General features: G+C 61.4%; 105 protein-coding genes, 3 tRNA genes and 1 pseudogene. 73 read left to right on the forward strand and 36 right to left on the reverse strand.

Going from position 1 to position 102,717, the window contains the following annotated elements; all coding sequences use genetic code 11:
* The 11 genes from PRZ01_RS16305 to ltrA form a co-directional block, all read left to right on the forward strand.
* The coding region (locus PRZ01_RS16305) for an EF-Tu C-terminal domain-related protein (protein ID WP_458296228.1) at nucleotides 1-121 on the forward strand (121 nt) is incomplete at its 5' end.
* Nucleotides 122-134: 13 nt separating this feature from the next.
* A tRNA-Trp gene (locus tag PRZ01_RS16310) sits at nucleotides 135-210 on the forward strand.
* Nucleotides 211-360: 150 nt separating this feature from the next.
* On the forward strand, nucleotides 361-744 hold the full coding sequence (secE, locus tag PRZ01_RS16315) for a preprotein translocase subunit SecE (protein ID WP_273597870.1): 384 nt from the start codon (nucleotides 361-363) through the stop codon (nucleotides 742-744).
* A 37-nt stretch (nucleotides 745-781) separates the two neighbouring features.
* Nucleotides 782-1,375, forward strand: coding sequence for a transcription termination/antitermination protein NusG (nusG, locus tag PRZ01_RS16320; RefSeq protein WP_273597871.1), 594 nt, complete (start codon nucleotides 782-784; stop codon nucleotides 1,373-1,375).
* A gap of 203 nt (nucleotides 1,376-1,578) precedes the next feature.
* Nucleotides 1,579-2,010: a 50S ribosomal protein L11 gene (gene rplK / locus PRZ01_RS16325; protein ID WP_058721891.1), complete on the forward strand. Its 432-nt coding sequence runs from the start codon at nucleotides 1,579-1,581 to the stop codon at nucleotides 2,008-2,010.
* A 1-nt stretch (nucleotide 2,011) separates the two neighbouring features.
* The gene (rplA, locus tag PRZ01_RS16330) at nucleotides 2,012-2,719 is read left to right on the forward strand and encodes a 50S ribosomal protein L1 (protein WP_273597872.1); all 708 of its coding nucleotides are present in this window, start codon (nucleotides 2,012-2,014) and stop codon (nucleotides 2,717-2,719) included.
* A 320-nt stretch (nucleotides 2,720-3,039) separates the two neighbouring features.
* Nucleotides 3,040-3,570 (forward strand): 50S ribosomal protein L10, encoded by a 531-nt coding sequence (gene rplJ / locus PRZ01_RS16335; RefSeq protein WP_273597873.1) that lies wholly within the window; start codon nucleotides 3,040-3,042, stop codon nucleotides 3,568-3,570.
* A gap of 38 nt (nucleotides 3,571-3,608) precedes the next feature.
* On the forward strand, nucleotides 3,609-3,989 hold the full coding sequence (gene rplL, locus PRZ01_RS16340) for a 50S ribosomal protein L7/L12 (RefSeq protein ID WP_273597874.1): 381 nt from the start codon (nucleotides 3,609-3,611) through the stop codon (nucleotides 3,987-3,989).
* Nucleotides 3,990-4,418: 429 nt separating this feature from the next.
* Complete coding sequence (gene rpoB, locus PRZ01_RS16345; protein ID WP_273597875.1) at nucleotides 4,419-8,540, forward strand: DNA-directed RNA polymerase subunit beta; 4,122 nt, start codon at nucleotides 4,419-4,421, stop codon at nucleotides 8,538-8,540.
* Nucleotides 8,541-8,638: 98 nt separating this feature from the next.
* Nucleotides 8,639-12,865 carry a DNA-directed RNA polymerase subunit beta' gene (gene rpoC, locus PRZ01_RS16350; RefSeq protein WP_273597876.1) on the forward strand — a complete coding sequence of 1,409 codons (4,227 nt, stop codon included), beginning with the start codon at nucleotides 8,639-8,641 and terminating at the stop codon, nucleotides 12,863-12,865.
* A gap of 660 nt (nucleotides 12,866-13,525) precedes the next feature.
* Nucleotides 13,526-14,779: a group II intron reverse transcriptase/maturase gene (ltrA, locus tag PRZ01_RS16355; RefSeq protein WP_273597877.1), complete on the forward strand. Its 1,254-nt coding sequence runs from the start codon at nucleotides 13,526-13,528 to the stop codon at nucleotides 14,777-14,779.
* Nucleotides 14,780-14,836: 57 nt separating this feature from the next.
* On the opposite strand, the gene PRZ01_RS16360 is transcribed toward ltrA, so the two are convergent.
* Nucleotides 14,837-15,352, reverse strand: a complete 516-nt coding sequence (locus PRZ01_RS16360) for a putative toxin-antitoxin system toxin component, PIN family (protein WP_273597878.1) — start codon at nucleotides 15,350-15,352, stop codon at nucleotides 14,837-14,839.
* A 404-nt stretch (nucleotides 15,353-15,756) separates the two neighbouring features.
* Between PRZ01_RS16360 and rpsL the strand changes: the two genes are divergently transcribed.
* The 38 genes from rpsL (at nucleotide 15,757) to PRZ01_RS16550 (ending at nucleotide 39,533) form a co-directional block, all read left to right on the forward strand.
* Nucleotides 15,757-16,134, forward strand: a complete 378-nt coding sequence (rpsL, locus tag PRZ01_RS16365; protein WP_058721899.1) for a 30S ribosomal protein S12 — start codon at nucleotides 15,757-15,759, stop codon at nucleotides 16,132-16,134.
* A 176-nt stretch (nucleotides 16,135-16,310) separates the two neighbouring features.
* Nucleotides 16,311-16,781, forward strand: a complete 471-nt coding sequence (gene rpsG / locus PRZ01_RS16370; protein WP_273597879.1) for a 30S ribosomal protein S7 — start codon at nucleotides 16,311-16,313, stop codon at nucleotides 16,779-16,781.
* Nucleotides 16,782-16,851: 70 nt separating this feature from the next.
* Nucleotides 16,852-18,957, forward strand: coding sequence for an elongation factor G (gene fusA / locus PRZ01_RS16375; protein ID WP_273597880.1), 2,106 nt, complete (start codon nucleotides 16,852-16,854; stop codon nucleotides 18,955-18,957).
* Nucleotides 18,958-19,130: 173 nt separating this feature from the next.
* On the forward strand, nucleotides 19,131-20,321 hold the full coding sequence (gene tuf / locus PRZ01_RS16380; protein ID WP_273597881.1) for an elongation factor Tu: 1,191 nt from the start codon (nucleotides 19,131-19,133) through the stop codon (nucleotides 20,319-20,321).
* A gap of 106 nt (nucleotides 20,322-20,427) precedes the next feature.
* Nucleotides 20,428-20,739: a 30S ribosomal protein S10 gene (rpsJ, locus tag PRZ01_RS16385; RefSeq protein ID WP_273597882.1), complete on the forward strand. Its 312-nt coding sequence runs from the start codon at nucleotides 20,428-20,430 to the stop codon at nucleotides 20,737-20,739.
* Nucleotides 20,740-21,076: 337 nt separating this feature from the next.
* On the forward strand, nucleotides 21,077-21,748 hold the full coding sequence (gene rplC / locus PRZ01_RS16390) for a 50S ribosomal protein L3 (RefSeq protein WP_058721903.1): 672 nt from the start codon (nucleotides 21,077-21,079) through the stop codon (nucleotides 21,746-21,748).
* Nucleotides 21,748-22,368 (forward strand): 50S ribosomal protein L4, encoded by a 621-nt coding sequence (gene rplD / locus PRZ01_RS16395; protein WP_273597883.1) that lies wholly within the window; start codon nucleotides 21,748-21,750, stop codon nucleotides 22,366-22,368. Before rplC ends, rplD begins: the two co-directional genes overlap by 1 nt.
* Complete coding sequence (gene rplW, locus PRZ01_RS16400; protein ID WP_273597884.1) at nucleotides 22,365-22,679, forward strand: 50S ribosomal protein L23; 315 nt, start codon at nucleotides 22,365-22,367, stop codon at nucleotides 22,677-22,679. The genes rplD and rplW overlap by 4 nt, the downstream gene beginning before the upstream one ends.
* Nucleotides 22,679-23,503 carry a 50S ribosomal protein L2 gene (gene rplB, locus PRZ01_RS16405; protein WP_273597885.1) on the forward strand — a complete coding sequence of 275 codons (825 nt, stop codon included), beginning with the start codon at nucleotides 22,679-22,681 and terminating at the stop codon, nucleotides 23,501-23,503. Before rplW ends, rplB begins: the two co-directional genes overlap by 1 nt.
* Before the next feature lie 10 nt (nucleotides 23,504-23,513).
* Entirely contained in the window at nucleotides 23,514-23,792 is a 279-nt protein-coding gene (gene rpsS / locus PRZ01_RS16410) for a 30S ribosomal protein S19 (RefSeq protein ID WP_058721907.1), read from the forward strand.
* Nucleotides 23,793-23,803: 11 nt separating this feature from the next.
* Nucleotides 23,804-24,133, forward strand: a complete 330-nt coding sequence (gene rplV / locus PRZ01_RS16415; protein ID WP_058721908.1) for a 50S ribosomal protein L22 — start codon at nucleotides 23,804-23,806, stop codon at nucleotides 24,131-24,133.
* 16 nt (nucleotides 24,134-24,149) lie between these two features.
* Nucleotides 24,150-25,001, forward strand: coding sequence for a 30S ribosomal protein S3 (gene rpsC, locus PRZ01_RS16420; protein ID WP_273597886.1), 852 nt, complete (start codon nucleotides 24,150-24,152; stop codon nucleotides 24,999-25,001).
* 2 nt (nucleotides 25,002-25,003) lie between these two features.
* Nucleotides 25,004-25,420 (forward strand): 50S ribosomal protein L16, encoded by a 417-nt coding sequence (gene rplP, locus PRZ01_RS16425; protein ID WP_058721910.1) that lies wholly within the window; start codon nucleotides 25,004-25,006, stop codon nucleotides 25,418-25,420.
* Between the two features lie 13 nt (nucleotides 25,421-25,433).
* On the forward strand, nucleotides 25,434-25,634 hold the full coding sequence (gene rpmC, locus PRZ01_RS16430) for a 50S ribosomal protein L29 (protein WP_058721911.1): 201 nt from the start codon (nucleotides 25,434-25,436) through the stop codon (nucleotides 25,632-25,634).
* Nucleotides 25,631-25,900 (forward strand): 30S ribosomal protein S17, encoded by a 270-nt coding sequence (rpsQ, locus tag PRZ01_RS16435; protein WP_273597887.1) that lies wholly within the window; start codon nucleotides 25,631-25,633, stop codon nucleotides 25,898-25,900. Before rpmC ends, rpsQ begins: the two co-directional genes overlap by 4 nt.
* Nucleotides 25,901-26,069: 169 nt before the next feature.
* Nucleotides 26,070-26,579: a peroxiredoxin gene (locus PRZ01_RS16440; protein ID WP_273597888.1), complete on the forward strand. Its 510-nt coding sequence runs from the start codon at nucleotides 26,070-26,072 to the stop codon at nucleotides 26,577-26,579.
* A gap of 314 nt (nucleotides 26,580-26,893) precedes the next feature.
* Nucleotides 26,894-27,262 carry a 50S ribosomal protein L14 gene (gene rplN / locus PRZ01_RS16445; protein ID WP_058721914.1) on the forward strand — a complete coding sequence of 123 codons (369 nt, stop codon included), beginning with the start codon at nucleotides 26,894-26,896 and terminating at the stop codon, nucleotides 27,260-27,262.
* 25 nt (nucleotides 27,263-27,287) lie between these two features.
* Entirely contained in the window at nucleotides 27,288-27,605 is a 318-nt protein-coding gene (rplX, locus tag PRZ01_RS16450; RefSeq protein WP_124448796.1) for a 50S ribosomal protein L24, read from the forward strand.
* A 10-nt stretch (nucleotides 27,606-27,615) separates the two neighbouring features.
* The gene (rplE, locus tag PRZ01_RS16455; protein WP_273597889.1) at nucleotides 27,616-28,155 is read left to right on the forward strand and encodes a 50S ribosomal protein L5; all 540 of its coding nucleotides are present in this window, start codon (nucleotides 27,616-27,618) and stop codon (nucleotides 28,153-28,155) included.
* A gap of 8 nt (nucleotides 28,156-28,163) precedes the next feature.
* On the forward strand, nucleotides 28,164-28,469 hold the full coding sequence (gene rpsN, locus PRZ01_RS16460) for a 30S ribosomal protein S14 (RefSeq protein ID WP_273597890.1): 306 nt from the start codon (nucleotides 28,164-28,166) through the stop codon (nucleotides 28,467-28,469).
* A 25-nt stretch (nucleotides 28,470-28,494) separates the two neighbouring features.
* The gene (gene rpsH, locus PRZ01_RS16465) at nucleotides 28,495-28,890 is read left to right on the forward strand and encodes a 30S ribosomal protein S8 (RefSeq protein WP_058721918.1); all 396 of its coding nucleotides are present in this window, start codon (nucleotides 28,495-28,497) and stop codon (nucleotides 28,888-28,890) included.
* Nucleotides 28,891-28,908: 18 nt separating this feature from the next.
* Complete coding sequence (gene rplF, locus PRZ01_RS16470; RefSeq protein WP_273597891.1) at nucleotides 28,909-29,442, forward strand: 50S ribosomal protein L6; 534 nt, start codon at nucleotides 28,909-28,911, stop codon at nucleotides 29,440-29,442.
* A gap of 11 nt (nucleotides 29,443-29,453) precedes the next feature.
* Nucleotides 29,454-29,819, forward strand: a complete 366-nt coding sequence (rplR, locus tag PRZ01_RS16475; protein ID WP_273597892.1) for a 50S ribosomal protein L18 — start codon at nucleotides 29,454-29,456, stop codon at nucleotides 29,817-29,819.
* A gap of 18 nt (nucleotides 29,820-29,837) precedes the next feature.
* The gene (gene rpsE, locus PRZ01_RS16480; RefSeq protein WP_273597893.1) at nucleotides 29,838-30,356 is read left to right on the forward strand and encodes a 30S ribosomal protein S5; all 519 of its coding nucleotides are present in this window, start codon (nucleotides 29,838-29,840) and stop codon (nucleotides 30,354-30,356) included.
* 22 nt (nucleotides 30,357-30,378) lie between these two features.
* Nucleotides 30,379-30,561, forward strand: coding sequence for a 50S ribosomal protein L30 (gene rpmD, locus PRZ01_RS16485; protein WP_102766033.1), 183 nt, complete (start codon nucleotides 30,379-30,381; stop codon nucleotides 30,559-30,561).
* Nucleotides 30,562-30,588: 27 nt separating this feature from the next.
* Nucleotides 30,589-31,020, forward strand: coding sequence for a 50S ribosomal protein L15 (gene rplO, locus PRZ01_RS16490; protein WP_273597894.1), 432 nt, complete (start codon nucleotides 30,589-30,591; stop codon nucleotides 31,018-31,020).
* Nucleotides 31,021-31,039: 19 nt separating this feature from the next.
* Nucleotides 31,040-32,350, forward strand: coding sequence for a preprotein translocase subunit SecY (gene secY / locus PRZ01_RS16495; RefSeq protein WP_273597895.1), 1,311 nt, complete (start codon nucleotides 31,040-31,042; stop codon nucleotides 32,348-32,350).
* A gap of 49 nt (nucleotides 32,351-32,399) precedes the next feature.
* Nucleotides 32,400-32,618 carry a translation initiation factor IF-1 gene (gene infA, locus PRZ01_RS16500; RefSeq protein WP_009855680.1) on the forward strand — a complete coding sequence of 73 codons (219 nt, stop codon included), beginning with the start codon at nucleotides 32,400-32,402 and terminating at the stop codon, nucleotides 32,616-32,618.
* 60 nt (nucleotides 32,619-32,678) lie between these two features.
* On the forward strand, nucleotides 32,679-32,792 hold the full coding sequence (gene rpmJ, locus PRZ01_RS16505; RefSeq protein ID WP_082680256.1) for a 50S ribosomal protein L36: 114 nt from the start codon (nucleotides 32,679-32,681) through the stop codon (nucleotides 32,790-32,792).
* A gap of 33 nt (nucleotides 32,793-32,825) precedes the next feature.
* On the forward strand, nucleotides 32,826-33,191 hold the full coding sequence (gene rpsM, locus PRZ01_RS16510; RefSeq protein ID WP_124448784.1) for a 30S ribosomal protein S13: 366 nt from the start codon (nucleotides 32,826-32,828) through the stop codon (nucleotides 33,189-33,191).
* A 29-nt stretch (nucleotides 33,192-33,220) separates the two neighbouring features.
* On the forward strand, nucleotides 33,221-33,625 hold the full coding sequence (gene rpsK, locus PRZ01_RS16515; RefSeq protein ID WP_058721926.1) for a 30S ribosomal protein S11: 405 nt from the start codon (nucleotides 33,221-33,223) through the stop codon (nucleotides 33,623-33,625).
* 273 nt (nucleotides 33,626-33,898) lie between these two features.
* Complete coding sequence (gene rpsD / locus PRZ01_RS16520; protein WP_273597896.1) at nucleotides 33,899-34,522, forward strand: 30S ribosomal protein S4; 624 nt, start codon at nucleotides 33,899-33,901, stop codon at nucleotides 34,520-34,522.
* A gap of 138 nt (nucleotides 34,523-34,660) precedes the next feature.
* Entirely contained in the window at nucleotides 34,661-35,650 is a 990-nt protein-coding gene (locus PRZ01_RS16525) for a DNA-directed RNA polymerase subunit alpha (RefSeq protein WP_058721928.1), read from the forward strand.
* A 188-nt stretch (nucleotides 35,651-35,838) separates the two neighbouring features.
* Nucleotides 35,839-36,228, forward strand: a complete 390-nt coding sequence (rplQ, locus tag PRZ01_RS16530; protein WP_273597897.1) for a 50S ribosomal protein L17 — start codon at nucleotides 35,839-35,841, stop codon at nucleotides 36,226-36,228.
* A gap of 272 nt (nucleotides 36,229-36,500) precedes the next feature.
* Nucleotides 36,501-38,384, forward strand: coding sequence for a protein-disulfide reductase DsbD (dsbD, locus tag PRZ01_RS16535; protein WP_273597898.1), 1,884 nt, complete (start codon nucleotides 36,501-36,503; stop codon nucleotides 38,382-38,384).
* 38 nt (nucleotides 38,385-38,422) lie between these two features.
* A tRNA-Met gene (locus tag PRZ01_RS16540) sits at nucleotides 38,423-38,499 on the forward strand.
* An 85-nt stretch (nucleotides 38,500-38,584) separates the two neighbouring features.
* Nucleotides 38,585-38,661, forward strand: a tRNA-Met gene (locus PRZ01_RS16545).
* A 494-nt stretch (nucleotides 38,662-39,155) separates the two neighbouring features.
* A complete protein-coding gene (locus tag PRZ01_RS16550) occupies nucleotides 39,156-39,533 on the forward strand; it encodes an RNA polymerase sigma factor (RefSeq protein ID WP_273597899.1) in 378 nt (125 codons plus the stop codon).
* 111 nt (nucleotides 39,534-39,644) lie between these two features.
* On the opposite strand, the gene PRZ01_RS16555 is transcribed toward PRZ01_RS16550, so the two are convergent.
* From PRZ01_RS16555 to torT, 4 genes are all read right to left on the reverse strand, one after another.
* Nucleotides 39,645-40,061 (reverse strand): SRPBCC domain-containing protein, encoded by a 417-nt coding sequence (locus PRZ01_RS16555; protein WP_273597900.1) that lies wholly within the window; start codon nucleotides 40,059-40,061, stop codon nucleotides 39,645-39,647.
* A gap of 181 nt (nucleotides 40,062-40,242) precedes the next feature.
* Nucleotides 40,243-40,650 carry an SRPBCC family protein gene (locus PRZ01_RS16560; RefSeq protein ID WP_273597901.1) on the reverse strand — a complete coding sequence of 136 codons (408 nt, stop codon included), beginning with the start codon at nucleotides 40,648-40,650 and terminating at the stop codon, nucleotides 40,243-40,245.
* 121 nt (nucleotides 40,651-40,771) lie between these two features.
* The gene (locus PRZ01_RS16565) at nucleotides 40,772-41,125 is read right to left on the reverse strand and encodes a cupin domain-containing protein (RefSeq protein WP_273597902.1); all 354 of its coding nucleotides are present in this window, start codon (nucleotides 41,123-41,125) and stop codon (nucleotides 40,772-40,774) included.
* 182 nt (nucleotides 41,126-41,307) lie between these two features.
* Nucleotides 41,308-42,444: a TMAO reductase system periplasmic protein TorT gene (gene torT / locus PRZ01_RS16570; RefSeq protein WP_273597903.1), complete on the reverse strand. Its 1,137-nt coding sequence runs from the start codon at nucleotides 42,442-42,444 to the stop codon at nucleotides 41,308-41,310.
* A gap of 304 nt (nucleotides 42,445-42,748) precedes the next feature.
* Between torT and PRZ01_RS16575 the strand changes: the two genes are divergently transcribed.
* Genes PRZ01_RS16575 through PRZ01_RS16585 form a run of 3 tightly spaced genes read left to right on the forward strand, consistent with a single transcriptional unit; the run spans nucleotide 42,749 to nucleotide 44,333 of the window.
* A complete protein-coding gene (locus PRZ01_RS16575) occupies nucleotides 42,749-43,081 on the forward strand; it encodes an ArsR/SmtB family transcription factor (RefSeq protein ID WP_273597904.1) in 333 nt (110 codons plus the stop codon).
* A gap of 60 nt (nucleotides 43,082-43,141) precedes the next feature.
* The gene (locus PRZ01_RS16580; protein ID WP_273597905.1) at nucleotides 43,142-43,654 is read left to right on the forward strand and encodes an arsenate reductase ArsC; all 513 of its coding nucleotides are present in this window, start codon (nucleotides 43,142-43,144) and stop codon (nucleotides 43,652-43,654) included.
* Nucleotides 43,655-43,670: 16 nt separating this feature from the next.
* Nucleotides 43,671-44,333: an aquaporin gene (locus PRZ01_RS16585; protein ID WP_273597906.1), complete on the forward strand. Its 663-nt coding sequence runs from the start codon at nucleotides 43,671-43,673 to the stop codon at nucleotides 44,331-44,333.
* A 106-nt stretch (nucleotides 44,334-44,439) separates the two neighbouring features.
* Here PRZ01_RS16585 and PRZ01_RS16590 read toward each other — a convergent pair whose 3' ends face one another.
* Nucleotides 44,440-45,456 carry a sulfate ABC transporter substrate-binding protein gene (locus PRZ01_RS16590; RefSeq protein ID WP_273597964.1) on the reverse strand — a complete coding sequence of 339 codons (1,017 nt, stop codon included), beginning with the start codon at nucleotides 45,454-45,456 and terminating at the stop codon, nucleotides 44,440-44,442.
* Nucleotides 45,457-45,737: 281 nt separating this feature from the next.
* On the opposite strand from PRZ01_RS16590, the gene nikR reads away from it, so the two are divergent.
* Both nikR and PRZ01_RS16600 read left to right on the forward strand, forming a co-directional pair.
* Nucleotides 45,738-46,229 (forward strand): nickel-responsive transcriptional regulator NikR, encoded by a 492-nt coding sequence (gene nikR, locus PRZ01_RS16595; protein WP_273597907.1) that lies wholly within the window; start codon nucleotides 45,738-45,740, stop codon nucleotides 46,227-46,229.
* A gap of 211 nt (nucleotides 46,230-46,440) precedes the next feature.
* The gene (locus tag PRZ01_RS16600; protein ID WP_273597908.1) at nucleotides 46,441-48,594 is read left to right on the forward strand and encodes a TonB-dependent receptor; all 2,154 of its coding nucleotides are present in this window, start codon (nucleotides 46,441-46,443) and stop codon (nucleotides 48,592-48,594) included.
* Between the two features lie 86 nt (nucleotides 48,595-48,680).
* Here PRZ01_RS16600 and PRZ01_RS16605 read toward each other — a convergent pair whose 3' ends face one another.
* The 6 genes from PRZ01_RS16605 to icmF all read right to left on the reverse strand — a co-directional run bounded on the left by PRZ01_RS16605 (nucleotide 48,681) and on the right by icmF (nucleotide 58,487).
* Complete coding sequence (locus tag PRZ01_RS16605) at nucleotides 48,681-50,666, reverse strand: MacB family efflux pump subunit (RefSeq protein WP_273597909.1); 1,986 nt, start codon at nucleotides 50,664-50,666, stop codon at nucleotides 48,681-48,683.
* 5 nt (nucleotides 50,667-50,671) lie between these two features.
* Nucleotides 50,672-51,829 (reverse strand): efflux RND transporter periplasmic adaptor subunit, encoded by a 1,158-nt coding sequence (locus tag PRZ01_RS16610; RefSeq protein ID WP_458296229.1) that lies wholly within the window; start codon nucleotides 51,827-51,829, stop codon nucleotides 50,672-50,674.
* Nucleotides 51,830-51,906: 77 nt separating this feature from the next.
* A complete protein-coding gene (locus PRZ01_RS16615; RefSeq protein WP_273597911.1) occupies nucleotides 51,907-53,307 on the reverse strand; it encodes an efflux transporter outer membrane subunit in 1,401 nt (466 codons plus the stop codon).
* 233 nt (nucleotides 53,308-53,540) lie between these two features.
* Nucleotides 53,541-54,506 carry a TonB-dependent receptor gene (locus PRZ01_RS16620; RefSeq protein WP_273597912.1) on the reverse strand — a complete coding sequence of 322 codons (966 nt, stop codon included), beginning with the start codon at nucleotides 54,504-54,506 and terminating at the stop codon, nucleotides 53,541-53,543.
* 219 nt (nucleotides 54,507-54,725) lie between these two features.
* The gene (locus tag PRZ01_RS16625) at nucleotides 54,726-55,136 is read right to left on the reverse strand and encodes a DUF2946 family protein (protein ID WP_273597913.1); all 411 of its coding nucleotides are present in this window, start codon (nucleotides 55,134-55,136) and stop codon (nucleotides 54,726-54,728) included.
* 39 nt (nucleotides 55,137-55,175) lie between these two features.
* Entirely contained in the window at nucleotides 55,176-58,487 is a 3,312-nt protein-coding gene (gene icmF, locus PRZ01_RS16630) for a fused isobutyryl-CoA mutase/GTPase IcmF (RefSeq protein WP_273597914.1), read from the reverse strand.
* 140 nt (nucleotides 58,488-58,627) lie between these two features.
* Here icmF and PRZ01_RS16635 point away from each other — a divergent pair, with 140 nt between their 5' ends.
* Nucleotides 58,628-59,710, forward strand: coding sequence for an AraC family transcriptional regulator (locus PRZ01_RS16635; RefSeq protein WP_273597915.1), 1,083 nt, complete (start codon nucleotides 58,628-58,630; stop codon nucleotides 59,708-59,710).
* A 75-nt stretch (nucleotides 59,711-59,785) separates the two neighbouring features.
* On the opposite strand, the gene PRZ01_RS16640 is transcribed toward PRZ01_RS16635, so the two are convergent.
* Nucleotides 59,786-62,422: a TonB-dependent receptor gene (locus PRZ01_RS16640; RefSeq protein ID WP_273597916.1), complete on the reverse strand. Its 2,637-nt coding sequence runs from the start codon at nucleotides 62,420-62,422 to the stop codon at nucleotides 59,786-59,788.
* Between the two features lie 665 nt (nucleotides 62,423-63,087).
* Here PRZ01_RS16640 and PRZ01_RS19325 point away from each other — a divergent pair.
* Both PRZ01_RS19325 and PRZ01_RS16645 read left to right on the forward strand, forming a co-directional pair.
* Nucleotides 63,088-63,180: pseudogene (locus PRZ01_RS19325) on the forward strand (PEP-CTERM sorting domain-containing protein); the annotation flags it as partial.
* On the forward strand, nucleotides 63,146-63,478 hold the full coding sequence (locus PRZ01_RS16645; protein WP_273597966.1) for a hypothetical protein: 333 nt from the start codon (nucleotides 63,146-63,148) through the stop codon (nucleotides 63,476-63,478). The pseudogene PRZ01_RS19325 and the gene PRZ01_RS16645, both read left to right, overlap by 35 nt.
* Here PRZ01_RS16645 and PRZ01_RS16650 read toward each other — a convergent pair.
* The 13 genes from PRZ01_RS16650 to yghU form a co-directional block, all read right to left on the reverse strand.
* A complete protein-coding gene (locus PRZ01_RS16650; RefSeq protein ID WP_273597917.1) occupies nucleotides 63,468-64,421 on the reverse strand; it encodes a LysR substrate-binding domain-containing protein in 954 nt (317 codons plus the stop codon). The two genes, PRZ01_RS16645 and PRZ01_RS16650, sit on opposite strands and share 11 nt — an antisense overlap.
* A 94-nt stretch (nucleotides 64,422-64,515) precedes the next feature.
* Complete coding sequence (locus PRZ01_RS16655; RefSeq protein ID WP_273597918.1) at nucleotides 64,516-65,289, reverse strand: SDR family oxidoreductase; 774 nt, start codon at nucleotides 65,287-65,289, stop codon at nucleotides 64,516-64,518.
* Between the two features lie 39 nt (nucleotides 65,290-65,328).
* Nucleotides 65,329-66,927 carry a glycoside hydrolase family 53 protein gene (locus PRZ01_RS16660; protein ID WP_273597919.1) on the reverse strand — a complete coding sequence of 533 codons (1,599 nt, stop codon included), beginning with the start codon at nucleotides 66,925-66,927 and terminating at the stop codon, nucleotides 65,329-65,331.
* Nucleotides 66,928-67,060: 133 nt separating this feature from the next.
* Complete coding sequence (gene araH, locus PRZ01_RS16665; RefSeq protein WP_273597920.1) at nucleotides 67,061-68,080, reverse strand: L-arabinose ABC transporter permease AraH; 1,020 nt, start codon at nucleotides 68,078-68,080, stop codon at nucleotides 67,061-67,063.
* A complete protein-coding gene (araG, locus tag PRZ01_RS16670) occupies nucleotides 68,077-69,606 on the reverse strand; it encodes an L-arabinose ABC transporter ATP-binding protein AraG (protein ID WP_273597921.1) in 1,530 nt (509 codons plus the stop codon). The genes araH and araG overlap by 4 nt, the downstream gene beginning before the upstream one ends.
* A 165-nt stretch (nucleotides 69,607-69,771) precedes the next feature.
* Nucleotides 69,772-70,767 carry an arabinose ABC transporter substrate-binding protein gene (locus tag PRZ01_RS16675; RefSeq protein ID WP_273597922.1) on the reverse strand — a complete coding sequence of 332 codons (996 nt, stop codon included), beginning with the start codon at nucleotides 70,765-70,767 and terminating at the stop codon, nucleotides 69,772-69,774.
* 36 nt (nucleotides 70,768-70,803) lie between these two features.
* On the reverse strand, nucleotides 70,804-71,778 hold the full coding sequence (locus PRZ01_RS16680) for an SMP-30/gluconolactonase/LRE family protein (RefSeq protein ID WP_273597923.1): 975 nt from the start codon (nucleotides 71,776-71,778) through the stop codon (nucleotides 70,804-70,806).
* A 206-nt stretch (nucleotides 71,779-71,984) separates the two neighbouring features.
* The gene (locus tag PRZ01_RS16685) at nucleotides 71,985-74,531 is read right to left on the reverse strand and encodes a beta-galactosidase (RefSeq protein WP_273597924.1); all 2,547 of its coding nucleotides are present in this window, start codon (nucleotides 74,529-74,531) and stop codon (nucleotides 71,985-71,987) included.
* A gap of 48 nt (nucleotides 74,532-74,579) precedes the next feature.
* Nucleotides 74,580-75,209, reverse strand: coding sequence for a 2-dehydro-3-deoxy-6-phosphogalactonate aldolase (locus PRZ01_RS16690; protein ID WP_273597925.1), 630 nt, complete (start codon nucleotides 75,207-75,209; stop codon nucleotides 74,580-74,582).
* Nucleotides 75,210-75,286: 77 nt separating this feature from the next.
* Nucleotides 75,287-76,291 carry a 2-dehydro-3-deoxygalactonokinase gene (locus tag PRZ01_RS16695; protein WP_273597926.1) on the reverse strand — a complete coding sequence of 335 codons (1,005 nt, stop codon included), beginning with the start codon at nucleotides 76,289-76,291 and terminating at the stop codon, nucleotides 75,287-75,289.
* The gene (gene dgoD, locus PRZ01_RS16700; protein WP_273597927.1) at nucleotides 76,285-77,433 is read right to left on the reverse strand and encodes a galactonate dehydratase; all 1,149 of its coding nucleotides are present in this window, start codon (nucleotides 77,431-77,433) and stop codon (nucleotides 76,285-76,287) included. Before dgoD ends, PRZ01_RS16695 begins: the two co-directional genes overlap by 7 nt.
* A 110-nt stretch (nucleotides 77,434-77,543) precedes the next feature.
* Nucleotides 77,544-78,179: a glutathione S-transferase family protein gene (locus PRZ01_RS16705; protein WP_273597928.1), complete on the reverse strand. Its 636-nt coding sequence runs from the start codon at nucleotides 78,177-78,179 to the stop codon at nucleotides 77,544-77,546.
* Between the two features lie 65 nt (nucleotides 78,180-78,244).
* Nucleotides 78,245-79,168 carry a glutathione-dependent disulfide-bond oxidoreductase gene (gene yghU / locus PRZ01_RS16710; RefSeq protein WP_273597929.1) on the reverse strand — a complete coding sequence of 308 codons (924 nt, stop codon included), beginning with the start codon at nucleotides 79,166-79,168 and terminating at the stop codon, nucleotides 78,245-78,247.
* 351 nt (nucleotides 79,169-79,519) lie between these two features.
* On the opposite strand from yghU, the gene PRZ01_RS16715 reads away from it, so the two are divergent.
* Entirely contained in the window at nucleotides 79,520-79,813 is a 294-nt protein-coding gene (locus PRZ01_RS16715; protein ID WP_273597930.1) for a GYD domain-containing protein, read from the forward strand.
* Between the two features lie 46 nt (nucleotides 79,814-79,859).
* Here PRZ01_RS16715 and ruvB read toward each other — a convergent pair whose 3' ends face one another.
* The 4 genes from ruvB to PRZ01_RS16735 all read right to left on the reverse strand — a co-directional run bounded on the left by ruvB (nucleotide 79,860) and on the right by PRZ01_RS16735 (nucleotide 83,861).
* Nucleotides 79,860-80,927 carry a Holliday junction branch migration DNA helicase RuvB gene (gene ruvB, locus PRZ01_RS16720; RefSeq protein ID WP_273597931.1) on the reverse strand — a complete coding sequence of 356 codons (1,068 nt, stop codon included), beginning with the start codon at nucleotides 80,925-80,927 and terminating at the stop codon, nucleotides 79,860-79,862.
* A 40-nt stretch (nucleotides 80,928-80,967) separates the two neighbouring features.
* Nucleotides 80,968-81,540: a Holliday junction branch migration protein RuvA gene (gene ruvA, locus PRZ01_RS16725; RefSeq protein WP_273597932.1), complete on the reverse strand. Its 573-nt coding sequence runs from the start codon at nucleotides 81,538-81,540 to the stop codon at nucleotides 80,968-80,970.
* Nucleotides 81,541-81,592: 52 nt separating this feature from the next.
* Nucleotides 81,593-82,246, reverse strand: a complete 654-nt coding sequence (locus PRZ01_RS16730; RefSeq protein ID WP_273597933.1) for a response regulator — start codon at nucleotides 82,244-82,246, stop codon at nucleotides 81,593-81,595.
* 124 nt (nucleotides 82,247-82,370) lie between these two features.
* Complete coding sequence (locus PRZ01_RS16735) at nucleotides 82,371-83,861, reverse strand: sensor histidine kinase (protein ID WP_273597934.1); 1,491 nt, start codon at nucleotides 83,859-83,861, stop codon at nucleotides 82,371-82,373.
* Nucleotides 83,862-84,097: 236 nt separating this feature from the next.
* Here PRZ01_RS16735 and PRZ01_RS16740 point away from each other — a divergent pair, with 236 nt between their 5' ends.
* Together PRZ01_RS16740 and ybeY are read left to right on the forward strand one after the other, a co-directional pair.
* Nucleotides 84,098-85,126: a PhoH family protein gene (locus PRZ01_RS16740; protein ID WP_273597935.1), complete on the forward strand. Its 1,029-nt coding sequence runs from the start codon at nucleotides 84,098-84,100 to the stop codon at nucleotides 85,124-85,126.
* A complete protein-coding gene (gene ybeY, locus PRZ01_RS16745; RefSeq protein WP_273597936.1) occupies nucleotides 85,123-85,569 on the forward strand; it encodes an rRNA maturation RNase YbeY in 447 nt (148 codons plus the stop codon). Before PRZ01_RS16740 ends, ybeY begins: the two co-directional genes overlap by 4 nt.
* A gap of 30 nt (nucleotides 85,570-85,599) precedes the next feature.
* Here the strand turns inward: ybeY and PRZ01_RS16750 are convergent, their stop codons facing one another.
* Together PRZ01_RS16750 and hemB are read right to left on the reverse strand one after the other, a co-directional pair.
* Nucleotides 85,600-86,697 (reverse strand): CorA family divalent cation transporter, encoded by a 1,098-nt coding sequence (locus PRZ01_RS16750; RefSeq protein ID WP_273597937.1) that lies wholly within the window; start codon nucleotides 86,695-86,697, stop codon nucleotides 85,600-85,602.
* Nucleotides 86,698-86,725: 28 nt separating this feature from the next.
* Nucleotides 86,726-87,739 (reverse strand): porphobilinogen synthase, encoded by a 1,014-nt coding sequence (gene hemB / locus PRZ01_RS16755; protein WP_273597938.1) that lies wholly within the window; start codon nucleotides 87,737-87,739, stop codon nucleotides 86,726-86,728.
* A 318-nt stretch (nucleotides 87,740-88,057) separates the two neighbouring features.
* Here hemB and PRZ01_RS16760 point away from each other — a divergent pair, with 318 nt between their 5' ends.
* The 9 genes from PRZ01_RS16760 to lipA all read left to right on the forward strand — a co-directional run bounded on the left by PRZ01_RS16760 (nucleotide 88,058) and on the right by lipA (nucleotide 94,828).
* Nucleotides 88,058-88,486, forward strand: coding sequence for a CopD family protein (locus PRZ01_RS16760; protein ID WP_273597939.1), 429 nt, complete (start codon nucleotides 88,058-88,060; stop codon nucleotides 88,484-88,486).
* A gap of 11 nt (nucleotides 88,487-88,497) precedes the next feature.
* Nucleotides 88,498-89,616: a VanZ family protein gene (locus PRZ01_RS16765; protein ID WP_273597940.1), complete on the forward strand. Its 1,119-nt coding sequence runs from the start codon at nucleotides 88,498-88,500 to the stop codon at nucleotides 89,614-89,616.
* Nucleotides 89,617-89,656: 40 nt separating this feature from the next.
* Nucleotides 89,657-89,983, forward strand: a complete 327-nt coding sequence (locus PRZ01_RS16770; RefSeq protein WP_273597941.1) for a (2Fe-2S) ferredoxin domain-containing protein — start codon at nucleotides 89,657-89,659, stop codon at nucleotides 89,981-89,983.
* Between the two features lie 14 nt (nucleotides 89,984-89,997).
* On the forward strand, nucleotides 89,998-90,618 hold the full coding sequence (locus PRZ01_RS16775) for an alpha/beta hydrolase (RefSeq protein WP_273597942.1): 621 nt from the start codon (nucleotides 89,998-90,000) through the stop codon (nucleotides 90,616-90,618).
* Between the two features lie 69 nt (nucleotides 90,619-90,687).
* Nucleotides 90,688-91,845, forward strand: a complete 1,158-nt coding sequence (locus tag PRZ01_RS16780; RefSeq protein ID WP_273597943.1) for a D-alanyl-D-alanine carboxypeptidase family protein — start codon at nucleotides 90,688-90,690, stop codon at nucleotides 91,843-91,845.
* Between the two features lie 46 nt (nucleotides 91,846-91,891).
* Entirely contained in the window at nucleotides 91,892-92,773 is an 882-nt protein-coding gene (locus PRZ01_RS16785) for a D-amino acid aminotransferase (protein WP_273597944.1), read from the forward strand.
* Between the two features lie 18 nt (nucleotides 92,774-92,791).
* Entirely contained in the window at nucleotides 92,792-93,067 is a 276-nt protein-coding gene (locus PRZ01_RS16790) for a DUF493 family protein (RefSeq protein ID WP_273597945.1), read from the forward strand.
* Between the two features lie 24 nt (nucleotides 93,068-93,091).
* Nucleotides 93,092-93,763, forward strand: coding sequence for a lipoyl(octanoyl) transferase LipB (gene lipB, locus PRZ01_RS16795; protein WP_273597946.1), 672 nt, complete (start codon nucleotides 93,092-93,094; stop codon nucleotides 93,761-93,763).
* A 51-nt stretch (nucleotides 93,764-93,814) separates the two neighbouring features.
* Nucleotides 93,815-94,828, forward strand: a complete 1,014-nt coding sequence (gene lipA / locus PRZ01_RS16800) for a lipoyl synthase (protein ID WP_273597947.1) — start codon at nucleotides 93,815-93,817, stop codon at nucleotides 94,826-94,828.
* A 119-nt stretch (nucleotides 94,829-94,947) separates the two neighbouring features.
* On the opposite strand, the gene PRZ01_RS16805 is transcribed toward lipA, so the two are convergent.
* The 3 genes from PRZ01_RS16805 to PRZ01_RS16815 form a co-directional block, all read right to left on the reverse strand.
* Complete coding sequence (locus PRZ01_RS16805) at nucleotides 94,948-95,457, reverse strand: TlpA disulfide reductase family protein (RefSeq protein ID WP_273597950.1); 510 nt, start codon at nucleotides 95,455-95,457, stop codon at nucleotides 94,948-94,950.
* A gap of 44 nt (nucleotides 95,458-95,501) precedes the next feature.
* Complete coding sequence (locus PRZ01_RS16810; protein ID WP_273597951.1) at nucleotides 95,502-96,704, reverse strand: sensor histidine kinase family protein; 1,203 nt, start codon at nucleotides 96,702-96,704, stop codon at nucleotides 95,502-95,504.
* A 170-nt stretch (nucleotides 96,705-96,874) separates the two neighbouring features.
* Nucleotides 96,875-98,140 (reverse strand): CaiB/BaiF CoA transferase family protein, encoded by a 1,266-nt coding sequence (locus tag PRZ01_RS16815; RefSeq protein ID WP_273597952.1) that lies wholly within the window; start codon nucleotides 98,138-98,140, stop codon nucleotides 96,875-96,877.
* 50 nt (nucleotides 98,141-98,190) lie between these two features.
* Here PRZ01_RS16815 and PRZ01_RS16820 point away from each other — a divergent pair, with 50 nt between their 5' ends.
* The 3 genes from PRZ01_RS16820 to PRZ01_RS16830 all read left to right on the forward strand — a co-directional run bounded on the left by PRZ01_RS16820 (nucleotide 98,191) and on the right by PRZ01_RS16830 (nucleotide 99,491).
* Nucleotides 98,191-98,745 (forward strand): hypothetical protein, encoded by a 555-nt coding sequence (locus tag PRZ01_RS16820; protein ID WP_273597954.1) that lies wholly within the window; start codon nucleotides 98,191-98,193, stop codon nucleotides 98,743-98,745.
* Nucleotides 98,746-98,808: 63 nt separating this feature from the next.
* Nucleotides 98,809-99,216, forward strand: a complete 408-nt coding sequence (locus PRZ01_RS16825) for a PTS sugar transporter subunit IIA (protein WP_273597956.1) — start codon at nucleotides 98,809-98,811, stop codon at nucleotides 99,214-99,216.
* Nucleotides 99,217-99,221: 5 nt separating this feature from the next.
* Complete coding sequence (locus PRZ01_RS16830) at nucleotides 99,222-99,491, forward strand: HPr family phosphocarrier protein (RefSeq protein WP_058721956.1); 270 nt, start codon at nucleotides 99,222-99,224, stop codon at nucleotides 99,489-99,491.
* 50 nt (nucleotides 99,492-99,541) lie between these two features.
* Here PRZ01_RS16830 and PRZ01_RS16835 read toward each other — a convergent pair whose 3' ends face one another.
* Complete coding sequence (locus PRZ01_RS16835) at nucleotides 99,542-100,390, reverse strand: GNAT family N-acetyltransferase (RefSeq protein ID WP_273597958.1); 849 nt, start codon at nucleotides 100,388-100,390, stop codon at nucleotides 99,542-99,544.
* A gap of 126 nt (nucleotides 100,391-100,516) precedes the next feature.
* On the opposite strand from PRZ01_RS16835, the gene ptsP reads away from it, so the two are divergent.
* Nucleotides 100,517-102,292 carry a phosphoenolpyruvate--protein phosphotransferase gene (ptsP, locus tag PRZ01_RS16840; protein WP_273597960.1) on the forward strand — a complete coding sequence of 592 codons (1,776 nt, stop codon included), beginning with the start codon at nucleotides 100,517-100,519 and terminating at the stop codon, nucleotides 102,290-102,292.
* Nucleotides 102,293-102,717 lie beyond the last annotated feature (425 nt).

Below are 102,717 nucleotides of genomic sequence, written 5' to 3' on the forward strand. Positions count from 1 at the left end.
CAACGTCGGCATCACCGTGAAGCTGATCGCTCCGATCGCTATGGAAACCGGTCTGCGCTTCGCTATCCGCGAAGGTGGCCGTACCGTGGGTTCGGGTGTGGTTGCCACCATCCTGGCCTAATATTTAACGCCACAGGGGCGTAGCTCAATTGGCAGAGCGTCGGTCTCCAAAACCGAAGGTCGGGGGTTCGAGACCCTCCGCCCCTGCCAGCCGCCGCTGATCACGGTAGTTGGTTTGTTGGTGAAAGCATCGGCCCGCGGGAGTTAATCCCGGCGGGCTTTGCTGCTGATGGGTCTTCCCCGAATTCGAAGTTTTCTGTGAATGCTGCGGCTCTGTCGCGCATGGAAATGAATCAATCAATGTCGAATCCTCATGTCGAAACAGTAACGACCAGCGCCGACAAGGCCAAGCTGGGTGGTGCTGTGCTGTTGTTGGTCGGCGCACTGGTGGCGTTTTATGCGCTGGCAGCACAGGGTCCTGTGGCTCAGTGGGCTGCTTTGCTGGTGTTGCTGGCGGGCGCTGTGGCTGCATTCTTTACGTCCGAGTCGGGCAAGTCTTTGATCGCCTACGGCCGCGATTCCTTGCGAGAAGTGCGCAAGGTGGTCTGGCCTACGCCTAAAGAAGCTCGGCAGATGACGGGTTATGTTTTTGCCTTTGTTGTTGTGATGGCGCTGTTTCTGTGGCTGACTGACAAGACGCTGGAATGGGTGCTGTACGACCTGATCCTGGGCTGGAAGCGCTGAGGCCCGCAAGGGGCTTGTTTCGCATTGAAGGATTGCAATGACTGAAGAGCAAATTGGCGTGACTGCTGCACTCGATACCCCCGCTGCGCCCGTGGGGCTGCCCAAGCGTTGGTATGTGGTGCATGCCTATTCGGGCATGGAGAAGGCTGTTGAACGCAATCTGCGCGAGCGGATCGATCGCGCCGAGATGCAGGAAAAGTTTGGCCGCATTTTGGTGCCGACTGAAGAAGTGGTTGAACTGAAGAACGGCAAGAAGGCCGTGACCGAGCGCCGCTTCTTCCCTGGCTATGTGCTGGTTGAGATGGTCATGGATGACGACACCTGGCACTTGGTGAAGCACACCTCTAAGGTGACGGGTTTCGTCGGCGGCGCCAAGAACCGCCCGGCTCCTATCTCTGAAGCTGAAGTGATGAAAATCGTCAGCCAGATGCAAGAGGGTGTCGAGAAGCCCCGGCCCAAGGTCGAGTGGATGGTGGGCGAAATCGTTCGCGTCAAGGAAGGCCCGTTCACGGACTTCAATGGCGCCATCGAAGACGTCAACTACGACAAGTCAAAGGTTCGCGTGTCGGTCACCATTTTCGGCCGTGCCACGCCGGTTGAGCTGGACTTTTCGCAGGTCGAGAAGGTTTGATGCGCTAGGCGCTTCAAACTTTTTGCATGAAATAAGAGTCTGACAGGGCTCGCCCGTGTCGCAAGATGCGGGTCTCCTGTCCGTAGTCAGTTCACGACGAGACGTGAACAAGAGGAGCAAGGGTACGCGGCGCAAGCTGCCAGCCCCTTGCGCTAGCACTCAGGGGTTGTGGCGGGGCCGCCGCGACTCTGCAAGGAGAAAATATGGCCAAGAAAATTGTCGGCTTTATCAAGCTGCAAGTTGCGGCAGGCAAGGCTAACCCCTCGCCGCCAGTCGGTCCGGCGCTGGGTCAGCGCGGTCTGAACATCATGGAATTCTGCAAGGCGTTCAACGCTCAGACCCAAGGCCATGAGCCGGGTATGAAGTTGCCGGTGGTCATCACCGCCTACGCAGACAAGAGCTTCACCTTCGTCATCAAGTCGGCTCCGGCCACGGCTTTGATCAAGAAGCTGGCCAAGATCGACAAGGGTTCGCCACGCGCCCATCTGGACAAGGTCGGCAAGCTGACCCGTGCCCAGTTGGAAGAAATCGCCAAGATCAAGGTCAAGGATTTGACCGCTGCTGATCTGGACGCTGCTGTTCGTACGATTGCTGGTTCCGCTCGCTCGATGGGCGTGCTGGTGGAGGGTGTCTGAAATGGCAAAGCTGACTAAACGCCAAAAGGCCCTGCAAGGCAAGGTCGAAACCACCAAGCTGTACTCGCTGACTGAAGCGCTGGAACTGGTCAAGAGCCTGGCAACTGCCAAGTTCGACGAGTCCATCGACGTCGCCGTGCAACTGGGCGTGGATGCCAAGAAGTCTGACCAAGTCGTTCGCGGCGCGGTCGTGATGCCCAACGGCATTGGCAAGAACAAGCGCGTCGCTGTGTTCGCACAAGGCGCCAAGGCTGAAGAAGCCAAGGCTGCCGGCGCTGACGTGGTGGGCATGGAAGACCTGGCAGAGCGCATCAAGGCTGGCGACATGCCTTTCGATGTGGTCATCGCCTCGCCTGACACGATGCGTATCGTCGGTACCCTGGGTCAAGTGCTGGGTCCCCGCGGCCTGATGCCTAACCCCAAGGTCGGCACCGTGACGCCTGACGTCGCAACCGCTGTCAAAAACGCCAAGGCTGGTCAAGTCCAGTTCCGCGTTGACAAGGGCGGCATCATTCACGGCACCCTCGGCCGTCGCTCGTTCGACACCGACAAGCTGGAAGGCAACCTGCGCGCGCTGATCGAAGCGCTGAACAAGTCCAAGCCGGCAACGAGCAAGGGCGTGTACCTGCGCAAGGTGGCTATCTCCTCCACCATGGGCGTCGGCGCCCGTGTGGAAGTGGCCAGCATCAACGCTCAAGCTTCGGCCTGAGTTTGAAAACGAGGCGTGACGCTGGTCTGGCGTCACGCTGTTGAATTGGTGGGGCGGGCAAGATTTCGGTCTTGTTCGCGTCATCCAAGACCGTTGGTGTGGGGTCTCTTTTCAGGGGCTTCGCTTAATCGAAGAGTCGGCGCAAGTTGATTTGGAAACCAACGCAGATGGCGGTCCCGCTGTAAAGGTTTGATTTGTTCCCGGCTTTGCGAAAGGCTGGGAATGGTTTTCCTGGACAGAAGGTCGCTGAACCCGGGTGTGTTTGGAGCCTGAAGCAAAAATGCACAGGGCAAAGAACACGTTTTTGTGAGGAGTAGACCTTGAGTCTCAATCGCAACGAGAAAGCAGCCGTCGTTACGGATGTGGCAGCCCAAGCGGCGAAGTCGCAGACCCTGGCGTTGGCCGAATACCGTGGCCTCACTGTGGAAGCCTTGAACAAGCTGCGCGTCGACGCACGTTCCAAGGGTGTTTATCTTCACGTGCTGAAGAACACCCTGGCACGTCGCGCCGTTGCTGGCACGCCGTTCGAGGTCGCCGCAGAGAGCATGGTCGGCCCGCTGATCTATGGCTTTTCTGAAGACGCTGTTGCCGCGGCCAAAGTCATTGCTGACTTTGCCAAAGGTAACGACAAACTGATCATCAAGGGCGGCGCCTATGGCGGCAAGGCCCTGGACGCTAACGGCATCAAGGCCTTGGCATCTGTGCCCAGCAAGGAAGTTCTGCTGGCTCAGTTGTTGGGTCTCATGCAGTCGCCGGTCTCGCGCTTCGCGCGTGTCCTGGCCGCTGTCGCCGAGCAGCGTGGCACCCCGGCTGAGGCCGTGGTTGCCGAAGAAGCTGCTCCTGCAGCTTGATCGATCAGTAACAAACCAATCTATCTAGGAGCCTCAAAATGGCATTCGATAAAGACGCATTCATCACCGCTCTGGACGCTATGTCCGTGCTCGAACTCAACGACCTGGTCAAGGCCATCGAAGAGAAGTTTGGCGTGTCCGCCGCTGCTATGGCTGCTCCCGCAGCTGGTGGCGCTGCTGGCGGCGGCGCTGCCGCAGCTGAAGAGCAAACCGAGTTCAACGTGATCTTGACTGACTGCGGCGCACAAAAAGTGTCCGTCATCAAGGCCGTGCGCGAAATCACCGGCCTGGGCTTGAAAGAAGCCAAGGATCTGGTTGACGGCGCTCCCAAGGCTGTCAAGGAAGGCGTGTCCAAGGCTGATGCCGAAGCCGCCAAGAAGAAGCTGGAAGAAGCCGGCGCCAAGGTCGACGTCAAGTAATGACGTTGCCACGTGCGGGCTTGCTTCGGCGGTCTGCACGGGCAGACGGAGTCACACGAACGGTCGATTCTTTCTGTGCCACATGCCTGACGAGGCGGTGGCAGAGAAGTTCAGAATCACACCGCTTGTGAATGACTTGAAAGGGGTGGTCTTTTGGACCTCCCCTTTTAGCGTTTTAAGGTCAAATTGTTCTGAGGATAGTTGAAAGCCTCGCGCGGTGTATCATGCGCGGTTCTTTCAAGTGTTCTCTGATCCGACTGCAGAGAGCCGGTTTGGTCGGACCCAGGTGCAATGCCAGGGTTGTCCGCCAGCGATTGGTAGTGGCCAATCACCAAGCGTCGAACCCTCCGTCCTGGAGTGTGTTCGAGAAGCCAGTCGCCGACGAAGCCCGTCCCACGGCCAGGGGTGGGCTCTCGACACGGAGTGTTTATGGCGCAAACAACCCCCTATAGCTATACCGAGCGCAAGCGAATTCGCAAGAGCTTCGGCAAGCGCGAGAGCGTTCTCAACGTTCCCTATTTGCTGACCATGCAGAAGGAGGCTTATGTCGCCTTCCTGCAAAAGGATGTCCCCCCTGCCAAACGCAAGGCCGAAGGCCTGCAGGCGGCATTCCTGTCCGCGTTCCCGATCGTTTCGCACAACGGGTTCGTGGAAATGAAATTCCTCGAATACAACATCGCCAAGCCCCCGTTTGACACTCGCGAGTGCCAGCAACGGGGCTTGACCTATGCAGCCGCCGTGCGCGCGCGCCTGCAGATGATCATCTATGACCGTGAATCGCCGCAGGCGAAGACCGTCAAGGAGATCAAGGAGCAGGAGGTCTACATGGGCGAAGTGCCCTTGATGACCGACTACGGCTCCTTCATCGTCAATGGCACCGAGCGTGTCATCGTCTCCCAGTTGCACCGCTCGCCTGGCGTGTTCTTTGAACACGACAAGGGCAAGACCCACTCGTCGGGCAAGCTGCTGTTCTCGGCCCGCATCATTCCTTACCGCGGTTCGTGGTTGGACTTCGAGTTTGACGCGAAAGACATCTTGTTCTTCCGCGTGGACCGCCGCCGCAAGATGCCGGTCACGATCTTGCTCAAGGCCATCGGCCTGAACCCCGAGCAGATCCTGGCGCACTTCTTCGTCTTCGACAACTTCCGTCTGATGGACGCAGGTGCGCAGATGGAGTTTGTGGCCGACCGCCTGAAGGGTGAAGTTGCTCGCTTTGACCTGACCGACAAGAGCGGCACCGTCATCGTCGAGAAAGACAAGCGCATCACGGCCCGCCATGTGCGCCAGATGGAGCAGTCCGGCACCCAGCACGTCACCGTGCCCGAAGACTTCTTGCTGGGCCGTGTCCTGGCCAAGAATATGGTGGACGGCGACACCGGCGAGATCATCGCCAAGGCCAATGAAGAGCTGACCGACGCACTGCTGAAAAAGCTGCGCCAGGCCGGCATCAAAGACATCCAGTGCTTGTTCACCAACGAGCTGGATGAAGGCGCTTACATCAGCCAGACCCTGGGCGCCGACGAAACGGCCGACCAGCTGGCTGCGCGTGTGGCCATCTACCGCATGATGCGCCCCGGCGAGCCGCCGACGGAAGATGCCGTCGAGGCCTTGTTCAACCGCCTGTTCTACAGCGCCGACACCTACGATCTGTCGCGCGTGGGCCGCATGAAGTTCAACGCCCGTGCGGGCCGCGACACGCCCGAAGGCGCCATGACCTTGTCGAACGAGGACATCCTCGACGTCGTCAAGATCCTGGTCGAGTTGCGCAATGGCCGTGGCGAAGTCGATGACATCGACCACTTGGGCAATCGCCGCGTGCGCTGCGTGGGCGAGCTGGCCGAGAACCAGTACCGCTCGGGTCTGGCGCGTATCGAGAAGGCCGTCAAGGAACGTCTGGGCCAGGCCGAGACCGAAGCCCTGATGCCGCATGACCTGATCAACTCCAAGCCCATCTCTGCGGCTTTGAAGGAGTTCTTCGGCGCCTCGCAGCTGTCGCAGTTCATGGACCAGACCAACCCCCTGTCGGAAATCACGCACAAGCGTCGTGTTTCCGCCCTGGGCCCGGGTGGTTTGACGCGTGAGCGCGCAGGCTTTGAAGTCCGCGACGTGCACCCGACTCACTACGGTCGTGTCTGCCCTATCGAAACGCCTGAAGGCCCGAACATCGGCCTGATCAACTCCTTGGCTTTGTACGCACAGCTGAACGAGTACGGCTTCCTGGAAACGCCTTACCGTCGCGTCGTCGATGGCAAGGTGACGAGCCAGATCGACTATCTGTCGGCCATCGAAGAAGGCAAGTACGTCATCGCCCAGGCGAATGCCACGCTGAGCAAAGACGGCGCGCTGATCGACGAGTTGGTGTCGGCCCGTGAAAACGGTGAGTCGGTGCTGACCTCGCCCGAGCGCATCCAGTACATGGACGTGGCGCCGACGCAGATCGTGTCGGTTGCGGCCTCGCTCGTGCCCTTCCTGGAGCACGACGACGCGAACCGCGCGTTGATGGGCGCCAACATGCAGCGTCAGGCTGTGCCTATCCTGCGTCCTGAAAAGGCCATGGTCGGTACTGGCGTGGAGCGCGTGGCGGCCAAGGACTCGGGCACGGTCGTGGCGGCTCGTCGCGGCGGTATCGTCGACTACGTGGACACGAATCGCATCGTGATTCGCGTCAACGACGAAGAAACCGTGGCTGGCGAAGTCGGTGTCGACATCTACAACCTGATCAAGTATCAGCGTAGCAACCAGAACACCAACATCCATCAGCGCCCCATCGTGCGCCGTGGCGACAAGGTGGCTTCTGAGGACATCATTGCTGACGGTGCATCGACGGACATCGGCGAACTGGCCCTGGGCCAGAACATGCTGGTCGCCTTCATGCCCTGGAACGGCTACAACTTCGAGGACTCGATCCTGATCTCGGAGCGTGTGATCGCCGACGACCGCTACACCTCGATCCACATCGAGGAGTTGGTGGTCAATGCGCGTGACACCAAGCTGGGCAGCGAAGAAATCACCCGCGACATCCCCAACCTGTCCGAGCAGCAACTGGGCCGCCTGGACGAGTCTGGCATTGTCTATGTCGGCGCTGAAGTCAACCCCGGCGACGTGCTGGTCGGCAAGGTTACGCCCAAGGGCGAGACCACGCTGACGCCTGAAGAGAAGCTGCTGCGCGCCATCTTCGGCGAGAAGGCTTCTGACGTGAAGGACACGTCCCTGCGTGTCGACCAAGGCACCTCGGGCACCGTCATTGACGTGCAGGTCTTCACCCGTGAAGGCATCCAGCGTGACAAGCGCGCTCAGCAGATCATTGACGATGAGCTGAAGCGCTTCCGCCTGGACCTGAACGACCAGCTGCGTATTGTTGAGGCTGACGCCTTCGACCGTATCGAAAAGCTGCTGAATGGCCGCGTGGCCAACGGCGGCCCGCAGAAGATTGCCAAGGGCACGGTCATCGACAAGGCCTATCTGGCTGGCGTCGAGAAGTTCCATTGGTTCGACATCCGTCCCGCTGAAGACGAAGTCGCCAACCAGCTGGAATCGATCAAGAACTCGCTGGAGCAAACCCGCCACAGCTTCGACCTGGCTTTTGAAGAAAAGCGCAAGAAGCTGACGCAAGGCGACGAGCTGCCTGCAGGTGTGCTGAAGATGGTCAAGGTCTACCTGGCTGTCAAGCGTCGCTTGCAGCCTGGCGACAAGATGGCCGGCCGTCACGGTAACAAGGGTGTGGTGTCCAAGATCGCTCCGATCGAAGACATGCCTTACATGGCTGATGGCACCCCTGCTGACATCGTGCTGAACCCGCTGGGCGTGCCTTCGCGGATGAACGTGGGTCAGGTGCTGGAAGTTCACCTGGGCTGGGCCGGCAAGGGCATTGGCCAGCGCATCGGCGACATGCTGCAGGAACAGGCCCGCGTGGCCGAACTGCGCAAGTTCTTCGACGAGCTGTACAACCAGTCCGGCGGCAAGACCGAGCATCTGGAAGACCTGACCGACGACGAAATCGTCGAGATGGCGCACAACCTGCGCAACGGCGTGCCTTTCGCGACCCCGGTGTTCGATGGTGCCAAGGAAGAAGAAATCCGCGCCATGCTGAAGCTGGCTTACCCGGACGACATCGCCGCCAAGAAGGGCCTGACCGCCACGCGCACCCAGGCTTATCTGTCGGATGGCCGTACCGGCGAGCGCTTTGAGCGCCCGACCACGATCGGCTACATGCACGTGCTGAAGTTGCACCACTTGGTGGACGACAAGATGCACGCCCGCTCGACCGGCCCGTACAGCTTGGTCACCCAGCAGCCGCTGGGTGGTAAGGCCCAGTTCGGTGGCCAGCGTTTCGGTGAGATGGAAGTGTGGGCGCTGGAAGCTTATGGCGCCTCCTACATCCTGCAGGAAATGCTGACTGTCAAGTCCGACGACGTGAATGGCCGTACCAAGGTGTATGAGTCCATCGTCAAGGGCGAGCACACGATCGAAGCCGGCATGCCGGAATCGTTCAACGTGTTGGTCAAGGAAATCCGGTCGCTGGGTATTGATATCGAGTTGGAGAGGAACTAATGGCTTTGCGGGACAGACCGCCCTCGCGTACCCGCGAGTAGCTCTGTCCCCAACTGACTAGACGTTCTTCGCACCCAACCACCAAATTAGGAGAAGCCATGAAAGGCTTACTGGACCTGTTCAAGCAGTTCACCCCGGATGAACACTTCGACGCGATCAAGATCGGGCTGGCCTCGCCCGAGAAGATTCGCTCGTGGTCTTTCGGTGAGGTGAAGAAGCCTGAAACCATCAACTACCGCACCTTCAAGCCCGAGCGTGACGGCCTGTTCTGCGCCAAGATCTTTGGCCCCATCAAGGACTATGAGTGCTTGTGCGGCAAGTACAAGCGCCTGAAGCATCGCGGCGTGATCTGCGAGAAGTGCGGCGTTGAAGTCACCCAGACCAAGGTTCGCCGTGACCGCATGGGTCACATCGATCTGGCTGCACCGTGCGCCCACATCTGGTTCCTGAAGTCCCTGCCTTCGCGCTTGGGCCTGGTGCTGGACATGACGCTGCGTGATATCGAGCGCGTGCTGTACTTTGAAGCGTATGTGATCGTTGATCCGGGCATGACCCCGCTGAAGAAATTCGGCATCATGACCGAGGACGACTACGACGCCAAGCGCCTGGAATTCGGTGACGAATTCATCGCGCTGATGGGCGCCGAGGGCATCAAGAAGTTGCTGGAAGAGATGGATCTCGACGTCGAGATCGATCGCCTGCGCAACGACATGACCGGCTCCGAGTTGAAGGTCAAGAAGAATTCCAAGCGCCTCAAGGTGATGGAGGCCTTCAAGCGTTCGGGCATCAAGCCGAACTGGATGGTGCTGGAAGTGCTGCCCGTGTTGCCGCCGGACCTGCGTCCGCTGGTGCCGTTGGACGGTGGCCGCTTCGCCACCTCCGACCTGAACGATCTGTATCGTCGCGTCATCAACCGCAACAACCGCCTGGCTCGTCTGCTGGAGTTGAAGGCCCCTGAAATCATCGTGCGCAACGAAAAGCGCATGTTGCAGGAAGCCGTCGATTCGCTGCTGGACAACGGCCGCCGTGGCAAGGCCATGACGGGTGCCAACAAGCGCGCCCTCAAGTCCCTGGCCGACATGATCAAGGGCAAGAGCGGTCGTTTCCGTCAGAACTTGCTGGGTAAGCGCGTCGACTATTCCGGCCGTTCCGTGATTACCGTGGGCCCGACGCTCAAGCTGCACCAGTGCGGTTTGCCCAAGCTGATGGCGCTGGAGTTGTTCAAGCCTTTCATCTTCTCGCGCCTCGAAGCCATGGGCATCGCGACGACGATCAAGGCCGCCAAGAAGGAAGTCGAATCCGGCACCCCCGTGGTCTGGGACATTCTGGAAGAGGTCATCAAGGAGCACCCGGTTCTCTTGAACCGTGCGCCTACGCTGCACCGTCTGGGCATCCAGGCTTTCGAGCCCGTGCTGATTGAAGGCAAGGCCATCCAACTGCACCCGCTCGTTTGCTCGGCGTTCAACGCCGACTTCGACGGTGACCAGATGGCCGTCCACATCCCGCTGTCGATCGAAGCGCAGATGGAAGCCCGCACGCTGATGCTGGCCTCCAACAATGTGCTGTTCCCGGCCTCCGGCGAACCCTCGATCGTGCCCTCGCAAGACGTGGTGCTGGGCCTGTACTACGCCACCCGCGAGCGCATCAACGGCAAGGGCGAGGGCATGGTGTTCTCGGACATTCCCGAGTTGATCCGTGCGCTGGAAAACGGCGTGGTGGAAATTACCGCCCGCGTCAACGTCCGCATGGTGCATTACACCAAGGGTGCCGAAGCCGGCGAATGGATCCCTGAGCTCAAGCTGACCAGCACGACCGTCGGTCGCGCCCTGCTGAGCGAAATCCTGCCCAAGGGCCTGCCCTTCGCGAACATTGACAAGGCGTTGAAGAAGAAAGAAATCTCGCGCCTGATCAATACCTCCTTCCGCAAGTGCGGTCTGAAGGAAACCGTGGTGCTGGCCGACAAGCTGCTGCAAAGCGGTTTCCGTCTGGCGACCCGCGCCGGTATCTCGATCGCCATCGACGACATGTTGGTGCCGCCCGAGAAGCCCGTGCTGATCGCTCGTGCCGAGCAAGAAGTCAAGGAAATCGAGCAGCAGTACATCTCCGGTCTGGTGACCGCTGGCGAGCGCTACAACAAGGTGGTGGACATCTGGGGCAAGACCGGCGACGAAGTCGGCAAGGTCATGATGACCCAGCTGTCCAAGCAAAAGACCACCGACCGTCACGGCAAGGAAGTGGATCAGGAGTCCTTCAACTCCATCTACATGATGGCCGACTCCGGCGCCCGCGGCTCCGCGGCCCAGATTCGTCAGCTGTCCGGTATGCGGGGTTTGATGGCCAAGCCTGACGGCTCCATCATCGAGACGCCTATTACGGCGAACTTCCGCGAAGGTCTGAACGTTCTGCAGTACTTCATTTCCACCCACGGTGCTCGTAAGGGCCTGGCGGATACGGCTTTGAAGACGGCGAACTCGGGTTACCTGACACGCCGTCTGGTCGACGTGACGCAAGACTTGGTGGTGATCGAGGACGATTGCGGCACCGACAACGGCCTGGCCATGCGTGCCCTGGTTGAAGGCGGTGAAGTGATCGAATCCCTGCGCGACCGCGTGCTGGGCCGTGTCACTGCCATCGAGGTGCTGCACCCCGAGACGCAGGCCATTCTGTTGCCGCCCAAGACCATGCTGGACGAAGACGTCCTGGACATGCTGGAAGCTGCTGGCGTGGACGAGGTCAAGGTCCGTACCCCGCTGACTTGCGCCACACGCTTCGGCCTGTGCGCCCATTGCTATGGTCGCGATCTGGGTCGTGGTGGCTTGGTCAACGCAGGTGAAGCGGTCGGCGTGATTGCCGCTCAGTCCATCGGTGAGCCGGGTACCCAGTTGACCATGCGTACGTTCCACATCGGTGGTGCGGCTTCGCGTGCGGCTGTCGCTTCGAGCGTCGATGCCAAGTCGGAAGGCTTGATCGGCTTCAACGCCACCATGCGTTATGTGACGAATGGCAAGGGCGAGTTGGTGGTGATCAGCCGTTCGGGCGAAATCATCATTGCTGACCAGCACGGCCGTGAGCGCGAGCGCCATAAGGTGCCTTACGGCGCCATCCTGAGCATCAAGCCGGACCAGGCCATCAAGGCTGGCACGATCTTGGCCAATTGGGATCCGCTGACTCGCCCCATCATTACTGAATTTGCGGGTACCGCGAAGTTCGAGAATGTGGAAGAGGGCGTGACCGTGGCCAAGCAGGTGGACGAAGTCACCGGCTTGTCGACCCTGGTTGTGATCGACCCCAAGCGCCGCGGTGCTGCCAAGGTCATCCGTCCGCAGGTCAAGCTGCTGGATGCCAATGGCAATGAGGTCAAGATCCCCGGTACCGACCACTCGGTGACGATCGGCTTCCAGGTCGGCGCACTGATCCAGGTGCGTGACGGTCAAGAACTGGCTCCGGGCGAAGTGCTGGCACGTATCCCGATGGAAGGTCAGAAGACCCGAGACATTACCGGCGGTCTGCCGCGTGTGGCCGAGTTGTTCGAAGCCCGTTCACCCAAGGATGTGGGCGTGCTGGCCGAGCAAACCGGTACGGTGTCGTTCGGCAAGGAGACCAAGGGCAAGATTCGCCTGGAAATCACCGATCCCGATGGCAAGAAGCACGAAGAGCTAGTGCCCAAGGAAAAGAACATCCTGGTGCACGAAGGCCAAGTGGTCAACCGCGGCGAATTGATTGTGGACGGTGCTGCCGACCCGCAAGACATCCTGCGTCTGCTGGGTATCGAAGAGCTGGCCCGCTACATCGTGGACGAAGTGCAAGACGTGTATCGCTTGCAAGGTGTGAAGATCAACGACAAGCACATCGAGGTGATCGTTCGCCAGATGCTGCGTCGCGTGCAGATCACCAACCCGGGCGACTCGAGCTACATCATCAACGAGCAGGTCGAGCGCTCGGAGTTGTTGGACACCAACGACCGTCTGCGCAAGGAAGGCAAGCTGATTGCCACCCACTCGGACGTGCTGATGGGTATTACCAAGGCTTCGCTGTCGACCGACTCCTTCATTTCAGCGGCTTCCTTCCAGGAAACCACCCGCGTGCTGACCGAGGCTGCCATCATGGGCAAGCGCGACGAGCTCCGCGGCTTGAAGGAAAACGTCATCGTGGGTCGCTTGATCCCCGCCGGTACTGGCATGGCCTTCCACCGTGCCCGCTATGCCAAGGAGAAGATGGACGATGCCGAGCGCCGCGCCATTGCTCAGCAAGAGGCCGAGGAATTGGCTTCTGCACAGATGGCCAGCGTGGACGCTTCGGCGCACCCAGAAGACGCGGCCGAATAATCCGCAATTCACTTCAGTCCGCCCCGATCCGTCGGGGCGCTCAAAAGGGCCACCTTCGGGGGGCCCTTTTTTATGGTGCGCCCGGCAGGGCGCACCCACTCGGAGGTGAAAGTCCTCTACTCGCCCGGCAAGGGGAAGAGTTAGCCAAAGGCAAGGGTTTCGCGGGTGACTGCGAGTCTGAAGGAAGCCGGAGGGCAAAGCGCTGGCCTGACGAACAGGAAGCGGATACGAGGCGTCGTGCTGGGGTGAGAAGGCCGTAATCTTCAAAGCCCAAAACTTGCACGGAACGGCATGGCGTAGATCCGACAGGCATAAGCGTGAAGGTGGGTGTGTCATACCCGGGGAGATCTGGCTGTGGTGCCCGAGAGGGCTACCGGCACCAAGAGGTGGCGGGATGCCTGGCCAGAAGTCAGCAGAGGGCGTAGTAGGTGCAGGTCAAGGCGCTGAGCCACGAAGAACCGGCACCCAAGGCCCGAACGAGAGGAAACGAGAGTAGGAACGAAGTTCTCGATGTCTATCGATGAAGCAGAAGCCCTCGCAGGAGGGGCCAGCGGCGAGAGAACCGGACGGAATCCGGGGATGGCGCACGCGGGAGCTGAGGCGGACACGGCGGACAGCGCACAACCGAAATCGGAGAGAGACGGGCCCAGAACCCCAGTGATGGCCCAAGTGGTATCGCGTGCAAACATGCAGCTGGCCTTCAGCCGAGTGATGCGTAATCGCGGAGCTCCCGGCGTTGACGGGATGCGCTGCGAAGACCTCAAAGCCTGGTTGCTGGTGAATTGGGCGCACACGAAGAAGGCGCTGCTGGAGGGCCGGTACCGGCCTCAGGCGGTACGCAGGGTGGACATACCCAAGCCGCAAGGCGGGGTGCGCACACTGGGCGTGCCGACGGTGGTGGATCGGCTGATCCAGCAAGCCTTGCACCAGGCACTGCAACCGATCTTTGAGCCAACGTTCTCGGACGGCAGCTACGGCTTCCGTCCGGGGCGCAGCGCTCAGCAAGCGGTAGAGAAGGCGGCAGAATTCATCCGGGCCGGCAAACACTGGGTGGTGGACATGGATCTGGAGAAATTCTTTGATCGGGTCAACCATGACGTGTTGATGGCCAGGGTCGCCAGACAGGTCAGCGACACGCAAGTGCTGCGCCTGATCAGGCGCTACCTTCAGGCGGGAATGATGGTCGATGGGGTGGAGACAGCCAGGCAGGAGGGGACGCCACAAGGCGGCCCCCTCTCGCCTTTGCTGTCCAACATCCTGCTGACCGATCTGGACCGGCATCTGGAGAAACGAAACCTGTCGTTTTGCCGGTATGCGGACGACTGCAACATCTATGTGGGCAGTCAACGGGCGGGCCAGCGCATCATGGACAGCGTGACGACGTTCCTTGCAGAGCGTTTGAAGCTGACAGTGAACGCAGCCAAAAGCGCGGTGGCCAGGCCCTGGGAGCGCAAGTTCCTGGGGTACAGCACCACACTGCGCGACAAGAAGATCCGCATCGCCAAACCCAGCATTGAACGCCTGCGGCTCACCGTCAGGCGGACATGCGCACAAGGCCGGGGTCGGGCACTGTCCGACACCATCGAAAGGCTCAACCCGATATTGCGCGGCTGGATGAACTACTTCAGCCTCACGCAGAGTCGAAAGCCGATTGAAGAGCTGGATGCGTGGGTGAGGCGGCGCTTGCGGTGCATGGTGTGGCGGCAGTGGAAGACACCAAAGACGCGGGAAAGCAAAATGCGCAGCTGCGGGCTCGATGCCCAGCGTGCATGGCGCTCCAGTGTCAATGGGTACGGCCCCTGGTGGAATGCCGGGGCCAAGCACATGGTGGCTGCGTTGCCGCCCAAATACTTCACAAGGCTGGGGCTTGTCTCGCTGGTGGCTACCCACCAGCATCTCCAGCGTTCCGCTTGAACCGCCGTATGCGGAACCGCACGTACGGTGGTGTGAGAGGGCTGAGGGAGCAATCCCTCACCCTACTCGATCGCATGTTGCGGGCGCGATCAATGTGGTCCCAAACTCTGCTGTCCATCGCTCGGGGGTGAGGATGTCAACGCCAAATGCACGCGCCCGTTTGGCCAATGCCAGTACTGCACGGTCCCGTGAGACCAGCCAACGTGCGCGGACAGCGACGGCCAGGTCAATGAACATTTGATCGTCGCGATCACGGCAGATCAAGCGTTCGGCGCGCGGGGGGGCGACGGTGGTCATTTCGCAATATTGAGCAAATCCCTGCGTGACAAGAAGGGGGTCGGGCCCATAGCTGGCGGCTACGCCGCGTCCCAGCACGTGCAAAATTTCATCCAACATGGCCGCTTGCCCCAGCCAGCGGACCTTTTTTTCAGTGAGCGCCTGCACCAGCGTCTGCACCCGGGCGTCGTTGAAGACCAGCCAATCCATGACGACCTGGGTGTCGATCACGAGGGTGGGAATGTCTGCGGTTGTAGCGGCAGGCGCTGTCGCGCGAGCTGGGAGAGAGTCACACATGGATTTGCCGGTCAAAAGCTGGGGTCTGGTAAGGGCGCATTGAGCACCGCAAAACAGCCGCCGTTGGAAAAAAGCGCGGGCTGTGTGCCAAGAATACCCCCATTGACCCCGCCGCCAAGAAGTGGGCTTGTATGTGGCGGGCAATCTGATCTACAATCGCAGGCTCTTCGGCGGACCTTGGCTGCGCGGTATTTGCGCGGCTGTAGTTTTCTATGGGGTTTCCTTGCGGGATTCCATGGGGCTCCACGATTCGGGTTCATGCCTGAGTGGGTTCAGCTGCCGCAGCGCCAAAGGCGCACCGACACAGGTTGTCGGGCTCATTTGTGTTGCGGTGAAATTTCAAGGTCAGCTCATCCTGAGTCTCGCCGCCGAAGCGTGTGACTTCAAACGGGAACAAGTTACTTATGCCAACCATCAATCAGCTCGTGCGCCACGGTCGTGAGACCGAGGTCACGAAATCCAAATCGCCAGCGATGCAGGGTTGCCCCCAGCGTCGTGGCGTGTGCACCCGCGTGTACACCACCACTCCTAAGAAGCCTAACTCGGCGCTCCGTAAGGTTGCCAAGGTTCGTCTGACGAACGGTTTCGAGGTCATTTCCTACATCGGCGGCGAAGGCCACAATCTGCAGGAACACAGCGTTGTGCTGGTTCGCGGCGGCCGGGTGAAGGACTTGCCAGGTGTGCGTTACCACATCGTTCGTGGCTCGCTGGACTTGCAAGGCGTGAAAGACCGCAAGCAGTCGCGTTCCAAGTACGGTGCGAAGCGCCCGAAGAACAAGTAAGAGTTGTCACGGTTCAGCGTTACGCTGTGCCCGATATTTTGCGGTTTGTGCCGACCCGAGGGTCAGGCAGCAGCCGAGTAAGTGGATGGCCCCATACAAAGCAAAGCGCTTTCGGTGGTTGTCCAGCGGTAAAGGGTGTTGAGCCCCGCACCAACTGAAGCAGAAGGAAGAATCCCATGCCACGTCGTCGCGAAGTACCCAAGCGCGAGATCCTGCCCGATCCTAAATTCGGCAACGTCGATCTGTCCAAGTTCATGAACGTCATCATGGAGTCGGGCAAGAAGGCGGTTGCAGAGCGCATCATTTATGGCGCCCTGGAACAAGTCGAGAAGAAGGCCGGCAAGGACCCCCTGGAAGTGTTCTTGGTTGCCTTGAACAACGTCAAGCCAATGGTCGAAGTGAAGTCACGCCGCGTTGGCGGTGCGAACTACCAAGTTCCCGTGGAAGTTCGCCCTGTCCGCCGTATGGCTTTGGCCATGCGTTGGTTGAAAGAATCGGCCCGCAAGCGTGGTGAAAAATCCATGTCTCAGCGTCTGGCCAATGAGTTGCTCGAGGCTGCTGAAGGCCGCGGCGGCGCCATGAAGAAGCGTGACGAAGTTCACCGCATGGCAGAAGCCAACAAGGCGTTCTCGCACTTCCGCTTCTAAACTAGTTCGATTCAGCCGCCTCGGGTTACTACTGACCCGTTGGCGGCTCCTGCCTTTTTGGAGTGACATCATGGCACGCAAGACCCCCATCGAGCGCTACCGCAATATCGGTATCTCGGCGCACATCGACGCTGGCAAGACCACGACGACCGAGCGGATCCTCTTCTACACCGGTGTGAACCACAAGATCGGTGAAGTGCATGATGGCGCTGCCACCATGGACTGGATGGAGCAGGAGCAAGAGCGCGGCATCACCATCACTTCCGCAGCAACGACTTGCTTCTGGAAGGGCATGGACGCGAGCCGCCCCGAGCACCGCATCAACATCATCGACACCCCCGGACACGTGGACTTCACCATTGAGGTGGAGCGTTCCATGCGCGTTCTGGACGGCGCTTGCATGGTTTACTGTGCTGTGGGTGGCGTGCAGCCGCAGTCGGAAACCGTCTGGCGTCAAGCCAACAAGTACAAAGTGCCGCGTCTGGCCTTTGTCAACAAGATGGACCGCACTGGCGCTAACTTCTACAAGGTCGTGGACCAGATGAAGGCTCGCCTGAAGGCGAACCCGGTTCCGGTCGTGCTGCCGATCGGCGCCGAAGAAAACTTCAAGGGCGTGATCGACCTGATCGTCATGAAGGCCATCTACTGGGATGAAGCTTCCCAGGGTATGAAGTTCGACTACCGCGAGATCCCGGCTGAACTGCAGGCCGACGCTCAAAAGTGGCGTGACAACTTGGTTGAGGCTGCCGCCGAAGCCAACGAAGACATGATGAACAAGTACCTGGAAACCGGTGAGCTCAGCGAAGCTGAAATCATGCAGGGCATCCGCACGCGTACTTTGGCTGCCGAAATTCAGCCGATGTTCTGCGGTACCGCGTTCAAGAACAAGGGCGTGCAGCGCATGCTGGATGGCGTGTTGGATTTCATGCCTTCGCCGATCGACGTTCCTCCCGTGCCTGGCACCGACGAAGATGACCAGCCGACGACGCGTGACGCTTCTGACGCGGCCAAGTTCTCGGCCCTGGCTTTCAAGCTGATGACCGATCCCTACGTTGGCCAGCTGACTTTCGTGCGCGTTTATTCCGGCGTGCTGAAGTCGGGCGACTCGGTGTTCAACCCGATTCGTGGCAAGAAAGAGCGTATCGGCCGTATCTTGCAGATGCACGCCAACCAGCGCGAAGAAATCTCGGAAATTCTGGCTGGCGACATCGCCGCCTGCGTGGGCTTGAAGGACGTGACGACCGGCGAAACGCTGTGCGATCCCGATTCCATCATCACGCTGGAAAAGATGGTCTTCCCTGAGCCTGTGATCTCGCAAGCTGTGGAACCCAAGACCAAGGCTGACCAGGAAAAGATGGGTATCGCCCTGGGCCGTCTGGCCAAGGAAGATCCTTCTTTCCGCCTGCGTACCGACGAAGAATCGGGCCAGACCATCATTTCCGGCATGGGCGAGTTGCACCTGGAAATTATTGTCGACCGCATGAAGCGTGAGTTCGGTGTGGAAGCCAACGTCGGCAAGCCGCAAGTGGCTTACCGCGAAACCATCCGCAAGACCGCTACTGACGTCGAAGGCAAGTTCGTTCGCCAGTCCGGTGGTAAGGGTCAATACGGCCACGTGGTGTTGACGGTTGAGCCGCAAGAGCCGGGCAAGGGCTTCGAGTTTGTTGACGCCATCAAGGGCGGTGTGGTTCCTCGCGAATTCATCCCCGCTGTTGAAAAGGGCGTGATCGACAGCCTGCCTAACGGCGTGCTGGCTGGCTTCCCGGTGGTGGACGTGAAGGTCACGCTGACTTTCGGTTCCTACCACGAAGTGGACTCGAACGAAAACGCCTTCAAGATGGCCGCTTCGATGGGCTTCAAGGACGGCTGCCGCAAGGCTTCGCCGGTGATCCTGGAGCCGATGATGGCTGTGGAAGTCGAAACGCCTGAAGACTACGCCGGCAACGTGATGGGCGATCTGTCCAGCCGCCGCGGTATGGTGCAAGGCATGGACGACATGGTCGGCGGCGGCAAGGTCATCAAAGCTGAAGTTCCGTTGTCGGAAATGTTCGGCTACTCGACGACCCTGCGCTCCGCAACGCAAGGCCGCGCTACGTACACGATGGAGTTCAAGCACTACAGCGAAGCTCCGAAGAACGTGGCTGAGGCCATCATCACCGCACGCGCTGCCAAGTGACGTTTGAAGGCGTCGAACCCTCGCGTTGAGGGTTCGCACCTTCATCCCGTTTTGCCGTATTTCAAGAATCGTCTTCGTCATGTCTTTCCCGGTTGCCAGTCGCCGGAATTCAAAAGCCTGACGGAAACGCTAAACCAACAGACTGGCGCAATGTTCTTTTTGGAGCAATAGCAATGGCAAAGAGTAAATTTGAACGCACCAAGCCGCACGTCAACGTCGGCACGATTGGTCACGTTGACCACGGCAAGACCACGCTGACGGCTGCAATCGCCACCGTGTTGTCGGCCAAGTTCGGCGGCGAGGCCAAGGCCTACGACCAGATCGACGCAGCCCCTGAAGAAAAGGCGCGCGGCATCACGATCAATACCGCTCACGTTGAGTACGAAACGGCCAACCGCCACTACGCTCACGTTGACTGCCCCGGCCACGCTGACTATGTGAAGAACATGATCACCGGCGCCGCTCAGATGGACGGCGCGATCCTGGTGTGCTCGGCTGCTGACGGCCCAATGCCCCAGACCCGCGAGCACATCCTGCTGGCTCGCCAAGTGGGCGTGAAGTACATCATCGTCTTCTTGAACAAGTGCGACATGGTGGACGACGCTGAGTTGCTGGAACTGGTCGAAATGGAAGTGCGCGAGCTGCTGTCCAAGTACGACTTCCCCGGCGACGACACCCCCATCATCAAGGGCTCGGCCAAGTTGGCGCTGGAAGGCGACAAGGGCGACCTGGGCGAGCAAGCCATCATGCGTTTGGCCGATGCGCTGGACACCTACATCCCCCAGCCTGACCGTGCCGTGGACGGCGCCTTCTTGCTGCCCGTGGAAGACGTGTTCTCGATCTCCGGTCGCGGCACCGTGGTGACCGGTCGCGTTGAGCGCGGCATCATCAAGGTCGGCGAAGAAATCGAAATCGTCGGCATTCGCGACGTGCAAAAGACCACCGTCACTGGCGTGGAAATGTTCCGTAAGCTGCTGGACCAAGGTCAAGCAGGCGACAACGTCGGCATCTTGCTGCGCGGCACCAAGCGTGAAGACGTCGAGCGCGGCCAAGTGCTGGCCAAGCCCGGTTCGATCAAGCCGCACACCCACTTCACTGCTGAGATCTATGTTCTGAGCAAGGAAGAAGGCGGCCGTCACACCCCGTTCTTCAACAACTACCGTCCCCAGTTCTACTTTCGTACCACGGACGTGACCGGTGCCGTTGAGTTGCCCAAGGACAAGGAAATGGTCATGCCCGGCGACAACGTCGGCATCACCGTGAAGCTGATCGCTCCGATCGCTATGGAAACCGGTCTGCGCTTCGCTATCCGCGAAGGTGGCCGTACCGTGGGTTCGGGTGTGGTTGCCACCATCCTGGCCTAAGTCTTTTGCGTGACCGTCCGGGCGCCGCTTGATGCGGGGCTCGGGCTTCACCTACTTCGCGGGTCTTGGCGGCATGCCAAACCGCTCGTTCTTTGAAGGAATAATCATGCAAAAGCAAAAGATCCGGATCCGTCTGAAGGCGTTTGACTACAAGTTGATCGACCAGTCCGCCGCAGAAATCGTGGAAACCGCCAAACGCACTGGCGCGATCGTCAAGGGCCCCGTGCCCCTGCCGACCCGCATGCAGCGTTTCGACATCCTGCGTTCGCCTCACGTCAACAAGTCGTCGCGCGACCAGTTCGAAATCCGCACGCACCAGCGTTTGATGGACATTGTCGACCCGACGGACAAGACCGTTGACGCGTTGATGAAGCTGGACCTGCCAGCTGGCGTGGACGTCGAAATCAAGTTGCAGTAATTGCAACCCGGCGCTTGCTGGCGTACGAGTTTTTGCCAGCACCCGCCAGAGTCCAACGCCTGAGGGTGGAGGAAGAAAAGGGTGGCCTGCAAAGGCTGCCCTTTTTTGTTGCAGCGCGAAGAAGCGCTTGCGTCCTTGCCCTTCGCCGCGTTATACTCGCAAGCTTTCCCGCGCTGGTTATTGCCAGGGCGGGATTTTTCGCACCGCTGAAAGTTGCAGTTTTCTGGTTTTTGCCAGTATTTTGTGGTGAATTAGCGGTTCGAGGTCGCCCCGGCCAATCGTTGTCGGGTGTTTGTAAATGGCTTCCAGGGTCAATCCTGTGGGGCTGGAGAAAACCATGAGTCTAAGCAATCGTCTCGGATTGCTGGGCCGCAAGGTGGGCATGATGCGCATCTTCACGGACGACGGCGATGCCGTGCCTGTGACGGTGCTTGATGTGTCCGACAACCGCGTGTCCCAGATCAAGACCGTAGAAAACGACGGCTACACCGCTATTCAAGTGGTGTTCGGTTCGCGCAAAGCATCGCGCGTGACCAAGCCGGAAGCCGGCCACCTTGCCAAGGCAGGTGTTGAAGCCGGTCGTGTGATGAGCGAATTCCGCGTTGCCGCAGAAGTCGCTGCCGAATACAAGCTGGGTGCGCAAGTGCCGGTCTCGCTGTTCGCAGCGGGTCAGCTGGTGGATGTGCAAGGCACTTCCATCGGTAAGGGCTTCGAAGGCACCATCAAGCGTCACAACTTCCATTCGCAGCGTGCGTCCCACGGTAACAGCCGTTCGCACAATGTTCCTGGCTCCATCTCGATGGCCCAGGATCCCGGTCGTGTGTTCCCTGGCAAGAAGATGTCGGGCCACCTGGGTGACGTGACTGTAAGCGTGCAGAACCTGGACATCGTGCGCGTTGACGAAGCTCGTCAACTGCTGCTGGTCCGCGGTGCTGTGCCGGGTGCCAAGAACGGCCATGTGGTCGTGCGCCCTGCCGTCAAGGTCAAGGTCAAGAAGGGAGCCAACTGATGCAGCTCGAGCTCCTGAATGAGCAAGGTCAGGCCACCTCCAAGGTGGATGCTCCTGATACGCTGTTTGCTCGCGATTACAACGAAGCCCTGGTGCACCAGGTGGTCGTGGCCTTCCAGGCCAACGCCCGCCAAGGCACTCGCGCCCAGAAGGACCGCGAACAAGTCAAGCACTCGACCAAGAAGCCTTTCCGTCAGAAGGGTACTGGCCGCGCACGTGCTGGTATGACGTCTTCGCCTCTGTGGCGTGGCGGTGGTCGGATTTTCCCGAACATGCCTGACGAAAACTTCACGCACAAGCTGAACAAGAAGATGTATCGCGCCGGTATGGCCGCCATCCTCTCGCAGCTGGCTCGCGAAGGCCGCCTGGCCGTGGTGGATTCGATCTCGATCGAAGCCCCCAAGACCAAGCTGCTGGCTGCCAAGTTCAAGGCCATGGGTCTGGAGTCGGTGATGTTGATCGCCGACCAAGTGGATGACAACCTGGCGCTGGCATCGCGCAATCTGGCCAACGTGCTGGTTTGCGAGCCGCGTTACGCTGATCCGCTGTCGCTGGTCTTCTACAAGAAGATCCTGGTGACCAAGGCCGCAATGGAGCAACTCCAGGAGATGCTGGCATGAGCGTTCAAAAATATTCTGAAGGCCGTCTGGCCTCGGTGCTGCTGGCTCCGATCGTTTCCGAAAAGGCAACGGCTGTTGGCGAGACGCACAACCAAGTGTTGTTCAAGGTCTTGCGTGACGCCACCAAGCCTGAAATCAAGGCCGCTGTTGAACTGATGTTCAAGGTCGAGGTTTCTGCAGTGAACGTGGTTCAGGTCAAGGGCAAGGTCAAGAAATTTGGCCGCTCCATCGGTCGCCGCGATCACGTCAAGAAGGCGTATGTGTCGCTGAAGCCGGGCCAAGAGCTCAACTTCTCCGGGGAGGCTGCGTAATGGCTGTCGTTAAAGTCAAACCAACGTCACCCGGCCGTCGTGCCGTCGTGAAGGTGGTGCACAAGCATTTGCACAAGGGCGCGCCCCATGCAGCTTTGCTTGAGCCGCAAATCCAAAATTCCGGCCGTAATAACAACGGTCACATCACGATTCGCCACAAGGGCGGTGGTCACAAGCACCACTACCGTGTGGTCGACTTCAAGCGCAACAAGGACGGAATCCCGGCCAAGGTTGAGACGATTGAATATGACCCGAACCGTACGGCTCACATCGCTCTGGTGTGCTATGCCGACGGCGAGCGTCGTTACATCATCGCTCCGCGTGGTCTGGAAGTCGGTTCGACCATCCTGAGCGGCGCTGAGGCTCCGATCAAGGCTGGTAACACGCTGCCTATCCGCAACATTCCCGTGGGTTCAACGATCCACTGCGTGGAAATGCTGCCGGGCAAGGGTGCTCAGATCGCCCGCTCCGCTGGTGTGTCCGTGGTGCTGATGGCTCGCGAAGGCGTTTACGCTCAGTTGCGTCTGCGCTCGGGCGAAGTCCGTCGCATCCACATCGACTGCCGCGCCACAATTGGCGAGGTCAGCAACGAAGAGCATCAGCTGCGCCAGTACGGCAAGGCCGGCGCGATCCGTTGGAAGGGTATTCGCCCGACCGTTCGCGGTACTGCGATGAACCCGGTGGATCACCCGCACGGTGGTGGTGAAGGTCGTACCGGTGAGGGCCAGGCGCCTGTGTCGCCGTGGAACACCCTCACGAAGGGCTACCGCACTCGTAACAACAAGCGCACGCAGACGTTCATCGTTTCGCGTCGCAAGAAGTAAAGGGTAGGCCATGACTCGTTCACTGAAGAAGGGCCCGTTCATTGACCATCACCTCTTGGCTAAGGTCGAGAAGGCAGTGGCCAACAAGGACAAGAAGCCTATCAAGACTTGGTCGCGCCGCTCGACGATCCTGCCCGAATTCATCGGTCTGACGATCGCCGTGCACAACGGCAAGCAACACGTGCCAGTTTATGTGTCTGACCAGATGGTCGGCCACAAGCTGGGTGAATTCGCACTGACCCGCACCTTCAAAGGCCACCCGGCCGACAAGAAGGCTGGGAAGAAGTAAGGATGCCAACGATGGAAACCAAAGCAATCGTTCGCGGTGTCCGCCTTTCGTGTGACAAGGGCCGCCTGGTGGCGGACCTGATCCGCGGCAAGAAGGTGGATCACGCCCTGAACATCCTGGAATTCACCCAGAAGAAGGCTGCAGTCATCATCAAGAAGGCGCTGGAAAGCGCCATCGCCAACGCCGAGCATAACGACGGCGCTGATATCGATGAACTGAAAGTCACCACCATCTATGTGGAACAAGGTGCAACGCTGAAGCGCTTCTCTGCCCGTGCCAAAGGCCGTGGCAATCGCATCAGCAAGCCCACTTGCCACATCTTCGTGTCGGTCGGCAACTGAAGGCTGAAGGAAGACTATGGGACAGAAAATCCATCCGACTGGCTTTCGCCTGCCAGTCACCCGTAACTGGGCTTCGCGTTGGTACGCGTCGAACAAGAACTTCGCCACCATGCTGGCTGAAGATCTGCAAGTTCGCGAATACCTGAAGACCAAGCTGAAGAATGCTGCGGTTTCGCGCATTCTGATCGAGCGTCCTGCCAAGAACGCCCGCATCACCATTTACTCGGCTCGTCCGGGTGTGGTGATCGGCAAGAAGGGCGAAGACATCGAAAACCTGAAGGCCGAACTGACCAAGCGTCTGGGCGTGCCGGTGGCCGTGAACATCGAAGAAGTGCGCAAGCCCGAAATCGATGCTCAGCTGATCGCCGACTCGATCACCCAGCAGCTGGAAAAGCGCATCATGTTCCGTCGCGCCATGAAGCGTGCGATGCAGAACGCGATGCGTCTGGGCGCCCAGGGCATCAAGATCATGTCGTCGGGCCGTCTGAACGGTATCGAAATCGCTCGTTGCGAGTGGTACCGTGAAGGCCGTGTGCCATTGCACACCCTGAAGGCTGACATTGACTACGGTTTCTCTGAAGCCAGCACGACCTACGGCATCATCGGTGTCAAGGTCTGGGTCTATCGCGGTGACCGTCTCGCCAATGGCGATGCGCCCGTGATCAAGAGCGAAGCAGGCGAAGAGGATCGTCGCCCACGTCGCAACACCCGTCCTGGTGCACCGAGCGGCCGTGGCCGCCCTGGTGGTGACCGTGGCCCGCGTGGTGACGGCGGTGGCGATAAGCCTGCCGGCGACGCCGCTCAGCCCGCTGCTAAGCGTGTGGTCCGCAAGGCCGCACCCGTGGCTGGCGAAGCCAAAGGAGAATAACAATGCTGCAACCAGCTCGTCGCAAATATCGCAAGGAGCAAAAGGGTCGTAACACGGGTGTTGCTACCCGTGGTGCTGCGGTGTCTTTTGGCGATTTCGGCCTGAAGGCAACCGAGCGCGGCCGTTTGACGGCTCGTCAGATCGAAGCTGCACGTCGTGCAATCTCGCGCCATATCAAGCGCGGTGGTCGTATCTTCATCCGCATCTTCCCCGACAAGCCGATCTCCCAGAAGCCTGCCGAAGTCCGTATGGGTAACGGTAAGGGCAACCCGGAGTACTACGTCGCTGAGATTCAGCCTGGCAAGGTGCTCTACGAGATCAACGGTGTGCCGGAAGCTCTGGCTCGCGAAGCGTTCACTCTGGCTGCTGCAAAGCTGCCCCTGAGCTGCACCTTCGTGACGCGCCAAGTCGGCACCTGAAGGGAAAGACACCATGAAAGCATCTGAACTGCGTGGCAAGGATGTCGCCGCCTTGGAAAAGGAAGTGACCGACCTGCTCAAGGCCCATTTCGGCCTGCGCATGCAAAAAGCCACTCAACAGTTGAGCAATCACACTGTTCTGGGCAACACGCGCCGTGATATCGCTCGCGTCAAGACCATCTTGAACGAGAAGAAGAAGGGAGCCGCCAAATGACGCAAGCTCAAGAAAAGAACACGCGTACCTTGATCGGTCGTGTGGTCAGCGACAAGCGCGCCAAGACCGTGACCGTGCTGATTGAGCGCCGTGCCAAGCACGAGCTCTACGGCAAGATCGTGGCCCGTTCCCGCAAGTACCACGCCCATGACGAAAAGGGCGAGTACAAGATGGGTGATGTGGTCGAGATCGCCGAAGGCCGTCCGCTGTCCAAGACCAAGAGCTGGGTTGTGACCCGCTTGGTCGAGAAGGCTGAGATCGTCTGATCATTGCATTGCTGAAGTCCTGAACCTTGTACGGTCTTGTACCGTACTTGGCACAAAACGGTCGGAACGCTGGAATACTGGCGCCCGGCCGTTTTTTTTGGCCAGAAATTCTTGCGCAACCCGCTCGTGGGTTGTTGTGACTACCGGCTCTCAAAGGAAAGTAAACACCATGTTGAAAATTGGCGATCAAGTGCCCACGGGTACGCTGCAGGAGTTCATCGAAGTCGAAGGCAATGGCTGCAGCCTGGGGCCGAATGCGGTCGACATTGCCGGCGCTGTGGCTGGCAAAACGATTGCCGTGTTTGCGCTGCCCGGTGCCTTCACGCCGACCTGCTCCGCTCAGCATGTGCCGGGCTACATTGCCCAGGCAGATGCCCTGAAGGCCGCTGGCGTGGACGAAATCTGGTGCGTGTCCGTCAATGATGCCTTTGTGATGGGGGCCTGGGCCCGCGAGCAAAAGACGGCCGACAAGGTTCGCATGTTGGCAGACGGCAGCGCCGACTTCACCAAGGCGACCGGCCTGACGCTCGATTTGCTGTCGCGTGGCATGGGCCTGCGTTCGCAGCGCTACTCGATGCTTCTGGTGAATGGCCAGGTGAAGACGCTGAATATCGAGGCGCCGGGCAAGTTCGAGGTGAGTGACGCGACCACGATGCTGGCTCAAGCGCAGGCACTCTGAACTGCTGCGGTCATGCTGTGACCGCGCAAGAAGACTGCGGCGGGGAAACGCCCGCGCCGCAGTCTTCAAAGACATTTGCAGAAAGTGCTTGACGCCGCATGCGCGTTCAGTGCACAATCTAAAGCTTCGCCGAACGCAATGCGCACCTGGTGGTGCGTTATGGCCTCGGATCCGCCCTCAACTGCTGAGCGCAGGACTCTCACGGAAGTGAATCAAGTCTTGTGTTTGGTCAACGGGCCCAAGACTGACCGATGAGTCCGCAGCGCCCGGAATGACCAGGGGCTAGAGATGATTTGGGAAAAGTTGGGGATAACATGATTCAAATGCAATCGCGACTCGACGTCGCGGACAACACTGGCGCCAAGTCCGTCATGTGTATCAAGGTGCTTGGTGGTTCCAAGCGTCGGTACGCTGGCATTGGCGACATCATCAAGGTCAGCATCAAAGAAGCTGCGCCTCGTGCCCGAGTGAAAAAGGGTGAGGTCTACAGCGCTGTGGTCGTTCGCACCGCCAAGGGTGTTCGTCGTCAAGACGGCTCGCTGGTGAAGTTCGACGGCAATGCCGCCGTGCTGCTGAATGCCAAGCTGGAGCCGATCGGCACCCGCATCTTCGGCCCCGTGACGCGTGAACTGCGTACCGAGCGCTTCATGAAGATCGTGTCGCTGGCGCCTGAGGTTCTCTGAGCTCGGTCACAGTAAAAGGTAAGCCATGAACAAGATTCGTACAGGCGACCAAGTCATTGTTTTGACCGGTCGCGACAAGGGCAAGCGCGGCGCTGTGGCGCAGCGCATTGATGCCGATCACATCGTTGTGGAAGGCGTGAATGTCGTCAAGAAGCATGTCAAGCCGAACCCCATGAAGGGTACGACTGGCGGTGTTGTTGACAAGACGATGCCTATCCATCAATCCAACGTGGCGATTTTTAACGCTGCATCCGGCAAGGCCGATCGCGTGGGCATCAAGCTCGCAGCCGATGGCAAGAAGGTGCGCGTTTTCAAGTCGACCGGCGAAGAGATCAAGGCTTAAGGGGTTCGACATGACTCGTTTGCAAGCGTTTTATCGCGAAAAAGTTGTGCCAAGCCTCTCTGAGAAGTTTGGTTACTCGTCGGTCATGGAAGTGCCTCGCATCACCAAGATCACTCTGAACATGGGTGTGAGCGAAGCCGTCGCCGACAAGAAGGTCATGGACCACGCTGTCAGCGACCTGACCAAGATCGCAGGCCAGAAGCCTGTCGTGACGAAGTCGAAGAAGGCAATTGCCGGCTTCAAGATTCGTGACGGCGTGCCAATCGGCTGCATGGTGACTCTGCGCGGCGTGCAGATGTACGAATTCCTGGATCGTTTTGTCACCATCGCTTTGCCGCGTGTGCGTGACTTCCGCGGTATCTCGGGTCGTTCGTTCGATGGCCGTGGCAACTACAACATCGGCGTCAAAGAACAGATCATCTTCCCTGAGATCGACTATGACAAGGTGGATGCGTTGCGTGGGCTGAATATCAGCATCACCACAAGCGCCAAGACGGACGACGAGTGCAAAGCCCTGTTGGCAGCATTCAAGTTCCCGTTCAAGAACTGAGGTGACCCGTGGCAAAAACATCCCTGAAGCAACGTGAGCTGAAGCGCGACGCGCTGGTGGCCAAGTATGCAAAGAAGTATGCGGAACTGAAGGGCATCGCCAATGATGCCAAGAAGACGGACGAAGAGCGTTATGCCGCTCGTCTGGAGCTGCAACAGCTGCCCCGCAATGCCTACCCAACTCGTCAGCGTAACCGCTGCGCGTTGACTGGGCGTCCCCGCGGTACCTTCCGCAAGTTCGGCCTGGGCCGTAACAAGATTCGTGAGCTGGCCTTCAAAGGCGACATCCCTGGTGTCGTCAAGGCCAGCTGGTAATCGGCACGATTAGGAGAAATCGCAAATGAGCATGAGTGATCCTATCGCCGACATGCTGACCCGCATTCGCAACGCCCAAAGCGTTGAGAAGGTCAGCGTCGTGATGCCGTCCTCGAAGTTGAAAGTGGCGATCGCCAAAGTCCTGAAGGACGAAGGCTACATCGACAGCTTTGCAGTGCGCGGTGAAGCCGCTCGCCCAGAGCTGGAGATTTCGCTGAAGTATTACGGCGGTAAGCCCGTGATTGAGCGCATTGAGCGCGTGAGCCGTCCCGGCCTGCGCATCTACAAGGGCCGTCACGACATTCCTCAGGTCATGAATGGCCTGGGTGTGGCGATTGTCACCACGCCGCAAGGTGTGATGACGGACCGCAAAGCACGTCAAGCCGGCATCGGCGGCGAAGTGCTCTGCTACGTCGCCTAAGCGCAAGGAGATATAACAATGTCCCGCGTTGGAAAAATGCCGGTCGCCATCCCGCAAGGTGTGGACGTTACGGTGACTGCTGAGCAAATCAGCATCAAAGGTTCGCTCGGCACGCTGGTTCGCCCAGCCAACAGCCTGGTGTCGATCAAGAACGAAGGCGGCAAGCTGAGCTTTGCCCCTACGAATGATTCGACCGCTGCTGATGCTATGAGCGGCACGGTGCGCGCACTGGTGGCCAATATGGTCGTCGGCGTGAGCAAGGGTTTCGAGCGCAAGCTGAACCTGGTTGGCGTGGGCTTTCGTGCCCAGGCTCAAGGCCAGAAGCTGAACCTGCAAATCGGTTTCTCTCACCCTGTGGTGAAAGACATGCCGGCTGGCATCAAGGTTGAGTGCCCGACCCAGACCGAAATCCTGATCAAGGGCTCGGACGCTCAAGTGGTCGGTCAGATCGCCGCCGAAGTGCGCGCCTTCCGTCCGCCAGAGCCCTACAAGGGCAAGGGCATCCGCTATTCTGACGAAAAGGTCTCTCTCAAAGAGACCAAGAAGAAGTAAGGAGCAGCGCAATGTTGACCAAAAAAGAACAGCGCATCCGTCGCTCACGTCAGACCCGGGCTCGTATCGCCGTTCAGCGCGCTGTGCGCTTGACGGTGTTCCGCTCCAACCTGCACATCTATGCTGCCGTCATTTCCGACGATGGCACCCGTGTGTTGGCCAGCGCATCGACGGCCGAAAAGGCTGTCCGCGAGCAACTCGGTGGTTCCGGCAAGGGCGGCAACGTCGCTGCTGCGACACTGATTGGCAAGCGCATCGCCGAAAAGGCGAAGGCTGCTGGCGTCGAGAAGGTTGCTTTCGACCGCGCAGGCTTCGCCTACCACGGCCGTATCAAGGCCCTGGCCGAAGCAGCCCGCGAAGCCGGTCTGCAGTTCTGACGCACAAAGGAATTCGAAATGGCAAAGTTTCAACCCCGCGTTCAGACCGAAGGCAATGACGACGGCCTGAAGGAAAAGATGATCGCGATCAACCGCGTCACCAAAGTTGTGAAGGGCGGCCGCACGCTGTCTTTCGCAGCGCTGACGGTGGTCGGTGATGGCGCAGGTCGTATCGGCATGGGCAAAGGCAAGGCGAAGGAAGTTCCTGTCGCCGTGCAAAAGGCCATGGAATCGGCTCGTCGCAACATGATCAAAGTTGATCTGCGCAATGGTTCGATCCACCACAACGTGGTGGGCGAGCACGGTGCTTCCCACGTGATGATGGTGCCCGCTTCGGCTGGTACTGGCGTCATCGCCGGTGGCCCAATGCGCGCAGTCTTCGAAGTCATGGGCGTGACCGACATCGTGACCAAGAGCCACGGTTCGACCAACCCTTACAACTTGGTGCGTGCCACACTGGACGCTCTGAAGCGTTCCACGACGGCTTCGGAAGTTGCTGCCAAGCGCGGCAAGTCGGTCGAAGAAATTCTCGGCTGATCCGGCTGTACTGGAGAGACACATGTCTGACAAGAAAACTGTAACCGTCAAGCTGGTTCGCAGCCCCATCGGCACCCGTGCTTCGCACCGTGCCACGGTGGTTGGCCTCGGCTTGCGCAAGCTGAACAGCACCAGCGTGTTGGAAGACACGCCTGCGGTTCGCGGCATGATCAACAAGATCGCCTACCTCGTGCAGGTGCTGTAAGCGCCATCACGAAAAGAGGACAAGAAGATGCAACTCAATACCATTCAGCCCGCAGCTGGTGCCAAGCACAGCAAGCGTCGTGTTGGACGTGGCATCGGCTCCGGCTTGGGTAAAACCGCCGGCCGTGGTCACAAGGGCCAAAAGTCGCGTGCTGGCGGCTACCACAAGGTGGGCTTTGAAGGCGGTCAAATGCCTTTGCAGCGTCGCCTGCCCAAGCGCGGTTTCAAGTCGACGACTCTGAAGTTCAACGCTGAGATCAACCTCGACGACCTGCAGGCTTTGGCCGGCGACGAGATCGATCTGTTGACACTGAAGGCTGTCGGCCTGGTGCCCGAGCTGGCTCGCAATGCCAAGGTCATTCTGTCTGGCTCCATCAGCCGCAAGGTCACGCTGAAGGGCGTGTCTGCGACGGCCGGTGCCAAGGCTGCGATCGAAGCCGCTGGCGGCTCGGTTGCCTAAATAGAACGGCAAGGGAACTGTGGCTACCAACGCAAACCAACTGGCCAAGAGCGGCAAGTTCGGCGACTTGCGTCGCCGCCTGGTGTTTCTTTTGTTGGCGCTCGTCGTGTACCGCATCGGGGCTCATATCCCCGTGCCCGGTATCGATCCTGGCCAGCTGAAGCAGTTCTTCAAGGGTCAGGAAGGTGGCATCCTGTCCCTGTTCAATATGTTTTCGGGCGGTGCGTTGTCGCGCTTTACCGTCTTCGCGCTGGGCATTACGCCCTACATTTCGGCCTCCATCGTCATCCAGCTGATGACGTATGTGGTGCCGGCCTTGGAAGCGCTGAAGAAGGAAGGCGAAGCAGGGCGTCGCAAGATCACGCAGTACACGCGTTACGGCACATTGGGCCTGGCTATTTTTCAGTCGCTGAGCATTGCTCTGGCGCTGGAGAGTTCGGCAGGTTTGGTGATCAACCCCGGGTTTGGATTCCGCCTTACGGCAGTGTCCAGCTTGGTCGCTGGCACCATGTTCCTGATGTGGTTGGGCGAGCAAATTACTGAGCGTGGCTTGGGCAACGGGATCTCGATCCTGATCTTCGGCGGTATCGCTGCAGGTTTGCCCGGTGCGATTGGTGGTTTGCTGGGTCTGGTGCAAACCGGCGCCATGGGTCCTGTTTCTTCACTGTTCATCGTGGCCATTGTGGTGGCGGTGACGTATCTGGTGGTGTTCGTCGAGCGCGGTCAGCGCAAGATCTTGGTGAACTATGCCAAGCGCCAGGTGGGAAACAAGGTCTATGGGGGTCAAAGCTCGCACCTGCCGCTCAAGCTCAATATGTCGGGCGTGATTCCACCGATCTTCGCGTCGTCTATCATCTTGCTGCCAACCACCATGGTGAGTTGGTTTGCAACCGGTGACAGCATGCGCTGGTTGAAGAATATTGCGGATATGTTGCATCCCGGTCAGCCCATTTATGTGCTGCTGTATGCATCAGCCATTGTGTTCTTCTGCTTCTTCTACACGGCGCTTGTTTTCAATAGCCGCGAGACCGCAGACAACCTGAAGAAGAGTGGTGCGTTCATTCCGGGCATTCGCCCGGGTGAGCAGACCGCAAAGCATATTGACAAGATCTTGTCCCGTTTGACCTTGGCTGGCGCCATCTACATCACCGGTGTGTGCTTGTTGCCAGAGTTCTTGACCTTGAAGTACAACGTGCCCTTCTATTTTGGCGGCACCTCCTTGTTGATCATTGTTGTGGTCACCATGGACTTCTGGGCTCAAGTGCAGTCTTACGTGATGAGCCAGCAGTACGAGTCGCTGCTGAAAAAGTCGAATTTCAAGGCCAGCTGAAAAGCTGAGTCAACGTTTAACCAATTTCCATCAGAACAGAAACGAAGGCATGGCGAAAGACGACGTCATTCAGATGCAAGGCGAGATTCTTGAGAATCTTCCTAATGCCACGTTTCGTGTGAAGCTGGAGAACGGGCACGTGGTTCTCGGTCACATCTCGGGCAAGATGCGTATGCACTACATCCGCATTCTGCCTGGTGACAAAGTCACCGTGGAATTAACCCCGTACGATTTAAGTCGTGCTCGCATCGTGTTCCGGGCGAAGTGAGCTTTTCTTTTCCCCGGGTTTCGCGCTGAGAGCGCTTTTGAGTAGGTCAAGGAGCAGACTATGAAAGTTTCGGCATCCGTCAAGCCGATGTGCCGCAATTGCAAAGTCATCCGTCGCAAGGGCGTGGTGCGTGTGATCTGTACCGATCCGCGCCACAAACAGCGTCAGGGCTGATTGCTGCATTAACGAGCGAATTAGAGGACGCAAATGGCACGTATTGCTGGTATTAATATTCCGCCGCAAAAGCACACTGAGATTGGTCTGACTTCGATCTACGGCATCGGCCGTACGACCGCTCAGAAGATCTGCACGACTTGCGGCATTCCTTTCGACAAGAAGGTCAAAGACCTCACCGACGCTGATCTGGAAAAGATCCGTGACGAAGTGGGCCGCATGACCATCGAGGGCGATCTTCGCCGCGAAATGTCGATCAACATCAAGCGTTTGATGGACCTCGGTTGCTACCGCGGTTTCCGTCATCGCCGCGGTCTGCCGATGCGCGGTCAGCGCACCCGCACGAACGCTCGCACTCGTAAGGGCCCTCGCAAGTCGGCCGCTACGGGCAAGAAGTGATCTGCGCTAAGCATTGAAAGAAGGTCAAGATGGCAAAAGCACCCAATAACTCGGCTGCGCAGCGCGTTCGCAAGAAGGTTCGCAAGAACGTCGCCGATGGCATTGCACACGTTCACGCGTCGTTCAATAACACGATCATCACGATCACCGACCGCCAAGGCGGCGCACTGTCCTGGGCTTCCAGCGGTGGACAAGGCTTCAAGGGCTCGCGCAAGTCGACGCCTTTCGCAGCCCAAGTCGCTGCTGAGGTCGCTGGCCGTGCGGCTCAAGATCAAGGCATCAAGAATCTGGATGTCAAGATCAAGGGCCCAGGTCCTGGTCGTGAGTCCTCAGTGCGCGCTTTGGGCGCCCTGGGTATTCGGATCAATTCGATCTCTGACGTGACGCCCGTGCCGCACAACGGCTGCCGTCCGCAAAAGCGTCGTCGTATCTAAGGGTATTCCCCTTTGATGCGGAAGATGCGATAATCGACGTTTCCCCGCGCCGGCGGGCACGCAAGTGCCACGCCGGCCGTTTCGTTGAAGTTTTTCCGTAAGTTTGTCGTATTGGTTTTTGCCCAAGACCTTGCCTTGGCAAAGTCTTGATGGGGCAAACCAAGTATTTTGAAGACCACCGTCTGAGCCGATAAAAACACTGGCCAGACTCGCGTGTGTTGCCTGGCTTCGTGGCCGGCGTGATGCACGTCAGATTGATTAAGGACACGCAAAGTGGCACGTTACCTCGGCCCCAAGGCCAAACTTTCCCGCCGTGAAGGCACCGACCTGTTCCTGAAGAGCGCACGCCGCCCCATCAGCGACAAGGCCAAGTTCGACTCCAAGCCTGGCCAACATGGCCGCACTTCGGGCCAGCGCACCTCCGACTTCGGCCTGCAACTGCGTGAAAAGCAGAAGGTCAAGCGCATGTACGGTGTGCTGGAGCGTCAGTTCCGCCGCTATTTCGCCGAAGCCGAGCGCCGCAAGGGTTCGACCGGCACCAACCTGCTGACCCTGCTGGAGTCGCGCCTCGACAACGTCGTGTATCGCATGGGCTTTGGCTCGACACGCGCCGAAGCACGTCAACTGGTTTCGCACAAGGGCATCACCGTGAACGGTGAAGTCGTGAACATCGCTTCTTACCTGGTCAAAGCCGGCGACATCGTCGCTGTGCGCGAAAAGGCCAAGAAGCAGCTGCGCATCATCGACGCGCTGAAGTTGGCCGAGTCCATCGGCCTGCCTGCCTGGGTGACGGTTGACGCCACCAAGCTGGAAGGTGTGTTCAAGAAGGCGCCTGACCGTGATGAGTTCGGCGCTGAGATCAACGAATCGCTGATCGTTGAGTTGTACTCGCGTTAATCGTTTCGCTGTTGCCGGCAGCGCCCGCCAAGGGCCTGTCGGCGTTCCCTCGTCTGGGCTGGGCCTACCTTGGCTTTGCCCGGTTGGTCCCTCAGCCTTATCGGTGTAACGAACCGAGGGTATTGAAAGAAAGACCTCATGCAAACAAATCTGCTCAAACCCAAATCCATCAATGTGGAGCCCCTCGGCGGTCATCGCGCGAAGGTCACGCTGGAACCGTTCGAACGCGGCTATGGCCACACGCTGGGCAATGCTCTGCGCCGTGTGCTGCTGTCTTCGATGGTGGGTTATGCGCCGACGGAAGTGACCATCGCTGGCGTTCTGCACGAGTACTCGGCTATCGACGGCGTGCAAGAAGACGTGGTTCACATCATGTTGAACCTCAAGGGCGTGGTGTTCCGTCTGCACAACCGTGAAGAAGTGACCCTGGTTCTGCGCAAGGAAGGTGAAGGCCCGGTGACGGCAGCCGATATCCAGACGCCGCATGACGTCGAGATCATCAACCCTGAGCACGTCATCGCCCATCTGTCGCAAGGCGGCAAGCTTGACATGCAAATCAAGGTTGAAAAGGGTCGTGGCTATGTGCCCGGCACGATGCGCCGCTATGGCGATGAGCCGACCAAGTCGATCGGCCGCATCGTTCTGGACGCGTCTTTCTCGCCCGTGCGCCGCGTCAGCTATGCCGTCGAGAACGCCCGCGTTGAGCAGCGTACCGACCTGGACAAGCTGGTCATGGAAATCGAAACCAACGGTGCCATCTCGCCCGAGGAAGCGATCCGTGCTTCGGCCAAGATCTTGGTTGAACAACTCGCCGTCTTCGCGCAGCTGCAAGGCACCGACGTGGGCGACATCTTCGACCAGCCGGCCCAGCGTTCCAGCAGCTTCGATCCGATCTTGCTGCGCCCTGTGGACGAGCTCGAGTTGACCGTTCGTTCGGCCAACTGCCTGAAGGCCGAGAACATCTACTACATCGGCGATCTGATCCAGCGCACCGAGACCGAGCTGCTGAAGACCCCCAATCTGGGTCGCAAGTCGCTCAACGAAATCAAGGAAGTGCTGGCTTCGCGCGGCCTGACTCTGGGCGCCCGCCTGGAAAACTGGCCCCCGCAAGGTCTGGACAAGCGCTGATTGACTTCACCTCCGTAGGCGCTGTGCGCCGACCCTTTAAAGGGTTGCACTCAGTCGCCCGGCAATGCCGGGTTCACGGGCGATGCGGGAGAAGACAAAATTTTTGAAAGTGGGTGGGTCAAACCACCCGGTGCCCCCGGGCAGTACCTGATACGGCTGCTGGGATTAATCTAGAAAGGACTAGCACCATGCGTCATCGTAACGGCCTCCGTAAACTCAACCGCACCAGCGAACACCGCAAAGCCATGTTGCGCAATATGTGCAACTCGCTGCTGCAGCACGAAGCCATCAAGACCACGGTCCCCAAGGCCAAGGAACTGCGCCGCGTGGTTGAGCCTCTGATCACCTTGGCCAAAGTGCCCACACTGGCCAATCGCCGTCTGGCTTTTGACCGCCTGCGTGATCGCGATATGGTCACCAAGCTGTTCAACGAACTGGGCCCGCGTTTCGCTGCCCGTCCGGGCGGCTATACCCGTATCTTGAAGATGGGCTTCCGCGTTGGCGACAATGCACCGATGGCCTATGTTGAGCTGGTGGATCGCGCTGAAGGCGAAACTGCTGGCGAAGCCGCAGAATAATTTGTTTGGGGTCTCCCGCAAATTCTTGCAGCCACGTGCGCAAGGACTTGCAGGGGTACTGATTTGAAAAGGCCAGCTGCTCAGCTGGCCTTTTTTTGTTTGTATTTTGTTTGATGGCAGGTCTGCCCCGGTCTTGCAACAGACAAGGTCATCTCGGTGGTGGAAGATGCACCCTGTGTTGACGCTGCGCTATCCTGGCCGAACGACAACCGCGCCCGCCTGCTTTTCGAGTTGACGCGCGCCTATATCGGCCCCATTTCTCTCCTGAATTCATGACTCGTACACCTACATTCAACCGCCTAGTTTTCTGGATCGTGCTGGGCTTGGTCGGCGTATTGGGCTATTTCTCTGGGGCCCGGGCAGACGACTTTCTTGAGCCGGAGCAAGCCTTCAAGCTCCACGTTCAGGCGCTGGATGGACACCAGGTTCTGGTCACCTTTGACATTGCGCCCGGCTACTACATGTACCGGGAGCAATTCAAGGCGCAGGCGAGCGGCGCCACGCTGGGCGAGATTCAAATCCCCGCTGGCAAGTCCAAGTTCGACGAAACTTTTCAGAAAACTGTAGAAATCTACCGCGACGCGCTTCGGGTGCCCATCGTGGTGAGCCAAGCCGATGGCAAGTTCAAATTGACTGTCAGCGGCCAGGGCTGCGCGGACAAAGGCTTGTGCTATCCGCCGATGACAGCCAATTTCGAGCTGAGCCTGGCTGATTTTGGTGGCGACGGACAGATCCAACGCATCGACGCGCTGGACCCTCTTGCTGCAACGCCCGCTGAGAAGTCGCTCTCCACTTTGCCCGCTGGGTCGATTCTGGCGGCTTCACCGGTCACAGAGACAGGGCGCTTGGACGCAGCCTTGCAATCGGGGCACTTCTGGAGCGTAGTGGGCGTATTTTTTGTCGCAGGCCTGCTGCTGTCTCTGACGCCTTGTGTGCTGCCCATGCTGCCCATCTTGTCGTCGATCATCGTCGGCAGCGCCGAGGGCAAGAGCAGCCGTCGCCGGGGTCTCTTGCTTGCTGTGAGCTACTCCCTCGGCATGGCGCTGATCTACACCGCCTTGGGCGTTGCAGCCGGTTTGGCCGGTGAAGGTTTGGCGGCAACCTTGCAAAAGCCTTGGGTGCTGAGTGCCTTCGCCTTGGCCTTGGTGGCCTTTTCGTTGTCGATGTTTGGCGCGTATGAGTTGCAACTCCCCAGTGGGTTGTCGGGGGGCTTGTCGCAAGCCTCCCAGCGTCTGCCAGCCGGGCGTTTTGTGGGTGTTTTCGCCATGGGCGGTGTTTCGGCCTTGATCGTCAGCCCCTGCGTTGCAGCGCCGTTGGCAGGTGCCTTGCTCTACCTGAGCCAAACCCGCGACGTGATGTTGGGGGGCAGCGCGCTCTTTGCCTTGGCTTGCGGCATGAGTGTGCCTCTCTTGTTGCTCGGCGCCTCGGCCGGTAGCTTGTTGCCGCGGGCCGGTGCCTGGATGGACGAGGTCAAGCACTTCTTCGGCATGTTGTTGCTCGCCGTTGCCCTGTGGACCGTACAACCCATCTTGCCGGAAGGTGTCGCCCAGGCCTTGTGGGGTGCGCTGTTGATCGGTGCTTCTGCGATGCTTGGCCTGTTTCAGCCGGCCCATGCCATTCACCGGCCCCGCACCTGGCTGCGCAAGACTGCGGCCGTGGTGTCTTTTGTCTTTGGCTTGCTTCAATTGGTGGGCGCGGCCAGCGGGGGCACTGATCCACTCAAACCTTTGGCAGGCCTTGCCCATGCCCAAGCCAAGACTTTGTCCGCTGAAGGCAATGCCGGCAAGGCTGATGACGGCGCCTTGCAGTTTCAGCGGGTGCACAACCTGGCCGAACTGGACGCCGCGCTCGCATCCGCCGGCAAGCCTGTTCTGCTCGACTTCTATGCAGATTGGTGCGTGTCGTGCAAAGAGATGGAGCGTTTCACCTTCAGCGACCCCACCGTGCGCCAACGCCTACACGGCGCCTTGCTGCTCAAGGTTGACGTCACCGACAACAGCCTTGCCGATCGCGCCCTGCTCAAACGATTCAAACTGTTTGGCCCGCCCGGCACCGTGTTCTTCGATGCACAAGGCCAAGAGCTCCCGGCGCAGCGCGTCATTGGCTTTCAAGGTCCAGAACAGTTCCTATCTTCATTAAAAGCCGCCGGTATCTAACGAAAGTCATGAAAGTGCGCTATACTGCTAGCTTCAGTCGCGGGGTGGAGCAGTCTGGTAGCTCGTTGGGCTCATAACCCAAAGGTCGTAGGTTCAAATCCTGCCCCCGCAACCAAAGTTTTTAAAAGTTGTCATCCCTCTCGATGGCCTCTTTTCTTCCGAGTTCGATGTGACGAAATCGACCGGAACACCCGATCAGTCGCGGGGTGGAGCAGTCTGGTAGCTCGTCGGGCTCATAACCCGAAGGTCGTTGGTTCAAATCCGGCCCCCGCAACCAAAAAATCGCAAGTAAATCAATTACTTGCCTTGTCAAGACGCCAGCCATGAGGTTGGCGTCTTGCTTTGTGGCCCCAAAATGGCCCATCCGTAGCCCGTGTGATCTGCCCCCAGGACGACGAGGCGCGAAAGCTCGCGCGAACTTGATCCTGAATGCAGCCGACCTCAAAGTCAATTGAGCAGCGATAGCGCGAGTTCAGTACATCGTGCAGCAGACATTCAACCCCGCTTGACTGGTCAAGTTCACTACGGCACTTCCGCTTTCTTGCACCTAGCCTCGCCTGGTTGGGAGGCTTCAAGCGAACAACGCGCCGTCGAACCTAGTTGACTTGCACCGAAGTGGTGCGAATCAGAGCAAAATACAGGTTTTGATGCGGACGTTCGTCATATCCTTGTGTGAACCCTCTGAATACTCCCGACCCAGACTGCCAAGCGGCGTTGCCCTGCCGGCCTCTTGCAGCCGTCGTGACTAGAGAGTGGTTTAGCGCCGAGGTGATGCCTCTTGAGCCTGCGCTCATGCGCCTGCTGAAGCGCCACTGGCGGCACCCAGATGATCTGCCCGATATGAGGCAGGAAATCTACGTGCGCGTGTTCGAGGCGGTAAAACGAGATGGCCTTCCGCTGTCGACGCCTGCCTTCGTATTTCAGTGCGCTCGAAATCTTCTAGTGGATCGTGCACGCCGTGCACAAGTGGTGTCCTTTGACACCGTTGCAGATCTGGAAGAACTTGAAGAGCAGCCTCAAGCAGACTTCACGCCGGAACAATTGGTAAACGCCACACAGGAACTTGCGCTCCTTGAATCTGCGCTTGATGACCTTACGCCCAGGCGCCGAGAAGTCCTGACCTTGCTAAAAGTCGGCTTGGTGGCTTAATTCAGAGGCGGCGCCAACACTGTTCTCGCTCTAATAGGCGCCGTGTACTGATAAGTTCTTCGGTCTGAATTCAAAAGACCTAACCTAAGCGCTGGGTGCGGCGGGCATGCGCTACGCCACCTCTTGGCTCAATCGATTGATATTCTGCTCATTGGCCGGCTCAACAATGTGGCGAATGGCGCTCGCCACCGATGCGTCGATGAACGTTTGCGTCCACTGCAGAAGGGTGCCCTCAGGTGCCGGTTCAAGGCCAATCGTGAGGCTGAAGTGAGGCGGGCAGAGGTGCTCAATCGTGACTTGACGATCAGGCTCAATGCGCGTGAAGACCGATTCATTCGGATAAATCGTTCCGTCCGGTCCGACCATGTCGAAGACCCACTTGCCGCCCGGCTGGAACTCAAAGGCCTTGAATTGGTTGGTGAATCCATCCGGACCCCACCACCTCGCCAAGCGCTCGGGATCCCTGAATGCGGCAAAAATAGCCGATGGGGTTGCTGCAATATGGCGGCTGGTTTTGAAGGTCGTCATGCACACCTCACTGGCAATCGGTTCATTAGAGCATGGGCGATGAACCGGTGCCGCCCGGCCGTCCTGTGCAAGGTTGAATTGCCGATGAAACGGCCCATCGCAGATGTCGGCCTATTTGTGACCTAAGGCCGAAGTTGAGCGGCACCGTGATGCACGGGCGCAGCACGTGCTCTGTTCAGGCCTAATGCTGCCCTTCAACATGTTTTGCAAAATTATTCAGAATGGCTTGCCAGCCATTGCGCTGGTGCGCAACAGGATGCTCGTGCTCGGCGTCAAACGTGACGCGAACCGTGACACCGCCGGCTGCCGGATTGAACTCCACCACACCCGTGCGATCGCCAAACGAGTACTCAATGAGCGCGTTCGGAACGACCTTTGTATACGTTCCAGAAAAATCAAAGCCAAAGCTCCCGTCTTTGGCCTCCATGCGCGAGGTAAATGCCCCGCCAACACGTAAGTCGACCGTGGACAGGGTTGTGTGCCAGTCCTCTGACGCAGAGTTCCACTGCACGATGTCTTCCGGGCTTGTGTATGCGCTCCAAACCTTGGCGATGGGCGCATTGACTGTGGTTTCCACGGTGATCTTCATTGAATTCATCCTTGGGTGTCGTATCCACCGCCATCTGATGCATGGGGCATCATCAATGAGTTGAAGAGATCGCTCGCCGCATGGGCGCCTGCCTCACACCCAACTCTGCGCGACAGCAAACTCAGTTTCCAGGCTCATAGATCACGAAGGTCTTCTTGCTGGGTGTGATGACTTCCCAAGTGCCCACAAAGCCGCGCGGCACCACAAAGCTCTCGCCGGCTGAGACGGTGATTGCGCAGCCCGAGGCGTCCGTGATGATGCTTATCCCATCAAGCATATGGCAGTACTCCTCTTCCGTGTACTGGATTTTCCACTTGCCGACCTCGCTGTGCCAGACGCCGGTGACGAACTTTTTCGTGGGATCCGTGTATTGCATCCAGAGAGTCTGTTTCGGATTGCCTGACAGCAGCTTCTCCGGTGACAGGTAGTACTCTGAGCGCTCGGCGGAAGCTTCGTTGACTTTGTAGACTGGCATGAGCGTGGCCTTGGGGAACACCTTGGGCAAGACGTTTGAGCGGATTGTTGCGAGCGATTGTGGGCTGTGGCGGGCTGTGGCGGGCAGCGAATAGCCTGATCACGAGTGTGGGGGCTGCACTGTTTCAGCGCCAAGTGCATCGAATGCAGGTGCCGCTGCTTAACGGCACCCTTCTCGTGCGCCTATTTTTCTTCGACCGGGGGTTGGGAGAACACCGGCACAAAGTCATCCGGTGCGATGGAGGTGTCGAACTTGTAAGTGGCGTAGTTGCTTTCATCGACCAGCCCCAGCTTGATCAAAATGGTGTGGGGCGCGTTTGCGGTGCGTCCTTCCAAGTAATTGACCACTGAATCGGTCACCACTCTGGCCTGGCTGACCGCCTTTGTGTCGACCGACGCAGCAATATGCCCCTGCTGGATCAGTCCAGCAATTTCGCGAGTCAGGTCATAGGCAATGACCTTGACCTGTTTTTGAAGCTTGGCCTCCCTGATTTCGGCGCTGGCAGGCGGGGCGCAACCGGTACAACCAATGATGTAGTCGAGCGATTTCCCATGCTCGCGCAATACTTGCCTGGCAAGTTGCCCCTGTACATGGCGGTCACTGTCGCCATATTTCACATCAACGATATTGATGGTGAGCGGCGCCTTGCTGACCACTTCTCGGGTGCCGTTTACCTCGCCACTGACCCAGCCAGCACCTCGCGGACCTGGTAGCAGGGCAACATTGACCGTTTTCAGTCCGCGCCGTAGCGCGTCGTGAATCATCCAACGTGCGGCCTCTTCGCCCATTCCTTTCAGCGAGGTGGTGACTTTGACGGTCAAATCGTCGCTGGTGCTGTCGTTCGCCAGTTCAAATACCGGGATGCCCTGTGATCGCGCCCATGCAATGGACGGATTGTTGGCCGTCAAATCGATGGGCGACAGGACGATGGCATCAAACTTGTCGCCAGTAATTGCCGCCATTTTGCGCAATTGGCCTTTGACATCGTCATAGCCGTCAGCCACAAAAATCGTGGCCGCTACGCCAAGGCGTTTCGCCTCGGTGATGACGCCGTAATTGCAGCCTACCCAGTACGGGTCCTTGATATGGGGGAACAAAAAGGCAATACGCCAGGGCTTGCTGGCCCGCTCTGCCATGGGGAAATAGCCCCGTTTCACTTGGCCGGTCGCCAGCGCGTCGTCGGCAGTCCCGTTTGCCTTCAATGGCGGAAAGATAGAGTAGGTGACGATGGGCTCAAACCCGGTCACCACGGCAGTTGCGGCCGCAACTGCGGGCAGCGCCAGCGTGCCGCACAGGGTAAGCACCTTCAAGGCATTCAACAATGTGGTCACGCCTCAGTCCTTTGAATTGGCCCAGGTTGGGCGCGGTTTGATTCTATCGATTCGGCTGTTCAATGCCACTGGGCGCGAGCAGATCCAACGGGTAACTTCTCCACTTGGAAGCTTGCCGCCGGCACCGGGCCCGTGTCCAGCCCTTATTGCGTACTTTCTTTGTTGCCGTAGCGTCGGGCACGGCAGGTCCTTTGCGGTACGGAGCTTCAGAAAAGGGCGGGATCAAAATGTGAGCAGATTTTTGTGTTGCATCCATAATTCCAATTTCATAGAATCATAGAATCATTGAATTATGGAAGTTAAGCAAATTGTCCGTTCCCTCGCAGCCCTGGCGCAAGCGCACCGGCTCAAGGTGTTTCGTCTGCTGGTCGTTGCTGGCCAACAAGGCCTGACGCCAGGCGCAATCGGGGAAGCGCTGGAGTTGCCGGCAGCGACCCTTTCCTTCCATCTGAAGGAGCTGAGCAACGCCGGCCTTGTGACGCAGGAGCGCATCAGCCGTAACGTGGTGTACCGCGCATCCTTCGATCACATGAACGAATTGCTGGCTTATCTCACGGAAAACTGCTGCAAGGGCGAGGCCTGCCTGTCCACGCCGTCCACGCCGTCCACGGCCTGCGCCTGCTGATACCCAAGCCCGCCCTGAAGCAATCCTGAGAGTTTTTCGACATCCATCCTGCCTGTCACCATGACGACCCACGTACTCATCCTCTGCACCCACAATTCCGCACGTAGCGTGCTCTCTGAGGGTATGTTGAATCACCTCGCTGCAAAGCTAGGTAAGGACGTGAAGGCCCACAGCGCCGGCAGCGCGCCCAGTGGTCGCCTGAACCCCTTCGCGCTCGAAGCTTTGACCAATGCCGGTGTCGACATCAGTGGCTACCGCAGCAAGAGTTGGGATGAATTCACCACACCGGAAGCGCCTCCGCTGTCTATCGTCATTACCGTGTGCGACAGCGCTGCCGCAGAGCAGTGCCCTGTCTTCTTCGGCGCAAGCTCTGATGATGGCCCGCCGGTAAAAGTGCACTGGGGCTATCCGGACCCGTCCAACGCAGAGGGGGGCGATGAAGGCAAGCGCCGCGCTTTTGAGCTCACACGCCAGGCTCTGGGCTACCGAATGCTCCAATTGCTGCAACTGCCCTTGGAGCAACTGAGTAAAGCGGAGCTGCTGGCCGCCCTGAATGCCATCGCAAAGACTTGAGACGCCGCCTTTGATCATGAAAACGAGTACCTCTCAAAAGCTCCTGGCTGAGACGCTGGGCACTGCGCTGTTGCTGGCCGTCGTGATCGGCTCCGGCGTCATGGCCGAGCGCCTGTCTGGCGGCAATGTCGCCATCGCGCTGCTCGCCAACACCTTGGCGACCGTTGGTGGCCTGTACATCTTGATCGAGGTCTTTGGGCCTATCAGCGGCGCGCATTTCAACCCGGCGGTCAGCGCTGTCATGGCCTGGCGTGGCGAGTTGCCGGCGGCCGCTTTGCTGCCCTATATTGGCGCGCAGTTGCTCGGTGCCATGCTGGGCGCTTGGTTGGCGCATGCAATGTTCGATATGAGTATTCTGCAGTTCTCCACCAAGCTGCGTGGGGGCCGCGGGCAGTGGATCGCGGAGGCCGTCGCCACGTTCGGGCTCTTGCTGGTGATCCTGCGCGCACCCAGCTCCCGCGTGGCAGCCATGGTCGCGGCCTACATCGGTGCGGCGTACTGGTTCACGGCGTCTACCTCGTTTGCCAACCCCGCTGCCGTGTTCGGCCGCATGCTCAGCGACAGCTTTGCCGGGATTGCGCCGTCGAGCGCCCCGGGCTTTGTTGTCGCCCAACTGCTGGGCGCCGCCGTTGCCGTGGGCGTGAATCAGCTGTTTTCGGCAGCCGATCCCCAAACCTAGCAAACGCCCGCCATGACCATCCCTTGCGAACCCGCGCGTGCTGGGTCGCAGGATGCGCATGCTGATCCTCCTGAATCAGTCAGCCATTGCCATTGCCGGGCGGTGCTCACTTCTTGCTGTAGATTTGGTCAAACACGCCACCGTCGGCGAAGTGGGTTTTCTGCGCCTTGGTCCAGCCGCCGAACACGTCGTTGATGTTGAACAGCTTGAGACTTGGAAATTGCTTGGCGTACTTGGCCTGAGTCTTGGGGTCGGCCGGGCGGTAGAAGTTTTTGCCGGCGATGTCCTGACCTTCGGGTGAGTACAGATACTCCAGATAAGCCTGAGCGATTTCGCGGGTGCCGCGCTTGTCGACCACCTTGTCCACCACAGCCACCGGCGGTTCAGCCAAGATGCTGGAAGGTGGGTACACCACATCGAACTTCCCGGCACCGAACTCCTTCAGCACCAGGCCGGCCTCGTTCTCCCAGGCCAGCAGCACATCACCGATGCCGCGCTCAGCAAAGGTGACCGTGGCACCGCGAGCGCCGGAATCCAGCACCGGCACATTGGTGTAGACCTTGCGAATGTAGTCCTTGGCCTTGGCCTCACTCCCACCGGGTTGCAGCAGTGCGTCGCCGTAGGCGGCCAGATAGGCCCAGCGTGCGCCCCCGGAGGTCTTCGGGTTGGAGGTGATCACACCCACGCCTGGTTTGACCAAATCGGTCCAGGCATGGATGCCCTTGGGGTTGCCTTTGCGCACCAGGAAGATGATGGTGGACGAGTAGGGCGTGCTGTTATTTTTGAACTTCTTTTGCCAATCTGCGTTTACCAACTTGCCCCCTTCGGTGGCGATGGCGTCGATGTCATAGGCCAGGGCCAGGGTCACGACGTCGGCCTCCAGGCCGTCGATCACCGAGCGGGCTTGTTTGCCCGAGCCGCCATGCGAAGCTTTGACGATGACGTTGTCGCCGGTTTTGGCTTTCCAGTATTTGGAGAAGGCGGCGTTGTATTCCTGATAGAGCTCGCGGGTTGGGTCATAGGAGACGTTGAGCAGGGTGATGTCCCTGGCAAAGGCCAGGACCGAGCTGGCGCCCAGAACGGCAGCGAGGACGGTGTTGCGGAAGAATTTCTTGGGCAGCATAGAAGTCATGAATCCGAGTTGAGTTATCGGTGCCAATGCCTGGAAAACTTGAAAGAGGCGGCATGTCCAGGCTCAGTTTGCTGTGTGCAGTTCGATTCGTGAAGAACGAAGATTGCAGATGCTTATGCGGTGTTTGGTTTTTTGATGAGCGCACGCCATGCCGTTGATCCCGGGTACTGCCCTCCTGGGGCTTGAATTTCGGTTGCCCAACGCTAGATGAACTTGCGTCATCCGAGCCGTATAGGATGACGGTGAGCCGTCGGCAAAATTTGAGGATCGTGATGAAACGCCTGACCATGTCGCTGGATGATGAATTGGCCGATGCTTTCGAGCATTGGGTGCAGGAACACGGCTATGAGAACCGTTCAGAGGCCTTCCGCGATCTTTTGCGCCAGGACTTGGGCGAGCGGCATTTGGCGCGGCGTCCGCATGGACCTTGCGTGGCTGTGTTGAGTTATCTCTATGACCACCATCAGCGCCAATTGGCCCTGCGTTTGACAGAGATGCAGCATGAGCATCATGAGCTGACCGTCTCCACCACTCACGCGCATCTCGATCACGATCATTGCATTGAGACCGTCATTTTGCGAGGGCGCAGTGACCAAGTGCAGGCCTTCGCCCAGACGGTGATGGCGCAGCCCGGAGTCAGCCATGGCCATCTGCATTTAGTGCCTGTGGCGACCCGCTTGGCTCATGGGCATGAGCATCTGGCTCCGGCTGATTTCACGACGCCTGTGAAGGCCGTGTTGCCCAAGAAAAAAGGCGCTAAGTGAAGCCAGCCTGGCGAAGCGAGGTGCTTTCCAGTCACCTGCGCGAACGCAGGACGAATGAATCCCCCGGGACCACGAGTTGCCCGCATCGTGGCGCGTCGGCAGTCCCATGTTGCCGGAGGATTTCAGCTTGAGAAGCGCCGTATGATGAAATAATATTTCTTCATACCGTCATGTGTTGCGGTTACAAAGACTGACCGCAACGAGGCGCCCTATGAGCTATTCCCCGCCGATCTCCCGTTCTTGTCGATCTCCTTCGCAGATTTCTTTGGCCGCGGCCTTGATCTGCAGCTCTTTCTTGGCGCATGCACAGGAGCGCCCCGCGAAAGAAGACGACAAGCCGCAGCAACTGGCTATGGCCAATGTGCTGGAAACGGTGGAAGTCAGTGGCCGGCATTACGACAATGCCGTGGGCAGCAGCGATGCAGCCTCGCAAGGCGTGGTGCGAGCCGAGTTGCTGAAGAGCCGGCCTTTGTTGAGGCCCGGTGAGGTGCTGGAAACGGTGCCAGGTCTCGTCGTCACTCAGCACTCGGGCGATGGCAAGGCCAATCAGTATTTTTTGCGCGGTTTCAATTTAGACCATGGCACCGACTTCGCCACCACGGTCGATGGACTGCCGGTCAATATGCCCAGTCATGGCCATGGCCAGGGCTATTCGGACTTGAATTTTTTGATGCCCGAGTTGGTCGATCGCATTGAGTACCGTAAAGGGCCTTACTTCGCGGGCAATGGCGATTTTGCGGCCGCCGGTTCGGCCGATATGCTGCTGCAGCGCCGCCTGAGAGCGCCTTTTGTGCAGCTGACCTTGGGGGGAGGAGGCTATCGCCGTGGCTTGTTGGCGGGCTCCTCCGACTTGAATGCTGGCCTGCATCTGCTGGGTGCCGTCGAAGTGATGCGCAACGACGGGCCCTGGACCTTGAAAGAAGGGCTGCACCGCAACAATGCCGTGCTGAGTCTGAGCAAGGGGAATGCGCAAGCAGGCTGGTCAGCCAGCTTGATGGCGTATGACGCCCGTTGGAATTCCACCGACCAAGTGCCGCAACGTCTGGTGCAAGCCGGCCGCTACGACGGCAAGCCATTTGGCCGATTCGACGCGGTGGACCCCACAGATGGCGGCGAAACCTCGCGCAGCAGCCTGTCTTTTGAATGGCACGATGCCGATGCGCATGGCAGCACCCACTGGGCGGCCTATGCCTTGGACTATCGCCTCAAGCTGTTCTCCAATTTCACCTACGCCATGGACCGGCCGGGGATGGGTGACCAGTTCTCGCAGCAGGACCAGCGCCATGTTTATGGGCTTTCAGCCAAACGCGTCATCCAACACAAGTTGGGCGGGTTCGAGGCGAGCAGCGAGCTCGGCCTCCAACTGCGCCACGACAACATCCGCGTCGGCTTGTATGACAGCCAGGCACGCGTGTTGAGTGCGACAACGCGTGATGATGAAGTGCGTCAAAGCTTGGCCAGCGTCTATGCGCAAACCGGTGTTGAATGGTCGCCCAAGTTTCGATCGGTGCTGGGCTTGCGCCTAGACCGCCTGGACGCCCGGGTGAACAGTTTGCTGCAGCCGCTCAACTCCGGCACGGCCGGGCAGACCTTGCTGTCGCCCAAGCTTTCGCTGGTGATGGGGCCCTGGAACAAGACTGAGTTCTTCTTCAACGCGGGCAGCGGTTTCCACAGCAATGATGCACGTGGCATGACGGCGGCTGTCGACCCTAAATCGGGCGAAGCGCAGGAGCGTGTACCCGGCCTGGTCAGGGCCAGGGGCGCCGAGATTGGCACGCGCACGGAGTGGTTGCCCGGCCTGCAAAGCTCGCTGTCCTTGTGGCAGTTGAACTTTGATTCAGAGCTGATTTACTCCGGCGACTCGGGCACCACTTCCGCACAAGGGCCCAGTCGCCGCTACGGCGTGGAGTGGAACAACCACTGGCTGCCCACGCCCGGGCTGCAGATCGATCTGGACATGGCCTGGACGCATGCGCGATTCAAATTTGATGCGAGCGATGACATCACTGTCGGTCGTTACATCCCCAACTCGGTGGACCAAGTCGTCACCGGCACGGTCACGCTGAATGATCTCGGCCCCTGGTCCATGAGCCTGACCGAGCGCTATATCGGCAGCGGCCCCTTGAGCGCTGACAACAGCGTGCGTTCCGAGTCATCGCTGATCAGCAATCTGCGCCTTGGCCGCAGTCTGGGACCCAAGATGCAGCTGAATCTGGACGTGCTCAATCTTTTCGATCGCCGCTACAACGACATCGAGTACTTTTATGCCACCCAGCTCAAGGGTGAGCCCGCGCCGGTGAACGGCAAGGTCATCCACCCCGGTGAGCCACGCACCTTGCGCTTGACGCTGAAGGCACAGTTCTGAGCCGGATCCTGGCGTTCAAGGCCCAATGGATGTGCCCATGCGGGCGACGACTAACTCGCCACCTGCATGGGAGCCGTAGCGCTTGATTACGCCCGCGCCAGCGCCTCGACCGGATCAAGCTTTGCCGCGCTGCGGGCGGGCATGAAGCCGAAGACCACGCCGATCAGGGTGGACACGCCGAAGGCGCCCAGGATCGCCGTGCTGGAAAAAGTCATGCGGAAGTCACCGGCGAATTGATCAAACACCGCGCCGCAAGCCAGGGCCAGGCTGATGCCCAGCCCCCCGCCGATCAGGCAGACCAGAATCGCCTCGATCAGGAACTGCCGCAGGATGTCGTTCTGCCGTGCGCCCACCGCCATGCGCACGCCAATCTCCTGGGTGCGCTCAGTGACCGACACCAACATGATGTTCATCACGCCGATGCCGCCCACCAGCAGCGAGATCAGCGCGATGGACGAGATCAGCAAGGTGATCGTCGCCGTCGTCTGTTCAACCGTCTGGCGGATGCTGTCGGTGTTCATCAGGAAAAAATCTTCCTTGCCGTGGCGCTGCGTTAGCAGCTTGCGCACGGCTTGTTCGGCCACGCTGCTGGGCACGCTGTCGTTGACGCGCACCGAGATGGTTTGCAGATAGTCTTGGCCGTTGATGCGATTCATGGCCGTGGTGTACGGGATCCAGATGTTGAGTGAATCGTCGTTGCCGAAAGCGCGTGTCTTTTTGGCCGTTACGCCGACGATGCGTACCGGCACCGTGCCGATCAGGATTACTTCACCCAGTGCGGTTTCACCGTTAGGGAACAGGCGCTTGCGCGTGTTCTCGTCGATCACCGCTTCTTGCGCACGCTGCAGCACGGCTTGCGCGCCAAAGGCCTGCCCGCTCGCCAGCGTGTAGCCGTTGACGCGAAAGTACTGCTCGCCGACGCCGCTCACGCTGCTGCTGACGTCGACGTTGCGGTAGCGCAGGCCGGCGCTGACCACCACCGAAGGCGTGGCGCTGTCCACAAAGGGCAACTCGGCCAAGGCCCGCATGTCGGCGATGCGCAGGGTGCGCACGGCAGCGGCACGCCGGTCGCCAAAGCCCTTGCCGGGCATGACCTGGATGGTGTTGGTACCCATCGAGCTGATGTCGGCCAGGATGCGTTGCCGAGAGCCATCTCCCAATGCAACGACGGACACCACCGAGGCGATGCCGATGATGATGCCCAGCATCGTCAGCAAGGTGCGCATGCGGTGGCTCAGCATGGCCCGTATGGCCATGCGGGCCGCCTCGGCAATGCGGCCGAACAGGGCGCCTACCGCGGAGCGCGCCGGCCTGCTCTTTTCTTTGGGGTTGCCGCTGCGATGGTGCGGCTGGGCTGCGGCCGTGCTGCTGTGGCTGCTGTTGTTGTTGTTGTTGCGTCGGTCCGCGACGATCTCGCCGTCGCTGATCTCGATCACCCGCTGCGCATGGGCGGCGACTTGCGCGTCATGGGTGACCAGGATGATGGTGTGGCCTTCGGCGTTGAGCTCCGCGAGGATCTTCATCACCTCGCGGCCGCTGGCTTGGTCCAGCGCGCCGGTGGGCTCGTCGGCCAGGATCACGTCGCCACCGTTCATCAATGCACGCGCGATCGAGACACGCTGCTGCTGACCCCCCGAGAGCTGACCGGGTCGGTGCGTCAGGCGTTCGTTGAGCCCCAGCCGTGTGAGCAAGTCGCGGGCCCGCGTGTGGCGCGAGGCGGCGGCGGTGCCGGCGTAGATGGCCGGGATCTCGACGTTGCCGAGCGCCGAGAGGTCGCCCAGCAATTGGTAGCGCTGGAAGATAAAGCCGAAGTGCTCGCGGCGTAGCCGGGCGCGCTCATCCGGCGCCATCTCGCCGGTCTCCTGGCCGGCGACGCAGTAGCTGCCGCGCGTGGGCCGGTCGAGGCAGCCGAGAATGTTCATCAAGGTTGACTTGCCCGAGCCCGACGGCCCCATGATCGCGACCATCTCGCCCGCTTCGATGCGCAGGTCGATATTGCGCAGCACGGCCACCACGCCGTCCCCGGCCGGGAATTCGCGCGTCAGGCCACGCAGTTCCAACAAGGCTGCCATGCCGCTCACATCCGTGGCGGTGGGCCGGAGGACTGTGCAGGCGCGCCGCCTGGCGCAGCGGCCTCACTGGTGACCACCCGGTCGCCCAGCGCCAGCCCCTCCAGCACCTGGGCCTTGACCCGGTTGTCCAGGCCGATGCGCACGGGCTTGTCAACGATGCGCGGGCCTTCCAGCACGCGCACGGTGTAGCGGCCATCCTTGCCTTTGCTGCCCAACGCGGCGCTTGGCACCATCAGCACGTTTTTCACCTGCGCCAGTACGATGGTGGTTTGCGCCGTCATGTTGATGCGCAGTTTGCCCTGCGGATTGGGCACGTCGAAGATGCCGTTGTAGTAAATCGCGCTGGTGGTGCCGGTGCTCGCGGTGCTGGTGGTCGTGTCGGTCGCCAGGGTCGTTGGCCCGGGTTCGACCGCGCGCAGCTTGACCTCGATGCGTTTGTCCGGCTCGCCGAGCAGGCTGAAGTAGACCGGCATGCCGGGCTTGACCCGTGGCACATCGGCTTCAGAGATTTGCGCCTTGACGGTCATGGTGTCCAGCCTTGCCAGCTTGATGATGGTTGGCGCAGACTGGTTGGCGTTGACGGTCTGCCCTTGCTCGGTCACCACGGCCACCACCGTACCGTCCATCGGCGCCGTTACTCGTGTGTAGCCAAGGTTGACCTTGGCGGTATCGGCCGCCAGCCGGGCTTGCACGATCTGCGCTTGCAGCACGGCGATGTCGGCCTTGCTGGTGTCCAGCGTGGCTTCGGCGGCTTCCAGGTCGGCGCGGGCGCCGGCGTCAACCGCAACCAACTCACGCAGGCGGGCGGCGGCCAGTTGTGCCTGTTTCAACGCTGCTTGTTTGGAGCGCAATTGCGCCTCGGCAATGTCCAGCGCGGCGGCCGCGTTGCGCACGGTGTTCTGCTGCGTCAGTGCCTCGATCTCAGCAATTAACTGGCCCTGCTTCACGGTATCGCCCAACGCCACGGTCAGGCGTTTGACTTCACCGGTGACTTGCGCGCCAACGCTGACCAGCTTGGCCGCGCCGATGGTGCCCGTGGCCAGCACGGCCTCCTCGATGTCACCTTGCTCAACCGGCGAGGTCGCCACCTGTGGGGCCGGCGGCGGGGTGAACCACATGCGCTTGGCGATCCATCCCAACCCGAGCAGCAACAGCGTTAGCATGACCAAGCGCCATGGGCTGAACCAGTGACGCAGTCCACTGCGCGGCTTGGCGGTTTGATGCACAGCTTCGCTACTTGTCATTGTTCTTTCCATCCCCCGCCCAGCACTTTGTAGAGGGCGATCCGGTTGTTCTGCTCGGTGAGCCGCAGCGCGATCAAGGCCTGTTGCGCCGCATAAGACGAGCGTTCTGCGTCCAGCACTTCCAGCATGCCGGTCCGGCCACTCTGAAATTGCGCGCGCGCCAGGCTCAATTGACGCTCTGAGCTGGCCAGCAGCGCCGCTTGCGCCGCCAGGCGCTCCGTCAGCATGGTGCGCTCGATCAAGGCGTCGCGCACCTCTTTGAACGCGGTCTGCACGGCCTTGTCGTACTGCGCCACGGCAATGTCGCGATTCACCTCTGCGATCTCGACATTGGCGCGATTGCCGCCCCCATCAAAGATCGGCACCGACAAGCCGGGGCCAAAGCTCCAGTTGCCGTTGCTGGACTTGAACAGCCCCGAGAGCTCCGTGCTGGCCGTCCCTGCGGAAGCTGTCAGCGCAATGCGAGGGAACAGCGCGGCACGTGCCGCACCGATATTGGCCGTGCTGGCTTGCAGCTGATGCTCTGCTTGCAGCACGTCGGGGCGGCGCTGCAAAACGCTAGAAGGCACGCCGGCCGGCAGTTCTGGCAGCAGGCTCACCGCGCTCAGGCTCTCTTGGCTGGCGGGCGTCAAGGCATCGGGCAAGGCAGCGCCGAGCAACAGTTCAAGCGCATGACGATCTTGTGCGACTTGCGTGGCGAGCGCTGCCAAGTCAACGCGCGCACTGTCAACGCTGGACTGCGACTGCGCCATCGCCAGGCCGGTGATGGCGCCCAGGTCGTGGCGGCGGGTGTCGAGGGTCAGGCTTTGCCTGCGGCTGGCCAGCGTTTGCCGCGTGAGCTGCTCGCGCTCCAGATCGGCGGCCAAATTGAGCCAGGCGTTGGCCGTCGCGGCGACCAGGCTGATCTGCACACTGCGTCGGGCTTCGTCGCTGGCCAGATAACTTTGCAGCGCTGCGGCATTGAGATTCTTGACGCGGCCGAACAGGTCCAACTCGTAAGCTGAAAGATTGGCACTGGCGGAAAAATTGTTGCTCGCGAAGCCCGTGCCACCCGAGCGCGTGGCCGCAGCACCTGCCGTCATGGTGGGCCCCGTCGCCGCGTCTTGGATGCGGTACTGGGCGCGGGCGCTCTGCACATTCAACAAGGCCACGCGCAGATCGCGGTTGTTCGCGAGCGCCAGTTCGATCGTGCCGCCCAGTCGAGGCTCGGTGAAGAACTCACGCCAGCCCAAGTCGGCAGCGTCCCGCGCAGCCCCAGCGCGGGTCGAGGTGGCGCCTGAATCTTTGGCCGAGGCGACGGCAGGCTCAGGCCGCACATAAGTGGGCGCCAGATCGGCACACGCACTGAGCGCCGCGGCGAAGGGCAAGGCCCAAATCAAACGGGAGGGGACGGTCATGCGAAATTCATGAAATCTTGTCCTCAGCAAAAGGCTGAAAAGGCTAGCGAGTTGATCGGCCCTAGCTTACCCAGTCTATGTTGCTCGTTTGTGTGAGATTTATAAAATGTATGACTTTAATATTCCCCAAAACCCCCATGCGGGCGGCAACATTGAAAGGGCCGGCCCGGCTGGCCTCGCCTGGGCTTTCACTCGCCCTTCACTCAGCCCTTCACGCTACCCTTCAGCCAGGCTCAAAACCCGTAGCGCAAGCCCAGCGAGAAAGTCACTTTGGGTTCCAGTTGAAGCCCGGTGACGTGCTGGTAGATCGGTACTTGCACGAAGCCATAACCCTGGAGTTGCTCGGTCAAGGCCACGGTGGCGCCTGGGCTTAAGTACACCAGGGTGGAGCCGGAGTTGGGGGCGTCGGCGTTGTCGCCCGACTCCCTGCCTTCATGCCGAAGGTTCAATTGCAGCTGCGGCACGATGCCGCTCTCGCTCACGTAGCGCAGGCCGGCCGTCAGGGTGGTGGTCACGCCGGGTTTGAATTGGTCCTTGGTGCTCAAGGGTGCTTGAACCAGCACTTGGCCGAAGTAGTCCAGCCCGGCGCCGATGCTGCCGAAGTGGTAGGCGCCGACAAGCAAGTCGGTGGAGCCCGTGCCGGCTTGCAGGCCGCGGTCCAGTGGCTGGTCGGCTTGCGGGCCGCCGTTGAAGTTCACGTCGATGGCGCCCGTGGGCAGTTTCAGGCCGAACAGCAGGCCCCAGGAGCGCTCGGCGTTGAAGCCGCGATAGCGGCCCAGCACACGCGCATCGCCAAAGCTTGATGAGCGGGAGCTCGACAGGTCGGTGTCGCCCGCGGCAATGGTCGTGTGTGAACGGCTGATGTAGGGCAGTTGCAGGCTCACGCCCCAATCGGCGTTGATCCCGTAGTCGGCCGTGAGTGTGGTGACGTGGTTGGTGGTGCGCTGCTGAATTTCCTGCTCATTGGGGAAGGTGAGACTGCTGCGATTCATCGTGCCGGTGCCGCTGCGCAGTTGGTCTTGGTCGAAGTAGTCGTGGCGCAAATCCAGCGTCAGGCCGGCGTCGGCCTTGAAGCCTTGGCTGGCCCAGTCTGAATTGAGCAGGCAGCCGCAGGAGGAGCAGGCTTGGGCGGCGCCGGATGCGAGCAGGCTCGCGGCCACGGCGCTGAGCGCCCAAGCGGGAAAGGAGGTGATGTTCATGGCAATGCCGATCAGCGGGGGGCGTACAAGCGTGGGCGACGATGGCCGCGGCGCGAGGCGCGCAGGGCAGGGTGGCAATGATGCAAACGGCTTGTCCGCCGGGTGAGTTCAAAGTGCCGGGCGCTGATGGAAGCTTCAGGAAGCTTCCGGGCGCCGGCAGTATGGAAGCGGGCGGCCCGCGCAGTTTGAAGGCTGCTGCGCAAGGGCCGGGCTTGACGCTCAGGCCGCTGACGGCGGGCCGCGCGCCTCACTGCTGCGCCAGACATGGCTGCCTTGGCTGGCGCTGTAATAGCGCATCGGCATGGGGCGGGCGTGGGCGGCAGTGCGTGAATGCAGGCTCAAATCCTGCGGCGGCGGCATCGAGTCGGCGGCAGGGTGGGCGCAAGTGCCGACAGCGCCGCAGTGCAGTTTGAAGATGCCGTGAACATCCGCGTTGTCGTCAGCAGCGCCCGCGCCCTTGCGGGCGCTGGGTGAAACCATGCTGCTACTGCACAGTTGGCTCCAGGGCGCCACATCACCGCGCAGCGCGGCCAGGCCTTGCGAAAAAGCGGGCATGACCGCAGCCAGCCACAAGGTCAGGATGACCCCGTAGCGAATCAACAGGCTAGGACGGCACGGGTGGGTAGACACGACCGCGATTCTACGCCCGGGCCGCCTTGATTCATGGCATCACATACTGCGCCGGTATTGCCCGCCCACGGCGAACAAGGCGTCGGTGATCTGGCCCAGCGAACACACGCGCACGGCGTCCATCAGCACCTCGAACACATTGGCGTTGTCGATGACGGCTTGCTGAAGCCGCGCCAGCATGGCCGGGCAGGCCTGCGCGTGGCGGGTGTGGAAGTCGCCCAGGCGCTGCAACTGGCTTTGTTTTTCAGCCTCGGTCGAGCGGGCCAGTTCGATGGGGCCGGTGTCCGCGTCGCCCTTGGGGTTGCGGAAGGTGTTGACGCCGATGATGGGATATTCGCCAGTGTGCTTGAGCATCTCGTAGTGCATGCTCTCTTCCTGGATCTTGCTGCGCTGGTAGCCGGTTTCCATGGCGCCCAGTACGCCGCCGCGTTCGGTGATTTTCTCGAACTCCTGCAGCACCATTTCTTCCACCAACTCGGTCAGCTCGTCAATGATGAACGCGCCTTGGCTGGGGTTCTCGTTCTTGGCCAGGCCCCATTCGCGGTTGATGATCATCTGGATTGCCATGGCACGCCGCACGCTCTCTTCGGTGGGCGTGGTGATGGCCTCGTCGAAGGCGTTGGTGTGCAGGCTGTTGCAGTTGTCGTAAATGGCGATCAGCGCCTGCAGCGTGGTGCGGATGTCGTTGAACTGGATCTCCTGGGCATGCAGGCTGCGGCCCGAGGTTTGAATGTGGTATTTCAGCTTTTGCGAGCGCTCGTTGGCGCCGTACTTCTCGCGCATCGCCACCGCCCAGATGCGGCGCGCCACGCGGCCCAGCACCGTGTATTCGGGGTCCATGCCGTTGCTGAAGAAGAAGCTCAGGTTTGGCGCGAAGTCGTCAATGTGCATGCCACGCGCCAGATACGCTTCAACAAAAGTGAAGCCGTTGGACAGCGTGAACGCCAGCTGGCTGATCGGGTTGGCGCCCGCCTCGGCAATGTGATAACCGCTGATCGAGACGGAGTAGAAGTTGCGCACGTCGTGGGCGACGAAATAGCTCGCCACATCGCCCATGACCTTGAGCGAGAACTCGGTCGAGAAGATGCAGGTGTTCTGGCCCTGGTCTTCTTTCAGGATGTCGGCCTGCACGGTGCCGCGCACATTGGCCAGCACCCAGGCGCGGATTTTGGCGGCCTCGGCGGCATCGGGGGCGCGGCCATTCTCGGCCTCGAATTTCTCAAGATTCTGGTCGATGGCAGTGTTCATGAACATCGCCAGAATGCTGGGTGCGGGGCCGTTGATGGTCATTGAGACGGAAGTGCCGGGGTTGCACAGGTCAAAACCGTCGTACAACACTTTCATGTCGTCCAGCGTTGCGATGCTGACGCCCGAGTTACCCACCTTGCCGTAGATGTCGGGCCGCAGGTCGGGGTCGTTGCCGTACAGCGTGACCGAGTCAAAGGCGGTGGACAGGCGCTTGGCCGGCATGCCAGCCGATACCAGCTTGAAGCGCCGGTTGGTGCGAAAGGCATCGCCCTCGCCGGCGAACATGCGGGTCGGGTCTTCGCCCTCGCGCTTGAAGGCAAAAGTGCCGGCGGTGTAGGGGTAGCTGCCAGGCACGTTTTCCAGCATCAGCCACTGCAGCAATTCGCCGTGGCAGGCGTATTTAGGCAAGGCCACCTTGCGGATCTTGTTGCCGCTGAGCGAGGTGTGCGTCAGGCGGGTGCGCAGCTCTTTGTCACGCACCTTGACGACCAGTTCGTCGCCCGCATAACTCTCTACCAAAGCAGGCCACTGCTGCAGCAACTGCCGGCTGTCCAGGGTCAGATGGGCTTCGCGTTGTGCGGCCAATGCGTCCAGCTGATGGGCGACCGAGTCGCCCAGCGCGTCGCGCTTGGCCTCGGCCTGCCCGGCCGCAAGCATTGCCTGGCTGGCGCGCAGTTGTTGCAGTTCGCGGGCGAGCTTGGCTTGCTGGCGCGCCTGCTTTTTGTAGGCGCGCACCGTGTCGGCAATTTCTGCCAGGTAACGCACTCGGGCGCCGGGCACCACCGGTGTTTGGTGGGTGCTGTGGCGGGTGGCTGCCAGGGGCAGGCGCCCAGCGTGCAAGGGCAGGCCGAGCGACTGCAGGCGCTGCTTGACGGCCTGGTAGAGGGCGGTCACGCCGTCGTCGTTGAATCGGCTGGCCATGGTGCCGAACACCGGCATGGCCTCGGGCATCACACCAAAGGCTTCGCGGTTGCGCTGCACTTGTTTGGCCACGTCGCGCAGGGCGTCCAGGGCGCCCTTGCGGTCGAACTTGTTGATGGCCACGAATTCGGCAAAGTCCAGCATGTCGATTTTTTCGAGCTGGCTGGCGGCGCCGAACTCGGGCGTCATCACATACATCGGCACATCCACCAGCGGCACAATGGCGGCGTCGCCCTGGCCGATGCCGGAGGTCTCGACAATGATCAGATCGAAGCCTGCCAACTGGGTGGCGGCCAGCACATCGGGCAGCGCGGCGCTGATCTCGCTGCCGGTGTCGCGTGTGGCCAGTGAGCGCATATAGACCTTGGGGCCGTCGTTCCACGGAGAAATCGCGTTCATGCGGATGCGGTCGCCCAGCAGTGCGCCCCCGCTCTTGCGGCGCGAAGGGTCGATGCTGATCACGGCGATCTTCAGCGCATCGTCCTGATCGAGGCGCAGGCGGCGGATCAACTCATCGGTCAGGCTGCTCTTGCCCGCGCCGCCGGTGCCGGTGATGCCCAGCACGGGCGTTTTCACCGCAGCGGCTTGCTGGCGCAATTCACCCAATAGCGGCTCACTGATGCGGCCGGCCTCGAGTGCGGTGATGAGTTGGGCCAGTTGGCGCCAGGCGGCGGGGCTGTGGCCTCGCACGGCCGCCAACTGGGCCGGTGCATGCACCGCCAAGTCGACGTCGGCGCGCATCACCATCTCGCCGATCATGCCGGCCAGGCCCATGCGTTGGCCGTCTTCGGGGCTGTAGATGCGGCTCACGCCGTAGCGCTGCAGTTCGCTGATTTCTTCCGGCACGATCACGCCGCCGCCGCCGCCGAACACCTGGATGTGGGCGCCGCCGCGCTCCTTCAGCAGGTCGACGATGTATTTGAAGTATTCGACATGGCCGCCCTGGTAGGAGCTGATGGCGATGCCTTGCACGTCTTCTTGCAGCGCGGCGGTAACCACCTCTTCCACCGAGCGGTTGTGGCCCAGGTGAATCACCTCGGCCCCCATGCCTTGCAGGATCCGCCGCATGATGTTGATGGCCGCGTCGTGCCCGTCGAACAAGGCGGCCGCGGTGACGAAGCGCACTTTGTGGCGGGGCTTGTAGCTGGCCAGGGCTTTGAATTCGGCGGAAAGGTCGGTCATGGTCGGTCTCCTGATCCCCACAATATAGGCAGCTTTGCCTGGCTTGGAAATGGCTGGGCCGGTCAGTGCTTTGGTGTTTTTTGTCAATTTGGTTGACGCGGTGCTGATACGCTTGCCTGCCTTCAGAACCCCTGTTCCAAATGAACCACGTGCGCGCTACTGCCGAAAAAGTCACCGTTGAAAGAGACACCGTTTCGATGTATTTCGCCAATGCGGCACTGCGTCATTTGACGCCGGTTGCGCGCGAGCGGGTTTTGGGCGAATTGGACATTCCTGAGTCCTGGCTCGGCGTGCCGCACGCGCGCATGCAGGCGGCGACCTTTTCCGCCTTATGGCTGGCGGTGGCGCGGGAGTTGGACGACGAATTCTTCGGCCTCGGCCGCCGTGCCATGAAGGTGGGCAGCTTTGCCCTGCTGTGCCAGGCGGTGTTGCATTGCGAGAACCTGGAGCGCGCCATCAAGCGCATGCTGCGCGGCTTCAGCGTATTTTTGGACGATTTGCAGCTGAGCCTGACGCAAGAGGGGGATGAGGCGCGGGTGCATCTGCGCAACGGCATCGCCGATGAGGCCGACCGGCGCTTTGCCGATGAAACCCTGCTGGTGCTGATCCACGGCCTGATGTGCTGGCTGGCCGGGCGCCGCATCGAGCTGCTGCGGGTGGACTTTGCCCACGCCCGGCCCGCGCATGTGGCGGAGTACACGGCGATGTTTTCCAAAAATCTGAGCTTCGACGCCGCGCACACGGTGATGGGTTTTGACGCTCAATTGCTGGTCGCGCCGGTGGTGCAGAACAGCCAGGGCTTGCAGCGCTTTTTGCAGACCGCGCCACAGTCGGTGGTGCTGAAGTACAAGAATGAAGACAGCTGGACCGCGCGGGTGCGGCGGCGGCTGCGGGCCTGCCAGACCGCCGAGTCCTTGGGCGACTGGCCGCGTTTTGAGGCGATGGCGCAGGAGATGGGCCAGCCGCCCACCACCTTTCGCCGCCGCTTGGAGGCCGAGGGCAGCCGCTATCAAGGCATCAAGGACCAACTGCGCAACGAATGGGCGATTGAGCGCCTGAGCACCAGCACAATGAGTTTGGACGAGATGGCTGCCCATCTGGGTTTTCACGACGCCAGCGCCTTTCATCGGGCCTTCAGTCGCTGGAACGGTGTGCAACCCGGGGAATACCGGCGCCGACGCCTGGCCGCGTCTGAGGCGGTCATGGCGGCGCGCAGCCCATGAAAAAAGGCGGTGCGTTTTTGGCCGCACCGCCTGTCAAAGGTTCGCTATGAACAGGCCCGAACGGGCCTTGGGTCATCAGAGCTTGTAAGACAAACCCACGTTGAAGCGACGGCCGAACTGGAAGTCGTTCTGGTAGTAGGGGTTGACCGGGTCGGTGTAGGTGACCTTCTGGTTGGTCAGGTTCTCGACCCCGAAGCGCAGTTGTACATGCGAGTTCAGCTGTTGCGACAGGTTCAGCGAGGCCCAGGTTTCAGCCCCGTTGATCTGGAACGCGGTGGAGTCCCAGGTCGGTGCGCGGTTGTAGGCGCTGTGTGCGTTGACTGCCAGGCGGGCTTCGAAGCCATTGCGCTCGTACCACAGCGTCAGGCCGCCGTTGTGCTTCATCAGGCCGTTGGTGGCGATGGGCGTGAAGGTCGAGCCACTCTTGTCGCCGTTCTCCTGGATGTTGCTGTCGGTATAGGTGTAGTTCGCCGCCAGACCCAGGCCATTGAAGGGCTCGGGCAGGGTGGTGAAGGCCTGTTGGTAGATCAGCTCGATGCCGTCCACATGGCCGCCGTCGCGGTTCACCTGCTGGGTAAAGTAGGCCTTCTGGCCGTTGTAGGTGCCCGCCACCGAGGCGATGCCGATGTAGTCGCTGATGTCCTTGTAGAACACGCCCACCGAGACCAGATTGCCCTTGCCGAAGTAGTGCTGGAAGGCCAGATCCACCTGGTTGGCCATCATGGGCTTGAGCTGCGGGTTGCCGCCGGAGATGGTGGTCGGGTTGACGCCGTTCTTGTCGATGTTGACAACATGGGCGTCGTTCATCACGTCCAGCGGCGCACGCGACATGGCGCGGGCCACGCCGAAGCGGACCTGGTTCACATCGTTGTCGTCCAGGTTCAGGATCAGATTCAGGCTGGGCAGGAAGCGGGTGTAGCTGGTGCCGTCTGACACCGGCGTGGGCGCGCCGCCATTGACTTGCTCATTGCCATAACCGGTCTGCGTGGTGTGGACCAGGCGGGCGCCCACATTGCCGCGGTAGCTCAGGCCACCAAAAGCGGTACCGGCCAGGTCGCCCTGCACGAACACGGCGGTATTGCTCTCCTTGGCACGCCAGTCTTGCTGCACCAGATCGCTGGTGGTGGCGGTGCGGCCATCGGCGCTCAAGGCGCTGCTGCCGAAGTACTTGCCCACGGTGTCGGCAAAACCGCCCTTGAACTCGATGAAGTCGGGCCGGCCAGCCACGCTGACGCGCTGGAACTCTGAGGTTGGGATCGTGGCCGTGCCGTAGTCCCAGGAGACCTGGTTGTAGGACTTTTCACGCTGGGTTGCGCGCAGGCCGAACTTCAGCTTGACCATATCGCCCCAGTCGACAAAGCGGCTGGCGCTCAGCGATTGCGAGTTGAGCGAGTCATGCAGCTTTCCGGCGTAGGTGGGGCCCCAGGTCTCGCTGACCGAGTTGGCGTAGTTGGCCGGGTTGCCGGTGTCCTGGCTGAAGCCATAGGTCATCCAGCCGTCTTTCGGGAAGTTCCAGTTGACCGAGCCGGACTGCAGCATGGTCATGTTCACCGCGCTCCACATTGTGTCGCGGGTGGCGGTCGAGCCGGCGATATCGCCCTCGAACTGCCAGTCGCCGGTCTTGAACTTGCCGTTGACACCGCCGGCGAAGTTGGTCATGTCCTGCTTCCACTGGGCGTTGATGGTGTCCATATTGACGCCAGACACGGTGGCGCCCGTCACATAGCCACCGTCCACCGTGTAGTTGCTGTAGGCGCCGCTCTGCCAGCCATTCCAGTTGCCCACATTGCTCTGGACGTGGATGATCTGCGGCTCCAGGATGTTGGAGCGGGCGTAGTACACATCACCGGTCAGGGCCAGGTCGGCGCTGGGCTTGTACTCCAGCTTGCCGAGCACGCTGGAGCGCTTGTCGGTGCCCTTCTTGACACTGTTCTGGAAGCCCCAGGGCGTCTTGCTCACCGTGGTGCCGGGCAGCACGCCGGAGTTGTTCTCGTTGAAGCCCCAGTTGTTCGTGCGGTCTTCCAGCGAGGGCTGGTCGTAGTAGCTGAAGGCCAGGGCCACGCCCAACTTGTTGTCGGCGAATTGGTCGATGTACACGCCGCCCAAACGCGGGGCGTACTTCTTTGCGCCGTCGATGTCGCTGGCCAGTTGGTAGTACAGCGCGTCGGCCTTCAGCGAGAGCTGGCGCGTCTTGTAGGCCAGGGGTTGCACGGTCTGCAGGTCGATGGTGGTGGCGATGCCGCCTTCCACCAACTCCGCAGACTGGGTCTTGTAGACCGTGGCACCCGACACCGACTCCGACGGGAACATCTCAAAGCGCACAGCGCGGTCAGGTTCGGAGGACGCAAACTCGCGGCCGTTCAGCGTGGCGCCGACAAAGCGCGGGCCTAGACCCCGTGCCACGATCTGGCTGGCGTTGCCGCGGTCAATGCCGGCAGACAAGCCGGGCAGGCGAGCCAGCGATTCGGCGATCGTGGTGTCAGGCAGCTTGCCGATGTCTTCGGAGGAGATCACCTCCACCATGCCGTTGCTCGCTTCCTTGGCTTCCAGGGCGCTGCGCACCGAAGCGCGGATACCGGTCACCGTGACGGTTTCAAGGGCCTGTTTGTCGGGCGCTTGCTGGGCTTGTGCCTGAGCCTGGACGCTCAGGGCGGCTGGCGCCAGAAACAGGGCGTGAATCAGCCAAGCGAGTTTCTTTTGTTTCATCTGCATGATGTCTCTTCCGTTCTTTTAGGAGGCAGGGCGCGCCGTGCCTGGATATTGAAGGGTGCAATACCGCACTGTCGGTGCAGTGCTTGGCGGAATACTAAGGAAGGCTCACATGCCGCGTGTATCACTTTATTAGTCGGATATATGTGCAATTCGGATAGCTTGAAGGGCTGGGGGGTGACGCCCGGGCGGCGAGGGCCTGCAGGCCGCATGAACACACGGTGGCGCGGCAAAGTGTTGCGCTCAAACCATAGTAGTTACCCGATTAACCCGACGGGCGAATAGGTCAGCGCGCTGAGTTTGATTTGTCAGAACTTCATACCGTCAATGGGCGTGAAAACAGCGCTGAAGTTTCTCGAGCATGTTGATGCCCGAAAAATAGTTGCCGCCTTGACGGCGCCTCCCACGCATTGCGCCCCTATTTTTTTGCTAACCCAGGATTGGCGCCGAATTCACCGCATCGACAGACCTTTGTCGAACGCTGTTGCCGTGCAAATGCCCTCGGCCTTGCGGTGCGACCGCACGAAAGACACCCGCCCAGCGCCCAGGGGGCGTGCGGCACAAATCGGCACGGCTGCGAGTTGTCGTGATGTTGTTATCGGTTTTGACGCAAACCTTTAATCGAGGTGATGGTCATTTTTGTCATTTAGTTGGCCCTGTACGTGGACTCTCTTGCCGCAGCAGTGCCCGAGTCGGCCAGCTACGGCTTGATGCTGGCGGGTCTGGGTGTCATGGGCTTTGTCGCACGACGCCGTGCCGCCACCGCCGCCACTGGTTCCGTCACCTTTTTGGGATCCGGGCAGCTACGCCTTCAACAGTGCCACGGACTGGAATCAATGGAAGTACGTGTCGGACGGCCTGGGTGGCACGATCGGCGTGAAGTACGGCGTCAGCGCTGGCTACAGCACCTGGGACGGGTCGGCCGCTGGTGTGCAGCCCATGGCTCCACGGCCGACAGCGTTGGCAACAGCTCCTTTCAGGTCTTTACGTTGGCTCTCTGGCCGCCGTGGCATTTACCGCACGCCGGCGCTCGCAAAAGCGGGCTTGATCACGCACTGAAACTGCTGCGGCGCATGCCGAGTTCGCGCAAGATCTCCAGCATGGCGCTGGCGCCGGGCGAGAGGCGGTGGTTTTTACGGGTGACGATGCCGTACATATCCATGCGCACGCCCAGCTCAAAGGGCAGCACCGTCAGCAAGCCGGCGTCCAAGTGCGATTGCACCAGTTCGGTGGGCAAGGCCACCACCATATTGCTGCCCATCAGCAGCTGAGTGATGACGGGCAGGGCCAGGGTTTCAACCACCTCGGCGGGTTGATCCAGACCGTGCGAGAGAAATAGCGCGGTCAGGCGATCCCGCAAAATGCTGCCGCTGGGGGGCAAGATCCAGCCCTCTCGCGCCAGGTCGGCCAATTGCAGGGGCTCGCCCTGCGCCAGCGGGTGGCCCGCACGGGCGATCACCATGTGCGGCTCGTCGGTCAGGGGCTCAAAGTTCAGCACCGAGGCGGATTCGGTGTCCAAAATCCGCCCGATCACCAAGTCCAGCTCACCGGCCCGCAAGCGCTGGATCAACAGCTTGCTGGTGTCCACCGAGATCGACACGTGCACGCGCGCGTGCTGGCCTTTTAGCCGTTTGACGGCCTCGGGCAGCAGACCCGTCGAGGGGGTCATGACGGTACCGATGGCCACACTGCCGCTCATGCCCGACAGCAAGGCCATCACCTCCTGATGGGCGGCATCCATTTCCGCCAGTGCAGCACCAGCGCGGCGAATCATGACCTCGCCGTAGACGGTGGGCGCCACGCCACGGGGCAAGCGCTCAAACAATTGCACGCCCAGCGCATGCTCCAGTTCTGACAGCAGCTTGGACGCAGCTGGCTGTGTCAGGTTGGCGGCCTGTGCCGCATGCAGCACCGAGCCGTGCCGGCCCAGTTCAAGCAGCAGCACCATTTGCCGCACTTTCAGGTGCGAACGGACAAAACGATCAGAGCGTGGGTCAGACATGGATCAGGGATGATTCAGCGGGCGCGGTTTGCGGCGGGCCTGCGTTTGCCGCCATGGCATGCGGTGTTCAAGTCGAATCAGTGTAGTCTGGGCATTACTCGTGATACAGCTGGGTGCGCCCGCCGTCGATCAAGATGTCGGTCGCGGTGATGAACCGGGCCTCGTCGCTGGCCAAGAAGAGGGCGGTGTAAGCCACCTCGACCGGCTCGCCCAGGCGCTTGACGGGCAGCAACTCGGCCTGGCGTAGTTTTTCAGCCGCAGGATCGTCGAAGGTGGACAGCCATTGCTCGTTGGACTCCGTCATGATGAAGCCCGGAGAAATCGAGTTGACCCGCACACCGCGCCCCGCATATTCGATGCCCAGCGATTTGGTCAGGCCCAGCAACGCGTGCTTGGCCACCGGGTAGGGGAAGCAGCCGGGGATGATCTTGTGCCCGTGCACCGAGGCGATGTTGACGATGCTGCCGCTGCCGCGCGCCACCATGCCGGGCAGCACCGCGCGTGCCATGTTCCAAGCGCCTTCCAGGTCGACCGCGAAGCAGCGTTGCCACTGCTCTGGCGTCATTGTCAAAGGGTCGGCAAACACATTCATGCCCGCGTTGTTGATCAACACATCCACGCGGCCAAAGCGCGCCATTGTCTGGGTCACCAGGACGTTGACCGCGTCGGCATCGGCCACATCCGCCTGCACGAACAAGCAGCGCTCGCTGCCCAACTCGTCCCTCAGCGCGGCGGCAGCGGCGTCGTCGCGGTGGCTGTTGATGACCACATAAGCCCCCTCCGCCAAAAACAGGCGGGCGACAGCACGGCCGATGCCCAGGGTGGAACCGGTGACGATGGCGACTTTGTCTTGCAGGCGTTGGGGCATGGTGAGGACTCGTGGAGAACAAAAAATGGGGGATGAAAATCAGGGTGTGGCCAGCGCACTGACCGGCGTAGACGTGGGCAGTGGCATCGCCGCAGCATGGTCGCGCCACAAGGACAACACCGGCAGCGCACGGCCCCTGAAATCGAACAGCGTGGTGTTGGCCACCACATTGGGCCCGGGCGCGGCATCGCCCTCATGCAGCGCCCAGCCCACGCCCGGCGTGGCAATCATGACGGGGTCCCAGTACAGCAAGCCCAAGACCCGGTCGTTGCGTTTGAGTGTGTTCAGCATCTCGTCCATGAAGGCCCGTTGGCCGGCGGGTGAACTCATGCTGGCGGGGTAGGGGCCATTGTTCTCCAGCTGTCCGGCATAACCGTTAGCCAGCGTGGGGTGGAAGTTGAACCCCACCTCCATCACCAGCATGTCGCAGTCGTAAAAGGTGGTCACGGTGCGGCTGAATTCAGCCAACTGGGCGACGGTCTTCTTCGTCCAAAACGGGTAGTACGAGGCGCCAATCACGTCCCACTGCACACCGTTGGCGCGGGCGTGGTCAAACCAGTCGCGGTACTTGGCGAGGTTGCCGCCGTCGTCCAGATGCAGGACGACGCGGCTGCTGGGGTTCACGGCCTTGACTGCCGCGTAGCCGGCCTTGAGCAGCTCGGCCAAGCGGGGCCAATTGGCGGGTGTGGCCGCACCGTAGGGGTAGAGCATGCCAGCTTCGATTTCATTGCCCAGTGACACGAACTCGGGCGTTGTGCCCTGCGCTTGAAGGGCCAGTATGACCTCGCGGGTGCGCGCGGCCACCAACTCGCGAAGGCGGGCCAAGCGGGCGGCCTCGTCGGGCAGTGGGTCCAGCTCTTTTTGCCAGGCGCCGGGAATGCGCTGAGTCTTGGAGTTTGTCCAGAAGTCGCTGTAGTGCAGGGTCAGCTCAATCTGCATGCCCTGGGCTTTGACGCGCCGCGCCAGGCGCAGCAAATCGGGCAAGTCCATGGAGCCGGCGGGCCAGTAGTAACCATCCACCCCTGTGCCGGGGCCGGTGTGCTCGTACAGGCGCAGGCGGGCGATGCTGTGGCCGTTGGCGCGCAAAATCTGCAGAGCATCGCCGGCATGCCCCTGGGCATCAAAGTAGCGGGCGCCCATGCGCTCCATCAAGGGCAGTACCGACACATCGCCACCCGCCAAAAAAGGCCGGGGCTGCGCTTCGCGTTGGAGCTGGATGTCGCTCAGCTCTGCCCATTGCCCGCCCTTCGCGTTGGAGTACAGGCCGATTTTCAAACGGCCTTGGGGCACGGGAATTCCGGGGATCACCACCTCCTGCGCGCCCCTGTTTTTGTCATTCGCTGCGGGCAGGCTGGTACGCGCCAGGGTGAAGCCCTCCGCCCCAGCAAAGACAAAGACTGAAGGCTGACCGCCGCTGCTGCGTGCTTTGGCGCGCAGGCTGTAGCTGCCCGGCGTGAGCCCTTCAAGCACGCGCATGCTGGTGACCTTGTAGTCTTGCGCTGCGCTGTGGTGCACTGTGGTGGTGGGGTCTGCCGCTAAAGCTGCTGCATTGACGGCGGTGCCGTCGCCCTGGACTAACCAGTTACCCGCGCTGACCTCTGCGTGCACGCTGGGTGTGGTGCAGAGGAGCAGTATCAAGCTCAGGCTGATTGCATGAATCGCATGAACCCAACGATGAGATCGCGCAAGCGGAGTCACCATGTCACCTCTTCGCATGTTCTTGTCGTGTCGTCAGCGCAGGCCCCGTGGGGCACTGCGAGTAAACGAGGCGTTAGCGTCGTGCTGCGCCGCGCGTCTTCAACTGGTCCAGCAGCACGGCGGCCAGCAAAATCAGGCCGCGCATCAGGTACTGGTAGAAGGCGTCCACGTCGAGTAGGTTCATTACGTTCTCGACCGTGCCCATGATCAGCACGCCGATCAAGACGCCGAAGATGCGGGCCCGGCCGCCCAACAGCGACACGCCACCCAGCACGCAGGCGGAGATCACGTCCAACTCAAAGCCCTGTGCCGAGTTGGGTTGGCCGCTGGTGATGCGGGAGGCCAGGATCAGGCCGGCCATGGCCGTGACCACACCTTGCAGCAGAAAGATCCAGACGCGCAACTTCTCGACCTTGACGCCGGCCAAGCGCGCTGCTTCCGGGTTGCCGCCGATGGCCAGCGTGTTGCGGCCAAACACGGTGTGGTTCAACAGCACGCCGAAGACCACAAAGCAGGCTGCAGCCACCAGCACCGGCAGTGGCAGACCGAACAAGCGAGTGTCGCCAAAGCTGATAAAGGACTCGTCTGCAATGCCCACGGCCTGCCCCTTGGACACGATGAAGGCCAGGCCGCGCACCATCAACATGGTGGCCAGCGTGGCGATCAGGGCGTTGACGCGCAGGTAGGCGATCAGCACCCCGTTGCCCGCGCCGATCAGCGCCCCGGCCAACAAGCCGCCGCCAATGGCGAGGCCGACACTTTGTGTGCGCTCCAGGATGATGGCACCCAGCACGCCGGAGAAGGCGATGGTGGACCCCACCGACAGGTCAAAATCGCGCGAGGCCAGGCACAGCATCATGGTGCAGGCCACCATGCCGATCTGCGCCACCGACAACATCAGGCCGACGATATTGGCGGCGGAAAAAAAGTTCTCGACGCTGAAGGCGAGCACCACGAACAAAAGGGCGTAGCCCAGGGTCATGCTGTGTTCGTTCAGCCAGGCACGGTGCTTGGAGTTCATGGCGGGGCGGTCGCTCGCAGTTGAGGTCGAAGGGGAGGTCGACGAGGAAGATGGCGTGGTCAGTGTGTTCATGCTGTGATGGCTTGCGCGGTGGCTTGGGTTTGCATGTCGGGCAAAGCAAGGCTCAGGACGGCGGTTTCGCTGGCAGCGGCGCGGGACAGTTCACCGCTGATGCGGCCTTCGCGCATGACGATCACGCGGTCAGAGATGCCCAGTACCTCAGGCAATTCGCTGGAAATCACGATCACGCAGCAGCCGCTTTCGGCCACTTCGTGGATGATTTGGTAGATCTCGTTCTTGGCGCCCACGTCGATGCCGCGCGTCGGTTCATCGAGGATTAACACCTTCAGCCCGGGTTCGGCCAGCCAGCGCGCCAGAATCACCTTTTGCTGGTTGCCGCCCGAGAGCAGGCGAATTTCCTGCTCGCGGTTGGGCGTCTTCACGCGCAGGCGGCGGATGAAGGCATCGGCCCGGGCCGCCTCCTTGCGATGACGCAGAAACAGCCCACCTAACAACTCATGCCGACGGCAACTGATGTTGATGTTTTCGGCCACCGAGGACTCCGCCAGAATGCCTTGCTCCTTGCGGTCCTCCGGGCACAGCACGATGCCGGCATCGATCGCGGCAGACGGGCCACGCGGGCTCACCACCTGGCCGTCGAGCGCGACTTGGCCCTGGCTGCGCGGGTCTGCGCCGTAGAGCAGGCGCATCAGCTCGCTACGCCCCGCCCCGACCAGGCCGAAAAATCCCAGCACCTCGCCGCTGCGAACGCTGAAACTCAGCGGTTCGCGCAGCGCGGCGCCATGCAGGCCCGTGACCTTCAGCCGCTCGTCGCCCAGCGGGCGGGCACGGTAGCCGTAGATATCGTTCAGCTCGCGCCCCACCATGTCGCTGATGAGGGTTTCACGCGGCACCTCGGCCATCACTGGGTGCGTGGCCACCTTGCGGCCATCGCGGAAGATGGTGCAGGCGTCACACAGGGTGTAGAGCTCTTCGAGCCGGTGCGAGATGTAGATGAGGGTGCGGCCTTGCGCGCGCAGGTCAGCCACGAGCTTGAACAGCACTTCGGTTTCGCGGTGCGAGAGGCTGCTGGTGGGCTCGTCGAAGGCAATGACTTGCGCGTCTTGCAGCACCGCCTTGCAGATCTCCACCATCTGCCGCTGGGCGATGGACAAATCCATCAGGCGCGCGTCGGGGTCCAGGTCCACGCCGATCTCGGCCAGCCGGGTGCGTACCAATTGGCGGGCGGCGGCCTTGTTCACGAAGCCGAACCTCTGCGGCAGGCGGCCCAGCAACACGTTCTCGGCCACGGTCAGCTCGGGCACGTACTGCAGTTCCTGATGGATCACGGCGATGCCGGCGGCAATGGCGTCGGCCGCGCTGCTGAAGTGGCGCTCCTGGCCGCCGACCACGAGGCGCCCGCCGTCAGGGCGGTATTGGCCGCCGAGGATTTTCAGCAAGGTGGATTTGCCGGCGCCGTTCTCGCCCAGCAGGCCATGCACCTGGCCGGCACGGGCTTCAAAGGACACGCCGTTGAGCGCCTTGACGCCGGGAAAGATCTTGGAGACCTGGTCAAACTGAAGGTAGGCGGATGACATGGAAAACCATCAAAGGGTTGGCGCGCGAGGATGCTGCTTGCTGCGTGCTGCAGCTGAGCGGCCTACGGAGCGGGTCCGTGCGAGAACGCGTTAGCGCTGAAAAGACGAAGGGCCGTGCGGGGTGGTTGGGCGGCAGCGCTGCTTCCACCCCGACCGCCCGCGCGGTCAGAGACCCATCTGCTTGCGCACCGCGTCTTGATTGCGTCGGGTCATCAAGGTGCCGGTGGTCAGGGTGACGGCGGCGGGTGCCTGGCCGCTGGCAATCCATTGCTGCATCATGAGCACGGTTTCATAGCCATGGCGCTTGGGGCTGATCAACACGGTGCCGTAGAAGGCGGTGGGTTTGGGCTTGGCGAATTCGTTCAACGCGGTTTGGCTGCCGCCGATACCGATGCCCACCACCGCGTCTTCGCGCAGCGCCCGGCCCTCGGCCGCCCGCACGGCGCCCAGCACGGCTTCGTCATTCATGCCAAAGGCCACCCAGTGCTTGAACTTGGCTTGCTTGGTGAAGGCGATGTTGGCGGCGTTGAAGGCGCTTTCGGTGTCGGTCTTGGCTTGCGGCGCGTCGACGAGGTTGGCGGCCGGAAAGCCGGCCGCCTTCAAGGCATCCACCGCGCCCTGGGTGCGCTCACGCGCGGTGGGCAGTTGGTCGAAGGCCATGCGCAGCGCGCCGACTTCGGCCATGTTCCAGCCGCGTTGCTTGATTTCTTCCGCCAGGCCGTTGCCCACTTGTTTGCCAATCTCGTAGGCCGAAATGCCCATGTGCGGGATCGATGCAATTGGCTTGCCGGCGCCGTCCACCAACTGGTCGTCCACCGACATCACCCTCAAATTGTTGCGCTTGGCTGCGCGCTCCACCGCCACACCCAGCTTGACGTCGGGCGCGCAGATCACAAAGCCCTGGGCCTTTTGCGCAGCCAGGTTGTCGATGGCGGCAATCATCTTTTCGCCGTTCGGCACGCCGATCTTGACCAGCGCGAAGCCTTTTTCCTTGGCCGCTTGTTCGGCATAACGCCATTCGTCCTGGAACCAGGGCTCTTCAGCCTGCTTGACCAGAAAACCGATCTTGATCGGATCAGCAGCCCTGGCGTATGCAGCGCAGCTCAGCGCGACGGCAGCGGCCAGCAGCGGCTTGGCCCAGTGGCGAAGGATGTTGTTCATGTTGGCGTCTCCAAAAAATGTGAAATGGTCCGGCGCTCAGGGCGCGGTGCTTTCATCTAGATCATCAAACAAGCAGTCGGCCAGGCCGCGCAGGCCCGGCACTTGGCAGGCAAACAGGCTGCCAGCGAGTGGCTCTTGCTCCAGGTGTTCGCGGCTCAGATTTTCGCGGGCGCTGCTCACCATCAGCGTGCCCATCTGGTCGCCACCAAAGGCGGGGCAGGTCACCTGAGAGGCCGCCATCGCCACCGTGCGCATCCGCTCGCCCTCGGGGGAGTATTGCAAGACTTGGCCAGCGCCCCACTGGGCGTTCCACAGGCAGCCGTCGGCATCGATGACGGAGCCGTCAGGCCAGGCTTTGGGGTCGTCGAGTTGGACGAACACGCGCAGGTCAGCGACTTGGGCGGTCTCCGCGTCGTAGCTGCATTGCATGATGCGCTGCGTCAGCGTGTCGCAGAAGTACATGCGGCGCCCATCGGGGCTGAAGCAGATGCTGTTGGCAATCGCCACCGCCGGCAAGGCCAACCGGCGCAGGCCGTATTGGCGTGAGTACTGGTAGAAGCTGCCAATCGGGCGGCGCTCGGCCGCAGTTTCATTCATGGTGCCGAACACGAAGAAGCCGCGTCGATCGGTGCGCCCGTCGTTGATGCGGGTACGCGGCTCGGCGGGGTCCACGGGCACGAGGGACTGGATGCCCGGCGTGACACTGCCGCTGGCTTGCAGGTCGGGCAGGCTGGCCATCACCAGGCGCTTGGCCAGGCCCAGCAGCAGCCGGCCCGAGCGGCAATGAGCAAAACTGCCCAGGCGGTCCGGCAGGCGGGCCGTCAATACCTGGGCTGAACCTGGTGTCCAGGCGTGCAGGGTGGCGGCTTGGATGTCAGTCCACCACCAGCGTTGGCTGGCCTCGTGCCATTGAAGCCCCTCGCCCAGGATTGCGCCCTGGGCGAGGGCCAGCAAGGCCTCCTCGCCTCGTTCACCGGTACTGCGGTTCGCCACGCCAATGTCTGTTGTCATGATGGAATGCCGCTGAATCTCAGAGTTTGGCCGGCTGGCTTGGGCGGGCCGCCGGGCGAGCGTGAGGTGCAGAGATCATGGTGTCCGGAGTTTTGTATTTTTGTTGAAGGCTGGATGCCCAAGCTTCAAAGTTACCGCTTGATCACATGCCAGACAAATGTCTTGTTTGCGGCGAACTATCTCAAATCGCTATAGATCATGAGGGCTCAGGGCTGCAAGGTCCAGCGGTAGACCGGCAGCCACTTGAGCTCGCGCACACGGGCCAGCTGGGTGGCGCTGCCGAAGTCGGGGCGGTGCTCGGCGGGCAGGTAGATCGGCGCGTCGGCGCGCAAGGGCAGTACGCTGAGTTGCAGCGGTAGGGCCTGAGCGGCCGACTTTTGTGCCCCTTGCGGCGGGTTCATTCCGGCGAGGTGCTTGAGGCTCATTTGCCACAACTGCCCGTTGTAATACCAGTCGTCCATCAACTGGGCGCCGGCAAACAGGCGGCCGATGTCACCGACGAAGTCGACTTGCAGCAGCATGTCTTCCAGCGTCTGGCCTGCATTGGCGGGTAGCTGAGGCCACTCGATCTGCCATGCAGCGGCCTTGCTGAAGGCTTCCGGAATGGGTTGCAGCGCTGCGCCGGCCAGGCCGCCCTTCATCACGGGCGGTGCTTCACCTGCCGGGCGCAGGGCGTTCCAGCGCGCTTCCACGGTGACGGCCGGGTGCTGGGCCTCCAAGACTTGAAACACCCCATCTTGCGTGGCGGTTTGCAAAGGCAGGTTCGAGTGGGGCACCGCCTGGATGGGCGGGTAGACCGCCACGCGCACCTTGGGCTGGAGGGTGGACAGCAGGGTCAGCGTTTTGCCCGCCACCGAGCCGGCTTGCTCGCTCAGCAGCAGCCGGCGCTCGCCTGCCCAGTCCACGATATTGAGTTGATCTACTTGCTGCGGGCTCAGCACCAGCACCGTCACCTTGGGCGCTCCGGGGCGCTGCAGCGTGAGTTGCGCCTGGGTGCCGGGCTCGATGTGATCGATGACCAGGCGCCCTTCGGCCGCGCTCACCCGTGCGCCAGGAGCCTGCAGGTGCGCACCCACGGCGGGGTCGGCAAAGGCCAGCTCCACCGGAATGCCCGCCTGCGCGGCGAACACATAGACGAGGCCCTCGCGCCCCCGGTTCAGCCGCGCCACCGGTTGTGCGGTGGCATAGCTGAGGCGGGTGCCGCCCAGGTCGAAGTTGATCGGCCAGATGAAGTAGGCGCCATTGGCCACGTCGATGGGCTGACGCGGAAACTGCACGGTCTGTGTCGCCAGCTTGACCGAGAAGCGAATCTGCTGCTGCGCCGGCATGGCGTACTGGCGCACATGGTTGTTGAAGAACAAAAAGCCGCTGTCGCCCTTGGCGCGAACCGACCAGCGCGGCGTCTTCAGATCCGTGGCCAGGGCGGGGGTGAGGGCGGGTTTGCGCACCGTCATGGCGGCCAGTTCGGCGCCGAAGTCGTGCAAGAAATAGTGGAAAGGCCGCAGCTTGTTCAACACTGGGCGTTGCTGACCGTCCGGGCCCAGCGGCGCGTTGAAGTCGTAGCTGACCATGGGCGTGTCGTTGTAGCCGCCGCTCAGGGTGCTTTCTTCCTGGCTGACCCGGCCCATGCGCCCGCCGGGATTGCGCCCGCCGTGGAACATGTAGTAGCCCATCAGATTGACGCCCGAGCCCAGTTGCACAGGCAGCATCGAGGCAATGTCATCGGGCGAAACCAAGGTGCGGCGGCGGTACATGGCCGGCAGACCGGCGCCATATTCCGCCCCGAGGAAGGGCGTCAGCGCGATGTCGGTTTCAGCCGTGCCGGGGGCGGAGGCCGCGGTTTGCGCGCCCAGGTCGCCGCTCACCCGGCTGTCGAAGCGAAAGGCGTAGGTCTCTTTGGGCGGTAGTTCGGTGGTTGAAACACCCCAGGGTTCATCGGGGTAGCCGCCGAAAACAGGGGTGACTTCGCCGCTGGGATACACCGTGCCGTCCCAGCCGGTGACGGTGTAGAGCGGTGCGTCCAGGCCGGCCTTCCGTGCTAACTGCTTGAGTGTGCGGATGTGGGCTTCGCCCTGGCCCGGGCCGGTGAGGTTGTACTCGTTCTCCAGCTGGATGCCGATGATGGGGCCGCCGTCCTTCCACATCTGGCCTTTGAGTTGCAGGCCAATTTGTTCGTAGAGCCGCGCTACGACCTTCAGGTACTGTGGGTCGCTGCTGCGGGTGGGCATGCTGTTCACCACCCAATCCGGCACGCCGCCGAAGCGGGCTTCGGCATGCGCCCAGGGCCCCACGCGGACAACCACTTTCAGGCCGGCCTTGGCGGCCAGCCGCACGAAGCGCCCCAGGTCGCGCTGGCCTTGCCAGTTGAATTGGCCGGCCTCTTCTTCATGGTGGTTCCAAATCACATAGCTGGCAACGATGTCGACCCCGGCGGCCTTCATCTTGCGCAACTCCGCCTCCCAGCGTTCGGCCGGGCAGCGGCTGTAATGGAACTCGCCCATCACCGGCAGCCAGGCTTGGCCATTGCGGCTGAGGTACTGGCTGTTGGCCAGCAGGGTTTCACCCTTGGGCGAGGTGGCCGTGCCCATGTGCAGGTGGCCGCTGGTGGGCGCGGGCGCCGGGGCGCTGGCGTCCACCTCGAGCCAGTTTTGCGCGTGGGCAGCGCCGCTCAGGCTGAGCGTCAGCCCGGCGCTGAGTCCCGCCACAACGGCGTTGAAGCGCAGGGGGCGATATGCCGTTTTGGGGGTGTTCATGGCTGTCTCCGACTTGTCTGTTTTTATCTGCGTCGTGTCAGTGTGGATTCAACGTTCGCGCCACGCTTTGACGAAGGCGCGACCGCGTTCGGCCACCTCAACGGCCGTCATGCTCGGCGCGTAGAGTGCTGAGCCCAGGCCGAAGCCCGAAGCCCCGGCTTGCAGGAATGGCCCCATGGTCTGCGGGCTGACGCCGCCCACGGGGAGCAAGGGCAGCGCCGGCGGCAGCACGGCGCGAATGGCTTTCAAGATGGGCGGCGTAACCATCTCGGCGGGGAATAGCTTGACGGCGTCCGCGCCGGCATGCGCGCAGGCAAAGGCCTCGGTGGGGGTGGCGGCACCGGGCACGCAGATGAGGCCGGCGGCCTTGACCGCGCGGATCACCTCAACATCGGCGTGCGGCATCACGATCAGCTTGCCACCGGCGGCGGCCACTTGTTCGGCGGCCCCGACGCTCAACACGGTGCCGGCGCCCATCAAGGCATCAGCCGGCAGAACACGCGCCAAGCGGGCGATAGAGTCCAACGCCTGCGGTGAGTTCATGGGGACCTCGATCAGGCGAAAGCCTTCGGCATACAGGCCCAGTGCGATGGCCTCAACTTCTTCGGGGCGCACGCCGCGGAGAATGGCTACCAGCGGCAGGGCGGCAAAAGCGCGTTGGAACAGTTCTTGTGTCATGTCAGGGCTCTCAAAGTAGTGCAGTGCCGCTGCGGCATTGACGGCATCTGCGTGATGGGGCGGGCAGGGCGCTTGCTTCAGGCCGGTGCAGCGGCCCAACCGGCGGTAAGCGCCAAGCTCCACAGGCCCTCGGGAGCGGTGTTGCCCAGCAGCAAAGGGGCCGTGACCTTGAATTGTTCGAGCGCCAGGCGGTAGCGCTGGCACAGGGCGGGTTCGCCAATCAAGGCCAGCGGCGCGTGGGTGCATCCGCCTGCATCGCGCCAGGCCAGGCCGGCGCGCAATTCGTGGCCGATCAGCAGACCGGAGAGGTAGTCTTCCAGGCTGTCCAGCGGCAGTTGTTCCATCAAGCCCAGGGTGCGCACCGCGAAGAGTTGCCGGGGCAAGCCTTGCTCACCTTGCGCCTGCGCAGCGGCCACTCCGGCCAGAAAGCCCGCCTCGTCAGCCGCGCTTGGGGTGTCGACCCGCGTTGGCGGCATCAATCGGCCTAACACCGAGTGTTGACGCAGCAAGGCGAAGAGCTCGCCGGTCATCTGGGTATGGAAATCGCGCACCTGGCCCGCGCCGAGTTGTGCCCATTTGGAATGGGTGCCCGGCATGATCACGCAAGCTGCGTCGGCCAGTTGGGGGTGCAGCTGCATGGCGCCGACCAACTGGGTTTCTTCGCCTCGCATCACGTCGGGCGTGCAAGCCGGGGCCTGATGCCGCAAGCCGGGAATGATGTGCAGCGTTTGGCCGCCGTCCAGTTGCAGTGCGATGGCCTGTGCGGCCAGGGCGTGTGCGTCGGCGGGGCAAGGTACGTAGGGCGCTTCACGCCAGCCGTGCTTGGCGCCCACCATGCCGCAGGCGACCACGGGCAGGGTGGGCCAAGTTTGCAGCCAGTCGCCGGCCACCTGCGTCAGGGCGGCCACATAACTGTCAGCCTGGCCGTTCATTGCGCTGGCGCCGAGCGAGGCGCTGCGGCTGGCGCGTTGATGGCCGCGAGCGTCCAGCAAAAAGGCCCGCAGGCCCGTGCTGCCCCAGTCCAGGGCCAGCAGTGCGGGTTCGGTCGCCGTGGCGCTGCTCAAGGCCACGTTCGTCACCATTCGGCAATGCTGCCATCAGCGTGGCGCCACAGCGGGTTGCGCCAGTCGGTGGCTCGCAGGCTGGCTTCGATCACGCGCTCTTCATCCACCACCACGCCTAGGCCGGGCTTGGGCAGGGGTTTGATGTAGCCGCCTTCGATGTGGAAGTCTTCGCGGTTGCTCACGTAGTCCAGCAGTTCGGCGTCCCGGTTGTAGTGGATGCCCATGCTTTGCTCTTGCAGCACGGCGTTGTGCGACACGAAGTCAACCTGCAAGCAGGCTGCCAGTGCCACCGGGCCCAGCGGGCAATGGGGGGCGAGGGCCACGTCATGGGCTTCAGCCATGGCGGCGATCTTCACACACTCGGTGATGCCGCCGGCATGCGACAGGTCGGGCTGCACGATGGCAATGCCGCCGTCGCGGAACACGCGTTTGAAATCAAAGCGCGAGAACATGCGCTCGCCCGCCGCCAGCGGAATGGAGGTGTGCTCGGCCAACCTGGCGTAGTACTCGGCTTGTTCGGCCAGCACGGGTTCTTCGACAAACAGAGGCCGGTAGGGCTCCAGGGCGCGCAGCAGTACCTTGGCCATGGGGGCCGCGACGCGACCGTGGAAGTCGATGCCGAACTCGATTTCTTGGCCAAAAGCGGCGCGAATCTCGGCGATGCGGCCCACAGCGGCATCGACGGCGGCGGCGCTGTCGATGATGCCCAGCTCTTCGGTGCCGTTCATCTTGAAGGTGTCGAAGCCCGCTTCACGCAGGCGGCGGATGTCCTTGATGACATCGGCCGGGCGGTCGCCGCCGACCCAGGAGTAGGTCTTCATGCGGTCGCGCACCAGGCCGCCTAGCAACTCGTAGACGGGCACGCCCAGGGTTTTGCCCTTGATGTCCCACAGGGCCTGGTCGATGCCGGCGATGGCGCTCATCAGGATGGGGCCGCCGCGGTAGAAGCTGCCGCGGTACATGGCTTGCCACAGGTCGTTGATGCGGGCCGGGTCTTGGCCGATCAGCAGGGGCGCGAATTCTTCGACCGCGGTCTCCACCGTGCGGGCGCGCCCTTCGATGACGGGTTCACCCCAGCCGACGATGCCTTCGTCAGTTTCAATCTTGAGAAGCATCCAGCGCGGAGGCACGCGGTAGGTCGTGAGCTTGGTAATCTTCATGGGGCCGTGATCTGTCAAGAAACGACCTTCAGCTTAAGTCTCCAAGCTAGATTGAAAGTATCGTTTTTTCCGATTCAGCTATGTGATTTTGGGATAACGGCCCCGCCACTTCACAGCGCCATGGCGGGGCGCTCCGCCATGGCTGCACGCCAGCGCAGCAGGTGCGGGTGCGAGGCGTCAGGCTTGAGCTTGATCACCCTGGCAAAGTCCACCGTCACGACGGCAGTGATGTCGGCGATGCTGAAACGCCCGCCGGCGATGTAGCTGCGCCCGGCCAAATGCGCGTTGAGCGTGTCGAAAAAATGCTGCACACGCTGCTGGCCCCGGGCGGCCAGGGCTGGGATTTGCGGGTAGTCGGTGGGGCCGGGCAGGGCGCGGTTGGCCATGGCGGGCGCGCTGTTGCGCAGGGCTTCGGCAATGGCCATCAGCCCTTCGAATTCAATGCGCCACTGCCAACTGGCGATCTCCGCCTTTTCAAGCGGCGTGGTGCCCATGAGTGGCGGCGCGGGGTAGCGTGCCTCCAGGTAGGTCGCAATGGCGGCGTTGTCGGTCAGCAGCGCGCCGTCTTCCGTGCGCAGTGCGGGCACTGTGCATTGCGGGTTGATCTGCCGGTAGGCCTCGCCCATTTGCTCGCCACTGCGCAAATCGATTTGCACGGTGTCGTGCTGCACCTGCTTTTCGGCCAGCAAGATGCGGGCGCGGCGGGGGCTGGGCGCCGTGGCGCAGTCGTAGAGGATGACGGTCATGGCGGCGCGTCTTTGCGTTGGTGAGATGAAAGTGCGAGTTAGGGGGAAGCACCGTGCAGAGAAACTCAGCCGGTGGCTGCCAGCTTGTCTTGTGTTCGCGTCTCGAAGTCGCTGGCCGCATGGCGTTCGTGCAGCTGGCTGGCCGGATCGCCCCAGGCGCGGTTGACCTTGCGGCCGCGCTGGGCGGCCGGCCGCGCGGCGATCTGCTCGGCCCAACGTATCACATGGGTGTAGGTGTGCACCTGCAAAAATTCACCGGCCTCGTACAAATGCCCTTTGACCAGCGCGCCGTACCAGGGCCACACTGCCATGTCGGCAATGGTGTACTCGGCGCCGGCGAGGTAGGGGCTGTCGGCCAACCGGCGGTCGAGCACGTCGAGCTGACGCTTGACTTCCATGGCGTAGCGGTCAATGGCGTATTCGATCTTGGTGGGGGCATAGGCAAAAAAGTGCCCGAAGCCACCGCCCAGAAAGGGCGCGCTGCCCATCTGCCAGAACAGCCACGACAGGCATTCGGCGCGCGCCGGCATGTCGGTGGGCAAGAAGGCGCCGAACTTCTCGGCCAGGTACAGCAGGATGGCGCCCGACTCGAACACCCGCACCGGCGTGCCGCCGTCGTGGTCCCCGCTGTGATCCATCAGTGCCGGAATCTTGGAGTTGGGGTTCACCGCCACGAAGCCGCTGCCAAATTGCGCGCCGTCATTGATGGGGATGATCCAGGCGTCGTACTCCGCGCCGGCGTGCCCCAACTCCAGCAATTCTTCAAGCATCACCGTGACTTTGACGCCATTGGGCGTGGCCAGCGAATACAGCTGCAGCGGGTGGCGACCCACCGGCAGCGCTTGCTCATGCGTGGCGCCGGCCACGGGTCGATTGATGCTGGCGAAGCGGCCGCCGTTGTCCTGATGCCAAGTCCAGATCGCCGGCGGGGCGTAGGGTGGGCTGGTGGGTGGAATGTTGGGTGACGCAGGTGCTTCAGAGGTGCTCATGCATTGGGCTCCAGGCAAGAGGCGATGGGTTGACTCATCCAAGTGTACGCAGCCGCCCGACGCGGCGTGCCCGGCTGGCCAAAGCCCTTGCGGCGTTGGGTGATGTCGATTCCGGCGCTGAATTCAAGGCCATTCGGCTGTATTTAATCCCTTGTTGTGCGGGAGGCCAAAGCCTAGTATCAATGGGTGATGGCAGCCTGCGCGGCGGTTTGATTGATGACGTTGGCATGGTCCGTTATCTGAGCGGCCTCGCGCGGGCCGGAGGATCGCTATCAGTTGCCGGCAATGTGACCCAGGGGCGGCGTGCCGAGTGAGTTTGAGCGCCCCTTCACGTGTTGACGGGAGACATCCATGATCACCTACATCGGTTTGCTGAATTTCACCGAAAAGGGCATTCAGAGCATCAAAGACACCACCAAGCGGGCGGCGGCGGCGAAGGAGGTGGCCAAGAAATTTGGCGTCAATATGCGAGAGATTTTTTGGACCATGGGCGACTGTGACATGGTCTGTGTGCTGGAGGCCGAAGACGAGACCTCGCTCTCGGCCTTCAATCTTGCGGTGGCGGTGCAGGGCAATGTGCGCACCCGCTCGCTGCGTGCTTATAACGCCAGTGAGATGGACAAGATTCTCGGCAAGTTGCCCTGAGCGCGCGGGCCGCGGGGCCCTTCCCCCGAAAGATCTTCAGTGGCTTTCAGAGCACTTCGTCAAACAGGGCGCCCGCCGATTTGGGCGGCGCGACCCCGAGGTGACGGAATGCCGCCAGCGTGGCAATGCGGCCGCGCGGCGTGCGTTGTAGATAGCCTTGCTGAATGAGGTAGGGCTCGATCACGTCTTCGATGGTGCCGGCTTCTTCGCCAATGGCGGCGGCTACGTTCTCCAGCCCGACCGGGCCACCGTCGAAGCGGTGAACAATCGCTTCCAGCAGTTTGCGGTCCATCAGATCAAAGCCCTGCGGGTCCACATCCAGCATGGCCAGGGCTTTGTCGGCCACTTCCTTGCCAATGTGGCCATTGCCTTTGACCTCGGCGTAGTCGCGTACCCGTCTGAGCAAGCGGTTAGCAATGCGCGGTGTGCCGCGTGAGCGGCGGGCGATTTCAAGTGCGCCGTCAGGGTCGATGGGCGTGTTCAGCAAAGCGGCGGAGCGGGTGACGATGCGCTGCAACTCGGCCGCCGTGTAGAACTCCAACCGGGCCACGATGCCGAAACGGTCGCGCAGCGGGTTGGTCAGCATGCCGGCACGCGTGGTGGCACCGACCAGGGTAAAGGGCTGCAGATCGAGCTTGATGGAGCGGGCCGCTGGGCCCTCGCCGATCATGATGTCGATTTGGTAGTCCTCCAGCGCCGGGTAGAGGATTTCTTCGACCACGGGCGACAGCCGGTGAATCTCGTCGATGAAGAGCACATCGTTCTTCTCGAGATTGGTGAGGATGGCGGCGAGGTCTTTGGGCTTTTCCAGCACCGGGCCGGAGGTTTGCCGCAGGTTCACGCCCAGCTCGGCGGCAATGATGTGGCTCAGCGTGGTCTTGCCCAGGCCGGGCGGGCCGAATAGCAAAACGTGGTCCATGGCCTCGTCGCGTTTGCGAGCGGCGCCGATGAAGATTTCAAGTTGCTCGCGGGCTTTGCTTTGGCCGACGTATTCGTCCAGCAGCTTGGGCCGCAGGGCGCGCTCAATCGCCTCTTCCCGGGGGGAGGTGGGGGCTGCGCTGATCACACGTTGAGCGGGTGCGGCGCTGGCAAAGTCGTCGGTCTGGATGCTCATGGGTCAAAGGCTCGGGCGAGGATGGGCGCGGTTCAGTGGTTCAGCGGGACAGGGACTTCAGGGCCAGCTTGATGCCGTCGCTAACGCCCACGTCCGATGGCAGAGCTTTCAGCGCCAAGCCGGCTTCTTTCTCGCTGTAGCCGAGGGCGATCAGGGCTTGCAGAATGTCGGTCTGGTTGTCGGTGCCCACGCTGACGGGCGCGCCCAGGTCAGCGCCCAATTTGCCTTTGAGCTCCAGCAGCAGACGCTCAGCGGTTTTTTTGCCGATGCCGGGCACCTTGACCAGGCGGGCCACTTCTTGTTGCGACACCGCTTGCGCCAGCTCTGCGACTGACAAACCCGACAGCAGGCTCAGTGCCATCTTGGGCCCGACGCCGCTGATCTTGATGAGTTGGCGGAAGGTGCTGCGCTCTTCACCGGAGAGAAAGCCGAAGAGGATCTGCGCGTCTTCTCGCACCACGAAGTGAGTCAGCAGGGTGACTTTTTCGCCCAGGCCCGGCAGGTTGTAGAAGGTGCTCATCGGGACGTCGACTTCATAGCCAACGCCTTGCACATCAATGAGGAGCTGCGGGGGCGATTTTTCCGCGATGACGCCTGTGAGTCTGCCGATCATGCCGGCATTATCAGGCCGGTAAGGTGCCGGCCCGATGTTGGCAATATGTTGGTTAATTCCTGCCGAACAGGCCCAGGCGTTGTGCCTCCAGTGCGGCTTCGGCCCGGGAAGATACGTTGAGCTTGCGGTAGATCTGCTTCACGTAGTCGGCAATGGTGTGGCGCGACAAGCCCAGTTGCACGCCAATCTCGGGCAGCGTGTAGCCCTTGGCCACGCGCAGCAGCACTTCGGTTTCGCGGTCGGTCAGGGAGACTTCGTGCAGCACGGCGGCGACTTGCGGGCGCCTTTGGTTGGCGAAGTGGGCAATGACCTTGCGCGCAATCGAGGGCGACAGCGGCGGCTCGCCCTGGCTCATGCGCTGTAGTTGTTCGAACAGCAACTCGCGCGATTGCTCTTTCAGCAGGTAGCCGAAAGCGCCGGCCTGTAAGGCGGGGAACAGATGCTCGTCGTCGTCGTGGATGGTGACGATGACTGATTGCGCCTCGGGCTGGCGCTCCCGCAGGGCGGCGATCACGTCAACGCCGGAGCCGTCGGGCAGGCCGAGGTCGAGCAGGGCCAGGTTGAAGCGCTGGCTGTTCACCAGGGCCAGGGCGTCTTGCACCCGCGAGCATTCGGTGATCTGGGCATTGGCGAATACTTGCTTGACCAGGGCTTTCAGCCAAGCACGAATTTCAGGAATGTCTTCCAGCAGAAGGATGTGGTCCATGGTCTTTTTTTTTGCCCGAAGGTGAAGGGTCAGGGGCTCGCCTTGCGGCGGGCGTGGCAACGGTAAGCTGTTATCGGCTGGCTGCCAAGCAGGCTGTAGTGCCGAAGGCGCCAAAGGCTTGCAATCAGAGCGGAATCGTGAGACGGATCACGGTTCCCCAGCCCGGGCCCGATTCCACCAGGCATTGGCCGTGCATTTGTTTGGCGCGCGATTTCATGCTGGCCATGCCGTGGCCACGGTCGAGGCGGCCGTCCAACTCGGCGGGAATGCCTTGGCCGTTGTCCTGGATGATGACCATGAAGTCGCCTCCGTGCACATTGCAGTTGATGGTGCAGTGGGTGCAGGCGCTGTGCTTGATGATGTTGCTGACGGCCTCGCGGAAGATTCGCGTGGTTTGCACATAGGCCCGCGCGGGCAAGGTGTGCTCGATGTCTTCGGCCGGGGCCTTCCACTCTGCCAGGATATTGGCTTGGCCCAGCCGGGAGATGACTTCGGCACGCCAGTCGCCCAAGGCGTCGATCAATTGCACGGGGCGGCCGGTCAGGCCGCGGACAGACAGGCGCATTTCTTCCAGCGCCTCGCGGGCGAGGGTGGAGATGCGGTCGGACTCGCTGGTGTGCACGATGGTCAGCAGCTTGGCGCCTAGGTCGTCATGCAGGTCGGCGGCAATGCGCTTGCGTTCACGCTCGGTGACTTGCTCGAGCTTTTGTTCAACCGAGTTGGCGAAGTCACGCTCCATGGCGTTGATGCGTTCGCCCATTTGCTGCTCCAACTGCACTTGCTGGAGGTCGGCGGCGCGGCGTCCCCGCACGAAGTCGGCGAAAAAAAACAGGCTGAGGCTCACCAGGGCGAGCGGCAAACCCAGGCCCAGGGCTTGGCGCATGGTGGCACCGGATGCAGGCAGCACCCAGGCCACGGCTTGGTCAATCAACAAGGCGGCCCCCGCCACACCCAGCGCGCCGGTTAGTGGCAGAAGGGGCAGGAGGGGCGGATTGGCGGTGCCATCGGGCAGGCTTGCGCGGTGGTGCTGCCAGCATTGCCGCAAGTACCAGGCCAGCAGGCCGATGAACTCCAGCATCAGCACGGTTTGACCGAACTCGGCCCAACGGGGCCAAACCAGCGAGCCGATCAGCAGGGCGGCGGCGGGTAGCAGCAGGGCTTGCAGCCACAGCAGTTGATCGACCTTGGGCCGCGGCGCGCCCACCTGGCGAGATAGATATTGAAAGCCCCACAGCAGCAGCAGGGCCAGGCTGAGAAGGCCGGCGGCCGGCAACCACGTAGAGGCGAGTGGCGTGACATGCGGCAGAACTTTGCAAGCCACCCCGGCCGACAGCATGTAGCCCAGGCAACTCACTTGGCTCTCACGCGGATACAGATGGGCGGTCAGCGCGGCCATGACGCTCAAAATCAGCAGCATCCCAAGCATCCATTGCTCGGCCACGGCGGCGTAGGAAGGCCAGTTGAAGTTGATCTCGCCAACAGCGCCAACAGCGCCAACAGCATCGGCCGGACCGCCTGCCTGGGCGAGGCACGCCCCGGATGCGGCCCAGGCGAGTGCGGCTAGGAGCCGGGCTCCTCCCGTTAAAGCGGCGAGGTTTCGAACATTTTGTTTCATTCTGTGCATGAGGCGCGATTGTGCAGGAGGGCCGTGGCGATTGATCGCCCCAAGTCTGCGGGTTTTCCACGCCAGCGTTGGGCATGGCTGGATGGCGGGGACGTGGCGCGGGCGAGATTTCAGCGTTTTAGCGCTTCATGGGGTACGGCGGCGACAATAGTGCCCAATCCAATTGCCAAGAGTCCCTTGAGCCCGTTGATGGACAAGCTTGGCATGAACTTGACGAAAGCAGCCCCGTGATTCTTCGCCACGACTTTGTGCCGGTTGATAACAAACGACTGGCCCACCTCTGCGGCAGCCTGGACGAGCATTTGCGCCAGATCGAAGCTGCCTTGGGTGTGCGCATCAGCCGCCAGCACGAGCGTTTGCGCATCGACGGCCCCAAGGCCGCTGCCGAGCGCAGTCTGCTGCTCTTGCAGACCTTGTATGAGCGCGCCCGCCGCGCCCTGCCCGGAGAGACTGTGCAGTTGGCCCTGGCTGAGGCGATGGGTGAACTGCAAGCGGCGGCCAAAATCCGCAAGAAGCCCGGCGTGAAGGAGTCCGCCCCGGCGCCGGCCGCGGGCGCTGATGCCGAGCCCCTGGTGCTGCGCACGCGCCGTACCGATTTGGCCGGCCGCACGCCGCGCCAGCACGAATACCTGCGCCACATCATGGCGCACGACATCACCTTTGGCCTGGGCCCTGCTGGCACGGGCAAGACCTATCTCGCGGTGGCTTGTGCGGTGGATGCGCTAGAGCGCAGCAGCGTGCAGCGCATCATCCTCACCCGCCCAGCGGTGGAGGCAGGCGAGCGGTTGGGTTTTCTGCCTGGCGACTTGACGCAGAAAGTCGACCCCTACCTGCGCCCGCTGTACGACGCTTTGTATGATTTGATTGGTTTTGACCGTGTCACCAAGGCTTTCGAAAAAGGCCTGCTCGAAGTGGCGCCCCTGGCCTTTATGCGGGGCCGCACGCTCAACCACGCGTTTGTGATTCTGGATGAGGCGCAGAACACCACGCCCGAGCAGATGAAGATGTTTCTCACTCGCATCGGCTTTGGCAGCAAGTGCGTGGTGACCGGTGATACCAGCCAAGTCGACCTGCCTAAGGGCAGCACCAGTGGTTTGGTCGATGCCGAGCGGGTATTGGCCAAGGTCAAGGGCATTGCGATGACGCACTTTACCAGCGCTGATGTGGTGCGCCATCCCCTGGTGGCGCGGATTGTGGAAGCCTACGAGGCGCGTACCGCCCTGCAGGCCAAATTGAATGGAGGGCGCGAGTCATGAGCTTGCCCGAATTGAGCTTGTCGCTGCAGTTTGCCGACCCCCGGCACCGTGCACTGCTGCCTCGCCACAAGGTGGCTCGCTGGATCCGCTCAGCTTTGGAGTTACCGGGCGAGATCACCGTGCGCATCGTGGATGCCGAGGAGGGGCAACGCCTCAACGGGGAGTTTCGCAGCAAGGATTACGCCACCAATGTGCTGACCTTCGACTACAGCCATGAGCCGGTGGTGATGGCCGATCTGGTGATTTGCGCTGAAGTGGTGGCGCGTGAGGCCGCCGAGGAGCAGCGCGATATCGTTGCCCATTACGCCCACATGCTGGTGCACGGCACCCTGCATGCGCAGGGTTATGACCACGAAGAAGAAGACGAGGCCGAATGCATGGAAGCGCGTGAAAGCGAGATCATGCTGGCGCTGGGCTTCGCCGATCCCTACGCCCAGGCCTGAGCGAGGCGTTGCGAGGTGCGCAGCCCCGGTTCAGTGCCGCGTGCCGAGGTAGCGTTTGCGCCAGAAGTACAGGCCCAGGCCCAGGCCGAGTGTCAGCATCAGCCCGAAGGCGATCCAGAACCCTGCGGCTTTGTGAATCAGCGGCAAGCCGTCGAAGTTCATGCCAAAAATGCCGGTGATCAGGTTGAGCGGCAAGAAGATGGCGGTGAGCACGGTCAGCGTGCGCATGATGGCGTTGGTACGGTGCCCCAGCGCCGAGAAGTGCATCTGCACCGCCGCTTCGCTGGAGGATTCGAGCCGGCGCACATGGGTCAACACCCGCTCGATGTGCTCCAGCACGTCACGTGAGCGCACCCGCAGCAGTTCCCGGTCGCGTTGCACGGCGGGGTCGATGCTGACCGGCCATTCGTCCAGCGCGTCGATCCATTCTTGAACGGCACTGCGCTGGTCTTCGCTGATTTCTTCCAGCCGGTGCAGGGTGTCGCGGGCGGTCAGTAGCAGGGGCCAGTTGTCGAAATGGCTGTTGCCTTCCATCAAGGCACGTTGCAGCGTGCCCAGATGGCGGGTCAGCAGGCGGCGCAGTTCGAGGTAGCTGTCCACCAAGTGGTTGACCATGCGCAGCATCAACTCGGCCGGGCTGGTGGGCAGGCGCGCGCTGCCGCGCAGATCGCGTCCTTCGGTCAGTTGCCCCAGCTTGCCCGCGAAAAACTCGCGCACCGGGCAGCCTTCAGGATGAACCGTGAGCAGCACATGGTCAAACACCGCGAAGCCCAGCGGGCTGGTTTCGATGGCGGCAAACGCAGCCTGCGCTGCGGCCAGCCGACCCGCTTCGTCATCGGCGGGGCGCTCTTCCAAGCCGGGCAGTGCCGCGAGGCGCGTGAAAATCAGCAGGTCGTACCACGAGGTGTAGTCGAAGTTGGACGGCAGTTGCTTGTTCAGCAGGTCTGCGGTGTGCAGGTCCACCAACTGGCCGCAGTCCCAGCGCTGCAGATGCTGCTGGAATTCGCCGTAATGCTGATCGAATTCACCGCGCTCGTAGCTGGCCCAGAGAAAGCCAGCCGCCGGCAAGTCGGCCGGCAACTGGGCCAACTCGATGAAACGTTCACCTTGAATGTGGAAAAAGCGCATGGGGCGAGACGGTGTGCCGGCAGATGGGTCAAACCCTGGATTTGAGCAGCCGGGCTGCTTCCAGGGCGAAGTAGGTCAAGATGCCGTCGGCACCGGCGCGTTTGAAGGCGAGCAACGACTCCATCATGACGGCGTCGTGGTCGAGCCAACCGTTGGCGGCGGCGGCCTTGAGCATGGCGTACTCGCCGCTGACCTGGTAAGCGAAAGTGGGCACGCGGAATTCGTCCTTGACGCGCCGCACGATGTCCAGGTAGGGCATGCCGGGTTTGACCATCACCATGTCGGCACCTTCGGCCAGGTCCAGCGCCACCTCGCGCAGCGCTTCATCGCTGTTGCCCGGGTCCATCTGGTAGGTCTTTTTGTCGGCCTTGCCGAGATTGCCTGCAGACCCGACCGCGTCGCGGAAGGGGCCGTAGAAGGCGCTGGCGTACTTGGCGCTATAGGCCATGATGCGGGTGTGGATGTGGCCCTTGGCCTCCAGCGCCTGGCGGATCGCGCCGATGCGGCCGTCCATCATGTCGCTGGGGGCGACGATGTCAACGCCGGCCTCGGCCTGCACCAGCGCTTGCGCAGTCAACATCTCCACAGTGCGGTCGTTCAGGATGTAGCCGGTCTCGTCCAGCACGCCGTCCTGGCCGTGGCTTGTGAAGGGGTCCAGCGCCACGTCGGTGAGCAGGCCCAACTCGGGCACGCGGGCTTTGAGTGCGCGCACCACGCGCGGCACCAGGCCGTCGGGATTGGTGGCTTCGATGCCGTCCGGCGTCTTGAGTTTGGCGTCGATCACCGGGAACAGGGCCAGCACCGGAATCCCGAGGCGAACACATTCTTCAGCGACTTCGGTCAGTCGGTCCAGGCTCATGCGTGCCACACCGGGCATGGACAACACGGGTTCAACCCGGTTTTCGCCTTCATGGACAAAGACAGGAAGTATCAGATCGCTGCTGCTCAATGCATGCTCTCGCACCAGGGCGCGGGTGAAGGCATCACGGCGCAGGCGGCGTGGGCGGCTGGCAGGAAAAGGAGCAGGGATGGCAGCAGTCATGAGGGTTCTGCAAGAAAAGTAGGTTGAAAAACAGGCAAAAACCAGGCGAAAAGCAGGCGCAAGCGACGCGCTTTTTCACTCCGGCTTGGGTTACGCAAAATCACCTATTTGATCGTATGTATCATTTCTGTTATTATTCAACCTGAATGATAGCCGCAAGGTGATCGTTCCCTGCTTTTCCTCCCTGAGCAGGAGCTTTGACGTGATGACAGCGACAAGGCTTTCCCACCCCGGCCGTGTGCCGGGGTTTTTTTTGGTTGTGGCGCTCAGTGCCCAACCGATCAAGGCAAGCCGGCGGGCCGCCCGCATAATGGCTCCATGCTCTGGATTAAAGCCCTTCATGTGATTTTTGTCGCCAGCTGGTTTGCTGGCTTGTTCTACCTGCCGCGTCTGTTCGTGAATCTGGCCATGGTGCCTGCCGACAGCCATGCCGAGCGGGAGCGACTGTTGTTGATGGCGCACAAGCTGTACCGCTTCTCCACGGTGTTGATGTTGCCGGCGCTGGTGTTCGGCCTGACGCTGTGGCTGCACTACGGCGTGGGACGCGGGACGGGCAATTATTGGCTGCATGCCAAGCTGGCTCTGGTCGTGGGGGTTTGCGGCTATCACCATGCCTGCGGCCGAATCCTGCGGCGCTTTGAGACGCTGAGCAACCGGCGCAGCGACCGCTGGTTCCGGGTGTTCAACGAGGTCACGGTGCTGCTGTTCGCCGCCATCGTGATTTTGGTTGTGGTTAAACCTTTCTGAGCCCGGCTGGCGTGTTGGGGGTGCGTCGGCAGAGCTCCGCCACCTGGCTGTTGCTGGCCTATCTGGCGCTGCTGCTCTATGCCAGCCTGTACCCATTTTGGCCCTGGACTTGGCCGCCGGGCATGGCGCTGTTTGACCTGATCGGCCTGCCTTGGCCACGCTACTTCGGCGCCTTTGACATGTGGGCCAATGTGCTGGGCTATCTGCCGCTGGGTTTGTTGGGATTTGCCGCAGCGTTGCGAACCGGGCGCGGCCTGAAAACCGGTTTGGCCTGGGGGTTGTTGCCGGCGCCGGCGCTGTCGTTTGGGATGGAAACCCTGCAGTACTTTCTGCCGGGCCGCGTGCCCTCTTTGCTGGATTGGACGCTCAATGTGAGTGGCGCCTGGCTGGGCGTGGGGGCGGGCGTGCTCTTGAACGCTTTCGGTGGGCTGCGGCGCTGGCAGGATGTGCGCGACTATTGGTTTCAGCCACATTGCGCGGGTGCGTTGGCCTTGCTGGCGCTGTGGCCCGTGGGTTTGTTGTTCCCGACGCCCGTGCCTCTGGGCCTGGGACAGTGGTTGCCGCATTTACAGACCCTGGTTGTGAGTCTGCTGGCCGATACGCCCTGGGCGCTGCAGTGGGCGGACGACAGCGACGTTGCCTTGGACATGGCCCGCGCGCTGCCGCCGGGCCTGGAGGCCATCGTCATCGCGCTGGGCTTGCTTGCGCCCATATTGCTGGCGCTGGCCGTGGCCCGCCCAGGGTGGCGACGCTGGGCTTTGATTCCCGGTGCCCTGGCGTTGGGCATGCTGACCACGGCTTTGTCGACGGCGCTGAACTTCGGCCCGCAGCACGCCTGGGCCTGGTTGACCTTGGCGACTTGGCCTGGTCTTGCGGCGGGTGTGTTGCTGGCCGGCCTGTCGATGCTGCTGCCGCGCCGCCTCTGCGCGGCCTTGGCCCTGGTCACGCTGTGCAGCTTGATCGCGCTGGTCAGTCAGGCGCCAACCAGCCCTTACATGCACCTGAGCCTGCAGGCTTGGACGCAGGGGCGCTTCATCAATCTGTACGGCTTAGCGCAATGGGTCGGCTGGGTCTGGCCCTTTGCGGCCATCGGCTGGCTTTTGACTTTGATCGGGCGGCGTACGGTTTGATCGAACGGCGACGCCCGAGGGGCCTGCCTACAATAGCGGCATGAGTTATTTTGAACGCCACATCTTCTTTTGCCTGAACGAGCGCGAGAGCGGCGAGAACAGTTGCGCCCAACACGGCGCGCAGCAGGGCTTTGATCATTGCAAGGCGCGCGTGCGCGACCTGGGCCTGGGCGGGCCGGGCGCTGTGCGCGTCAACAAGGCGGGTTGCCTGGACCGATGCGCGGGCGGCCCGGTGGCGGTGGTTTATCCCGAGGCGGTTTGGTACAGCTATGTCGACAACGCCGACATCGACGAAATCGTCGACAAACACCTGAAGCACGGCCAAGTGGTTGAGCGCCTTGTGTTGCCCAACAACGTCGGCCGTTGAGAGGGGCCTCTCCTGTGAACCCTCGTACTCAGAAACAGGTGATCGCCGGGCCGGCCGGCGCCATCGAGTGTGCGATTGACCGGCCTGTTGGCCACGTCACGCCCAAAGGCTTGGCGCTGATCTGCCACCCCAATCCCACGCAGGGCGGCACGATGGACAACAAGGTGGTGCAGACCCTGGCGCGCGCCTTTGTGGAGTTGGGGTTGCGCACCGTGCGCTTCAATTTCCGCGGTATTGGCAAATCCGAAGGCGTATGGGACGAAGGCCGAGGCGAGATTGACGATGCCCTGGCCGTGCTGCAAGCCGTGCGTGAGCCGGGCGAGCCCGTGGTGCTGGCCGGGTTTTCTTTCGGTGGGTTTGTGGCTTCGCAAGCAGCGCTGCGCCTGCCCGAGGCCGAGCGCGCCCAGCGCCTGGTGCTGGTGGGGCCTGCGACCAGCCGCTTTGATACCGCGCCTGTGCCCGCCGACACCCTGGTGATCCACGGCGAGCAAGACGACGTGGTGCCGCTCAGCGCTGTGCTCGACTGGGCGCGCCCGCAATCTCTCCCCATCACCGTGGTGCCTGGTGTGGGCCATTTTTTCCATGGGCAGCTGCCGCTGCTCAAGAGCATCGTGCTGCGCGCTTGGTTGAGTTGACTCCATAAACTGCGTCAATAACTTGCCCATTGAGCGGCCCCTGCTTCACTGCCTTCGAGACCTTTTCCGATGAAACGACTGATTGCCTTCGCACTGGCCGCCGCCAGCGCATTCACTTCCATGACGGCTGTGGCTCAGGTGCCGCAAGGACCCGAATTGGCCGCGCGCAGCTACCTGCTGCTGGACATGACCGCCAACCGCGTGCTGACCGAGTACGACGCCGACCGGCCCAATGACCCCGCCTCGCTGACCAAGCTGATGACGGCCTACCTCGTCTTCGGTGCGCTGCACGACAAGAAGCTCACGCTGGACCAGACCTTGACGGTGTCCAAGCGTGCGTGGGATGAGCGCAAGGGGGACCCTTCCCTGATGTTTATCGACACCACGATGACGCCCAAGGTTGAAGAGTTGGTCAAGGGCATGATCATCCAGTCAGGCAACGACGCCTCGGTGGCCTTGGCGGAAGGCGTGGCCGGAACGGTCGAGCAGTTCGTTGCCATGATGAACCGCCAGGCGCAGGCCTGGGGCCTGAAGAACACCGAGTTCAAGAACCCCACCGGCATGACCGAACCGGGTCACAAGAGCAGCGCGCGCGATCTGTCGGTGATCGCCTCGCACCTGATTCAAGATTTCCCCGAGTACTACGTTTACTACTCGCAGAAGGACTTCACCTTCAACAAGATCCGCCAGGACAACCGCAATTTGCTTTTGCGCCGGGATCCCACCGTGGACGGCATGAAAACCGGCTTCACGGACGCCGCCGGTTATTGCCTGATTGCAAGCGCACAGCGCGATTTTCCTAACGGCAAACGTCGACTGCTCAGCGTGGTGATGGGCACCGCCTCCAAAGAGGCTCGTGCCAGCGAAAGCCAGAAACTGCTGAACTGGGGTTATGCCAGCTTCGACGCGGTGCGCTTGTTTGAAAAGGACCAGGCCATCGCCACCGTGCCTGTCTGGAAGGGCACCGCGCCTCAGGCCAAGCTGGGCGCTGCGGGGGCCGTGTTTGTCGCTGTTCCCCGGGGGGATGGCGCCAAGCTGCAAACCAAGATCGAACGCACCGATCCGCTGGTGGCACCTTTGGCCAAGGGCCAGCGTGTGGGTACCATCAAGGTGTTGACGGCAGCGGGTGCGCCAGTGTCTGAGGTGCCGCTGGTTGTTCAGGAGGCCGTTCCTCAATCCGGTCTGCTGGGCCGCGCCTGGGACTCTTTGCGGCTCTGGATCAAGTAACTCGTCACCACTTGGGCGTAAGCTCAAGGCTTCGGAGGACTTTGGCATGCACACGAACTTGTTGCCCGAAGTGATGTGTTACCTGAACGGTGAGTACACCCCCTTGGGTGAAGCCAAGGTTTCGGTGATGGACCGTGGCTTTATCTTCGGCGACGGTGTGTATGAGTTGTTGCCGGTGTATGAGGGGCGAATTTTTCGCTTCGAAGCCCATATGGACCGGCTGGAGCGCAATTTGGCCAAGCTGCGCCTGAGTTGCCCCTTGATGCGTGATGATTGGCTGGCGCTGGCCCGGCGTTTGATCGACAAGGTCGACGCTCCCGTGCAAGCCGTGTACCTGCAGGTCACCCGGGGCGTGGCACCCCGCAATCACGTCATGCCCACCCATATTCAGCCGACTGTCTTTGCCTACAGCACAGTTGCGCAAGGCGCGACGGCCGAGGAGCGCCACCAGGGCGTGGCTTGCCTGACGGCACGTGATTTCCGCTGGGAGCGGGGCGACATCAAGAGCATTTCGTTGCTGGGCAATGTGCTGGCCCGCCAGATTTCGGCGGATCAGGGGGCGGCAGAGACCATTCTGTTCCGTGATGGTTTCCTGACCGAAGCTTCGTCGTCCAATGTGTGGATCGTCAAGGAAGGGGCGCTCTTGGGCCCACCCAAGAGCGAGCATGTGCTGGAAGGCGTTCGCGTAGAGTTGCTGCGTGAACTGTGCGCTGAGACCGGAGTGGGCTACAACTTGCGGCCGATCACTGAGGCCGAGGTGTTTGCCGCCGATGAAATCATCTTGAGCAGCGCCCTCAAAGAAGTCCTGCCCGTCACCCGCCTGGACCACGCACCCGTCGGCCACGGGGCTTTGCACGGCAAACCCGGCCCGGTCTACGCCCGGTTGTACGAGGCCTACCAAGAGGTCAAGCGTGTCCAATCCATTTGAAACTTGAATCCCATGGCCATGAATCCGATTCCGCCCGAACAGTCGTTGATTGAGTACCCCTCGCAGTTTCCCATCAAGGTGATGGGGGCTCAGGTGGAGGGGTTTGTGGAGGCCATGGTGATGGTGGCGAAGAGTTTTGATCCCGGCTTCGACGCTGCCACTGTTGAGCAGCGTCCCAGCAAGGGCGGCAATTACCTGGGTCTGACCCTCACCGTGACAGCCACCAGCCGGGAGCAGCTCGACGAGCTTTATCGAACCCTGACCACTCACCCGATGGTCAAGGTCGTGCTGTAGGCCGCGCAGGCGAGGCTGGACGGCATGATTGTTGTGAAAAACCTGGGGCGCGTGGACTACGAAGCCACCGTGGCCGCCATGCGTGAGTTCACCGAAACGCGCGGCCCCGACACGCCGGATGAAATCTGGCTCTGCGAGCATCCGCCCACCTACACCCAAGGCTTGGCGGGCAAGGCTGACCACGTGCTGAATGCAGCTGGCATACCGGTGGTGCAAACCAACCGCGGCGGGCAGGTGACTTATCACGGCCCCGGGCAGGTGGTGGCTTACCCGCTGATCGATCTGCAACGCGCCGGTTATTTTGTGCGGGAGTATGTGTTTCGCCTGGAAGCGGCCGTTATTCAAACGCTGGCGCAGTTCGGGGTGACCGGCCACCGGGTGGCTGGCGCGCCGGGCATTTATGTGCGCTTGAGCGACCCGGGCGCCCATGCGGCGCTGACCGGCCCGGTCGACCCGCTTCATCCTTTTCAAGGCCTGGGCAAGGTGGCCGCGCTGGGCATCAAGGTGAGTCGTCACTGCACTTACCACGGCGTGGCGCTCAATGTGGCGATGGATTTGAAGCCCTACGACGGGATCAACCCCTGTGGTTACGCCGGGCTCGCCACGGTGGACCTCGTTACACTTGGGGTTTGTGCGGACTGGCCCACGGTGGCCGAGCGGTTCGGTGAGCGCCTCAGCGCGCAACTGGAGCGCTGAACCCAACGGGCTTCAAAAGAGCCGGCAAAGACGACGGTAAAGAAGGCGGCAATGGCGAGCGATAACACCACCCACGAATTGAAAACTGGCGAGGCCTACGACGCCAGCGCCAAGCAAAAGGCGCAAGCCAAGACGGCGCGCATCCCGATCAAGATCGTGCCGGCGGAAATGCTGAAAAAGCCCGACTGGATTCGAGTAAAGGCGGGTTCACCCTCCACCCGTTTCTACGAAATCAAGCAAATCCTGCGCGAGCACAAACTCCATACGGTTTGCGAAGAGGCGTCCTGCCCGAACATCGGCGAGTGCTTCGGCAAAGGCACGGCCACCTTCATGATCATGGGGGATAAATGCACGCGGCGCTGCCCGTTTTGCGACGTGGGCCACGGCCGCCCAGATCCGCTGGATGCGGATGAGCCGCTCAATCTGGCCAAGACCATCGCCGCGTTGAAGCTCAAGTACGTGGTGATCACCAGCGTGGATCGCGATGATTTGCGCGATGGTGGCGCCGGCCACTTTGCCGAGTGCATCCAGAAGGTGCGTGAGTTGAGCCCGGCCACCCAGATCGAAATCCTGACGCCTGACTTCCGCGGCCGTGCCGACCGCGCGCTTGATATTCTGCGCGCCGCGCCGCCCGATGTTATGAACCATAACCTCGAAACTGCACCGCGTCTGTACAAGGAAGCGCGGCCGGGTTCCGACTATCAGTTCAGCCTGAACCTGCTCAAGCGCTTCAAGGACGAAGTGCCAAATGTGCCCACCAAGAGCGGCATCATGGTGGGCCTTGGCGAGACCGATGAAGAAATCCTGCAGGTCATGCGCGATATGCGTGCCCACAATGTCGACATGCTGACCTTGGGCCAGTACTTGGCGCCGAGTGGCCACCATTTGCCGGTGCGCCGCTATGTGCACCCGGACACCTTCAAGATGTTCGAGGCCGAGGCCTACAAGATGGGCTTCAGCCACGCCGCCGTGGGAGCCATGGTGCGCTCCAGCTATCACGCCGACCAGCAGGCCGAGCACGCGACAACCGCGATTGGTGCGGCGCAAGGCACTCCGAGCAAGTAAGGCGTCAGGCTCGCTGACTGAGCGTCAGCTGGCACCCAGTGAAAAGCCGCTGAGGTTTCATGCCTTCAGCGGCTTTTTATTTGAATCGGCGACGGCTGGTTGGGCCGGCGTAGGAGGATTTAGCCTTCAGCCAGCAGCTTTTCGACCAGGCTGTGCAGCGCCGCAAAATCAGGCTCGCCGACGTAGCGTTTGACGATTTCACCGCGCTTGTTGATCAAGAAGGTGGTGGGCGTGAGTTGGACCCGACCAAATTGCTTGGCGATTTCACCCGTGTTGTCGATGGCCACGCCAAAGGGCAGGCGCCGGCTTTCGGCGAAATTGGCGACAAAGGCTGGTGGGTCGTAGCTCATGGCCACGGCCAGTGTGTCGAAGGCGCGCCCCTTGAATTTTTCGTGGGTGGCGATGATTTCGGGCATTTCCTTTACGCAGGTCGTGCAACTGGTCGCCCAGAAGTTCACAAGCATGACTTTGCCGGCCCACTGACTGGCATCTGCCTGGGTGCCATCCAGCAGCACATAGCGGACAGGCGGTGCCGTCTCGTTCTTGCCCAGGTGTTGGGAGGCCCAATAGCCCCCAATAACCAAGGCGGCCAGTAGCAGGGCAGGGGCGATCCATCGAATTGACTTCATGGGGGAAGTTTACCCGGCCACCCGTCCGCTGCCCATGAAAAGGGTCAGAACTCTTTGGACAGCTCGAACAGCAGTATCGAAGGCAGGGCGTCGGCGAGGTGCTGGCGCGAAATTCGAGCCAGACCGTCGGCGGTGGCGGTGGAGAGTTGGGTGGTGTGCGCCGTGGCCATCACCTCGATGAAGGTGAACAAGGGCACCTCGCGCATGATGTCTTCGAACAGCATGTCGAAGTCGGGGCCGCGCAGCGCACCTTCAAACACGATGCCGTGCGGCAGGCCTTCGGCGCAGAACAGGGTGGCTTCGTCCATGCTGCCCACCACGTCGACGATCAGGCCCATGTGTTGGATGGCGGCTTGAATCTGGTTTCGCAAATCACGCGTTTCGGCAATGATCAGCACGTGGCTACCGGCCAGGGGCTTGGAGTTGCTGGAGGGTTGGTAGTCCGTCAGGCGCTTGTTGGCTTTGGCGGCAGTTTGCTCAGGTGCGCTTGAGGCTTCGCGGGCGGTGCCGTCGCCGGAGAGCCCGGGCTCTTCACCCACGGTATGCGGAAACTCCAGTGTCAGCACGGTGATGCCGGCCTCGTCTTCTCGCAGGGGCAGCACGCCCATGGTGATGGCCGTTTGTTCAATCAGGCGCCAGCCCAGTGAGTTCATGGCCTGCGGCAACTCCTGGCTGCGCGGATCGTCTAACAAATCAAGTGAGCGGTGTGCAAATCGGCAGACCAGCCGTGCCTTGGCAGGCCAAGAGGTCAAGTCCAGGCGAAGGTCAATGGATGAATGGGTATTGGCAATGGCCCAGTCCATCACCGCATTCAGCAGGGAGAACAGCAAGGAACCATCGGCCAGCACCTCGATGGGTTTGAGCACTTGGCGGATCTGGATACCGCGGGCCTGGGTTTCGCGGCTGCGTTGTGTCAGCACGCTGCGCAGGATTTGCGTGAGATGGAGACGCTCCCGCGAGATGCGCAAACGCCCAGAGGCTAGGCGTGCCAACTGCTGCCCGATCATGCCGGCCTCGCGGGCTTGTGAGACGCTCTCGCGCAGTGCTCTCAGGCTTTGCCGGTCGATCTGTCCCGTGCTGACCAAGTTGTGAATGCGCTCTAGCGCGGAACTTAAGGGCCCAGCGATTTCAGCACCCAGCAGCTGAACAATCTCGCCCCATTGCGCGTGGTTCGGCCCAATGGCGACGTCGTTGGCGGCGGCATTGGCTGAAAGCGCATTGTTGGGGGGCGGCGTTGTCGTGGTCATGCGGATTTGCAATCTGCGTATCGTCCTGAGTACCTGTTTGGCGCTTTGGCACAGGGCACGCAGCGGTCGCCATCGTCATCGGGGATGGCATGCAACGTCTATCCCCCAATCCGGGGGAATTCGAAGTAATGCGGAATCGTCGGCCGGTAATGGCGCAAGTTTTCACATATTCATGGTGTTTTAGCGACGACCTTTGCTTGAATCAGGGATTCAATTTCGGCATCGCTCAGCCCCGCTTCGCGCAGCAGGTCTTCGGTGTGCTGCCCCAGCAGGGGCGGCGGCTGCCGATAACGCACAGGCGTGACGGACATTTTGATCGGGCTGGCAACCAGCCGAAGACGCTCGGTCAAGGGATGCGCCATGGGTACCGTCATCTCACGCGCCTGGATATGGGGGTCCGCAAAGGCCTCGGCCAGATTGTTGATGGCTCCGCACGGGACTTTCGCGGCCTCCATGGCGGACAGCCAGTGTTGCCGGGAGTTCGTTTTGATAACGCCAGAGATAAGCGGTACCAGAATTTCCCGGTGACGTACACGTTGCGAGTTATGGCTGAATCTTGGGTCGACTGCCCATTCTGGATGGCCGAGGATGGCGCTGAACTTGGTGAATTGCGTGTCATTGCCCACGGCAACGATCAGATGGCCGTCGCTTGCCTCGAACACCTGGTAAGGCACGATGTTCTGGTGTGCATTGCCCATGCGCCCCGGCGCCTTGTCGGTGCAGAGGAAATTGGCTCCCAGATTGGCCAGCATAGCCAACTGGGTGTCCAGCAAGGCCATGTCGATGGTCTGGCCCTGGCCGGTCGCATCGCGGTGGCGCAGCGCGGCGAGGATAGCGACTGTGGCATACAGCCCGGTGAAGAGGTCGGCGACGGCGACCCCCACTTTTTGTGGACCACCCCCGGGCAAGTCGTCACGTTCACCCGTGACGCTCATCAGGCCACCCATGCCTTGCACGGCGTAGTCGTAGCCGGCCCGGTCTTTGTAGGGTCCTGATTGGCCGAAGCCGGTGATGGAGCACACGATCAGCCCGGGGTTTTCCGCCTGCAGGCTTTGTGCGTCCAGTCCGTAGCGAGCCAGGTCGCCCACCTTGAAGTTCTCGACCAGTACGTCGACGCTGGCCGCTAGGTGGCGAATCAAGCCTTGCCCTTGCGGCGTGGCAATGTCGATGGCAATGGAGCGCTTGTTGCGGTTGGCCCCCAGGTAGTAGGCGGCCTCGCTGGTGTCGGCGCCGGCGTCGTCCTTCAAGTAGGGCGGGCCCCATGCGCGGGTGTCGTCGCCCGAGCCAGGGCGCTCCACCTTGATCACGTCGGCACCCAGGTCGGCCAGCGTTTGGGTACACCAGGGGCCGGCGAGCACGCGCGAGAGGTCCAGCACCCGCACACCGGCAAGCGCCATGGCGGGAATCGAGTCGATGAGTGAGGCCGTTTGTTGCATTGTGGGATTGTCCGCCACGCGTTGTGCGCGGCGCCTCCGATAATCCCCGCATGACGATGCTGTATCAACGACAGATTTGGGGCTGGGCGCCGGCCTTGGTTGTTCTGCTGGGCGCTTGTTCGCTCGCCCTGGACTGGCGCGAGGTGCGCCCGGAGGGGGCTGACTTGCTGGCTTTATTTCCCTGCAAGCCTGAGGTGCTGAGCCGACCGAACATGGCGCCAGCGCCGGGTGCATCTGGTGCACAGAGCGTAAGCAACGCCAGTGGCGTCATGGGGCTTGCGCAGTGCAAGTCGGGCGGCATGAGCTTTTCTTTGTCATGGGCGGAGGTACCAGACTTGCCGATGGTCACACCGGCTTTGACGCAGATGCGGGCAAGCCTGACCACTAAACTGGCGGCCAGCGGCGCAGAGGCACAGGCGGTGCAGATTGCGGGGATGACACCCAATCCCGCGGCAATGCAGCAGTTGATGCTGTCAGGTTCGCAGGCGGCGCAGCTTGCGGTGTTCACCCGGGGGCGGCGGGTTTACCAGGCCGTGATGTTGAGCCCCAAGCCAGACGCGGGTACTTGGCAAACTTTTCTGGACGGCGTGCGCTTGGGCTCGTGAAGTCTTGATTGAACTCTTCGATCTTGATTCTGCCCCGTTTATTTCAGCATTGATAATGTCGCCATGCCCGGACTTCTCGTGATCGCCCATGCGCCTCTGGCCTCTGCCCTCAAGGCAGTGGCAGAGCATACGTTTCCGCAATGCGCGGCACAGCTGTCGGTACTCGACGTGATGCCCGACATGTCTCAGGACATGATTGAGGCGCAGGCTCGGGCGCTCTTGGTGGCTGCGGGTCATGCCGAGTGTCTTGTGCTGACCGACGTCTTTGGCGCTTCTCCCCACAATGCCGCCCTGCGTTTGCGCAGCGATACGGTGCAGGTGTTGTGCGGCGTCAATGCGCCCATGTTGTGGCGCTCGCTTTGCTATGCGTGTGAGCCTTTGGCTGTGCTCGCCCAGCGCGCGCTGGAGGGGGGCACCGCAGGCATCATGCTTTGCAATGAGTCGTCTTCGAATTTTTCTTCTAAGCCCTAACCTCAATGATCAAATCCACTTTGACCATCAGCAACAAGCTGGGCTTGCATGCCCGCGCATCGGCCAAGTTGACCAAGTTGGCCGGCTCTTTCCAATGTGAGGTCTTCATGAGCCGCAACAGCCGGCGTGTCAATGCCAAGAGCATCATGGGGGTGATGATGCTGGCAGCCGGACTGGGCTCGCAGGTTGAGCTAGAAACCGAGGGGCCCGATGAACAGGCCGCGCACGACGCCTTGACCGCCCTGGTGAACGACAAGTTCGGCGAAGGCCAGTAAGCTCGAACTTCCACTGACCGGCATGAGCTTGACGGCCGGTCAGTGTTCCTTCACTCGATGAAGTGCCGACGATAGCGTGCGGGCAGGTCGGCAATGCGCATCATCATTGGCAGATCGGCCGTGTTGAAGTCCGGGTCCCACGCCGGCGCGCCCAGAATGCGTGCGCCGCAACGCAGATATCCTTTGATCAACGGCGGCGCTTCTGCGGGGAGATCGTGACGCAATTCCTCGACGGGCAATGGCAACCGGGGGCGTACCTGCCACTCGATGCTAGCGAGGTGGGTTTTTTCCAGTTGTTTCCACAGGCTGGCGGCGAAATGCCCGCCGTCGCGCATGCTCACACTGGCGCAGCCAATCATGGTGTCGAGCTCATTGCGGAGCATGAACTCCGCCAAGGCGCCCCAAAGCACCATGATGGCACCCCCGGAGCGATGATCGGGGTGAATGCAGGAGCGGCCCAACTCCACCATGCGATCGCGCAAGCTCCGCAGGCGAGTCAGATCGAATTCCGTCTCGCTGTAGAGCCCGCCCGCCCGCTTGGCGGCCGCAGGGGTGAGCACCCGGTAGGTGCCGATCACCTTGCCAAGATCCCCGTCCTTGCGGACTTCACGCACCAGCAGGTGTTCGCAGAACGCGTCGAACGCGTCCACATCCAGGCCGGGTGGAGTGCCCTTCGGGGTGCACAAGCGTGCCCCCATTTCTTCAGCAAAAACCTGGTATCTCAGCGCCTGGGCTTGCCGAATGTCTGCATCGCTGCGCGCCCAAGCCACGTCCAGCCGTGCTGCAGTCGGGCGTGCAGCAGCCTTTTCGTCCGCCTTGGGGGGATGAAGTGACCTCCGGTCGCTGGCCACAGGGCGCAGATCGGAGAAGGGGAGCGTCGGCAGGGGTAGATCCCTCATGGGCAGCCTCAGTTCAAATCGTTGAAAGCCTTGCCATGCTCGGTCTTGCGGGTGACGCAGCCGTGACGCGCGAATGACGATTCAATGACGACACCCGACAGCCCCGCCGGCTGCTAAAGTCAAGGCATGAGCTTCCAGGTCTTTGGCATCCCGGTATCGCGTGGCGTGGCTATTGGCCGCGCCGTCTTGGTGACGTCCAGCCGCGTCGACGTGGCGCACTATTTCATTACTGACGAGCAGGTCATCGCCGAAATTCAGCGAGCCACTCAGGCGCGTGATGAGGTAGCGCAGGAGCTTGAAGCACTCAAGCAGGACCTGCCGCACGACGCCCCGCATGAGTTGGCGGCCTTGCTGGACGTGCATTTGATGCTTCTGCACGATGAGGCCTTGGTGGGCGCCACCCGGCAGTGGATTGTTGAGCGGCACTACAACGCCGAATGGGCCTTGTCTGCGCAGTTGGAAGTTCTGGCGCGCCAGTTCGACGAGATGGAAGACGACTACCTGCGCGAACGCAAGGCGGACCTTGAGCAGGTGGTTGAACGCATCTTGAGTGCCTTGGCCCGCGAGCAAGGGCGCACACCCAGTGATGCCGCCAGTGTGGTGCAGCGCGACTTCGCGGGCGAAGACCCGCTGCTGCTGGTGGCTGCAGACATCGCGCCCGCCGACATGATGCAGTTCAAGCGGAGTGTGTTTCATGGATTCATCACCGACATTGGCGGCAAAACCTCGCACACGGCTATCGTCGCGCGCAGCATGGATATTCCGGCCGTGGTCGGCACAAGAGAAGCCTCGCGCCTGATCCGCCAAGACGATTGGGTCATCATCGACGGTGATGCCGGCGCGGTGATCGTCAATCCTTCGCCCATCATGTTGGAGGAATATCGCTTCCGTCAGCGTCAAAGCGAGTTGGAGCGTGCCCGCCTGGCACGGCTGCGCCATACGCCCGCCGTCACGCTGGATGGCGAAAAAGTCGCTCTGCACGCCAATATTGAACTGCCAGCAGATGCAACGGCCGCCATCGATGCCGGCGCCACCGGCGTTGGCTTGTTTCGTAGCGAATTCCTGTTCATGAATCGGGAGGGCGAATTGCCCGACGAGGAGGAGCAGTTCCTGGCCTATCGGGCGGCCGTCGAGGCGATGCGCGGCCTGCCCGTCACCATTCGCACGGTCGATGTGGGCGCAGACAAGCCGCTGGACCGCATGAGTGCCAGCGAATTGCGCCATGAACACGTCTTGAATCCCGCCATGGGGTTGCGGGCCATTCGTTGGAGCCTCTCCGAGCCCAGCATGTTCCGCCAGCAATTGCGCGCAATCTATCGAGCTAGCGCGTTCGGCAAAGTGCGGGTCTTGATCCCCATGGTCGCACACCTGGGTGAGATGCGGCAGATTCAGGAGTCGTTGAAAAAAGTTCAACAGCAACTGACCGACGCAGGGCGGGCCTTCACCAAGGTCGACTTGGGCGTCATGATTGAAATCCCCGCTGCAGCCCTGATGCTTCCCTTGCTGCTGCCCTATGTCGACTTTGTATCAATTGGCACCAACGACCTGATTCAGTACACCCTGGCGATTGATCGCGCCGATGAGGCGGTGGCGCATCTGTATGACCCCTGGCATCCGGCGGTGCTGCATCTGCTGGCGACAACCATTGCACAGGCGCGCGCCGCGGATAAATCCGTGAGCGTTTGCGGTGAGATGGCTGGTGACCCCTTGTTCACTGACTTACTGTTAGCGATGGGCTTGCGCAGTTTCTCGATGCATCCGTCTCAAATACCCTCGGTGAAGCAGCGGGTACTTCGGGCGGACGCCTCCCGTTTGGCTCGCCTGTTGCCCGACCTAGCGGCCAGCGAAGACCCGCAGGCCGCCGTGGAAGCCGCGTTCAGCGCCGTGCGACGAAATCATTGACTTTGGCATTCCGTTCAACCTGACTGCAGCGTCTTTTGCGGCCCGGTAGCGATGTCATCGCTGGGGCTGTTCAAGCCGTTCGGCAAGCCTTCATCAAATTTTTGGTGAAGTGTTCGCCAAGACCAGGAATACCGTGCTACAGTAGAGGGCTTCGCTGCTGACAAGTTGCTTCTTTCGAAGCGGCGGACTGATGAAAGTCAGGGGTGGCGAAGGGGGGTGTTGATTGAAAGCGTTTTAAACAAGTTGTTGAATAAATTGTTTAAAACACTTGACGAGTTTAGTAAAAACAAGTCATAATCTCGCTTCTGTGCTGTTGACGACAAGTTGATAGCAGCAAGCAAGACTTCAGGGTCTGCTTGCAACGAATTGATTGAACTCTAGGGTTTGGTTGATTTGAGTTCTTTAATAATTCACAGCCGATAAGC

The sequence above is a fragment of the Roseateles koreensis genome (assembly GCF_028595305.1).
Classification (GTDB): domain Bacteria; phylum Pseudomonadota; class Gammaproteobacteria; order Burkholderiales; family Burkholderiaceae_C; genus Paucibacter_A; species Paucibacter_A koreensis.

Coding starts and splice junctions, on each gene's coding strand:
- secE (WP_273597870.1), top strand. CDS start 361: ATGTCGAATCCTCATGTCGAAACAGTAACGACCAGCGCCGACAAGGCC.
- nusG (WP_273597871.1), top strand. CDS start 782: ATGACTGAAGAGCAAATTGGCGTGACTGCTGCACTCGATACCCCCGCT.
- rplK (WP_058721891.1), top strand. CDS start 1,579: ATGGCCAAGAAAATTGTCGGCTTTATCAAGCTGCAAGTTGCGGCAGGC.
- rplA (WP_273597872.1), top strand. CDS start 2,012: ATGGCAAAGCTGACTAAACGCCAAAAGGCCCTGCAAGGCAAGGTCGAA.
- rplL (WP_273597874.1), top strand. CDS start 3,609: ATGGCATTCGATAAAGACGCATTCATCACCGCTCTGGACGCTATGTCC.
- rpoB (WP_273597875.1), top strand. CDS start 4,419: ATGGCGCAAACAACCCCCTATAGCTATACCGAGCGCAAGCGAATTCGC.
- rpoC (WP_273597876.1), top strand. CDS start 8,639: ATGAAAGGCTTACTGGACCTGTTCAAGCAGTTCACCCCGGATGAACAC.
- ltrA (WP_273597877.1), top strand. CDS start 13,526: ATGGCCCAAGTGGTATCGCGTGCAAACATGCAGCTGGCCTTCAGCCGA.
- PRZ01_RS16360 (WP_273597878.1), bottom strand. CDS start 15,352: ATGTGTGACTCTCTCCCAGCTCGCGCGACAGCGCCTGCCGCTACAACC.
- rpsL (WP_058721899.1), top strand. CDS start 15,757: ATGCCAACCATCAATCAGCTCGTGCGCCACGGTCGTGAGACCGAGGTC.
- rpsG (WP_273597879.1), top strand. CDS start 16,311: ATGCCACGTCGTCGCGAAGTACCCAAGCGCGAGATCCTGCCCGATCCT.
- fusA (WP_273597880.1), top strand. CDS start 16,852: ATGGCACGCAAGACCCCCATCGAGCGCTACCGCAATATCGGTATCTCG.
- tuf (WP_273597881.1), top strand. CDS start 19,131: ATGGCAAAGAGTAAATTTGAACGCACCAAGCCGCACGTCAACGTCGGC.
- rpsJ (WP_273597882.1), top strand. CDS start 20,428: ATGCAAAAGCAAAAGATCCGGATCCGTCTGAAGGCGTTTGACTACAAG.
- rplC (WP_058721903.1), top strand. CDS start 21,077: ATGAGTCTAAGCAATCGTCTCGGATTGCTGGGCCGCAAGGTGGGCATG.
- rplD (WP_273597883.1), top strand. CDS start 21,748: ATGCAGCTCGAGCTCCTGAATGAGCAAGGTCAGGCCACCTCCAAGGTG.
- rplW (WP_273597884.1), top strand. CDS start 22,365: ATGAGCGTTCAAAAATATTCTGAAGGCCGTCTGGCCTCGGTGCTGCTG.
- rplB (WP_273597885.1), top strand. CDS start 22,679: ATGGCTGTCGTTAAAGTCAAACCAACGTCACCCGGCCGTCGTGCCGTC.
- rpsS (WP_058721907.1), top strand. CDS start 23,514: ATGACTCGTTCACTGAAGAAGGGCCCGTTCATTGACCATCACCTCTTG.
- rplV (WP_058721908.1), top strand. CDS start 23,804: ATGGAAACCAAAGCAATCGTTCGCGGTGTCCGCCTTTCGTGTGACAAG.
- rpsC (WP_273597886.1), top strand. CDS start 24,150: ATGGGACAGAAAATCCATCCGACTGGCTTTCGCCTGCCAGTCACCCGT.
- rplP (WP_058721910.1), top strand. CDS start 25,004: ATGCTGCAACCAGCTCGTCGCAAATATCGCAAGGAGCAAAAGGGTCGT.
- rpmC (WP_058721911.1), top strand. CDS start 25,434: ATGAAAGCATCTGAACTGCGTGGCAAGGATGTCGCCGCCTTGGAAAAG.
- rpsQ (WP_273597887.1), top strand. CDS start 25,631: ATGACGCAAGCTCAAGAAAAGAACACGCGTACCTTGATCGGTCGTGTG.
- PRZ01_RS16440 (WP_273597888.1), top strand. CDS start 26,070: ATGTTGAAAATTGGCGATCAAGTGCCCACGGGTACGCTGCAGGAGTTC.
- rplN (WP_058721914.1), top strand. CDS start 26,894: ATGATTCAAATGCAATCGCGACTCGACGTCGCGGACAACACTGGCGCC.
- rplX (WP_124448796.1), top strand. CDS start 27,288: ATGAACAAGATTCGTACAGGCGACCAAGTCATTGTTTTGACCGGTCGC.
- rplE (WP_273597889.1), top strand. CDS start 27,616: ATGACTCGTTTGCAAGCGTTTTATCGCGAAAAAGTTGTGCCAAGCCTC.
- rpsH (WP_058721918.1), top strand. CDS start 28,495: ATGAGCATGAGTGATCCTATCGCCGACATGCTGACCCGCATTCGCAAC.
- rplF (WP_273597891.1), top strand. CDS start 28,909: ATGTCCCGCGTTGGAAAAATGCCGGTCGCCATCCCGCAAGGTGTGGAC.
- rplR (WP_273597892.1), top strand. CDS start 29,454: ATGTTGACCAAAAAAGAACAGCGCATCCGTCGCTCACGTCAGACCCGG.
- rpsE (WP_273597893.1), top strand. CDS start 29,838: ATGGCAAAGTTTCAACCCCGCGTTCAGACCGAAGGCAATGACGACGGC.
- rpmD (WP_102766033.1), top strand. CDS start 30,379: ATGTCTGACAAGAAAACTGTAACCGTCAAGCTGGTTCGCAGCCCCATC.
- rplO (WP_273597894.1), top strand. CDS start 30,589: ATGCAACTCAATACCATTCAGCCCGCAGCTGGTGCCAAGCACAGCAAG.
- infA (WP_009855680.1), top strand. CDS start 32,400: ATGGCGAAAGACGACGTCATTCAGATGCAAGGCGAGATTCTTGAGAAT.
- rpmJ (WP_082680256.1), top strand. CDS start 32,679: ATGAAAGTTTCGGCATCCGTCAAGCCGATGTGCCGCAATTGCAAAGTC.
- rpsM (WP_124448784.1), top strand. CDS start 32,826: ATGGCACGTATTGCTGGTATTAATATTCCGCCGCAAAAGCACACTGAG.
- rpsK (WP_058721926.1), top strand. CDS start 33,221: ATGGCAAAAGCACCCAATAACTCGGCTGCGCAGCGCGTTCGCAAGAAG.
- PRZ01_RS16525 (WP_058721928.1), top strand. CDS start 34,661: ATGCAAACAAATCTGCTCAAACCCAAATCCATCAATGTGGAGCCCCTC.
- rplQ (WP_273597897.1), top strand. CDS start 35,839: ATGCGTCATCGTAACGGCCTCCGTAAACTCAACCGCACCAGCGAACAC.
- dsbD (WP_273597898.1), top strand. CDS start 36,501: ATGACTCGTACACCTACATTCAACCGCCTAGTTTTCTGGATCGTGCTG.
- PRZ01_RS16550 (WP_273597899.1), top strand. CDS start 39,156: ATGCCTCTTGAGCCTGCGCTCATGCGCCTGCTGAAGCGCCACTGGCGG.
- PRZ01_RS16555 (WP_273597900.1), bottom strand. CDS start 40,061: ATGACGACCTTCAAAACCAGCCGCCATATTGCAGCAACCCCATCGGCT.
- PRZ01_RS16560 (WP_273597901.1), bottom strand. CDS start 40,650: ATGAAGATCACCGTGGAAACCACAGTCAATGCGCCCATCGCCAAGGTT.
- PRZ01_RS16565 (WP_273597902.1), bottom strand. CDS start 41,125: ATGCCAGTCTACAAAGTCAACGAAGCTTCCGCCGAGCGCTCAGAGTAC.
- PRZ01_RS16575 (WP_273597904.1), top strand. CDS start 42,749: ATGGAAGTTAAGCAAATTGTCCGTTCCCTCGCAGCCCTGGCGCAAGCG.
- PRZ01_RS16580 (WP_273597905.1), top strand. CDS start 43,142: ATGACGACCCACGTACTCATCCTCTGCACCCACAATTCCGCACGTAGC.
- PRZ01_RS16585 (WP_273597906.1), top strand. CDS start 43,671: ATGAAAACGAGTACCTCTCAAAAGCTCCTGGCTGAGACGCTGGGCACT.
- PRZ01_RS16590 (WP_273597964.1), bottom strand. CDS start 45,456: ATGCTGCCCAAGAAATTCTTCCGCAACACCGTCCTCGCTGCCGTTCTG.
- nikR (WP_273597907.1), top strand. CDS start 45,738: ATGAAACGCCTGACCATGTCGCTGGATGATGAATTGGCCGATGCTTTC.
- PRZ01_RS16600 (WP_273597908.1), top strand. CDS start 46,441: ATGAGCTATTCCCCGCCGATCTCCCGTTCTTGTCGATCTCCTTCGCAG.
- PRZ01_RS16605 (WP_273597909.1), bottom strand. CDS start 50,666: ATGGCAGCCTTGTTGGAACTGCGTGGCCTGACGCGCGAATTCCCGGCC.
- PRZ01_RS16610 (WP_458296229.1), bottom strand. CDS start 51,829: ATGCTAACGCTGTTGCTGCTCGGGTTGGGATGGATCGCCAAGCGCATG.
- PRZ01_RS16615 (WP_273597911.1), bottom strand. CDS start 53,307: ATGACCGTCCCCTCCCGTTTGATTTGGGCCTTGCCCTTCGCCGCGGCG.
- PRZ01_RS16620 (WP_273597912.1), bottom strand. CDS start 54,506: ATGAACATCACCTCCTTTCCCGCTTGGGCGCTCAGCGCCGTGGCCGCG.
- icmF (WP_273597914.1), bottom strand. CDS start 58,487: ATGACCGACCTTTCCGCCGAATTCAAAGCCCTGGCCAGCTACAAGCCC.
- PRZ01_RS16635 (WP_273597915.1), top strand. CDS start 58,628: ATGAACCACGTGCGCGCTACTGCCGAAAAAGTCACCGTTGAAAGAGAC.
- PRZ01_RS16640 (WP_273597916.1), bottom strand. CDS start 62,422: ATGCAGATGAAACAAAAGAAACTCGCTTGGCTGATTCACGCCCTGTTT.
- PRZ01_RS16650 (WP_273597917.1), bottom strand. CDS start 64,421: ATGTCTGACCCACGCTCTGATCGTTTTGTCCGTTCGCACCTGAAAGTG.
- PRZ01_RS16655 (WP_273597918.1), bottom strand. CDS start 65,289: ATGCCCCAACGCCTGCAAGACAAAGTCGCCATCGTCACCGGTTCCACC.
- araH (WP_273597920.1), bottom strand. CDS start 68,080: ATGAACACACTGACCACGCCATCTTCCTCGTCGACCTCCCCTTCGACC.
- araG (WP_273597921.1), bottom strand. CDS start 69,606: ATGTCATCCGCCTACCTTCAGTTTGACCAGGTCTCCAAGATCTTTCCC.
- PRZ01_RS16675 (WP_273597922.1), bottom strand. CDS start 70,767: ATGAACAACATCCTTCGCCACTGGGCCAAGCCGCTGCTGGCCGCTGCC.
- PRZ01_RS16680 (WP_273597923.1), bottom strand. CDS start 71,778: ATGACAACAGACATTGGCGTGGCGAACCGCAGTACCGGTGAACGAGGC.
- PRZ01_RS16685 (WP_273597924.1), bottom strand. CDS start 74,531: ATGAACACCCCCAAAACGGCATATCGCCCCCTGCGCTTCAACGCCGTT.
- PRZ01_RS16690 (WP_273597925.1), bottom strand. CDS start 75,209: ATGACACAAGAACTGTTCCAACGCGCTTTTGCCGCCCTGCCGCTGGTA.
- PRZ01_RS16695 (WP_273597926.1), bottom strand. CDS start 76,291: ATGGTGACGAACGTGGCCTTGAGCAGCGCCACGGCGACCGAACCCGCA.
- dgoD (WP_273597927.1), bottom strand. CDS start 77,433: ATGAAGATTACCAAGCTCACGACCTACCGCGTGCCTCCGCGCTGGATG.
- PRZ01_RS16705 (WP_273597928.1), bottom strand. CDS start 78,179: ATGACCGTCATCCTCTACGACTGCGCCACGGCGCCCAGCCCCCGCCGC.
- yghU (WP_273597929.1), bottom strand. CDS start 79,168: ATGAGCACCTCTGAAGCACCTGCGTCACCCAACATTCCACCCACCAGC.
- PRZ01_RS16715 (WP_273597930.1), top strand. CDS start 79,520: ATGATCACCTACATCGGTTTGCTGAATTTCACCGAAAAGGGCATTCAG.
- ruvB (WP_273597931.1), bottom strand. CDS start 80,927: ATGAGCATCCAGACCGACGACTTTGCCAGCGCCGCACCCGCTCAACGT.
- ruvA (WP_273597932.1), bottom strand. CDS start 81,540: ATGATCGGCAGACTCACAGGCGTCATCGCGGAAAAATCGCCCCCGCAG.
- PRZ01_RS16730 (WP_273597933.1), bottom strand. CDS start 82,246: ATGGACCACATCCTTCTGCTGGAAGACATTCCTGAAATTCGTGCTTGG.
- PRZ01_RS16735 (WP_273597934.1), bottom strand. CDS start 83,861: ATGAAACAAAATGTTCGAAACCTCGCCGCTTTAACGGGAGGAGCCCGG.
- ybeY (WP_273597936.1), top strand. CDS start 85,123: ATGAGCTTGCCCGAATTGAGCTTGTCGCTGCAGTTTGCCGACCCCCGG.
- PRZ01_RS16750 (WP_273597937.1), bottom strand. CDS start 86,697: ATGCGCTTTTTCCACATTCAAGGTGAACGTTTCATCGAGTTGGCCCAG.
- hemB (WP_273597938.1), bottom strand. CDS start 87,739: ATGACTGCTGCCATCCCTGCTCCTTTTCCTGCCAGCCGCCCACGCCGC.
- PRZ01_RS16760 (WP_273597939.1), top strand. CDS start 88,058: ATGCTCTGGATTAAAGCCCTTCATGTGATTTTTGTCGCCAGCTGGTTT.
- PRZ01_RS16770 (WP_273597941.1), top strand. CDS start 89,657: ATGAGTTATTTTGAACGCCACATCTTCTTTTGCCTGAACGAGCGCGAG.
- PRZ01_RS16780 (WP_273597943.1), top strand. CDS start 90,688: ATGAAACGACTGATTGCCTTCGCACTGGCCGCCGCCAGCGCATTCACT.
- PRZ01_RS16785 (WP_273597944.1), top strand. CDS start 91,892: ATGCACACGAACTTGTTGCCCGAAGTGATGTGTTACCTGAACGGTGAG.
- PRZ01_RS16790 (WP_273597945.1), top strand. CDS start 92,792: ATGAATCCGATTCCGCCCGAACAGTCGTTGATTGAGTACCCCTCGCAG.
- lipB (WP_273597946.1), top strand. CDS start 93,092: ATGATTGTTGTGAAAAACCTGGGGCGCGTGGACTACGAAGCCACCGTG.
- lipA (WP_273597947.1), top strand. CDS start 93,815: ATGGCGAGCGATAACACCACCCACGAATTGAAAACTGGCGAGGCCTAC.
- PRZ01_RS16805 (WP_273597950.1), bottom strand. CDS start 95,457: ATGAAGTCAATTCGATGGATCGCCCCTGCCCTGCTACTGGCCGCCTTG.
- PRZ01_RS16810 (WP_273597951.1), bottom strand. CDS start 96,704: ATGACCACGACAACGCCGCCCCCCAACAATGCGCTTTCAGCCAATGCC.
- PRZ01_RS16815 (WP_273597952.1), bottom strand. CDS start 98,140: ATGCAACAAACGGCCTCACTCATCGACTCGATTCCCGCCATGGCGCTT.
- PRZ01_RS16820 (WP_273597954.1), top strand. CDS start 98,191: ATGACGATGCTGTATCAACGACAGATTTGGGGCTGGGCGCCGGCCTTG.
- PRZ01_RS16825 (WP_273597956.1), top strand. CDS start 98,809: ATGCCCGGACTTCTCGTGATCGCCCATGCGCCTCTGGCCTCTGCCCTC.
- PRZ01_RS16830 (WP_058721956.1), top strand. CDS start 99,222: ATGATCAAATCCACTTTGACCATCAGCAACAAGCTGGGCTTGCATGCC.
- PRZ01_RS16835 (WP_273597958.1), bottom strand. CDS start 100,390: ATGAGGGATCTACCCCTGCCGACGCTCCCCTTCTCCGATCTGCGCCCT.
- ptsP (WP_273597960.1), top strand. CDS start 100,517: ATGAGCTTCCAGGTCTTTGGCATCCCGGTATCGCGTGGCGTGGCTATT.